Source organism: uncultured Chitinibacter sp. (assembly GCF_945957625.1).
GTDB lineage: Bacteria > Pseudomonadota > Gammaproteobacteria > Burkholderiales > Chitinibacteraceae > Chitinibacter > Chitinibacter tainanensis.
In genome coordinates this window covers 1-112774 of sequence record NZ_CAMFLP010000006.1, presented here as the reverse complement: position 1 = coordinate 112774, position 112774 = coordinate 1, and the positions used below count along the sequence as shown (strand labels likewise).

Here is a 112774-nt window from a genome sequence, read left to right as displayed (position 1 = left end):
CTTAAAAACCATCCCTCTGCTGCAAGGCTTCCCGGATGAGCAACTGGAATACATCCTGGCTACTGGCCTGAAACGCACCATGCCCAAGGGCTCATTTGTGTTTCGCGAGGGTGATCCGGCCGAATCGATGTATGTGCTGATTGATGGCCGTGCACGCTGTTTTGCCAGTGATAATCAGGGCAAAGAATTTGTCTTTATGGTGGTTGAGCCGGGTGATGCGATTGGTGAAATTTCGCTGATCGACAACGAGCCGCGCGGCTGGTCATGCCAGTGTGAAGAAGACTCGGTCTTCCTGATGTTTAGCAAGCAAGAATTCCGCGAAGCGCTGGATCGTGAGCCGCATGTGAAAGAGCTGGTGATTCAAAACTTGGCGGCGATGGTGCGCCATTTGTCGACCACGATGAAAAACCTGGCCCTGCTCGATGTCTATGGCCGCGTGCGCGCGCTGTTTGAATCGATGCTGGTGACCGAAGACGGCGTTGAAATGGTGAGCCAGCCGCTCACCCAGCAAGCGATTGCCGATCGCGTGGGCTCGTCGCGCGAAATGATCGCCAGAATCCTGAAAGAGCTGGTGTTTGGCGGCTATATTCGTCTGGAAAACAAACGCATCATCATTTTGCAAAAGCTGCCTGAGCGCTTCTAAGCGACGCGCAAGCAAAAAGCGGCCAAGGGCCGCTTTTTTATCACCTGCGCTTTGGCGGTGGTGCCGCTGTAGCGCGTGAGTGGCTTTATTGCGTGCTCACGGCGCTGGCCTTGACGGCGGCGCTGGCGGCTTTCGCTGGTGCTTGAGTCGTTTTGGCTGGCGCGGGCGTGGCTTTGGCGGCCGGCGTGGCGGTGGGCAGATACAAGGGGCCTTTGTAACCACAGGCGGCGAGGAAGCTGGCAACAGTCAGCAGGGCAAGCAGTTTGCGCATGGCGGGGCAATCAATGGCAAAATGCCAGTTTATCATGTTGGAACCAAGCGATGACCGAATCTGAATTTCTAAGCGCCAGCGATGCGATTTTTAGCCAGATTGAAACGGCGCTGGACGCGGTTGATTTTGATGTCGATCCGCTGCGCGCTGGCAATGTGCTGGAGCTGGAATTTGAAGATGGCAGCAAAGTGATTGTGAATCGCCATACGCCGAATCAAGAGCTGTGGATTGCCGCACGCTCGGGCGGGTATCACTATCGCTGGCAGGATGGGCAGTGGCGCAATACCCGTGGCGAGGGCGAGTTTTTCGCCGATCTGGCTGCCGCCATCAGTACCCATGCTGGCGCAGCCTTTGCATTTGCTTAAGCTGGTCCGTGCCGCATGTTAATGGCCGAATGGGGCTGGCTGGGCGCTTTGGCCTTGTCGGCGTTTACCTCGGCCACCTTGTTGCCGGGTAATTCTGAGCTGGCCTTTGCCGCGGCTTTGCATTATCAGCCGCAGTTATGGGTTTGGGCCTGGCTGGTGGCCGCGGTGGCCAATAGTGCCGGGGGTGCGCTCACCGTCTGGCTGGGGCGCCGTTTGCCGGCGCAGCCCAAGCAACGTTGGCTGCAGCGCAGTCTGGCCTTGGCTCAGCGCTTCGGGCCTGCCAGCCTGCTGCTGTCGTGGGTGCCGCTTTTGGGTGATGCTCTGTGCGGGTTAGCCGGTTGGTTGCGTTGGCCGTGGGGGCGCGTGTTGTGTTATTTAAGCCTTGGTAAAATTGCCCGCTATGGGGTAATTGTCTACTGGCTAGTTTAAATCTATTGTTGAGCCTCATACCCAGCCCGGGTATTTAGGAGGAGCTGCATGTCCCATCCCAAGCCCACCTGGGCGCGCCGCAGTCTGGCGCTGGTACTGAGTTTGAGTTTGTGCTGGCCCAGCGTCAGCCTGGCCACTAATTTGCCCGATCTGGGCGATGTGTCGCAGCAAGGCCTAAGCCCGCAGCAGGAGCGGGAAATCGGCGAGATGGCCATGCGCGAAATTCGCCGCAGCGGCGTGCTGCTAGATGATCCCGAGGTGGCGGCCTTTCTAAATACCATGGGTTATCGCCTAGTCGAGGCGGCCGAAGTGCGCGATACCCAGTTTACGTTTTTTCCGATTCTGGATTCGTCAGTGAATGCCTTTGCGATTCCGGGTGGTTTTATTGGCGTGCATACCGGCCTGATTATTCAGGCCCAGCATGAGTCGGAAGTCGCCAGCGTGTTGGCGCACGAAATTGCCCACGTCTCGCAAAACCATCTGGCGCGGATGATTGAGGGTATGAAGGGCAGTCCTTGGCTGACCTTGGCCGGCATTGCGGCCGCGATTATCGCTGGCAGTATGGGGCGTGGCGATGCGGCGGCAGCGGCGATTGCCGCCACCACCGGCGCCAGCGTGCAGCGGCAGCTGGATTTTACCTATTCGTTTGAGCAGGAGGCCGACCGCCTCGGTATGCAGACACTGCAACGCTCAGGCTATGATCCGCGCGCAATGGCGGTGTTTTTTGAGCGGCTGCAAAACCATAACCGCATTGTGGAAAGCAATGCGCCTGAATTTCTGCGCACACACCCGGTCACGATGAAACGGATTTCCGAGGCGCAAAATCGCGTGGGCGAGCTGAAATATCGGCAAGTGCCCGATTCGCCCGAGTTCTTGTTTGTGCGCGAAAAAGTGCGCGCCATGCAGCTGGGTGGGCGCGAGGCGATTAGCTATTTCCAGAAAACCATCGCCGAGAAGCGCTACGCCAGCGAAACCGCGCAGCGCTATGGCTTGGCCTATGCCTACTTTCTGGCGCGGCAATACGAGCCCGCGTGGGCCGCGTTGCAGCAGGCGCGCGATAGCTTTGCGCCCAAACGCAGTCACCCGATGTTTGAATATCTGGCCGGGCAAATTCGCCTAGCCCAAGGGCAATCGGCCGAGGCGCTGAATGTACTTGGCGCCGCCAGCGCGCGTTATCCGGCCAGCAAGGCGCTGCAATATGCCTTGCTGGATGCCCTGATCGACGCCGGCCAATTCGGCCGCGCCGAGAGCGAGCTGAAAGACCAGCTCAGCATGTATCCCAGCGATGCGCTGTTTTATCAGCGCGGGGCGCGGCTGTATGCCAAGCAAGGCAAGCTGATGCAGCAATATCAGATGCAGGGTGAGTATTACGCCCGGCTGAAGGAATACAACGCAGCGCTGGAGCAATTTAATCTCGCGCTGCGCCAGCCCGAGCAGGATTTTTACCTGCAATCGGGGATTGAAGCGCGGGTGCGCGAGCTGGAAAGCTTGCTGCAGAGCGATAGCAAAAAATAAACCGGGAAAACATGCGGCCTACACTCCGACACAAAATCCTCGCCGTTTGCGAGCAGAAAATCGCGCAGAAAGGCGAAGGGGTAGGGGTGTCGTTTTATGCATTTTTTGCCAATAAAAACGACGATCCGGAGCTGCTAATGGAAGCAGCGACGTGGTGGATACAAACGCACAGGCTGGATCATTTTGAGAAAGCGCAGAAAATCCGGCGCATGGTGCTGACCGAACAAAGCCAAGGTGTCGCCATTTAGACCTGACTAATCAAAGCTAGGCGCATAGACCCAAAGCACCGATAGTCGCGATGGGTATATGCCGGAAGGCTAATTGGGATAAAGCTTGTGGGCCAATACCCGCGCTTAGCGAATCAGCTTAATCCGCTGACGCAAGCCATCCAGATAAATCGCCGGATCGGGCGCGCTTTGATTGCGCTGCGCCTGCCAGATCATTTCGCCTAAGCATTCGAGCATATCGTGCAGGGCTTTGTGCGCGTCATTGTGCTGGGCGTGGAGCTGCTGATACAGCGCGCGCACTCCGGCGGGCTGATCGATCGAAAGCTGCTCGGCAATGGCCAGATGCAGCGATAAATGCAGAAAGGGATTGGTGTCGCCGTGCTCGGGTGGCCAATCGCGATCGATATAATCTTCGCTCAGAAACGCGTGGTATTCCGGATGGGCGAGCAGCACGTCGACGACCACGGCTTCCAGGTCTTCCAGATGCAGGCCTTGCTGGTGTTTTTGCCAGCTATGGATAAAAAAGCGCCGAGCTTGGTCGCGACTGGGGTTGAACAGCATAGCGTTTAATCAAAGAGAGCCAGAAGAACGCTATTGTCGACGACCCGGTTGAATTTGGCGAGCGGGATAATCTGCCCATTGCCATAGAAGCCGGCAAACGGCACCGCCGGCAGTGTACGTCGCAGTGTGTGCCAATCCGGCTCGGTGAGCCCATCGCCCGCCATGGCGCGGCGATGGCTGGAAAATGCCAATGCCCAGCGCGGCTGCGGGCGGCCAGCGAGTTGGCTGATAATCTGGCTGGCAAAACGCTGGCTGGCGGCGCTGCTATCAAAATGCCCCCAGCGTAGTTCATCGCCCGCCTGCAGGGGCTGCGCCAGCATCACGCTATCTGTACTCAAATCACCGCCCAAAACGGGCGCCCAATGGGCCGTTTCGCCGCGCCCGGCCGGGCGAATCGCGGCTTGCAGGCTTTCGAGCGGGTATTGCCCCAGCCAGGGAGCGAGGGTTTGCAATGCGGGTTGGTCGTCGAGCCGCTGCAGTTGCAGGCCGTCGGCCGCGGTGATGGTTTGCCACGGGCCAAGCTCGCTCAACCCATCCGAGACGATGATCGAGCGCGCCTCAAGCGGTAGCTGAATAAAGCTAAAACGCTGCTGGCCCGCTTGCCACAGTGCATATTGCCCTTTGCCAGTGGCATCACCCGCAATCGCGCCAAACTTGGTGGCGCCATCATTGAGCCAGAATTGGTTCACCGCATTGGGCGCCGCGAGGGCCAGATGCGAATTGCGCTGGTGCAAAGGGTAATCCACCGGCAGCACGAGGGCTGCTGCGGCGGGGGAATCTAGACTCCAGTCCTGCTCGGTAAAAACCCCGGCCGCACTAGCGCCGGCAATATCAATGCTGCCGCAGACGCTGGCCACCGCGCGCAGGCAAGCATCGATCTGGCCGTGAAAATGAGTGGAGAGAAACAGAAACACTTTCCCCGCCTGCGTCATGCCGCCGCGGGCCATGGCCGCACTAACGGCAGCGATGGCCACTTGAGTGCTGGCGCGTGGGCCGTGGGCGTAACCGCTGGCAGGGTGGCTTATGGTATGGTGGGCGCTATCGGCAGACAATTTTGAGATTTCTTGCAATGAGTAAAGCAGTAGGGCCGGATTTTCCACTCACGCTCGCGGATGGCCAGCAAGTGCGCTGGTCCGATTATGCCGGGCAGGTGGTGCTGGTGGTGAATGTGGCCAGCCGCTGTGGTTTTACCCCGCAGTATGCCGGATTGCAAACTTTATATCAGCGCTACCGCGCACAAGGGCTGGTGGTGTTGGGTTTTCCGTGCCGGCAATTTGCCCAGGAACTGGCGGCCGATGCTGCGATTGGTGAGTTTTGCCAGCGCAACTATGGGGTGGAGTTTCCGATTTTTGCCCCGATCAAAGTCAATGGCCCTAACGCGCATCCGCTGTACCGCTGGCTGAAGAATCAGCGCCCCGGGGTGCTGGGCACGCGGCTGATCAAGTGGAACTTCACCAAGTTTTTGCTGAACCGGCAGGGGCAGGTGGTGGCGCGGTTTGCGCCCATTACCCCGCCCAGCGCCATCGAACAGGCGATAGAAAGATTGCTGTAATAGCGCTAGCGTAGGCTGGCGGATAGGGCGTTAGCGTTGATGAAGAAGGGGTTTTAGGGTAGAATCCGGCTAATTTTGTATGCGTGAAACGGGGTGGGTCTTCCTATCCCGTTTTTCTACGTGTACCCCACGGATTTATGACTTTTTTGGGCGCAACGCCCTGGAGCCGCCACGTGTCTGCACCTGCCCCCACTCCAGTACAGACGCCAGCCTTGCTGGCGCTCGCCGACGGTACTCTGTTTTACGGCGTATCGATTGGCGCCGACGGTGAAACCCTCGGTGAAGTCGTGTTCAACACGTCGCTGACCGGTTATCAGGAAATTCTGACTGACCCTTCATATACCAAGCAAATCGTTACCCTGACTTACCCGCATATTGGTAACTATGGCGTGAACAGCGAAGATGCTGAAAGCCGCGCTGTGTTTGCCGAAGGCCTGATCATTCGTGATCTGCCTTTGCTGCATTCTAACTTCCGCGCCACCATGAGCCTGGGGGAGTATCTCAAGCAAAACGGCGTGGTTGCTATTGCGGATATCGATACCCGTAAACTCACGCGCATTCTGCGCGAGAAGGGTGCCCAAGCCGGTTGCATCGTGAGCGGCCAGAATATCGACGCCGCGGCCGCGGTTGAGAAAGCCAAATCGTTTGGCTCGATGGCCGGCCAAGATCTGGCCAAAGTGGTGACGTGCGAGAAGCCATTTGAGTGGACGACGGCCGAGTGGAAACTGGGCGTGGGTTATACCGTGCAGAGTAACCCGAAATTCCACGTGGTGGCCTACGACTTCGGCGTAAAACACAATATCTTGCGCATGCTGGCTGAGCGTGGTTGCAAGCTGACCGTGGTGCCAGCGCAAACGCCGGCTAGCGAAGTGTTGGCGCTCAATCCCGATGGCGTGTTCCTGTCGAACGGCCCTGGCGATCCTGAGCCATGTGATTATGCGATTAAAGCGATTCAAGAATTGCTGGCCACCAGCCTGCCGATTTTCGGTATCTGTTTGGGTCACCAGTTGCTTGGCTTGGCTGCCGGCGGCAAAACCAGCAAGATGAAGTTTGGTCACCACGGTGCCAATCATCCGGTGCAAGACCTGGATAGCAAACATGTGATGATCACGAGCCAGAACCATGGCTTCCAAGTGGATGAAACCAGCTTGCCAGCCAATGTGCGCGTCACTCACCGTTCGCTCTTTGATGGCACGGTGCAGGGCATTGCGTTGACCGACAAGCCGGCCTTCTCGTTCCAGGGCCACCCAGAGGCGAGCCCAGGCCCGCACGATGTGGCGTACTTGTTTGACAAATTTATCGATGCGATGAGCGCCCGCAAGGCTTAACAGTATGGATGGCCTAGCCCAGCACTTTGGTGCCTTCTTTACCTCGCACCCCGCCGGCTGGCTGGGGGCGCTGGTGCTGATAGTGGGCTACTGGCTGTTCTCTCGCATCCTCAAAATGATTATTTCTTGCGTGTTGCTGATCGCGATTGCGGCTGGCTGGTACTGGTGGACTCACCAGCAACCAACAGGCTCCGCGAATGCCGTGACAACCGTGATCGAAAACAGCGATAAACACTAAGGACGAACAATATGCCCAAGCGCAACGACCTAAAAAGCATTCTGATTATTGGTGCTGGCCCGATCGTGATCGGCCAGGCCTGCGAATTTGACTACTCTGGCGCGCAAGCGTGTAAAGCCCTGCGCGAAGAGGGCTACAAAGTCATCCTGGTGAACAGCAACCCTGCCACCATCATGACCGACCCGAATATGGCTGATGTGACCTACATCGAGCCGATTACCTGGCAAGTGGTTGAGAAAATCATCGCCAAAGAGCGTCCTGACGCAATCTTGCCAACGATGGGCGGCCAAACCGCACTGAACTGCGCGCTGGATCTGTGGCGCAATGGCGTGCTGGATAAATACAGCGTTGAATTAATCGGCGCAACGCCAGAAGCGATTGATAAAGCCGAAGATCGGCAAAAATTCAAAGTGGCGATGGATAAAATCGGTCTGGGTTCGGCCCGTTCCGGTATCGCCCATACGCTGGAAGAAGCACTGGCCGTACAGGCACAGGTGGGCTTCCCGGCGATTATCCGTCCTTCGTTCACCATGGGTGGCTCAGGCGGTGGTATCGCTTATAACATCCAGGAATTCATCGAAATCTGTACCCGTGGTCTGGATCTATCGCCGACCAATGAGCTGTTGATTGAAGAGTCGCTGCTGGGCTGGAAAGAGTACGAGATGGAAGTCGTGCGCGATCGCAACGACAACTGCATTATCGTGTGCTCGATCGAAAACTTGGACCCAATGGGCGTGCACACCGGTGATTCGATCACCGTGGCCCCAGCGCAAACGCTGACCGACAAGGAATACCAGATCATGCGTAACGCATCGATCGCGGTATTGCGTGAGATCGGTGTAGATACCGGCGGCTCTAACGTGCAATTCTCGGTGAACCCGAAAGACGGCCGTTTGATCGTGATCGAGATGAACCCACGCGTATCACGTTCATCGGCGCTGGCTTCCAAAGCCACCGGTTTCCCGATTGCGAAAGTCGCCGCCAAACTGGCGGTGGGCTACACGCTGGATGAGCTGAAAAACGAAATTACTGGCGGCAAAACCCCAGCGTCGTTCGAGCCATCCATCGATTACGTGGTGACCAAAATCCCACGTTTTGCCTTCGAGAAATTCCCGCAAGCCAACAACCGCCTGACTACACAAATGAAGTCGGTGGGTGAAGTGATGGCAATGGGCCGCACGCAGCAAGAATCGCTGCAAAAAGCCCTGCGTGGCCTCGAAACTGGCATGTCGGGTTTTGATGAAATCACCACTGATCGCACCCTGATCGAATCAGAAATCGCGGCGCCTGGCCCTGAGCGCCTGTGGTACGTAGCGGATGCTTTCCGCGTCGGCATGAGTCTGGATGAAATCCACGCGATTTCGAAGATCGATCCATGGTTCCTCGCGCTGATCGAAGACATCCTGAAAGATGAAGCCGCACTGCGTGGTCGTAGCGTGGATAGCCTGAGCAAAGAAGAGCTGCGTCGCCTGAAACGTAAAGGCTTCTCTGATCGTCGTTTGGCCACTTTGCTCGGTTGCGATCAGAATGCCGTGCGTAAAGCGCGCCACGCGCTGAATGTTCGCCCGGTGTATAAGCGTGTAGACACCTGCGCAGCTGAGTTTGCGAGCAATACCGCCTATATGTATTCAACCTATGAGGAAGAATGCGAGGCGCAGCCAACCGACAAGAAAAAAGTCATGATTCTGGGCGGTGGCCCGAACCGGATTGGCCAAGGTATCGAGTTTGACTACTGCTGCGTGCACGCGGCACTGGCGTTGCGTGAAGATGGTTACGAGACCATCATGGTCAACTGCAACCCGGAAACTGTTTCTACCGATTACGATACTTCCGACCGGCTGTATTTCGAGCCACTGACGCTGGAAGATGTGCTGGAAATCGTGGCAGTTGAAAAACCATTCGGTGTGATCGTGCAATACGGTGGCCAAACCCCACTGAAATTGGCACGCGCGCTGGAAGCCAATGGTGTGCCTATCGTTGGTACTACCCCAGACATGATCGATGCCGCCGAAGACCGTGAGCGCTTCCAGAAGCTCTTGCATGATCTGGGCCTGCGTCAGCCGCCAAATGCCACAGCACGTACCGAGCCAGATGCGCTGCACTTGGCCCGCGAGCTGGGCTACCCGCTGGTGGTGCGTCCATCGTATGTACTGGGCGGCCGCGCAATGCAGATCGTGCATTCGGAAGATGATCTGGCCCGCTATATGCGCGAAGCGGTGAAAGTATCGAATGACTCACCTGTGTTGCTGGATCGCTTCCTGAACGACGCGATTGAGGTGGATGTGGATGCGCTGTCGGATGGCGAACAAGTCATCATCGGCGGCATCATGGAACACATCGAGCAAGCCGGCGTGCACTCAGGCGATTCAGCCTGCTCGCTGCCACCGTATTCGCTCTCGCAAACGCTGCAAGACGAGCTGCGTCGCCAGACCGTGGCAATGGCCAAGGCGCTGAACGTGGTTGGCCTGATGAATGTGCAGTTTGCGATTCAAGGCAAAGGCGACGCTGCCGTGGTGTATGTGCTGGAAGTGAATCCACGTGCTTCACGGACTGTGCCGTATGTATCGAAAGCCACCAGCTTGTCGCTGGCCAAAGTGGCTGCGCGTTGTATGGTGGGCCAGACTTTGGCCGCGCAAGGCGTTACCCGCGAAATCATTCCATCGTACTACTCGGTGAAAGAAGCGGTCTTCCCGTTCAATAAATTCCCTGGCGTGGATACCATCCTCGGCCCAGAGATGAAATCGACCGGTGAAGTCATGGGCGTGGGTACCACCTTTGCCGAAGCCTTTGTGAAGTCACAAATGGCCGCAGGCACCGTGTTGCCAAGCTCAGGCAGCGTGTTTATTTCGGTGCGTGAAGGCGATAAAGCGCAGGCGGTTGAGTGCGCGGGCATTCTGGCGAAGCTGGGCTTTAAAGTGCTGGCCACCAAGGGCACTGCCGCCGCGATCGAAGCGGCCGGGGTCGCCGTTACCGCGGTCAACAAAGTGACTGAAGGTCGTCCGCACGTGGTGGATATGATCGTCAACGGTGAAATCGGTATGATCTTCAATACCGTGGATGAGCGCCGCCAAGCGATTCAGGATAGCTATTCGATCCGTCACGAGGCACTGAAAGCCAAGCTGCCAGTGTTTACGACCATCGCAGGTGCTAAAGCGGCGTGTATCGGTTTGCGTGATATGAAAGAACTGAACGTGTATGACGTACAGGGCTTGCATCGCCTGCTGAATAACTGATATTTTTACGCCTGAACACAATCAAGCCGCCATGCTCATTCGAGCTGGCGGCTGTTATTTTTACAACCGGCCGCAGTGGGGCGACCGGGTGGAGAGCAGACATGAATAAAGTGCCATTGACCGTCGTGGGGGCGGAAAAACTGAAGGCAGAACTGGCGCATCTGAAAAGCGTCGAGCGTCCAGCCGTGATTGCGGCGATTGCCGAGGCCCGTAGCCACGGCGATTTGTCGGAAAATGCCGAATATGACGCCGCCAAAGAAAAGCAGGGCTTTGTGGAAGGCCGCATTGCCGAGCTGGAAGGCAAGCTCGCCAACAGCCAGATTATCGATCCGAAGAGCATGGCCGATTCGGCTGAGGGCCGGATTGTGTTTGCGGCCACCGTGGTGCTGCAAGACTTGGATAACGAAAGCGAAGTTACCTACCAGATCGTTGGTGATGACGAAGCCGACATCAAAGAAGGCAAAATTTCGGTGTCGAGCCCCATTGCCCGCGCCCTGATCGGCAAATACGAAGGCGATGTGGCCGAGGTACAGGCACCGGGCGGCATTCGTGAATATGAAGTGCTGGCTGTTCAATACATCTAATTATTAAGAGGCTGGGTATAGCCTGCTAAGCCTTATCAAGCATTGGCTGTACGCTGATACATCGTATGGGTAATGGGTTGAAGAACCTGCTGACCACTGTGTGGATTGGCGGCATGTGGATCATCGGCATCGTGGTGGCGCCGGCTTTATTCAGTAGCCTGGATAAAGCTGTGGCTGGCATGGTAGCCGGCAAATTGTTTCATGCCATCGGCTGGATCGGCATTGTGGCCGGGCTGTTTTTGCTGATCTGGTGGATCTGGATGGATGGCGCCCGGGCCTTTAAAGGGCAAAAGCTCTGGCTGATTATCGGTATGCTGCTGTGCACGCTGATCAATCAGTTTGCGATTTTTCCGCTGATTGCCGAAATCAAACCTGCGGTGAGTAACGCCGCCGAAGGCATGTTTGGGGGCGGCTTAGCCCAATGGCACACGATTTCCAGCCTGATTTATCTGCTGCAAAGCGTGTTGGGCCTGATCTATATCTGGAAAGAATAAAGCGCAAAACAAAAGGGCGCCTTGGGCGCCCTCTTTGTATTCAGCCAAACGCAATTAAGCGGCTTTCTTTTTGGCTTTAGGCAGCAGGATTTTTGGTTTGTCGGTATTGCTTGGGCGGTAGATCAACAGCAGTTTACCCAAGAGTTGTACCGGTGCCGCGCCCAGATCGGCGCAAATTTGTTCCATATACTGCTTGCGTGCTTCGCGATCGTCGCCCAGTACGCGAACTTTGATCAACTCGTGTGCGTCCAGATTAACGGCTATTTCCCGCATCACCGCATCAGTGAGACCATTGTTCCCAATCATCACCACCGGATTAAGGTGATGCGCCAAGCTGCGCAAATGACGGCATTGATCCGGGGTAAGTTCTAACATATTGATTAAATCCTTGAATTCTTGACTAACAGGACAGTTTAACCGATGGCAGGTATCAATTCCAGTAGTGCTTGGCTGCACGAGCATGTGAACGACCAGTATGTCCAGATGGCAAAAAAAGAAGGCTATCGGGCTCGCGCAGCCTACAAACTGCTGGAAATCGACGAAAAAGACAAACTCCTCAAGCCCGGCTTGTGGGTGGCTGACTTGGGCGCTGCACCTGGCAGCTGGTGTCAGGTGGCCAAGAAAAAGGTCGGCGGCAATGGCCGGGTTTTTGCCTTGGATATCTTAGAAATGGATCCCATCCGCGATGTGGAGTTTGTGCAGGGCGATTTTCGCGAGCAGGAAGTCCTTGATCGTTTTAATGCCTTATTGGATGGTCGGCAGGTAGACCTTGTAATCTGCGATATGGCCCCCAATATGAGTGGTAATGCCGTAACCGATCAGGCGCGCAGTATGTATCTGTGCGAGCTGGCCCTCGAATTTGCCCGTGAACAACTTAAACCTGGCGGACATTTTCTGGTCAAAGTCTTCCAGGGCAGTGGTTTTCAAGAATATATGGCGGAAATGCGGGAAACTTTTTCTGCCGTTGTGACACGAAAACCAAAAGCCTCGCGTGATCGTAGCCCCGAAGTCTATCTGCTGGGTAAGCAAAAAAAGGCTTAACGCTGCGGTTGAAGCGAGTAAAATAGTTTTGTCATTCCCAATGTTGGGAAACACAGGAGTAAGGCCGTGAACAATCTCGGCAAGAATGTCGCAATTTGGCTGGTCGTCGGCATCATTTTGATGACGGTGTTCAACCAGTTCTCCAAACATCAAGATACCTCGACCCAGGTGCCGTATTCGCAATTTATGGCGGATGTGGAGCAGGGGCGCATCGCCACGGCTGAGATTGAAGGCAGCCCGCTGCGTGGGCAATGGATTCGCGGGAAGAAAACCGATGGCAGCAATTATGCCACTCTGGCGCCATTCGATTTCCGCATGGTCGATACCCTCATCAAACACAATGTGAAATTCGCGGCTAAGCCAGAAGAAGAGCCAAGCTTGCTGATGAGCATCTTCGTCAACTGGTTCCCGATGCTGCTGCTGATCGGGGTGTGGATTTTCTTCATGCGCCAGATGCAAGGTGGTGGTAAAGGCGGCGCCTTTAGTTTTGGTAAATCCAAAGCCAAGATGCTAGATGAAAGCAATAACGCGGTGACTTTCGCGGATGTTGCCGGTTGCGATGAAGCCAAAGAAGAAGTCGCCGAGATCGTTGACTATCTGCGTGACCCAAGCAAATATCAGAGCCTCGGTGGCCGCATGCCACGCGGTATCCTGATGGTGGGCTCACCAGGTACGGGTAAAACCCTGCTTGCTAAAGCCATTGCTGGTGAAGCGAAAGTGCCATTCTTCTCGATTTCCGGTTCGGACTTCGTCGAGATGTTTGTCGGCGTTGGTGCTGCCCGGGTACGGGATATGTTCGAAAACGCCAAGAAAAACGCACCGTGCATTATCTTTATCGACGAGATCGATGCCGTGGGGCGCCAGCGTGGAGCTGGGCTTGGCGGTGGTAACGATGAGCGCGAACAAACCTTGAACCAAATGCTGGTCGAAATGGACGGTTTTGAAGGCAATTCCGGCATTATCGTAATTGCAGCCACCAACCGCCCTGATGTGCTGGACCCTGCTTTGATGCGTCCGGGCCGCTTCGATCGCCAGGTGGTGGTTTCACTGCCCGATATTCGTGGTCGTGAGCAGATTCTGGGCGTGCACATGCGCAAAGTGCCAATTGCCAATGACGTTGATGCTTCCGTTTTAGCGCGTGGGACTCCGGGTATGTCCGGTGCTGACTTGGCCAATCTGGTGAACGAAGCAGCACTGTTTGCCGCGCGCCGTAACAAGCGCTTGGTCGATATGGCCGACTTTGAATCTGCCAAAGACAAAATCTACATGGGCCCTGAGCGCCGTAGCATGGTCATGACCGAAGAAGAGCGTCGTGCTACCGCTTACCATGAGTCTGGACACGCTGTAGTGGCAGAAATGCTGGAAGGCACTGATCCGGTTCACAAAGTTACCATCATGCCGCGTGGTCGTGCGCTGGGTTTGACCTGGCAGCTGCCTGAACGTGACAAATTCTCGATGTACAAAGATCAGATGCTGAACGAGCTTGCCATTCTGTTTGGTGGCCGTGTAGCGGAAGATCTCTTCGTGCACCGCATCTCGACCGGCGCATCGAATGACTTCGAGCGGGCCACACGCATGGCGCGTGACATGGTGACCCGCTACGGGATGACCGAGAAGCTGGGGCCGATGGTCTACGGCGAGAACGATGGTGAGGTGTTCCTTGGTCGTTCGGTAACCACGCACAAAAATGTGTCTGAAGCCACCATGCAGCAAGTGGATGCCGAAATTCGCCGCATTATCGATGAGCAGTATGCGCTAGCGGTAAAAATCCTTGACGAGAACCGTGACAAGGTGGAAGCGATGACCACGGCGCTAATGGATTGGGAAACCATTGATCGCGAACAGATTCTGGATATTATGGCTGGCCGCCCACCGCGCCCACCGAAAGATCTGCCGCCACCGCGCAAAACGTTGAGTAGCGAAGAAACGCCAAGTGGCGGGGCCGAAGTGCCTCACGCACCAGCGGCTGAAGCGTAAGCAATTACACTCAAACATCAAGGCGGCGTGAGCCGCCTTTTTCTTTGGACGATAACAGCATGCAAATTTGGCAGTGCGGCCGGTTTAGCTTGTCGCTAGAGCGCCCTTTGGTCATGGGGATATTGAATGTGACCCCGGATTCATTTTCCGATGGTGGTCGCTATGTGGGCCTTGATGCGGCTAAAGCGCGCATCGAGGCAATGTTAGCTGCGGGCGCCGATATCATCGACATTGGCGGCGAATCCACGCGCCCGGGGGCGACACCTGTTTCCTTGCAGCAGGAGCTTGAGCGGGTCTTGCCGATCTTGGCGCTTGCTCAGCAATATCAGGTGCCCATTTCGATCGACACCTGCAAAACCGAAGTGATGCAAGCCGCCTTGGCCGCTGGCGCCGACATTATTAACGACATTGCGGGGCTTGAAGCGCCCGGCGCCATTGCTGCGTTACAGCGTAGTCAGGCCGGAGTGTGTTTGATGCATAAACAGGGCCAACCACAAACCATGCAGAGCGAGCCGCACTATCACGATGTCGTCACTGAAGTGGTCGATTATCTACTGGCGCGTGCCGCAGTCGTGGTGCAAAGCGGCGTATCCGCCGCGCGGATTGTGCTCGACCCTGGCTTTGGCTTTGGCAAAACGCTGGCCCATAATCAGTCACTCTTTCGTGCGATACGCAACTGGCAGCAATGGCCTTATCCGCTGCTAATTGGCGTGTCTCGCAAGCGAATGCTAGGCGAGCTAACGGGGCGGGAGGTTGCCGAGCGCATGGTGCCCAGCGTGGTGGCCGCGGTGCTCGCTGCACAGCAAGGCGCCAAAATAATTCGTGTGCACGATGTAAGTGAAACAGTGGATGCGTTAAAGATTTGGCAAGGGTTAAAATAAGCCCGATTAAAAATTAAATCACGAAGGATAGAGTAATGGCACGTAAGTATTTTGGTACCGATGGTGTGCGTGGTTTGGTGGGCGAAGCGCCAATCACCCCCGATTTTGCGATGCGTCTAGGTTATGCCGCCGGGCGGGTCTTGGTGGCTGAAAGCGCGAAACAGGGGCGCAATGATCACCCTGGCGTGCTGATCGGTAAAGACACCCGCATCTCGGGCTATATGCTGGAAGCCGCACTGCAGGCCGGCTTTAATGCTGCCGGAGTCGATTGCCATCTAACGGGGCCGCTGCCGACTCCGGGGATTGCTTATCTGACCCGCGCATTGCGCCTGTCGGCTGGGGTGGTGATTTCTGCTTCGCACAATCCCTACCACGATAACGGGATCAAGTTTTTTGGGGCTAGCGGTAAAAAATTGCCGGATGCGGTTGAGCTGGCGATTGAAGCGGCTATCGATGAGCCGCAGACCTGCGTAGCCTCGAAGCAAATTGGCCGCTCATGGCGGATTAACGATGCGGCTGGCCGCTACATCGAATTTTGTAAATCGACGTTTTCGAATGAACTGGATTTACGTGGTATGAAGCTGGTGGTGGATTGTGCGAATGGTGCTACCTATCACATCGCTCCGCACGTTTTTCACGAGCTGGGCGCTGAAGTCGTGAGCATGGGTGCGCAGCCGAATGGCTTTAACATCAACGAAGAAGTTGGCGCCACGCATCCGGAGGCGCTACGCCTTAAGGTGCTATCAGAGGGCGCGCACTTTGGTGTGGCCTTGGATGGTGACGGCGACCGCCTGATCATGGTTGATCGCGACGGCACGATTGTGGATGGTGACCAGCTCTTGTATGTGCTGGCCCTGCATCGCCAACAAAAAGGCACGCTGGGTAGTGGGGTAGTGGGTACGCTGATGACCAACCTTGGCGTGGAAAATGCCCTGAAACAACGTGGCATTGGTTTTGTGCGCGCCAAAGTAGGTGATCGCTATGTGCTGGAGCAGCTGGATGCACAAGGCTGGTTGGTAGGCGGCGAAGGCTCAGGCCACCTCTTGTGTCTGGATAAGCATACTACCGGTGATGGCATCGTATCCGCACTGCAAGTGCTGGAGGCACTTAAAGAATCTGGCCAAACGCTGGCGGGTTTCTGCAAAGACTTGCGACTCTCAAAGCAAGTGCTCAAAAACGTACGCATTGCCAAAGGCTTTGATTGCCATGGTTCGGAGGCGATTGCGGCCAAGGTGCAGGAAGCGGAAGCAGCTATGGGCACCGAAGGGCGTGTATTGCTGCGTCCGTCTGGTACCGAGCCCATGGTGCGGGTGATGGTCGAGCACACCGACGCGGTGCAAGCGCGGGAATGGGCGGATAAGATTGCCGCTGTGGTTACTGCCGAGGCTGAACAATCGGATGCTTGATGGGGTATATGGCTGAAGTGATTATTTATTAATCAATTTGGCCATATGCATGGGGTGAGTATCAATTGGCTTCAGCGCTTGAATTGAACTCACAAATAAAAAGGACTGCCGCGGCAGTCCTTTTTGTTGGGGCGATATCGCCAGCAGCTGCTTAGCCGAATTTACCGGTGATGTAGTCTTCGGTGGCTTTTTTGCTTGGTGCGGTAAAGATGGTATCGGTTGGACCCATTTCCACCATTTCACCCAAATACATATAAGCGGTGTAGTCAGACACCCGTGCCGCCTGTTGCATATTGTGGGTCACGATGGCGATGGTGTAGTCCTTTTTCAGCTCGTGCACCAGCTCTTCTACGCTTGCAGTTGAGATCGGGTCAAGGGCAGACGTCGGCTCGTCCAGCAGCAATACTTCAGGTTTCACGGCCACGGCGCGAGCGATACACAAACGTTGTTGCTGACCGCCAGACAAACCCAGACCTGATTGTTTAAGTTTGTCTTTTACTTCATTCCACAGTGCCGCTTTCGACAGGGCCCACTCTACACGGTCATCCATCTCGGCTTTTGACAGCGATTCATACAGCTTCACACCGAAGGCCACGTTGTCATAGATCGACATCGGGAATGGTGTTGGCTTTTGGAATACCATGCCGACTTTGGCGCGCAGCATGTTCAAGTCAATGCCTGAGCGCAGGATATTATCGCCGTTCAGGATGATCTCGCCCTCGGCCCGCAGTTTTGGATACAGATCGTACATGCGGTTAAAGGTGCGCAGCAGCGTTGATTTACCGCAGCCTGATGGGCCGATGAAGGCGGTGACTTTGCCTTCCAGAATATCGAGGTTGATGTTCTTCAGGGCGTGGAAATTGCCGTAGTAAAAGTTCAGGTTTTTAACGGCGAGTTTTGCGTTATTTGGCTTGCTCATGATTTCAATCCAATCTCAATATTAATGTTGTTTCGGCTCACGCAGCATCACGCGCGCAATCACATTCAGACCCAGTACAAACAAGCCAATCAGCAGCGCACCAGCCCAAGCCAGGGTATGCCAATCTTCATATGGGCTCATCGCAAACTGGAAGATCACCACTGGCAAGTTGGCCATTGGCTGATTCATGTTTGAGAAGAACTGGTTATTCAGGGCGGTGAACAGCAGTGGGGCCGTTTCACCGAGAATCCGCGCAACCGCCAGCAAGATACCAGTGGCAACACCCGCCTTGGCGGCACGCAAGGTCACAAACAGCACCATCTTCCATTGCGGGGCGCCCAAGGCATAAGCCGCTTCGCGCATGGCTGAAGGCACCAGGCGCAGCATGTTTTCGGTGGTACGCAACACCACTGGGATCACCAGCAGCGACAGCGCAATACCGCCAGCCCAGCCGGAGAAGTGCTCAACTTGTGCCACATAAATCTGGAACACAAACAGACCAATTACGATGGAAGGTGCGGCCAGCAAAATATCGTTAATAAACCGCGTTGCCGGGGCCAACCAACCACGATCACCGAATTCAGCCAGATAGGTACCAGCCATGATGCCAATCGGCGTACCGATCAGCACACCAACCAGTGACATTTGCAAGCTACCCAAAATGGCATTGGCCAAACCACCGGCGCTACCAGGGGCTGGGGTCGTTTGGGTGAATAGCGCCATATTGATGCCGGGCAAGCCATTGCTAAACAGCGTATGCAGAATCCAGAACAGCCAGAACAAGCCAAAGCACATCGCAAATAAGGAAATGCCCAGACTGATGTAATTAATCAAACGACGGCGAGTATATAAATTCATGATGATTCCTTAGGAATGTGCGCCTTCACTACGTTGCAGACGCAGCAGCAGCAATTTCGAGAGCACCAGTACGATGAAGGTGATCACAAACAGCAGCAGACCCAATTCGATCAGTGAGGCGGTATAAAGCTCACCATGGGCTTCGGTAAATTCATTCGCCAATGTGGCTGAAATGGTGGTGGCCGGGTCAAACAAGGAAGGCATCACTTGCTGCGCGTTACCAATTACGAAAGTCACAGCCATGGTTTCACCCAAGGCGCGGCCCAGGCCCAGCATCACACCACCGACGATCCCGTTTTTGGTGTAGGGAACAACGACATTCCAAACGACTTCCCAAGTGGTAGAGCCCAAACCATAGGCCGACTCTTTCAGCATGGGGGGCACCACCTCAAATACATCGCGCATTACCGATGAAATGAACGGAATAATCATGATGGCCAGAATCAGTGCGGCGGTAAACATGCCGATACCCATCGGAGGGCCGGCAAACAGCTCACCAATCAGTGGCCAGTTGGCGGTGGTTTCGGTCAGCCAAGGTTGCACGTGGTCGGCAAACAGCGGGGCAAAAATAAACAGACCCCACATCCCGTAAATGATCGATGGCACACCGGCCAGCAATTCGATTGCAATCCCGAGTGGGCGGCGCAGCCACACAGGCGCCAGCTCGGTCAGGAAGAGGGCAATCCCAAATGACAGTGGTACGGCGATCAAAAGCGCAATAAACGAAGACAGCAAGGTGCCGCGGATCGAAGGCCAGGCGCCGAATTGCTCGGTAACTGGGTTCCATTCGGTCGAAGTGATAAAGCTCAGGCCGAAAGCCTTAATGCTGGGCATGGCACCGTAAATCAGCGAAATAATGATGCCGCTGAGGGTGGCCAAAACTAGAAATGCAAAAAAACGGGTGCTGCCAACAAAAAGCGCATCTTGCAGACGCTGCATTTTCATTCGCTTGGCTTGGTCAGACATCAAATTTCTCCACTGCAGACCACAGATAAACACCCAATAGGTGGTGGGCCTATTGGGTGTGTTGGAATTGCGCGATTGTAACGTCTAGATCACGTTTGGCAATCGGCGCAGAGGCTTATTTCCAAACTTTGGCGCCGCCGGCAGAGATTTGTGCGGTCCAGTTGGCTTTGATCATGTTCACAACATTGTCTGGCATTGGGATGTAATCCAGATCCAGCGCGGTTTGGTCGCCGTTAGCGTAGGCCCAGTCAAAGAATTTCAGCACTTCAGCAGCTTGTTTGCCATCAGCCTGATTTTTGTGCATCAGGATGAAGGTCGCGCCAGCGATTGGCCATGAAGTTTTGCCTGGAGCGTTAGTCAGAACCAAGAACATGCCTGGAGCTGCTTTCCAATCCGCGCCAGCTGCCGCTGCTTTGAAGTTGTCTTCAGATGGCTCTACATAAGTGCCAGTGCTGTTTTGCAGTTGGGTGTGAATCAGTTTGTTTTGTTTAGCATAAGCAAACTCAACGTAGCCGATTGAGCCTTTGATACGTTGTACGTAGTTGGCAACACCCTCGTTACCTTTGCCGCCCACACCAGTCGCCCACTGAACGGCAGTGTTAGCACCCACTTTTTCTTTCCACTCTGGCGATACTTTGCTCAGATAGTCGGTAAACAGGAAGGTAGTACCTGAACCATCAGAACGGCGTACAACAGTGATGTTTTGGTCTGGCAGCGCCACGCCTGGGTTCAGCGCAGTCAGAGCTGGGTCATTCCATTTTTTGATTTTACCCAAGTAGATGTCGGCCAGAACTTGGCTGCTCAGCTTAACTTGGCCTGGTTTGATGCCTGGTACGTTGATGACCGGTACAACACCGCCCACCACGGTTGGGAACTGCAGCAGACCGGCTTTTTCCAGCTCTTCTGGTTTCAGTGGCATGTCAGATGCACCAAAATCGACGGTTTTGGCTTGAATTTGTTTGATACCACCGCCAGAGCCGATGGATTGGTAGTTCAGGCCAACACCAGTTTTAGCTTTGTATTGCTCAGCCCATTTGGCATACAGCGGATATGGGAAGGTCGCGCCGGCACCGGTGATGTCGCCAGCGATTGCGTGGGTGAACAAACCAGCGAGCAGGCCAGCACTAACGATCAGTTTACGAGCTAAAGTCATGCTAATTAATCTCCAGAGCGGAAAGAGGTATCAGTTGATTCGATGGGTCGCATCTTAGTCGGTCAATGTTTCCAAAATATTACAAATATTTCAGTGGGCGTCGAAGCTAGGGGAATTCTCGGTTTGACGGGGTAGGGGGGGGTTGTTACCATGCCCCATCATCAGGTTTCGGGAGTAAACCATGGCCCAGCAAATGGTCATTGGGAATTGGAAACTGCATGGCAGTATTGGTCAGATCAAGACTGTGCTCGGTGACGTGGCGCAGGCGGGGTTAGGGCCAAATGTTGGGGTGTGTGTGCCTGCCCCTTACATCATGCTGGCCAAGCAGATCTTGCAACATACCCGGGTGCAGTGTGGCGCTCAAGACGTTAGCCAGTACCACATTGGGCCATATACCGGTGAGGTGTCGTCTGGCATGCTGGCCGACGTGGGTTGCGAAATGGTGATTGTGGGTCATTCTGAACGCCGCCGCTTGTTTGGCGAAACAACCGAGCAGGCTGGCGTGAAGCTGCGCTCTGCGCTTGATGCTGGTTTGTTTGGTGTGTATTGCGTGGGCGAGTCGGCGGAAGAGCGCCGGCAAGGTATGGCTGAGAAAGTGGTGGCAGCGCAGCTTGAAGTGGTGCGTGGCTTGCCGATTGGCTTGTTTGCGGTGGCGTACGAGCCATCGTGGGCAGTGGGGAGTGGGGTGGTGGCCTCGGGCGAGCAGATCTCACCGATGCACCAGCTGATTAAATCCCAGCTCGATAGCCGAGTGAAGGTCTTGTATGGCGGTAGCGTGAAGTCAAATAATGCTGCTGAAATATTAGGGTTTAACCATGTTGACGGAGTGTTGGTGGGTGGTGCAGCACTTTCGGCGTTTGAGTTCCTGGCAATTTGCCAAGCTGCACGCTGATTGGTACAATTCACGCCGCCAAGGGAATGGAAAAAATGAATTTTATTACGAGTTTGGTTTTGATCGTTAACGTGATTTCAGCGTTGGCGGTAATCGTTTTGGTGCTGTTGCAGCACGGCAAGGGCGCCGATATGGGCGCTGCGTTCGGTTCTGGTTCTGCGGGTAGCGTGTTTGGCGCGGCAGGTTCGGCGAACTTTTTGAGCCGTTCTACTGCGGTGGCCGCCGCATGCTTTTTTGTGACCTGCATGGGTCTGGTGCTGCTGACTGCGCCTAAGTCAGCCAAAAATGATCTGGGCGTAATGTCAGGTGCGGCGCCAGCTGCTGCCGCCTCTGCGCCAGCTTCTGCACCCGCTTCGCAAAAGATTCCTGACTAATCGGTATTGGCCGGTTGGAACGCAGCGCGCTGAAGCTGCGGCAGTGAATATAGCTAAGCCACCGCCAAGGTGGTTTAGTTATTTATAAAAAAAGCAGTATTAATAACTGCTATTCTGTCTTTTTGTATTACTTCTGAACTGGGGATTTTCATGCTGCAAGACTACTTCCCCATCCTGCTGTTCTTGGTAGTCGGTTTGCTGGTCGGGGTTGCCCCGCTGCTGCTGGGTGCTGGGGTCGGTAAGGTCTTGGGAACGGTTCGGCCAGACTCGGCAAAATTATCACCTTACGAATGTGGTTTCGAAGCATTCGAAGATGCGCGTATGCAGTTCGATGTGCGCTACTACTTGGTGGCAATTCTTTTCATTCTGTTCGATTTGGAAGTTGCGTTTTTAGTTCCTTGGGCCGTGGTGCTGAAAGAGCTGGGAATGTTCGGCTTTGTTTCCATGATGATCTTCCTGGCCATTCTGGTGGTCGGCTTCGTCTACGAATGGATGAAGGGTGCGCTGGAGTGGGAGTAAAATAATGGAAGCTCAAAGTCTCGAAAAAGGATTTGTGACGACGACCGTTGATGCTGTCATCAACTGGACGCGCACAGGTTCATTGTGGCCAATGACATTCGGTCTGGCCTGTTGTGCGGTTGAAATGATGCATGCGGGTGCTGCCCGTTATGATCTGGACCGCTTTGGGATGGTGTTTCGTCCCTCTCCACGCCAATCAGATTTGATGATTGTGGCGGGTACCCTCTGTAACAAGATGGCGCCTGCATTGCGCAAGGTTTACGATCAGATGCCTGAGCCGCGTTGGGCGATCTCGATGGGCTCCTGTGCGAATGGCGGTGGTTACTACCATTACTCATATTCGGTGGTGCGCGGCTGTGACCGCATTGTACCGATCGATATCTATGTGCCGGGCTGTCCTCCGACGGCTGAAGCGCTGTTGTACGGTTTGATCCAGTTGCAAAACAAGATCAAGCGTACCAACTCCATTGCGCGTTCGTGAGGTGGTCATGGCCAATAAACTTGAAGTTTTACAAACCGCACTGACGACCATTCTGGGTGAAGACAAAATTCAAAGCCTGAAGCAGGCATTGAACGAAGTTACTCTGGAAGTCCCTGCTGCGCATTGGGCAGAAGTTGCGCTCACCTTACGTGATCATCCTGAGCTGCGCTTTGAGCAGTTGGTAGATGCCTGTGGTATGGATTACAGCGATTACCAAAAAGGTGCTTGGACAGGCTTGCGCTTTGCCGTGGTCTATCATCTGCTGTCTTTCACGCACAATGTGCGTCTGCGTGTGCGCGTATTCTGTGCGGATGATTCATTCCCGCTGATTAACTCGGTGGTTGATGTTTGGCCGGCAATCAACTGGTTTGAGCGTGAAGCTTTTGACCTGTTTGGTATTGTCTTCCAAGGGCATCCAGATCTACGCCGTATCCTGACCGACTATGGCTTTGTGGGTCATCCATTCCGCAAAGATTTCCCGGTGTCTGGTTATGTAGAAATGCGTTATGACCCTGAGCAGGCGCGAGTTGTTTATCAGCCAGTGACGATTGAGCCGCGCGAAATTACCCCGCGTATCATCCGTGAGGAGAACTACGGTGGCTGCTGAAATCCGTAATTACACGCTGAACTTTGGTCCTCAGCACCCAGCGGCACACGGCGTGTTGCGTCTGGTGTTGGAGCTGGATGGTGAGGTTGTTGAGCGTGCTGACCCGCATATTGGCCTGTTGCATCGTGCAACTGAAAAACTGGCCGAAAGCAAAACCTTTATCCAGTCGCTGCCTTATATGGATCGTCTCGACTATGTGTCGATGATGTCCAATGAGCATGCTTACTGCATGGCCATTGAAAAGCTGCTGGGTCTCGAAGTTCCGCTACGTGCACAGTACATCCGAGTGATGTTCGATGAAATTACCCGGATTTTGAATCACCTGATGTGGGTGGGCGCGCACGGTCTGGACTGTGGTGCGATGACGATCTTCCTGTACGCTTTCCGTGAGCGCGAAGATCTGATGGACTGCTATGAAGCAGTTTCTGGTGCTCGGATGCACGCTGCCTATTATCGTCCTGGTGGCGTTTACCGCGATCTGCCAGATGAAATGCCGCAATATCAGGCTTCGAAAGTGCGTAATGCCAAAGCGATTGAAGAGCTGAACAAGAACCGTCAGGGTAGTATGCTCGACTTCTTGGAAGACTTCACCAATCGTTTCCCGACGTATGTTGATGAATACGAAACCCTGCTAACCGATAACCGGATCTGGAAACAGCGTACCGTAGGTATCGGTGTGGTTGATGCTGATCGTGCGAAAGCTTTGGGCTTTAGTGGTGCGATGTTGCGTGGTTCTGGTGTCGAGTGGGATCTGCGTAAAACCCAGCCGTATGAAGTATACGATCAGCTGGACTTTGATATTCCTGTCGGTAAAACCGGCGACTGTTATGACCGGTATCTGGTGCGTATTGAAGAAATGCGCCAATCAAACCGGATTATCAAGCAGTGTATCGCATGGCTTCGGGCCAACCCAGGCCCAGTCATTACTGATAACCATAAAGTAGCGCCACCATCGCGTGAAGCGATGAAAGCCAATATGGAAGAGCTGATTCACCACTTTAAGCTGTTCACCGAAGGGATGCATGTTCCAGAAGGTGAGGCCTATGCCGCAGTAGAGCATCCGAAGGGTGAATTTGGTATTTATCTGGTGTCGGATGGTGCCAATAAGCCATATCGCCTGAAGATTCGTGCTCCCGGCTATGTGCACTTGTCTGCGCTGGATGAAATGGCTCGTGGTCATATGATTTCCGACGTGGTGGCCATTATCGGTACACAAGATATCGTATTTGGGGAGATTGACCGCTAATGTCACTAACCAATCTTCTGTCTGCTGAGTCGATTCAGCAAATTGATCGCGAAGTGGCCAAATATCCGGCCGAACAATCTCGTTCGGCAGTGATGGGTGCTTTGCGTATCGCGCAAACAGAAAAACGCTTTCTGACCAACGAGTTGATTGAAGCGGTTGCACTGTATTTGAATATCGCGCCGATGGCAGCGTATGAAGTAGCAACCTTCTACAACATGTATGACATGAAACCAGTTGGTAAATACAAACTGACCGTTTGTACCAATTTGCCCTGTGCTCTGTCGGGCGGTTACACCGCTGCCGACTATCTGAAGCAGAAACTGGGTATCGGTTTCAATGAAACAACTGCAGATGGCAAATTCACGCTGAAAGAAGGCGAATGCATGGGCGCCTGTGGTTATGCACCAGTAATGCTGGTGAACAATCACAGCATGTGTAACCACATGACGCCAGAAGCAATTGATAAAAAACTGGCGGAGCTTGAATAATGACCGTCTATGTAAAAGGTGTCGTATTTGGCGATGTGGATTTTGATAATCCCGATTGCTGGCGACTCGAAGAGTATGTAAAACGCGGCGGTTATGCGGCGCTGAAAAAAATCATCAACGAGAAAATCTCGCAAGATGACATCATTGCCGAAATGAAGACCTCAAGCTTGCGCGGCCGCGGTGGTGCAGGCTTCCCGACAGGCCTGAAATGGTCTTTCATGCCGCGTAGTTTTCCAGGTCAGAAATATCTGGTCTGTAATACCGACGAAGGCGAACCAGGTACTTTTAAAGACCTAGATATCATCGTGTACAACCCGCACGCCTTGATCGAAGGCATGATCATCGGCGGTTATGCGATGGGTATTACCGTAGGATATAACTACATCCACGGTGAAGTCTTTGAGGCTTATCAACGATTCGAAGAAGCGCTTGAAGAAGCCCGTGCTGCCGGCTTCTTGGGTGACAATATCCTCGGTTCGGATTTTAGCTTCCAACTGCATGCCCACCATGGCTATGGCGCCTACATCTGCGGCGAAGAAACTGCGCTGTTGGAATCACTGGAAGGTAAAAAAGGCCAACCACGCTTTAAGCCACCATTCCCAGCATCATTTGGTTTGTATGGCAAACCTACCACGATTAATAACACCGAGACATTTGCTTCGGTGCCATATATCGTACGTGAAGGCGGTCAGAAATTCCTAGAGTTGGGCAAGCCAAATAATGGCGGGACCAAGCTGTTTTCTGTTTCAGGCCATGTAAACCGCCCTGGCAACTATGAAATTCCGCTGGGTACACCATTTGCCGATTTGTTGGAAATGTGTGGTGGGATGCGTGATGGCAAAAAACTGAAAGCGGTGATCCCCGGTGGTTCGTCTGCGCCAGTATTGCCAGCCGATATCATGATGCAATGTACGATGGATTACGATTCGATCGCCAAAGCCGGCTCAATGCTCGGTTCAGGTGCCGTGATCGTGATGGATGAAACCGTGAGCATGGTTAGTGCGCTGGAGCGTCTGTCGTACTTCTATCACGAAGAGTCATGCGGCCAATGTACACCATGCCGTGAAGGCACTGGTTGGCTGTATCGCGTTGTGCACCGGATTGCGAAGGGTGAAGGTCGCCCTGAAGATCTGGATTTGCTGTCACGCGTAGGGGACAACATCGCCGGGCGCACCATTTGTGCGCTGGGTGATGCAGCGGTATTCCCCGTCCGTGGCATGTTGAAGCACTTCCGCCATGAATTCGAAGATCTGATCAAAGACGCACAAACAGCTAAGCCGCTGTAAGTGATCAAGATCCGGATTTTCTTTTGAATTATTGCCTTTGAATCGAGTCGAGCATGCTGGAAATCGAAATCGACGGTAAAAAGCTGACAGTCCCTGGTGGAAGCACCGTGATGGACGCTGCCAATTCTATTGGTGTGCATATCCCTCACTTTTGCTATCACAAAAAACTGTCCATTGCCGCAAACTGCCGTATGTGTCTGGTTCAGGTTGAAAAAGCACCTAAGCCGCTCCCGGCCTGTGCCACACCTGTTACTGACGGCATGAAAGTCTTTACCCATTCTGATCAGGCGGTTACCGCTCAGAAAGGCGTGATGGAGTTTCTGCTGATCAACCACCCATTGGATTGCCCAATTTGCGACCAAGGTGGTGAGTGCCAATTGCAAGATCTGGCCGTAGGCTATGGCCAATCAAGCTCTGATTACGCAGAAGAAAAACGCGTAGTCGCTAATAAAGATCTGGGCCCGCTGATCTCAACCGACATGACGCGCTGTATTCATTGCAGCCGCTGTGTTCGCTTTACTGAAGAGATTGCTGGCTTCCAAGAGCTGGGCATGGCAAACCGTGGTGAATTTACTGAAGTTATGCCGTTTATTGGCAAAACTGTAAATTCAGAAATCTCGGGTAACGTGATTGATCTGTGTCCGGTTGGTGCTTTGACGAGCAAGCCTTTCCGTTACAGCGCACGTACGTGGGAGCTGTCTCGTCGTAAATCGGTTGGTGCGCACGATGGCCTTGGTTCTAACTTGATCGTTCAAGTTAAAAATCACAAAGTAATGCGCGTGTTGCCACTGGAAAATGAAGCGATCAACGAGTGCTGGTTGTCTGATCGTGATCGTTTCTCATACGAAGCGCTGAATAGCGCCGAACGTTTAACTGCGCCAATGCTGAAGCAGGGCGGGGTATGGCAGCAAGCCGATTGGCAAACTGCATTGGAGTACGTTGCCAACGGTCTCAAGCAAATCGTTGCTGAACACGGCAAAGACAGCGTTGCAGTAGTTGCTTCACCAAACTCAACGGTTGAAGAATTGTTTGCGCTGCGCAAATTGATGGCTGGCCTGGGTGTAGAACAAGTGCAAGCATTTGCACGTCAGGCAGACTTTGCGGCTCGTACGCAAGGTGCTAAATGGTTAGGCCAAAGCATTGAAGAGTTGGCTCAAAATGAAGCGATTCTCTTGGTTGGCTCAACTCTGCGTAAAGAGCAGCCACTGCTGGCACAGCGCCTGCGTCAAAGCGTGAAAAAAGGACTGCTGCTGTCGGCTGTTAATCCGCATCGCGATGATCTGCTGACAAAAGTGGCTGCGGAGCTGCTAGTTCGTCCAGATCAGCTTGTGGAAGGCCTGCTGCAAGTCGTAAAAGCAGTCGCTGAGCAACAAAATGCTACCGTGCCTACGCATGTTGATCTGAGTGGCGTGGTTGTCTCTGCTGAAGCCGCTGCAATTGCGCAAACGCTGATTGGTAAAGCCAAAGCCACAGTGCTGCTTGGTAATCTGGCGCAAAATTCAGCTCGTTTTGCTGAAGTTTATGCTGCGGCTGAAGTTCTGGCGACGCTCACTGGCGCCAAACTGGCTGTGCCAGCGATTGCTGCCAACTCGGTTGGTGCTGAGTTGATTGGTGCTGATGTGGGTGGCAATGTGTTTGCTACGCCGAAAAAAGCCTATGTCTTCCTCGGTGTTGAGCCAGAGTTTGACGCACACAATGGCGCGCAAGCACTGGCTGCCGCTCAACAAGCCGAAATGGTTGTGGTGCTGAGCCCATTCCAGAGCTGTGCGCTGGAGTACGCTGATGTCATGCTGCCAGTGTCACCGTTTACTGAGACCTCAGGTACTTTCGTAAACATGGAAGGTAAGGCACAGAGCTTTAATGGCGTAGTTCGCCCACTCGGTGAAACCCGTCCGGCTTGGAAAGTATTCCGCGTGCTGGGTAATGTGCTGGGCTTTAGTGGCTTTGACTACAACTCCTCAGAAGAAATTCGCGATGAAGCGCTGGCCGGTGATATTACCAGTCGCCTGAGCAATACACTGGTAACCCCAGTGGCGGTCAAAGCACAAGCTGCTACTGGCTTGGTCCGCTTGGGTGAAGTGCCGGTATATGGTACCGACAGCATTGTGCGTCGTGCGCCAAGCTTGCAAGCATCTGCGGATGCAAGCCTTGCCCAAACCTTGCGTGTTAATGCGGCTACGGCCAGCAAACTGGGCTTGGTGACTGGTGGTATGGCGAAAGTGAGCCAGGCTGCTGGCGAAGCTGAATTGTCTGTGGCGATCGATGCTGGCTTGCTGGATGACGTGGTGCGCGTAGCTGCGGCTACACCGTTGACCCGCAATCTGGGCGATCTGGTTGGCGCGATCAGCGTGGCTAAGGCTTAAGGGAGCGTGATGATGGAATTTCTACAAAACTCGCTTCACCTTGATCCAAACATCGCTTTCCTGATTTGGACGTTACTCAAGATTGTCTTGATTGTGGCGCCAATCATGGGGGCGGTAGCCTACCTGACCTTGGCTGAGCGCAAAGTGATCGGCTACATGCAGATCCGTATCGGCCCGAATCGGGTCGGTCCGTTTGGTTTGCTGCAGCCGATTGCTGACGGCGTGAAGCTGCTGCTAAAAGAGATCATCGCGCCAAGTGCGGCCGATAAGAAACTCTTTTTCATGGCTCCGGTGATGGTATTGATCCCCGCGCTAGCAGCGTGGGCGGTTGTACCCTTTTACCCCGGGTATGTATTGGCTGATGTGAACGTCGGTTTGCTCTACGTGATGGCCATTACCTCAATGGGTGTCTATGGCGTCATTCTTGCCGGTTGGGCTTCAAACTCAAAATATGCCTTCTTGGGGGGGATGCGTGCTGCTGCGCAGGTGATCTCTTATGAGTTGGCCATGGGTTTCGCCTTGGTGGGTGTGATTATGGTTTCAGGTAGTTTGAACCTGACTCAAATCGTCGCTCAGCAGGGGGCCGGTATCGGTGGTGGCTCGATTCTGTCGTGGAATCTGATCCCACTGCTGCCACTGTTCATTGTGTATTTCATCGCTGGTGTAGCTGAAACCAACCGTGCGCCATTTGACGTGACCGAAGGTGAGTCAGAGATCGTCGCCGGTCACATGGTGGAATACTCGGGCATGAGCTTCGCGCTGTTTTTCTTGGCCGAATACGCCAACATGATTCTGATTTCTGCGATGGCATCGATCATGTTCTTGGGTGGTTGGCTGTCACCATTCCCTGCTTCATGGCCAGTGCTGGGTGCAGCGAGCCCATTGTGGTGGGTGTTGAAGGTTGCTTTCTTGCTGTTCTGCTTCCTGTGGTTCCGGGCTACTTTCCCGCGCTACCGGTATGACCAGTTGATGCGTTTGGGTTGGAAAATTTTCATCCCTGTGACCTTGGTATGGATCATTGTGGTTGCTGCTTGGATGCAGACACCATGGTCGATCTGGTAATCGGAACGCAGAGGACAGAGGATCATGGAGAAAATGACTCATTTCTTTAAAACCTTCCTGCTGGTAGAGCTGGTGAAGGGCCTGATGTTGACGGGCCGTCACTTTTTCCAGCGGAAGATTACCGTCCAGTTCCCGGACGAAAAAACCCCGTACAGCCCACGCTTTCGTGGTTTGCATGCTCAGCGCCGCTACGCCAATGGCGAAGAGCGTTGCATTGCCTGCAAATTGTGTGAAGCGGTATGTCCGGCAATGGCCATCACCATCGAATCTGAGGCGCGCCCAGACGACAAAACCCGTCGTACGACTCGCTACGATATCGATCTGACTAAATGTATCTTCTGCGGTTTCTGTGAAGAAGCCTGTCCGGTTGATGCCATTGTAGAAACTCACATTTACGAGTATCACGGCGAGAAGCGCGGCGATCTCTACTACACCAAGCCGATGTTGTTGGCAGTTGGTGATCGGTATGAGGAAGAAATTGCCAAGCGTAAAGCTGCTGATGCGAAGTACCGCTAAGGATTGCGAACCATGGATTTGAGTTTAGCGATTTTCTATGTATTCGCCGTGGTGCTGGTGTTTGCCGCATTCCGTGTGATTACAGCCAAAAACCCGGTGCACGCTGTGTTGTATCTGGTGCTTTCATTCTTTAACAGCGCGGTGCTGTGGATGCTGATGAAGGCTGAGTTCCTTGCTGTGTCGCTCATTGTTATTTATGTCGGCGCGGTGATGGTGTTGTTCCTGTTTGTGGTGATGATGTTGGATATCAACTTCGAGGCGCTGCGTAAGAGTTTCTGGAAATTCTTACCGGTGGCCGGCACCGTGGCTGGGATCATGTTGGTTGAGATGGTGCTGATCCTAACGCACCGTTATGCCAAGATCGATGCAGCTCGGATCGTGGAGCCTTCATTCAACACGGCTTCAGCCGAAGTGCTAGGTAAATTGATTTACACCCAATACTTCCTGCCATTCCAGTTGGCTGCAGTATTGCTGCTGGTGGGTATGGTGGCAGCGATTGCCTTGACGCTGCGTAAGCGCAAAAACACTAAATATCTGAATCCTGGTGATCAGATCAAAGTGAAGCGTGAAGATCGCGTCCGTATTGTCAAAATGCAGTCTGAGCCACGCATCGTTGCTGATGATGCGGCAGCTGACGACAAGCCCGCGGCTTAAGGGGACGAGATTATGTTATCGCTAACTCATTTTCTGGTGCTGGGTGCCATCATGTTCGCTGTGAGCGTGTTTGGTATCTTCATGAACCGCAAAAACCTGATTGTATTGTTGATGGCCATCGAGTTGATGCTGCTGTCGGTCAATATGAATTTCATCGCGTTCTCGCAGTATTTGGGCGACACCGCGGGTCAGATTTTCGTCTTCTTTATCCTGACGGTGGCGGCTGCCGAATCGGCAATTGGCCTCGCGATCTTGGTTGTTCTGTTCCGTAATCTGCGGTCGATCAACGTTGAAGATCTGGATAGTCTGAAGGGTTAAACCGGACAACATTAATCGGACAATAATACCAATGGACATGAAATCGATTTATCTGCTAATCCCGCTGGCACCGCTGGCTGGTGCGCTGATCTCCGGCCTGTTAGGCTGGGTGATTGGCCGCCGGGCAGCACACTGTGTCACCATCGCGGGCGTTGCAACTGCCTTTGGCCTATCCGCCTACGTGTTGAACTATCTGTTGAATGGCGGTGCGCCATTTAACGGTACGGTTTATACCTGGCTGACCGTAAACGGGGTTAACCTGAACGTAGGTTTCCTCGTTGATAACCTCACTGCCATGATGATGTGCGTGGTGACCTTCGTATCGCTGATGGTCCATATCTATACCATTGGCTATATGCATGAAGATCCTGGTTATCAGCGCTTCTTTAGTTATATTTCGCTGTTTACCTTCTCAATGCTGATGCTGGTCATGAGTAACAACTTCGTGCAGTTGTTCTTTGGCTGGGAAGCTGTGGGTCTGGTGTCTTATCTGCTGATTGGTTTCTGGTTCAAGCGTCCTACGGCGACTTTTGCCAACCTGAAAGCCTTCTTGGTCAATCGGGTGGGTGACTTCGGTTTCCTGTTGGGTATCGGCTTGGTACTGGCGCACTTTGGTACTCTGGATTACGCCGAAGTATTTGCAAAATTGCCAGAGCTGCAAAATGCCACCATCAGCATCATTCCTGGTACTTCATGGTCTTTGATGACTGTGACTTGTATCTTGCTGTTCATCGGTGCCATGGGAAAATCAGCACAGTTCCCGCTGCATGTATGGCTGCCAGATTCGATGGAAGGCCCAACGCCAATTTCAGCCCTGATTCACGCGGCAACGATGGTAACGGCGGGTATCTTCATGGTATCGCGCATGTCGCCAATGTTTGAGCTGTCGGAAACAGCGCTGAACTTCGTCTTGGTGATTGGTGCAATTACTGCACTGTTTATGGGTTTCTTGGGGATTATCCAGAACGACATCAAACGCGTGGTGGCGTACTCAACCCTTTCACAGCTGGGCTACATGACGGTTGCACTGGGTGCCTCGGCCTACTCAGTTGCGGTGTTCCACCTGATGACCCATGCATTCTTTAAAGCATTGCTGTTCCTTGCGGCGGGGTCGGTCATCATGGGTATGCACCACGATCAGGACATCCGCAATATGGGTGGCTTGCGTAAGTACATGCCAATTACTTGGATTACTTCGCTGATCGGTTCGTTGGCCTTGATCGGTACGCCTTTCCTGTCGGGTTTCTACTCGAAAGACTCGATTATTCTGGCGGTAGAAGCTTCTAAGCTGCCAGGCGCTGGTTTTGCGTACTTCGCCGTGATTGCCGGTGTGTTTGTGACCGCATTCTACTCGTTCCGCATGTATTTCTTGGTCTTCCACGGCAAAGAGCAGTGGATGCAAAAGAAAGACGACCACCATGCGCATGGCCATGATGATCATGACCACCACCACGGGCTGGGTCCGAACGACAAACCGCATGAATCACCATGGGTAGTTACACTGCCACTGGCTCTGCTGGCGATTCCATCGCTGCTGATCGGTGCCTATGCCATCGGACCGATGCTGGCAGGTGATTTCTTCAAAAATGTGATCTTCGTGAATCATGAAGCGCATGGCGCAATGGAAGTGGTTGCTGAACACGCCCATGACTGGGTGCATATGGGTCTGCATTCATTCATGACGCTGCCGTTCTGGCTGGCGCTGGGTGGTGTAGTTGCAGCTTACGTCTTCTACATGGTTAATCCGGCGATTCCTGCAGCATTTGATCGCTTCTTCACTTCAATCGGTATTAAGAAACTGATGGAAGAGAAGTACTACATGGATCACCTGTACATCAACGTCTTTGCGGCGGGTGGCCGTGCGTTGGGTACCTTGTTGTGGAAAGTGGGTGATACCCTGCTGATTGATGGTCTGGTCGTGAATGGTACTGCCAAGTTGGTAGGCCTGTTTGCCAGCCTGACACGTCGCCTGCAAAGCGGCTACATCTATCACTACGCATTTGCCATGATTCTCGGCGCCTTGTTGCTGCTGACGATCTGGTTGGGTGGTGTACTGCAAGTGCAGTGATCAGTGGTTCACTGATTGCCGGATTTAATTCATTACAAGTAGGTTAACTATGACGGGTAATCTCCTCAGCCTCGCGATCTGGCTGCCAGTGGTGGCAGGCTTGGTCGTGCTCGCAACGGGTGGCGACAAAAATGCGCCTGTTGCGCGCTGGCTGGCGCTGATCGGCGCTTTGGCCTCTTTCCTTGTGACCATTCCGTTGTACACAGGGTTTGATTCATACCATGGCGGCATGCAGTTCGAAGAACTGAAGCCTTGGATCGAAGCTTTAAACATCAATTACCATCTGGGTGTCGATGGTCTGTCGATGTTCTTTGTCATCCTGAACAGCTTTACCACCCTGATGGTGGTATTGGCTGGCTGGCAAGTCATTGAAAAGCGTGTGGCGCAATACATGGCTGCATTCCTGATTATGTCGGGTCTGATTAACGGTGCGTTTGCTGCGCTGGATGCCATCCTTTTCTACGTCTTCTTCGAAGCGATGCTGATCCCGATGTATCTGATCATCGGTGTTTGGGGTGGTCCGCGCCGCGTGTATGCATCGGTGAAGTTCTTCCTGTATACACTGCTTGGTTCCTTGCTGACGCTGGTTGCGTTCATCTATCTGTACTACCAGAGCGGAGGTAGTTTCGATATTGCCAGCTACCACCGTCTGCCACTGACTATGGCGGCCCAAACCTTGTTGCTGGTGGCTTTCTTCTTCGCTTTTGCGGTGAAAGTACCGATGTGGCCAGTGCATACCTGGTTGCCTGATGCCCACGTTGAAGCACCGACTGGTGGTTCGATGGTGCTGGCGGCAATTACGCTGAAACTCGGTGCCTATGGTTTCCTGCGGTTTGCTTTGCCGATCGCACCCGATGCTTCGCGTGAATACGCATGGGTGTTTGTCGCGCTGTCGCTCGTGGCTGTGGTGTATATCGGCATGGTGGCCTTGGTGCAAACCGATATGAAAAAGCTGGTGGCTTATTCGTCGATCTCACATATGGGCTTTGTCACACTGGGCTTCTTTATGTTCGGTGGCGTGGCAGGTAAAGAGCTGAATGCTTGGGCGGTTGAAGGTGCCTTGGTGCAGATGATCTCTCACGGCTTTGTTTCTGCCGCGATGTTCTTCTGTATTGGGGTGATGTACGACCGTGTACATAGCCGCAAGATCGCAGATTACGGCGGTGTGGCGAACAAAATGCCAATCTTTGCCGCCTTCATGATGTTGTTCGCCATGGCGAACTCAGGTTTGCCAGCCACTTCTGGTTTTGCGGGCGAATTCATGGTGGTGCTGGGCGCAGTGCAGGTGAATTTCTGGTACGCCGTTGCTGCTGCCACTACGCTGATCTTCGGTGCGGCTTACACCTTGTGGATGTACAAGCGCGTGATTTTTGGTGACGTAGCGAATGAAAACGTGGCTGAGCTTAAAGATGTGAATGCCCGTGAATTCCTTGTCCTGGCCATTCTGGCGGTTGCGGTGTTGGGGATGGGTCTTTATCCAAAACCATTTACCGATGTGATGCACCAATCAGTGAATGATCTGATTTGGCATGTATCGCAATCGAAATTGCCACAACTTCCATAAATTTGAATACTACAAGTAGGCTAGAACCATGAATTGGACCAGTCTTAATCCTTGGGTGGCCACGCCGGAGATCTTTCTCCTGTGTGCAGTCTGCGCCATCCTTTTACTTGATCTTTTTATTAGCGATGCCAAGCGTGGTGTGACTTACGTGCTCACCTTACTCACTTTACTGGTGACCGGTGTACTGGTTGCCTCAGGCGTTTCGGCGCCGGCTGAGTATGGTTATAGCGAAAGCTTCTTGGTGGATCCGCTATCCAGCTATGCCAAGCTGACTATGATTGTGGGCGTGGCGCTGGTATTGGTCTACGGCCGTTCATATGCAAAGGCTCGCGGGCTATACCGGGGGGAGCTATTCACGCTGTCGATGTTCTCCCTGCTCGGGATGATGGTGATGGCCTCCGCGGTGAACTTCCTGACTCTGTATGTGGGTCTGGAGCTGATGTCACTGTCGATCTACGCCATGGTAGCCCTGAACCGTGATTCAGTCGCTTCAACTGAAGCGGCGATGAAATACTTCGTGCTGGGTGCACTGGCTTCAGGGATGCTGTTGTACGGCATGTCGATGCTGTATGGCGCGACTGGTTCACTGGATGTATTTAAAGTTGCTGCGGCCATTCAGTCTGGCGCTGCCAATCAATTGCTGGTGGTGTTTGGTCTGGTATTTGTGGTGACCGGCTTGGGCTTTAAGTTTGGTGCGGTGCCATTCCATATGTGGGTGCCTGATGTTTACCAAGGCGCGCCAACCCCAATGACACAGCTCATTTCAACTGCGCCAAAAGTGGCGGTGTTAGTGCTGGCACTGCGTGTGCTGGCCCAAGGTCTGGAAGGCTTTGCCCCAGATTGGCGCGGTATGTTGATGATTCTGGCGGTACTGTCGATTGCCCTGGGTAACCTGACTGCAATTGCGCAAAGCAATATCAAACGTATGCTGGGTTATTCAACCATTTCGCATATGGGTTTTGTATTGCTGGGTTTGCTGGTCGCGAATGTCAATGGCTATGCTGCTTCATTCTTCTACGTAGTGAGCTACGTGCTGATGGGCGCAGCCGGCTTTGGTATTCTGATGCTGCTGTCCCGCGCGGGTTTTGAAGCGGAACAAATCAACGATCTGAAAGGTCTGAACCAACGCAGCCCTTGGTTTGCACTGATGATGTTGTTTGTGATGTTCTCAATGGCAGGTATTCCGGTGTTCCTCGGTTTCTTTGCCAAGCTGTCAGTGCTGAAAGAGCTGGTTAATATGCATCTGGTTTGGCTGGCAGTGTTCGCGGTGATCTTCTCGCTGATTGGTGCGTTCTACTACCTGCGGATCGTGAAAGTGATGTACTTTGATGACGCAGAAAGCCATGAGCCTTTGCAGGCTTCACTGGATGCCAAAGTCGTGCTGTCAGTTAATTGCGCACTGTTGCTGGTATTGGGCTTGATGCCAAACCAGCTGATGAGTGTGTTGATTGATGCGGTACAGCGCTCGATTGTGGTAGCAGCTTACTAACCGGATCAAGATGCAAAATCTGTTGTTGATCGGTACATTGGCGGCTTTGGCCGCCAATTTGCCTTTTCTAAGTGAAAAAATATTCTGGGTGCGTCAACCGCAAGATGAGCAGAAAGCGTTTGCTTGGCGCCTGCTGGAGATGGCGGTTGGCTTTGTACTCGTAGGGCTAGTGGCTCGGCTGGTTGAAGGTCAACAGGCCATCGTACACACACAAAACTGGCAATTTTATGCGGTGGTGCTGGCCCTGTTTGTCGTGTTGGCTTGGCCGGGCTTTGTGTGGCGGTATTTCTGGCGTCGGCCTGGATTGTAAGCTGCCCGACTTGCCAAAAAACTATGCGCCGTTTATGATTGCGCTTCTTTAGGCACGTAGCTCAGCTGGTTAGAGCACCACCTTGACATGGTGGGGGTCGTTGGTTCGAGTCCAATCGTGCCTACCAAAATTTTGAGGACAAGACATGCAACGAACGACAACAACAACCGTTTCTACTCAGAATGGTTAGCCGTTTGCAGTCTTGTTAAATGAAAGTGCGGCTAGTCCGCACTTTTTTTTTGCTTAATTCTGGCCGTTGTGGCCGCTCACCGTGTAAAGGCGGAAATCATGCCCGTAGTGACTCTTCCAGATGGCTCGCAGCGCCAATTTGAATCTGCGGTAACTATTGCTGAAGTGGCGGCCAGTATTGGTGCCGGGCTGGCACGTGCCGCGCTGGCTGGTAAGGTTGATGGTCGCTTGGTGGATACCAGCTATCTGATCGAACAAGATGTACAGCTGGCCATCGTCACGGATAAAGATGCCGACGGCGTGGAAGTGATTCGCCACTCCACGGCCCACTTGTTGGCGTATGCGGTGAAACAGCTGTTTCCAACCGCCCAAGTTACGATTGGCCCCGTGATCGAGAATGGCTTTTACTACGATTTTTCGTATGAGCGCCCATTTACTCCCGAAGACCTGCAAGCGATTGAAAAGAAAATGCAGGAGCTGGCCAAGAAAGACATCCCCGTTGAGCGCTATGAGTTATCGCGTGATGAGGCGGTAGCTTACTTCAAAGGTATTGGTGAGCATTACAAGGCAGAGATCATTGAATCGATTCCGGCTGATCAGGTGCTGAGCCTGTACCGCGAGGGTGAATTTACTGATCTATGTCGCGGTCCGCACGTTCCTTCGACAGGCAAGTTGAAAGTCTTCAAGCTGATGAAAGTAGCAGGCGCCTACTGGCGCGGGGATAGCAAGAATGAAATGCTGACCCGTGTGTACGGCACGGCTTGGGCAAAAAAAGAAGATATGGAGCAATACCTCCATATGCTGGAAGAAGCCGAAAAACGCGATCACCGTAAAATTGGCAAACAGCTAGATTTGTTCCATATGCAAGACGAAGCCCCCGGGATGGTGTTCTGGCACCCGAAAGGCTGGACTTTGTGGCAAACCATTGAGCAATACATGCGCCGCAAGCTGGGGCAGCATGGCTATGAAGAAATCCGCACCCCCATGGTGATGGATCGTACTTTGTGGGAAAAATCTGGCCACTGGGAAAACTACCGCGAAGGCATGTTTACCACCGAGTCGGAAAAACGCGACTATGCCGTGAAACCGATGAATTGCCCGGGCCATATTCAAGTGTTTAACCAAGGCTTGCGCTCGTATCGCGATTTGCCGTTGCGTTACGCAGAGTTTGGCTCTTGCCACCGTAATGAGCCATCGGGCTCACTGCATGGCATTATGCGGGTGCGTGGTTTTGTGCAAGATGATGCGCATATCTTCTGTACTGAAGAGCAGGTGCAGGCTGAAGCCGCCAAATTCATCGATCTCTTGAAAGAAGTTTATGCTGACTTTGGTTTCGATGAGATTCTAGTCAAGCTATCGACTCGCCCAGAAAAACGAGTAGGTACCGAAGAAGCTTGGGATAAAGCCGAGGCAGCACTGGCAGCCGCGCTGCAATCCAAAGGCCTGGAGTTCGAATATCTGCCGGGTGAGGGCGCATTCTACGGCCCGAAAATTGAGTTCACTCTTAAAGACTGTCTGGGCCGCCTGTGGCAGTGCGGCACCTTGCAGATCGATCCGAACTTGCCAGAGCGCTTGGGTGCGGAATACGTCGGTGAAGATAATGCCAAGCATCGGCCAATTATGCTGCATCGCGCGGTACTGGGCTCGCTCGAGCGTTTTATTGGTATTTTGATTGAAAATCATGCCGGTGCATTCCCAACTTGGTTGGCGCCTGTGCAGCTGGTGGTGATGAATATCTCTGAATCTCAGCGTGAATATGCCCAACAAGTGACCGCCCGTCTTACACAAAGCGGCCTGCGGGCAATTGCTGACTTGAGAAATGAGAAAATAACCTATAAAATTCGCGAACATAGCTTGCAACGCCTTCCTTACCAACTAATCATTGGTGACAAAGAGCGCGATGCAGGGTTGGTGGCCGTGCGTAAACGCAATGGCGAAGACTTAGGGCAAATGACCGTGGAAGCGTTAATCGCGCTGATTCAGGCCGAGTTGCCACAAGCCTAAGCCATGCCGAGGCACGGTTTTGTTTTTGAATGACTTGGAGTAAAGACAATAGCTGCTCAGGACAAAGGCCCGCGGATCAATGGTGAGATCACCGCGCGCGAAATTCGTTTACAAGGTGTGGATGGCGAACAACTCGGTATTGTTACGCTGAATCAAGCGCTTCAAATGGCTGAAGAAGCGGACGTAGATCTGGTTGAGATCGCGCCAACTGCGCAGCCACCGGTGTGCCGATTGATGGATTACGGCAAATACCGTTACGAAGAGGCCAAGAAGAAGCACGCTGCCAAGCTCAAGCAAAAACAGGTTCAGGTCAAAGAGATCAAACTGCGTCCAGGTACTGACGAAAACGACTACCAAGTTAAATTGCGTAGCGCGATTCGTTTCCTGAACGATGGTGATAAGTGCAAATTCACGCTGCGTTTCCGCGGTCGTGAAATGGCTCACCAAGAACTCGGTATGGCCCAGCTGAAACGTGTTGAAGCCGACTTGCTGGAACTGGCGACCGTTGAGCAACATCCCAAGCTGGAAGGCCGGCAAATGGTGATGATGCTGGCACCGAAGAAAAAATAACGGACTGACGACTGTGTCTGTTAAGGAAAGGGCGTAAGCCCCGACCAACAGTCGTAACATAAGCGTGGTGGCAGGTATTAAGCACTGGGTAACCAGACGCCTGTCGCCTGATCTAACAGCTCATCGGAGCAATGCAATGCCTAAGATGAAAACCAAGAGCAGCGCAAAAAAGCGCTTCAAAGTGCTTGGCAGCGGTGGTGTTAAGCGCGGTCACGCGTTCAAACGCCACATCTTGACCAAGAAAACCACTAAAACCAAGCGTCAATTGCGCGGTACCTCTATGGTCGACGCGACCAATATGGGTCACGTTCGTGCAATGTTGCCTTACGCTTAACCAAGGAGAAGAACCATGCCTCGCGTTAAACGTGGTGTAACCGCACGTGCTCGTCACAAAAAAGTATTTGCCCTCGCTAAGGGTTTCCGTGGTCGTCGTAAGAACGTCTATCGCGTCGCCAAACAGGCGGTGATGAAAGCCGGTCAATACGCATACCGTGACCGTCGTCAGAAAAAACGTCAATTCCGTCAACTGTGGATCGCGCGTATCAACGCCGCTTCACGTGAGTGCGGTCTGGCGTACAGCCGCTTCATGAACGGCCTGAAAAAGGCTGGCATCGTGGTTGACCGTAAAGTGTTGGCTGACTTGGCTGTATTCGACAAACCAGCTTTTGCTGCTTTTGTTGAAAAAGCTAAAGCTAGTCTCGCTGCCTAATCGGTTCTGCTGATGAGAAGGGAGGCTTAGCCTCCCTTTTTTAATTCCCAGTGCCAGAGCCTGCGCTTACAATAGCGCTTTTCCTGCAGATTGCTGTGGCAACGCGGCTGCCTTTGTAGCCGTATTGCTTCAACAATTTCCATTCACCACCAAGATCGGGCGCAAAACCATGGTTGCGAACGTGCAAACGTTACTCGATGCCGGTCTGGCCGCTCTCGCAGCGACCAATGACCCGGTAGAGCTAGAAAATGTCAAAGCCCAATACATCGGTAAACAGGGCGAAATTTCCCAATTAATGAAGCAGCTGGCGAGCTTGTCCCCCGAAGAGAAGAAAACCTTCGGTGCGACAGTAAACCAAGCCAAGCAAGCTTTTGAAGCGGCTCTAACAGCCAAGCGTGATGCCATTGCCGCGCAAAAGCTGGCGGCGCAGCTCGCTGCCGAGGCGCTGGATATCACTCAACCCGGGCGGGGGCACGCCACAGGTGGCCTGCATCCGGTCACGCTGGTGCAGCAGCGGATTGAAACGCTGTTTGCCAGCATGGGCTTTGCCGTGGCGGATGGCCCGGAAATCGAAAACGATTTTCATAATTTTGAAGCGCTGAATATCCCGAAAAATCACCCTGCGCGGGCGATGCAGGATACGTTCTACGTCGAAAACGCTGGCGAGCCGCTCGTGTTGCGCACCCATACTTCGCCGATCCAGGTGCGCTACATGCTGGATAACCAGCCACCAATCAAAATCGTGGCGCCAGGTCGCGTATTCCGCGTTGATTCAGATGCCACTCACTCGCCGATGTTCCACCAAATGGAAGGCCTGTGGGTTGATGAAAATGTGTCGTTTGCAGATCTGAAATCGGTGATTGTCGACTTCCTGCGCCGCTTCTTTGAGCGTGATGATCTCGAAGTGCGTTTCCGTCCGTCTTTCTTCCCGTTTACCGAGCCATCGGCCGAAATCGACGTGAAATGGTCGAAAGGCTGGATGGAAGTGGGCGGCTGCGGCATGGTGCACCCCAACGTGCTGAAAAACGTAAATATCGATCCGGAAAAATACACCGGTTTCGCGTTTGGGATTGGCCTGGACCGCTTTGCGATGCTGTATTACGGCGTGAATGATCTGCGCTTGTTCTTCGAGAACGACCTGTCATTCCTGTCCCAATTCAAATGAGCCGTGCAAAATGAAATTCTCTGAACTGTGGTTACGCAGCTGGGTGAACCCAGCTATCAACTCGGATGAATTGTCGCACTTGCTGACAATGGCCGGGCTGGAAGTAGAAGAAAACGAGCCTGCCGCACCGGAATTTACCTCGGTGGTCATCGCCGAAGTGCTGTCGGTAACTAAGCATCCTGATGCCGATCGACTGAATGTGTGTTCGGTTAATGTTGGCGAAGCCGAGCCCTTGCAGATTGTCTGCGGTGCGCCCAATGTGGCTGCTGGTCTCAAAGTGCCGTGCGCCCGGGTGGGGGCAGTGCTGCCTGGTGACTTTAAAATCAAGCAAGCCAAAGTCCGTGGCATCGAATCATCGGGCATGTTGTGCTCAGGCGATGAGCTGGGTATGCCATCCGATGTGGATGGCTTGCTGATTTTACCGGCCGATGCGCCAGTGGGTACTCCTTTGCGCGATTATCTGACGCTGGATGATCGCCTGATGACCCTCAAGCTCACGCCTAATCGTTGCGATTGCTTGTCAATCCGCGGCCTGGCCCGCGAAGTGGCGGCGCTAACCAAAGCGCCTCTGCACGCGGTCGATACGCCGGCGGTGGCGGTAACGAGCACGCTACAGCGCCAAGTGAAACTCGACGCGGGTGATGCCTGCCCCCGGTATGCTGGCCGAGTCATTGCTGGCGTTAATCAAGCGGCGCATACCCCTGATTGGATGAAGCAGCGCCTCGAGCGTTGCGGTGTGCGTCCGATTTCTGCGATTGTCGACGTCACCAACTATGTGCTGCTCGAGCTTGGGCAGCCGATGCATGCCTTTGATCTGGCCAAGCTGGAAGGCGACATTCAGGTGCGCTTCGCCAAAGCGGGCGAGCAGATCAAGCTGCTGAACGACAAAGAATTGGCTCTCACCGACGATCTCTTGGTGATCGCCGATGAGGTAAAACCCGTGGCCTTGGCCGGGATTATGGGTGGTGCGGACTCGAGCGTCGAAGCCGGTTGTACCGATATCTTCCTTGAGTCGGCCTTCTTTGCGCCCAATGTGATCGCCGGTAAAGGCCGTCGCTTTGGTTTCTCGTCGGATTCGAGCCATCGCTTTGAGCGTGGCGTGGATTTTGGCTATGTGCGGGAAGCGCTGGAGCGCGCCACGGCCTTGATTATTGATATTTGCGGTGGCGCTGCCGGCCCGATTACCGAGGCCTTGGCAGAATTGCCAGCGCGCCCAGCTGTGGCCTTGCGCGTATCCCGCGTGGCCAAAGTTCTGGGCGTCCAGCTACCAGCGGCGGAAATCTTAGATTTGTTGCTGGGGCTGGGCCTGCGTAGCAGCTTGGCGGGCGATGTGATCACCGTAACGCCACCATCGTATCGCTTTGATATCGAAATCGAAGAAGACCTGATCGAAGAAGTAGCACGGGTTTACGGTTACGATCGCATTCCGGTGGCAGCCTCCAACGCCAAAATGGCGATGTTGCCGCAAGCAGGGCATCTGCGCAGCAAGCACAGCCTGAAGCACATTCTGGCGGGCCGTAGCTACCAAGAAGCGATCAATTACGCCTTTGTTGAAGCGCAGTGGGAAGCCGATTTTGCCGCCAATGCCGCGCCGATCAAGTTGATTAACCCCATCGCCAGCCAGATGAGCGTGATGCGCTCAACGCTGCTGGGGGGGCTGATTGCCGGCCTGCAACACAATATCAATCGCAAGCAAGACCGCGTACGCCTGTTTGAGCTGGCCCGCGTGTTTAATGGCCTGACCGCCGACACTCAACCGGAAAAAATCGCCGCCCTGGCATGGGGCGGGCGCTTTGCCGAGCAGTGGGGCGCGGGCAAAGAGCGGGTTGATTTCTTTGACGTAAAAGCCGACGTGGAAGCGCTGCTGGCGCCGCGGGTGGCCGAATTCCGCCGCGCCAATCATCCCGCCCTGCACCCAGGCCGCAGTGCCGAAGTGGTGCTGAATGGGCAGGTGATCGGGGTGTTGGGCGAATTGCATCCACAGTGGGTGCAGCAATACAGCCTGGTGCATGCGCCGGTGGTGTTTGAGCTGGATGTGGCCGCGCTCACACAAGTCGATAAATTAAAAGCCAGCGCAGTGTCTAAATTCCAGCCCGTGCGCCGTGATTTGGCCCTGCTGATGGATGAAGCCGTAACGGTGGCGGAGCTGAAAGCGGCTTTTGCCAGCGCCAAGCAAGCCATCGTGGCGGAAGTGGAAGTCTTTGACGTCTATCGCGGCAAAGGCTTGCCAGAAGGGAAAAAGAGCCTTGCATTCAAAGTCTTATTGCAAGATACTCACAAAACTTTAACTGATGAAGAAGTCGATGCTGCCATGACAGCATTGCTGAAGAAGGCAGAGAAATGCGGCGCGATCTTGAGAACATAATGCAATACGAAGCCCCTACCCTCACGCTGACCAAGGCCGATCTGGCCGATATGCTGTTTGACAAAGTAGGTTTGAACAAACGGGAAGCCAAAGACATGGTCGAGGCTTTTTTCGATGAAATCCGCAATGCCCTCGCGGAAGGTGATTCGGTGAAATTGTCGGGTTTTGGCAATTTCCAGCTGCGTGAAAAACCGCAGCGCCCGGGTCGCAATCCAAAAACCGGGGAAGAGATTCCGATTTCAGCCCGTCGCGTGGTGACCTTCCACGCCAGCCAGAAACTCAAAGGAATGGTTGAAGTTCACTATGCAAAACTCCAGCAGCGTTATTCCAACCAGTGATTTGCCGCCGATTCCTGCCAAACGCTACTTCACCATCGGTGAAGTCAGCGATTTGTGCGGGGTGAAGCCGCATGTACTGCGCTACTGGGAGCAGGAGTTTACCCAGCTTAAGCCGGTGAAACGGCGCGGCAACCGCCGCTATTACCAGCATCATGAAGTCTTGCTGGTGCGGCGGATTCGTTCGCTGCTGTATGAGCAGGGCTTTACCATCAGCGGGGCACGGAATCAGCTGGGCACTTTACTCAGCGAGGCCGACCACGCGGGCAATGGCGAGATTTCACTCACTGAAATCCGCCACGAAATCGAAGACCTGCTGGCCTGGCTGGAAGATTAAACGGCCAGCTTAGCTCAGAGGCCAATGCCGCGGCATTGGCCTTTTTCTTGGCCGAACCACCCGCGTAAGCAGGTAAAATAACGGCAACCTACACGCAGAGAACAGCATGCGGCAGATTTTTCTCGATACTGAAACCACCGGTTTGCGGGTGGAAGATGGCAACCGGATTCTAGAAATCGCAGCGGTTGAAATGATCGATCGCAAGCTCTCGCCCGCCGAGCGGCATTTGCATCGCTATATCAACCCGGAACGCGATTCAGAAGAGGGCGCGCTGAATGTTCACGGCTTAAGCACCGAATTTTTGCGCGATAAGCCCAAATTCGAGCAAATCGTCGATGAATTTCTGGCGTTTGTTACCGATGCCGAGCTGATTATTCATAACGCCCCGTTTGACGTGGGCTACCTGAATATGGAGCTGGGCCGCTTGGGGCGCGGCAAGATTCAAGATTACGTCGCCAAGATTACCGACACGCTGGCCATGGCCAAAGACTTGTGGCCTGGTAAGCGTAATAGCCTTGATGCCCTTTGTGATCGCTACGAAGTCGATCGCTCGGGGCGGACTTTGCACGGCGCGCTGATCGACTGCGAGCTCTTGGCCGAAGTGTATATGGCGATGACCCGCGGGCAAGATAGCCTGCTGATCGACTTTGCCCCCAGTGTGGAAGAAGCCGCCAGCAACGCTGCCCGCCGCAGCGCCCGCGCGCCACTCAAATTGGCCAGCGTTAGCGCCGAAGATCTGGCCGCCCATCAGGCCTATTTGGCTGAACTCGATAAAATCGTCAAAGGTGATTGCCTGTGGCGTACCTATGATCCGCTGCCGCCTGCGAGCGACGCAGGTGAGGCGGCCTAAATGAGCGTTTGCATGAATACCACCGAACTCAAAGCCGCCGCGCAGCAAGCGTGGGAAGACGACGATCTGGCCCAAGCCGAGCAGCATTTTCTGGCGGCGCTGGCCATCGACGAGCAGGACGCTGGCTCGCACTATGAACTGGCCCTGCTGTATAAAAACATGGAGCCCAGTAATTGGGCCAAAGCCCAGCAGCACAACGCCCGTGCGCTGGCGCTGAACCCCAGCGACGAAGCCGCCGCCTGGAATCTCGGCCTCGCCGCCACCGCCAACCGCGATTGGGCCACTGCCGCCGCCGCCTGGACCGCCTTTGGCGAGCCCGCCACGGCCGAACAACTGGCGCAAGCGCAGCCCGGTGCGGAAATCGCCATTCGTATCCGGCTGGATAAACAGCAAGAAGTCATCTTCGGCCATCGCCTCGACCCTGCCCGTGCGCTGGTTACCGGTATTCCGCTGCCCGATCTGGGCATCGGTCATGGCGATATCCTGTTGCTCGATGCCGTACCGCGCGGTGCGCGAGAGAAAAACGGCATTAGCTATCCGGTGTATGAAGTGCTTGAACGTTGGCAAGCAGGTACCCCTGCCACGTATGTGCTGGAAGCCGAAGTGCCTGATGAAGCTGCACAAGATACCCTCTTTAAGCTCGCGGCTGAGCATCAGTTGCCCGTGGCCGATTTTGATTTCAATGTCGCCAGCGAAGCCCCGAAATGGCTGGTGGTGCGCCAATACGGCGTCGCCGCCGATGAAGATCAGCCTGTGGCCGATCTGATCGCAGCATGGCTCACCGCGCGAAGCGATGTGATTATTCGCGATGTGTATGTGGCGTATCCGGAAGAGTAAAACCGAGGCTACGCAGGCCGGATTTGGTGTTTGCCAAATTTGGCCTATTCAAGCTCCGCCACAGCCGCATGCCTAGATTGACTGCGGGTCTTCGGTGTTAGGGAGCTTTGCTTTAGCCTACTCGCTCGCCTAGGCGGGCTCAATTGACAAATGTGTTGCCATCCACGATGAAAAAGATTGCCCTGGTGCCCGCCGCCGGTAGCGGCAGCCGCATGGCCAGTGCCACGCCGAAACAATACCTCGACCTACTCGGCCAGCCGTTGATCGCACACACGTTGCGTGCCTTGCTTTGTGCGGCGCAGATTGATCAGGTGGTGGTGGTGATTTCCGCTGAGGATGAGTGGTGGGATAGCTATGATTGGGCGGCTTTGCTCGGCAGCTTTGAGCGCCTGCAGGTGTTGCGCGTTGGTGGCGCGAGCCGCGCTGAATCGGTGATGAATGGCTTAGCAGCAATCGATGCTGCTGATGAGAGCTGGGTGCTGGTGCACGATGCTGCGCGGCCTTGTCTAACCAGCGCGCAGGTGGATGGCATGATTACCCAGCTAGAGTATGATCCGGTAGGCGGCATCCTGGCTGTACCAGTGGCCGATACCCTGAAGATCGCCGCAGCCGAGCAGCGCATTGCACGTACCACACCACGCGATGGCCTGTGGCAAGCGCAAACCCCACAGATGTTCCGGCACGGTGAATTACTGGCCGCGCTGCAAGACGCTTTGCCCAATCACGTGGCGGAGATCACCGACGAAGCCAGCGCCCTCGAGCGCCTTGGTAAATCACCCAAGCTGATTATGGGCAGCCCGTGGAATTTGAAAGTGACTTATCCGCAGGATTTACATTTGGCTGAATTGTTGTTGCTGCGGGAAAAATGATGGGCTGGCAAGCCGTGTGTGCCAGCGATTCACTATCACCCGATTTCACTTTTACTGTGATCTATATCGGTACATTCGGCATGATGTTGGCGCTTTTGCTTGCTTATTTATGCGGCAAAGATCACGACGGCACTCAGACTGTAGTGCGATTTCGATTGGCTGCATGGCTAAAAATGGGTGTGTTTGCGCTGCTATTGGGTTTGGGCTCTGCTTGGTTGATGCACCGGCATACGTTTTGCGAATGGCAAATCGATACGCAGCAATTAAAGTTGAGGCTGCCATATGTGACGGATCGCAGCCTCCGCCGCGATGAAGTAAGTGAGATTCGCTTGGCTTTTCCACATAAGCACAGCTGTGGGATTGCGATCTACACTGCCGAAGCACGTTTCGCTAGCGGCGATATTCGCTGCACGGAGGCAAAAATACTAACGGAGCAATTACAGCGATGGCAACAAACTGGAAAGTGGGTGCTACCCCCTTGAATGGCTATTTTCTTGGGATGAATCTGGCATTGCTAAGCAAGTCTTTCATCCCTCACGAGCCTTTGTTTCCGTTTTATCCGCTTGGCCTGATTTGGCTGCTGTATTTAGGTGTGATCGTGTTTGTGGCTTGGCAGGTCATCGGAAAGCCCAGTATCAAGACGTTGTTTTCGGTGTTGACTGCTTTACTGGGATTGCAGATTTGCTTCTTGCTGATTGAAGCGGGGGTGCAATATACACGTGGAACCCAGTATTACTGGCGCTCATTCTCTGATTTGGTGATGTTTATTTTGCTGTGGTTATGGTTAAACCGGCACCGTCAGCAGTCTATTGCTTGTGCAGACTCATCCGGGCAAATTCAAAATAAGGATATTTAAAATGACTTTACCCTTCCGTATCGGCCAAGGCTGGGATGTGCACCGTATGGTGCTGGAGCGCCCGTTAATACTGGGTGGTGTGCATATACCCTATGAAAAAGGCCTGCTTGGCCATTCGGATGCCGATGCGTTATTGCACGCGATTACCGATGCGGTGCTGGGGGGCGCGGGCTTGGGCGATATTGGCCGGCATTTTCCTGATACCGCGCTGGAGTTCAAAGGCGCAGATAGCCGCGTCTTGCTGCGCGAGGCAGTGCGCCGGGTGCACGAGGCCGGCTGGCAAGTGGGAAATGTGGATGCCTCTATCCTGATTCAGCAGCCGAAAATGGCGCCGCATATCCCGGCCATGGTGGCGAATATTGCCGCTGATTTGGGGGTCGAGGCCGCTTGCGTAAATGTAAAAGCCAAAACCTACGAAAAGCTGGGCCCAGTCGGGCAGGGCGAGGCGGTTGAGGCTCAGGCGGTGGCCTTACTATTGCCCATAGTGCCCTAAGCCACAGACTTTGGGGCAAATAAAAAGCCCGGTTATGCCGGGCTTTGCGTGCGGGGATTTAACCGCGTTGCTTGCGTCGTGCCATCGCTAAGCTAAGTAGGCCAAGCCCCATCAGTGCATAAGTTTCAGGTTCTGGCACCGGAGCTACGCCTTGTAATTGCACTGCGTCAATTTCTTCCCAGGCATTCAGATTGTGGTTGGTATTGACATGAATTTTCAGTGCATGGGTCAGAAAGCTGGTTGCTTGCCAGCTGGTACGAAAATCGACTACCTGACCGGGTTGACTAGTGTCGATACCCTGCCAAACGGTATGCAATTTGCCCTGGGCATCTAGGGCGTCAATTTGCGTTACGAAACCGTTACCATAGGTCTCCCTGATCAGGGCGCCGACAGAGTGCACGGGATTTGCAAAGGCAAGGGTAATAAACTCCATGCCGTTGTTTTTGTTAAGGGTTGCCCAAGCCGTGCCGATATCGCCATAGCTATTGGTATTGGGCGCACCTAGTGCCTGGGCAGCCGACCAGTTATTGGTGCCGTACTGCGAGCTGAAGCCAACTACTTGTGTGGCCCATTGTTCTACAACGGTGGCTTGAGCTGGGCTACTGATTAGCAAGGTGGCTGCGATAGCGCTCAACAGTGGTTTGATCATATGCAAATCTCGAATTCGATGACAGAAATGCGCAGAGCATATGACAAATATTACATTTTGAGCAAGACTTTTTTGGGGTGGGTGTAACTGTGGTCATAGTTCGACCATGACACCCAAAACAAACGCCCGAGGCAAGCTCGGGCGCAAGTGGGTGTTGATCTTGTTGTTATGGGGAATGCGCGCTTCCTTCTGGCTTAAAAGCGGTGGTTCAGACGAAGGCCCACTTCGGTACGGTCGCCATCCTGATTGTCGGCATTGTGGCGATACACAGCGTTAAAGCGCACGCGGGTGTATTTATCCATTTTGCGGCTGTAGCCGAGTTCCAGATCCGTTTCGGTGGCGGGCGATTGCAGATCGACCGCATAGCGTTGATGGCTGATCGCGCCGGTTTCCATGTCCACAATCGGTAGTTGCAGATTCATTTGCCCTGACAGCACGCGTAGCGGCTGGCTAACGGCAAAGCCCAGCGCATCGTGCTCGTGCAGCAGCGCTTGCTGATACCAGCCCAGGCTCCAGCCGGCCGTGGTGGTTTGGCTATCGCCGACTAGCCCTTGGCCGGCGCTACGGGTGTTACCCAGATTAAATTGCGCCATCAGCTGGCTTTTCACGCTCAGCGGCAATAGGCCGGTGACGGTGGTGTAGAGCGTGCTGCTGCGATCAAAATCCAGCGCGCCTGTTTGTGTGCCGCTGGCACCAAGCAGGCTGCCTTGCTCGATCAATTGCCCCACGCCGAGTTTAATTTCACCGGCGCCGAGTTTCTGGCTAAATTCGGCGGCCCAGCCGTTTTGTTGCAGCTGATTGCGCAGTGGCTGATTCGGGTCGGCGGCCAGATCGGTGCTATTGAGCAAAGCAAAGCGGATTTGCTGATTAGCATTGAATTGGTAACCCAAGCCCATATAGCTCAGCGCTTGTTCATTCAGATTAAAGTAGGGGTTGCTAAAGCGGGTGGTGAGCGGCAGCTCGCCCAGCTCGGCGCCGATGCCCATGAAATGCTCGATCATGCCTTGGTTACCGGTAGCGATGGTGGTGCGGTCATCCAGCTTGTGAATCAGGTTGTAGCTACCCACCACGGTATTTCCTTCGCGCTCGGTCAGGCTGTATTGCAGCCGGGTATTGGGCGTGCGCTGTTCCAGCATGCCGAGCTGGCGATCCATCTGACTAAACATCTCGTTTAAGCCGCCGCTGTTGCGCTGGCTGGTGAGGCTGCCCATATCGTAGCTGTAGGCGCGACCAAAATCGTCGGTGGCGGTGAGCGCTACGCCACCAAAGGCTTTGCTTTGCACCAGTTTATTGGTACTCAGGGCCAGCGGAGCCAATGCATAATAGCCGGCGTTGTACACGGCGACTTTCGGTGCGCCAACAGGTTGCAAAGCGCGCTCTGCGTTCACCAAGCCCCATCCATATACCACATCGGGAGTGCCGGCGGCTGAGGTGCCGAGTTTATCGGCGGTTTTGAAGATAATGCTTGCGACTTGGTTGGCGCTCAGATACATCCAGCGGCTATAGATATCGGCCGCCAAGCCAGTCACCACCGGGGCAGCCATCGACGTGCCCGACATATAGGCATAGCGGTTGGCTGTGTAGGTGGAGGCGATATTCACCCCCGGCGCCACGACATAAAAGTAACGGGTGTCGCCCGCGCGATTGGAAAAACTGGCGATTTTATTATTGCTATCGACCGCGCCAACCACAATCATTTGCCCTTTGGCCCAGGCTTCTTTGGCGTAGCGGGCCGGCCACTCGGGGTTGGCGAGGCCGCTGTTGCCAGCCGCGACGACCACGAGTTTACCGGCGTTCACAACTTGTTGGATTCCGCTAGCGCCAAAAGGCCCTGGTGCACCTAGGCTAAGGTTCAGTACTTTGGCCGATGATTTGGCCGCAAAATTCATCCCAGCATTAAAGCTGGCTTCGCTGCCCGAGCCGGCGGCATTGAGCACTTTAATCGGGATCAGTTTTACATCGGGCGCGCCACCTACCACCATGCTGCCGTCGGCAGCCGCTCCAATAATGCCGGCCACATGGGTGCCATGGCCATGATCATCCATGGCGGTGCGGGTAGGGGCGAAGGCGTTATAGCCGGCCAGTAGCCGCCCACGAAATTCCACATGATTGAGATCGATGCCGGTATCCACGACCGCCACATTCACGCCAGCCCCGCGCGCGCCCATCAGATAGGCGGCGTTGAGCTTAATTTTGGATTGCCACCAGTTGTAACTGTTGCGCAGTTCGCTGGGCAGGGTTTTGTTGCTTGAGATATCCTGAATCTGCACATCCAGTTCGGGCAGATTTTCTTCGGCGTGGGCAAAGCCGGTGCAGAGGATGAGGAGCAATAGAGGGCGGCGCAGAACGGGCATGGGATCGACTCCTGTGCAGTGCGTTTTCAATATTAGCGATTGCTAATCTATGCCTGCATTATGCCAATGGCAAATGCTTCCTGACAGCCGGTCTTTCTTTCTTACAGGTTCAGCAGCAGGTAGTTTTAGCCTGTGCTAATGCGAGACAGGTTTGTATTAAATTGGGGTATATCGATGAATGTATTATTAAAAATAGCCTTAGCGGCAATACTTGTGCTGGGTATGTTGTTGGCGCAGGCGCAAAGCCTGCTGACCTACCCGCCACGTCATCAGTTGGCCACCGATCTGGCGCCGCAGTTGCAAGCCGTGCTGCCACAGGCCACCGTGCGGGCGTTTAATGGCCAGCTGATTATCAGCGCGCCGGATGAAGCCACGCTAACGCAGGCGCGGCAATTGCTGCAGGCACTTGATCAGCGCAGCAAAATGCTGCGCATCAGCGTGCGCCAGAGCGAGCTGAGCGCCACCCGGCAATGGCAGGTGGGGGTGGATGGCGTCTTGCGCTGGCCGGGCGAGAGCGAGCTGAGCGTGAATGCCAATGCCGAACAAAACCGCCAGCAGCGCAATCTGGCGCAAACCCTCAGTGTGCTCGAGGGCGGTGAGGCGATGATTAGCCTGGGGCTGCAGCGCTTTATCCCGCAGCTGACTTTTCGCTATCGCCCCGGCTATCAGGTGCAAAGCTATGGCGGGCAATGGCAAAGCGTAGATAACGGCTTTTATGCGCAAGCGCAAACGCTGGGCGAGCGGGTGCGGGTGCGTTTGCACCCATATAGCGCGACCATCGGCCGCGATGGCGTGGTACAACAGCAGCAAGCCTATAGCGAGGTGGAAGGGCGTTTGGGCGAATGGCTGCCGGTGGGGGAAACCCGGCAGGAGGCCAGCTCCGACCGGCGGCGGATTAATGGCGTCGATCAGCAGGAAACCCAGGCTAGCTACGTAATCTGGCTGAAGGTCGAAGTCGCCAGCGCGAATTAATGGCGGGCCAGAAAATCGAGCACGGCGGCTTCCTGCACGGCGTAAAACGGGTTATGCCGCAGCCGCAAGAGCTGATTGCCATGCACTTTGAGTACGCCGCGCTCACCCTGTAACAGCTGTACCAGATATTGCCCACTTTGCAGCTGCGCCGCATCGGGTATCCCGACCACCGGATCATTCGGCGCAAAAGGCAGCGCCACATGCGAGAGGGCATACAGCTGCGCGGGCCAGCTGACATTTAGCGGTGTGCGGCTCACCGGCCCCGCACCCTGCCGGCTTTCCCGCCACAGCTGCTGCGCGGTGGGGGCGCTGCGATTGCTGATTAACACGCGCAGGTAGGGCTTGGCGCTGGGGTGGTCAAACCAATTGAGCGCCCATTGCGCGCGGGGCAGATTCAGCAAGGGCTGAAACGGCTGATAACGGTTGAGATCATAAACCCACAGCTGATGCGGCCCGGCGGGCAGCCGTTCAAACAAAATACTGGCCACGGGCGCCGCCAGCACGGTGTCATCCACGCTCGTCAGATACGCCTGTGTGGGGGGCCAGCCTTGTAAATCTTGCCCCGCCAGCCCACTTTGCACCCGGCGGGTGAGCTCATCAATCTGCACGGCGGCGTTAAATGGAAACGAGTTGTACTTGTAGGGGTCGTATTCGGGCGCCAGCTCGCTCCAGGCAGCGGCGCCAATGCCACTTAGTGGGGCCAGCAGGCGGGTATATTTGGCGTAGCCCGCGCTTTGCGTGACCGCAAGTGCGGGAGAGATTAAGGTCAGGCTGGCGATGGGGGGCAGCGCTTCGCCAGCCAGTCGCGCCAGCTGATACTCGCAGCCCAGCGTGGCGCCAGTGGAATAGCCGATGTAATCAATCCGGCTATGCCGCCTTGCCAGATCGCGCATGGCCAAGCGCACTGCTGCGGCGGCATCTTGCCAGCGCAAGCGAGTCAGCGCCCCGGGTACGGTGCCATGCCCGGGCAGGCGCAGCCCCACCACGGTATACCCGCGCGCCTGCAGGCTCAGCCCCAGCGCGCGCAAGCTAAACGGTGAATCGGATAAACCATGCACCAGCAAGGCCGCCGGCCCGCCGGGGCGGCCGGGTAAGATAAAGGTGCGATTCCAGTTGTGCTGATAATCCAGCGGATTACTGATGCTGCCGCGCACATAGCGGCTAATGGCGCCCGGCTGCGGTGCTAGCTCGGCATACTGGCGGATTTCGGCTAGTAGCTGGTGTTCTTGTTGCTGATACTCGGCCAGGGTATCAATGGCAGAGTCTTGTTTATATTCGTGTTCTGGCACATACGTATGCCAAGGCTGCAAATCCGGCAGCTGATACAGCCACCAGCCCAGCCCGCCTAGCAAAGGCAGGCAAATACCGAGGGCGAGATAAGTCAAACGCAGAAACAGGGCGCGACGCAGCATGACAGGGCCGAGGCAAAGAAAAAACGCATCATACGATAGCCTTGCGCTAGCCGACAGCTGCGCCGTAGTCGCGGCGCGCAACTGCCACAGCGCCAGCGTTGGCTTGGCTTATTGAGTGCGCGCTGAGTGCGCAGGGATTAATCCGCTAGCGGCCATGGCGTGCCAGTGAGGCTATGCAGGCTGGCGCGACCCGCTTCCCAGCGTAAATAGCCGCCTGCGCCGGCATGCCAGTCGGGCAATACCCAGCGAGTGCCTGCGGGGTATGTGTGTCGGGCCGGCTTATGGGTGTGGCCGTGGATCATTACCCGGGTGGTGTATGCCTGTAGGGCGGCCGTAATCGCGGCCGGGTTGACATCCATGATGTCGGCGCTTTTCACCCGATTCATCTGCTGTGAGCGGGCACGTAGTTTGGCCGCCTGCTGATCACGCCAGCGCCGCGGCGTATGCAGCCACAGCCATTGCACCAGCCGGTTGCGTGCCAAGCGGCGATAGCGTTGGTAGGCGACATCGTCAGTACAATAGGCGTCGCCGTGCGCAAGCAAAATACGCTCGCCATCCAGCTCAATCAGGGTCGGATCGGGCAATATCTGGGCGCCACTGGCTGCGGCAAAGCGCGGCCCAGGCAGAAAATCGCGATTGCCGGGCATGAAATACACCGCCACGCCGTGTGCAACCAAAGCCCGCAAATCGGCGGCAATTGCCGCATCAAATGGATCGCTGAGCTGATCGTCCCCCAGCCAGTATTCAAACAGATCGCCCAAGATATACAGCGCTGCAGCCTGCGTCGCGGTGGTGCGCAAAAAGGTTTGCCAAGCCCCAACGGTGGCTGGGTCGGCGGGGCTGAGGTGTAGATCGGAGATAAACAGCGTGGGGCGGGTCATGGCGGTGGGCAATGAAAAAGCGCGGCGAACCGCGCATCGCTTCAGATTGATGACAAGCCCCACTCGTAACCAACCTCACTCGCGAAGCGAGGCTCCCCTCAAGGAGGGGACGGGAGGGGTGGGAAAAGAACATCAAGGCTGCAGATTAAGGGCCTTATTTCCTCGGCTCGGCTTTGCCGAGACGTGAAGGCGATTGTTCTTTCACTTTGTCCGCAGCCTGAAGCGCGGCGAACCGCGCTTGGATCAGGCTAGGTGAGCTTAAGCCAGCACTTCGGCTTTCAGGATCACCACATCTTCTTTAGGTACATCTTGGTGGAAGCCATTGCTGCCGGTTTTCACTTTTTCGATCGCATCCACGATGTCTTGGCCTTCGGTCACCACGCCAAACACGGCATAGCCCCAGCCTTGGGCGGTTTTGCTGCGGAAATTCAGAAAATCGTTGTCAGCGGCATTGATAAAGAATTGCGCAGTGGCTGAATGCGGATCTGGAGTGCGCGCCATGGCGATGGTGTAGATCTCGTTTTTCAGGCCGTTGTCGGCTTCGTTTTGAATGCTGGCGCGTTTGTCTTTTTTCTCTTTCATGCCTGGCTCAAAACCGCCGCCTTGAATCATGAAACCTTCGATCACGCGATGAAAAATGGTGCCATCGTAGTGGCCGTCAGTCACGTAATGCAGGAAGTTTTCGACGGTGATTGGCGCTTTTTCTGCGTTCAGCTCCAGTACGATGTCACCTTTGCTGGTCGTCAGTTTTACTTTGCTCATCAGATTACTCCTTGGTCGATGTCGAACCGCGATGCGGCTGGATGTTGCTTTGGTTTTATTTGGCTTTGCTCGCCTTGCTGGTGGCTTTTTCGGCTTTGGCTGGTAATTCGCGGGCGCTGCTCACTACGATGTTTTCCACCGGCTGATCTCCCGGTTTGGTCGGCGCTTTGGCAATCTGATCTACGACATCCATGCCGCTCACCACTTTGCCAAATACGGTGTAGCCCCATTTGTCAAAAGAAGGATAGTTCAGATTATCGTTGTCGTTCAGATTGATATAAAACTGGCTGGTAGCCGAATGCGGGTTGGCGGTGCGGGCCATGGCCAAGGTGCCACGATCATTTTTCAGGCCTTTTTCCAGCGCCTGTTTGGCTTCGTTTTCGACTGGCTGCTTGGTAGGTTTTTGCTCCATCTCGGCGGTATAGCCGCCGCCTTGCACCACAAAACCATTAATCACGCGGTGAAAAATCGTGCCGTCGTAGTGTTTGCTTTTTACATATTGCAGAAAATTCGCCACCGATTTCGGTGCGGCTTCCGGGTACAGTTCCAGCACAATTTTGCCCTTGCTGGTATTGAGTTCAACTTGAGGGTTGGCGGCAGCAGCGGTCAGGCTGCAGAGGGCCAGCGTAGCGGCAAGCACAAAACGTTTCATCAGAAATCCTGCAAAACTGGGTGAATGGGCGGGAAATAATCAAACAATCATACCACGAGGGCGGTGTAGAATTGTCGGGAACAAGGAGCATGTGTGATGTTGAAATTGCCTACCGTTGACCAATTGATTGGTGAATTCGATACCGTTTTGCGCACTTTAGCGGCCCCTGCCAGCAGTGTGCGCCCGCATCCCGATCAGGGCTTGCCCGAGGCCGAGCTGAGCGCCGAGGAAAAGCGCCATGCCGCCGGCCTGATGCGGGTGAATCATTGTGGCGAAGTTTGCGCGCAGGCCTTGTATCAGGGCCAGGCGCTCACCGCCCGTAGTGATACGGCACGTGAAGCCCTGCGGGAAGCCGCGCATGAAGAAGTCGAGCATCTAGCCTGGACTCGCCAGCGGCTGGATGAGCTGGGTAGCCACCGTAGCCTGCTCAATCCCTTGTGGTATGCCGGCTCGTTTGCCATGGGCGTCACCGCCGGGGTGATTGGCGATAAGTGGAATTTAGGCTTTCTGGCCGAAACCGAGCGGCAAGTCACTGCGCATTTGCGCAGCCACTTAGCGCAGCTGCCCGAGCAAGACGCTAAAAGCCGCGCGATTGTGACGCAGATGGCGATTGATGAGACCAGCCATGCTGAGCAGGCCGTCGCGCTGGGCGCTGCCGAGCTGCCACTGCCGGTGGCCACCTTGATGACCGCCACCTCGAAAGTAATGACCACCCTGTCGTACCGCATTTAAAGGCGGCCGCCGGTGCCGGCGGCGGATTTGCGCTAGATCAGAAAGCGGCCAAAAAGCGGCATGCCAGGTGAATTTTTGGCAGCCGCGGGCCAGTAGAACGCGATATAAACGAGCTATGGTTTTTTCTGGTAGGTGAACGCGATGTCGAATATGCTGGCCCCAAGCGGGATTGTGGATTACGTCGAGCACAGTGCGCTCGATAAAGTGGCGCTGCCGCAAGCGCGTCTGTGGGTAATGGCGATTATCGGCGGGATGTTTATCTCGCTGGGTGGCCTTTTGGCGCTGGTGGTGGCGGGGGGCTCGCCCGGGCTGGCGGCCAGCAACCCAGGCTTGCAAAAATTTGTGTTCGGGGCCGTGTTTCCGATGGGCTTCATCGCCGTCGTGCTCACCGGCGTAGATCTATTTACTTCCAATTGCGCCACCCAGATGGTGCCCCTGCAGCGCGCGCGCATTGATCTGGCCACCGTGGCTCGCGTGTGGAGTGTGTCGTATCTAGGTAATTTTGTCGGCGCCTTGCTCACCGCTTGGGCCTTTGCCTATATGACCGGTATTTTCAAGCCGGGCGAGCCGGCCACCAATTTCTTGCTGAATGTCGCGCATCACAAGCTGGAAAACCCATTTATCACCACTTTTTTTAAAGGCATGCTGGCCAATATTCTGGTCTGTGTGGCGGCTTGGCAGGCTTATTCGGCCAAAGATACGCTGGGGCGGATGATGGCCATCTGGCTGCCGGTGATGGCTTTTGTTGCACTGGGCATGGAGCACAGTATTGCCAATATGTTCTTTATACCGGCGGCGATGCTGATGGGGCTGGATGCCAGCTTTGGCGATTTTCTGCTGCACAATCTCTTGCCGGCCACGCTGGGTAATATTGTGGGTGGCGCGCTGGTGATCGGGCTGCCTTATGCATGGATTTACCAGCCTAGCGGCGATCAGCATTAATTGCTAGGGGTATGGCGCTGTAGGCGTTGATGGGTAAGTCTGCTGGCGCCATACATGTATGGGTATTCTTGGTGTGGACGCTTGGGGGGTGAGTTGCTCGGGTGCGAGCAGGCCCGGATAGCCATGCGCACAGTCATCGCCGGGACTAATGCAAAAAGAGCTCGAATAGAAATAACAAAGGCCGCGTTTGCGGCCTTTGTGCTTTTAGTGCGCCGAAGTGCTCGCTGGTGCTGGCGCTTTAGTCGGCTTCCCGCACTTCAAAATCATGGGTGATCGGCACCACTTGGCCTAGCATAATCGAGGCCGAGCAGTATTTTTCGGCCGAGAGCTTGATTGCGCGCTCTACTTGCTCGGGTTTGAGCCCTTTGCCGGTTACGATAAAGTGCAGATGAATCTTGGTAAATACTTTGGGATCGGTGCTGGCGCGATCGGCATCCACTTCCACCACGCAGTCGCGCACATCGGCCCGGCCTTTTTTCAGGATGTGGATCACATCGTAGGTTGAGCAGCCGGTCATCCCCATTAGCAGCATTTCCATCGGGCGTGGGCCCAGATTGCGGCCGCCGCCTTCGGGCGGGCCATCCATCAGAACCGCATGGCCGGATTCCGATTGTGCAAGAAAGCTGACTTCTTCAACCCATTTCACGCGTACTTTCACGGTGCATTCCTTTCATGTCGAATTGGCGGCAGAGGGAGATTATTCTACCGGCAAATGCCCGCTTTGGCTTGTGGGCTGCGGCTTGCCAACTTTTGGTGCAGCCGTCTATCGCGTTGCACCAAATTTGCTTGCCTTACGTGGAAATGTCAGACATAATCGACCGTGACATCAGGCCTGCTTGGTGTCGTCTCCTCCATCCTCCATTTTTGGTGGACTTCGCGCAATCTGGGGTAACCGGGTTGCGTTTTTTTTTGTATGACCTCCGTATTAATTATGCGCCGGCCTGCAAAATAGTTTTGACAGCGGGTGGCGACGTTCGCTACAATCGCCGACTTTCATTGAAATCAAAAACGTGGACTAGCAGTCATGAAAACCTTTTCTGCCAAGCCGCACGAGGTTAAGCGCGAGTGGTTCGTTGTGGACGCCACAGACTTAGTGCTGGGCCGTCTCGCCGCCGAGATCGCCAAACGCCTGCGTGGCAAACATAAAGCTGAATACACTCCGCACGTCGATACAGGCGATTACATCGTTGTGGTTAACGCAGACAAGATCCGCGTTACTGGCGATAAACTTACCTCTAAGAAATACTACCGCCACACTGGTCACCCAGGCGGTATCTATGAGCGTACCTTCACCGAAATGCAAAACAAATTCCCAGGCCGTGCGCTGGAGTTTGCTGTTAAAGGTATGCTGCCGAAAGGCCCGCTGGGCTATGCAATGATCAAGAAGATGAAGGTTTATGCTGGCAGCGAGCATCCGCACGCAGCCCAAGAGCCTAAGACCCTTGCTCTGTAAGCTACTGCGAACTTAAAGGAATTGCATCATGGTAGGTAAATACAATTACGGTACCGGCCGTCGCAAGAGCTCAGTAGCTCGCGTATTTCTGGTTAAAGGTACTGGCAATATCGTAGTAAACGGTAAAGGTCTGGATCAATACTTCGCCCGTGAAACTGGCCGTATGATCGTTCGTCAGCCACTGGAACTCACTAACAACCTCGAATCGTTCGACATCATGGTCAACGTAGTCGGCGGTGGTGAGTCTGGTCAAGCTGGTGCCGTTCGTCACGGTATCACTCGCGCTCTGATCGACTTTGACGCTGCTCTGAAGCCAACGCTGAAATCAGCTGGCCTCGTGACTCGTGACGCTCGTGAAGTTGAGCGTAAAAAAGTGGGTCTGCGCGGTGCACGTCGTCGCAAACAGTTCTCAAAACGTTAATTCGTTTTTCGAGCTGCCAAGAAAGCCATCCTCAGGGGTGGCTTTTTTTACGTCCAAACCGGGCTGGCTGATGGGCACAATCTGCGCCGCTATGGCCAAAACACTGTGCTGGAATGGCGGTTTTGCTTTAATATCGCGCTGATATTCTCAGGGGGAAGTGAACATGATCAAAGTAGGGATTGTTGGCGGCACTGGCTATACCGGCGTTGAATTACTGCGTCTGCTGTCTCGCCATCCACAGGTCGAATTAGTGGCCGTAACCTCGCGCAAAGAAGCCGGCATGAAAGTGGCGGAGATGTATCCAAGCCTGCGCGGGCGCGTGGATATTGCTTTCTCTACCCCTGAAGATGCACAGCTTACCCAATGTGACGTGGTGTTTTTCGCTACCCCGCATGGCGTGGCGATGGCGCAGGCGCGGGAACTCCTCGAAGCTGGCGTGAAAGTCATCGACTTGGCGGCCGATTTCCGCCTCAAAGATCCGGTTGAGTTTGCCAAATGGTATGCGATGGAGCATAGCTGCACCGATTTGCTCGCCGAAGCCGTGTATGGTTTGCCCGAAGTTAATCGCGAGGCGATCAAAGCGGCGCGGCTGATCGGGATGGCCGGTTGCTACCCAACGTCAGTGCAGCTTGGTTTGTTGCCCTTGCTTGAAAATGGCGCCCAATTGATCGAAACCAGCGGCATTATTGCTGATTGCAAATCGGGTGTGTCCGGTGCCGGCCGCAAAGCCGAAGTCGGTACACTCTTTGCCGAAGCCGGCGATAATTTCAAAGCCTATGGCGTGAAAGGCCATCGCCATTCACCAGAAATCATGCAAGGTTTGTCGGCCATTCACGGCGCGCCGGTGGAGCTGACTTTTGTGCCGCACCTCACGCCAATGATTCGCGGCATTCACTCTACGATTTATGCGCGCTTGACCGAAGCTGGCAAAGCCGCCGATATCCAGACATTATTTGAAACGCGTTTTGCTGGCGAGCCCTTTGTCGATGTGATGCCGGCTGGTTCTTGCCCCGAAACCCGTTCGGTACGCGGCAGCAATACCGCCCGTATCGCCGTGCATCGCCCAGGCAATGGCGACTTATTGGTGATCTTGGTGGTGGAAGACAATCTGGTTAAAGGTGCTTCGGGTCAGGCGGTGCAGGTGATGAATCTGATGTTTGGCCAGCCGGAAGCTGCCGGCCTAGATATCGTGCCATTGCTGCCTTAATCCATCCGCATGCCACTAAAGCGTTTATATCGCTTGCAACGGGCGCGGCTAACCGCTGCGCCACTGTCTTTGCGCCCGCAAGCCAGTTGGCGTATGCGCTGTCTGCGTGGGGTATTGCTCGCTAGCCTAGGTGCCGCCTTGTGTGTGGGCGGATACCTCTATGGGCAACGGCAATTGCAGCAGCAAATGGCCGCGCAAAGCAGTAGCCAGCAGGCACGTGGTCAGCAAGCCCAACAGCAGATTGCCTCTTTGCTGAACGAAAAAGTCTTGCAAGCCCAGCAACTCACTATTGTGCTGGCTGAGCGCGATGCCTTGCTGGCTGCGCAAAAACAGCAACAACAAGAACTCTCCGCCACCCGAGAAACGCTGTCGTTTTTCGAATCGTTATTGCAAAGCAATGATCGCTCGCGGTTAGCGAGTTTTGTTGCCTGCGAATTGCAGCCGCTGGAAGCAGGCAAATATCGCTACCGGCTGTTGCTGGTGCAGGGCATGAATCGCACCGATGAATTGCTCGGGCGTTTGCAGGTGAATCTGCAATACCAGCACGAAGGCAAAAAAGGCCGCATCAGCCAAGGGCAAAGCAGCCCGATCAAGGTGCAAGCCAAGCATTACGCCAAACTGGAAGGTGAGCTAGAGCCGCCAGAAGGCGCCAGCAATCTACTGCTGGACGTCCAATTTTTTGGCGAACAGGGCAATCAGGTGCAAGCCAGTTGCCAGAAGAAAATCTGAGGAGAAGCCGTGTTTAGCAAGAAAAAAGGCAGTACCAAGATTGATAGCCTGATTGGTCAGGGCACCAGCCTGACTGGCGATGTGCAATTTGCCGGTGGCTTGCGGGTGGATGGCGTGATTGTGGGCAATGTCAGCATGGCCGATGCCAAGCAAGGCACGCTGGTGGTGAGTGAAAAAGCACGCATTGAAGGCAAGGTGCAATGCAGCCATCTGATTCTGAATGGCGAGATTCGCGGCCCGATTGAAGTGAGCCAGTATGTTGAGCTGCAATCGAAATCGCGCATTGTCGGTGATCTGGCGTATAAAACGCTGGAAATGCATCCCGGCGCAGTCATCGAGGGCCATCTGGTGCATGTGCATAACGGCAAGCGCGAAGAAGTGTCGCCAGAGGATGTGCCACGGGTTGAGCCCAGCAAATCCTGACCAGCGGCCCCGGCAGCATTGACCGCAGCGCACGAGCAGCGGATAATAAACCCTATTGTTTTAGTCAACTATTTTCGGAGCTGTAATGACCACCGAAACCGATATGCCCATGCCGTTTGTCTTCACCGACAATGCCGCTGCCAAAGTCAGCGAACTGATCGCCGAAGAAGGCAACCCAGATCTGAAACTGCGCGTGTTTGTGACCGGCGGTGGCTGCTCGGGTTTCCAGTACGGCTTTACCTTTGATGAAATCGTGAATGATGACGACACGCCGGTAACCAAAAATGGCGTGACGCTGCTGGTTGATCCGATGAGCTACCAGTATCTGGTCGGCGCTGAGATCGATTACGTGGAAAGCCTGGAAGGCTCGCAGTTCACCATCAAGAACCCGAACGCCCAATCAACTTGTGGCTGTGGTTCGTCTTTCTCGGTTTAAGCCTAACGGCTTACCTGGGGACAAAGCGGCCGAGTGGCCGCTTTTTTCTTGGCCGCCCACTATTGATGATGCCAACGCTTAGCCAATTTAGCCTTACCGATCTGGCCCAGCCGCTATCGGCGCAGCAGCAAGCCGCCGTGCTGGCTCAGCTTGATGCTCAGCAAGCCGAACGGCTGCAGAGCATCTGCGAGCCCGCTCGTTTGCAGCAGGCCCTGCAGGCGCGGCAGCAGGCACAGCATTTACTGGCCGCGGCCGGGGTCTCAACACAACTGGCGCAAACAGCGGCCGGCCGCCCTTACGCGCCAGCCTGGCCGGCGCTGGAGGGCTTGTCGTGGACCCATTGCCCGCACGCCGCAGCTGCAGCCTTGGGGCAGGGGCGGGTGGGGATTGATCTGGAATATCCGCGCCGCAGTACACGGATGATGGCGCTAGCGCAGCGCTATTTCAGTCCGCGCGAAGCGGCGCAACTTGCTGCCACGCCCGCCGCGGAGCTGTCCGCCCATTTTTACCTGCGCTGGGTGGCCAAAGAGGCGCTGCTTAAAGCTTTGGGTACCGGCATCGTTGGCGGCTTAGCTCGTTTTGAATTGCTGCAGACGGCGCAAGGCTGGCAACTATTGACTACCGAGCCTGGCGACTGGCAGGTGGAAATCTGGCAGGTGGCAGAGCGGTGCTGGCTGGCGCTGGCGAGTGATCAGGCGCAAAACTGGCAGGCACTACGCACCCACATCAGCCTGACGCGAATATGCTCAATTCATAAAGCTTTGGATGGCGATCACCGCTAAGCATTCCTATAGTGGTGTTATCACGACCACAAGGCTTGGCGCATTATGCTGGAATCCCCTCACAACGGCACCGCAGTGCATAACCCTGATCTGAACTGGAGCCAAGTGCAGGAAACGATCCTGATGCTCGGTATTGTGGTGGCGCAGGTGCGGCATGCGATGCAGGATAGTGGTGCTTCGCTCAATACCTTGTCCGAGTCCTTTCAGACCACCGCCACCCACATTGAAAGCTTGCGCGACGCTTTGCTCGAAGTCGGCCAGCAGCTACCGGCGGAATTAGCAATCGAGAGCAAAGTTGAAGAAATCCAGCAACAAAATGTGCGCTCGGTGGTGGCATTTCAGTTTTTTGATCGGCTCTCGCAGCGCATGGATCATGTGTGCGGCACCATCAGTGCGCTGGCTGAGCTGGTGTCCGACCGGCAAGCCATGTTTTTGCCGCATGAGTGGCATCGCTTGCAGCAGCGTATTCGCTCGCAATACACGATGGAACAAGAAAAACAGCTGTTCGATGCCATTTTGCAGGGCATGCCGATTGCCGAAGCGATTACGCTGGCCGGGAATGTGCAGCTGGCGGAAAGTAAACCACTGGCGGGTGATATCGAGCTCTTTTAGTGAATTCATATGCGCACGATCCATTCAACCCGGCCCTCGCCGGGTTTTTGTTTAGATGGGGTATCATGCTGGCCATCACGATCTGATTACTGTTGCGATGCATACCCTCGAACAACTGCGCAGCGGCGCGCTGCATGGTCTGCGCCGGCTGGATCTCGCCGCTGATCTTACCGAGTTTCCCCATGAGATTTTTACGTTGGCCGATAGCCTCGAAATCTTGAATCTCAGCGGCAATCAGCTCAGTAGCCTGCCTGCCGATTTACCGCGCTTGCGGCAGCTTAAAGTGATTTTTTGCTCGAATAATCGCTTTACCGAGCTACCGGCGGTATTAGGGCAATGCCCGGCGCTGGAGATGGTAGGCTTTAAAAGTAACCAGATTCGCGCAGTGCCGGCTACGGCTTTGCCTGCGCGTTTGCGCTGGCTGATCCTCACCGATAATCAGATTAGCGAGCTGCCCGCCGAGCTGGGGCAGTGCACGCGGCTGCAAAAGTTGATGCTGGCGGGCAATCGCTTGCAGCACCTGCCGGCAAGCCTGGCCCAGTGTCCGCAACTTGAATTACTGCGCATTGCCGCAAATGATTTTCACGCCTTGCCCGCCTGCCTGTGGGACTTGCCCGCGCTGGCCTGGCTGGCGTTTGCGGGTAACCCCTTCAGTGCCGAGCTTGAAGCTGCGGCCTTGCAGCGCTCTGTGCCGGAAGTGGCGTGGCCCGCGCTGCAGCTTGGCGAGCGGCTGGGCGAGGGGACTTCGGGGCAGATTTTTGCGGCCAGCTGGCAGGGGCAAGCCGCGGCTGTGAAATGCTTTAAAGCCGGGCTGGGTAGCGACGGCTGGACCGAATCTGAGCTGGCCGCCAATCTGGCCGCGCCGCCTCACCCGCACTTGATTCGCCTATTGGCGCGGGTGTAGGATGCGCCCGCAGGGCAAGCGGCGTTACTGTTTGAACGGATTGGGGCTGAATTTAGCGTAATGGCTGGCCCGCCGAGTTTAGAGAGCTGTACCCGCGATGTGTATCCTGCAGGTCTGCGCTTCACACGAGCGCAAGCAGAGGCCATTTATGGGGGTATTGCCAGCGCGGTCAATGCCATGAACGCTGCTGGGCTAATACATGGTGATGTATATGCGCATAATCTGCTCTGGTATGGCGAGCACAGCTATCTGGGAGATTTGGGCGCGGCCAGTTTGTTTGATCCGGCCGATCAGCAATTAGCGCGTCGGCTGCAGGTGATTGAGGCGCGGGCCTTGGCGCATTTGCGGGCCGAATTGTTTAGCCGGGTGTCTGCTGACTGATATTGCGTAGCACGCGGCGCAGCTCGGTAATATCCACCGGCTTGGCGAGGAAATCATCCATCCCGGCGGCGAGGTATTGCTCGCGCGAGTCGCTCAGCACATCGGCGGTGAGCGCCACAATCGGCAAGCTGAGCCACTCGCCGCCCAGGGCGCGAATTTGCCGTGTGGCCTCGGCGCCGCCCATGATCGGCATTTGCCCATCCATCAGTACCAAGTCGTAGCGCAGCTGCTGCACCATCTCTAGGGCTTCCTGGCCATTGGTGGCGTAGGCTACTTGCTGGCCCATTTTTTCCAAAATGCTGCCGATGACCTTCAAATTAACCGGGTTGTCGTCCACGGCCAGCACATGCAACGGGCGAATGCCGCTATTGTCCTGCAGGATCGGCCGTAGTTGCGGCGGTGGGCAATCTTGGCGAGGTAGCTGAATATGGAAGGTGGAGCCGCGCTGCGGCTCGCTCTGCACGCTGATATTGCCCCCCATCAGCAGCACCAAATTGCGCGAGATTTCCAGCCCTAGCCCGGTGCCACCATATTTGCGGGTGGTGGTGGCATCAGCCTGGCTAAAACGCTGGAATAACTGGCTGAGCGTTTGCTCTGACATGCCAATGCCGCTGTCGCTAATACTGATATGCAGTCGTTGCGGGTCGCTCCAGACATGCAGATGCACGCTGCCTTGCTCGGTAAATTTCACCGCATTGCCCAGCAGATTAAACAGCACTTGCCGCAGGCGGATTTCATCACCGAGCTGCCAGGCCGGCAAATCATCGGCCAGATCCAAGCTTAAACTTAGCTGTTTGGCCTGGGCCTGCACAGTAAACAGCTGATGCACTTCGCGGATTAGCTGCGGCAGCGAGTAAGTTTGCTGGCTGAGCGAGAGCTTGCCCGATTCCAGCTTGGCCACATCCAAAATATCATTGAGCAAGGCCAGCAAATGCCGTGCCGAATGGCCGGCGGTGTCGATAATCTCACGCTGCTCTTGATTGAGCGGCGTGTCGCCCAAAAGCTCCAGCATACCCAATACGCCATTCATCGGCGTGCGGATTTCATGGCTCATATTGGCCACAAACTGGCTCTTGGCGCGGCTGGTTTGCTGAGCCAGCTGGCTGGCTTCTTCCAACGTGCGATTCAGGATTTCCAATTCCAGCCGGCGGCGGGTGGCGCTGGCGTGCTGGCGGTAAATCAGCAGCATCACCACCACCAGCAAAACAAACTGAAATACGGCAATCGCAGTAGAGACTTTGAGCTGTTTTTGCACCGTAATCGAGCGCATTTCCGCTTCCAGTGCCGCATTATGATTGGCTTGCTGCACAAAGCGAGCCACGCCTTCATCCAACTGGATCAGCTCGCGGCGTAGCTGGGTGAGCCACAGTGGGTCGTATTTAAAATGCAGCTCGGCATTCAGGCGCTGATCGGCAAAGGTAATCAGCCGTTGCAGGCCTTGCATGGTGGGCTGATTGTCGGGGGATTGGCTCAGTGGCAGGCTGGATTTGCCATTTAGCAAAATCTCGACCCGGCTGACAAAAATATCGTAGCGGGTTTGCAGCTCTTCCAGCTCTTCGGGGCGGCCCTGGTTGAGCAAGGTGCGGTCAATTTGCCCGATCAGCCGGTGGTATTCGAGGCTGAGCTGGGTGTAGGGCCAGACCGGGTTGTCAAAGCCCATCGGCGCAAACTGGCGCAGCGTGCCCATTTGGCGCTGCTGCAGCACCAAGAGCGCCACAAAGCTGCAAAACAAAAAAATGGCAGCGCCGATCAATAGGCGCATTTCCATTTTTTGCCAGCGGCCGTAGTTGAGTTGCATCGATTATTTCACAGCGATTTTGTTAATCTGCCAGGCCGAGCGCGAGTAATACAGCTCGCTTTGCAGCTTTTTATTGCTGTCATAGGGGTAAACCAGAAACAAGGGGCCTTTATCGCGCGCCTGTAGCGGTTTGCCATTGTGCATGCGGGCCAGAATCGGCTGCCATTCGGCAGCGTCGGCCAGCGGCACGGTGGTGATGTAGTCGTTCAGCGCTTTGATTTACAGCGTTTGCCCCTGCGCGCCTACCAACTGCAGTACATCTTGCAGGCGTGGGCCACGGAATACGCTCACGCCCGGATACCATGGCGTACTGGTGCGGATTTCGACCCAAGGCAGTTTATCCAAGAGCTGCGCATCCAGAGCGGCAAGCTCACCTTGGTTTTTATGGCTGATTTTCCCGCTGAAGGTCACAAGCACTTTGCCACTGGGCGCATCCAAGGCCCAGCTGGGCAGGGCAAGCCCCAAGGTCAGGGCACACAGTAACAGGCAACGGCGCAACATGTTGAACTCCTTGATTGTGAGGCTGTGCACTCAGGTTAGACTATTCACACCATTCTGGCTTACATACTCGCGGCTTTGCCGCGTATTGGTGCGGGCCTTGGTGCATAAAAGAAAACCGGCCCCGCAGGGCCGGTTGGTGGGGTATATGCTAGCAGAATTTATCTAGCTTGCCTTGTAGGGCTATACCCGAGGTGGTATTAGTCTTGCAGCGCCAGCATCAGGCCATTCAGACGTTTTACGAATGCAGCTGGGTCGAGCAGCTGGCCACCTTCGGCCAGCAGCGCCTGATCAAACAGCAATTGCGTCCAGTCGCCAAATTGGCCACTGCTGCTTTGGGCTTTCAGCTTGTTCACCAGCGGGTGGCTTGGGTTCACTTCCAGAATCGGTTTGCTGCCTTGAACATCTTGGCCGGCCGATTTCAACAGGCGCTCCAAATTCGCGCTCATATCGGTGTTTTCTACCACCAAGCACGCCGGGCTGTCGGTCAGGCGGTGGGTTACGCGAATGTCTTTCACCGATTCGCCGAGCACGCCTTTCATTTGCTCCAGCACGTCTTTGAGCTCAGTTGCGGCCGCTTCTTGCTGTTTTTTCTCTTCTTCGTCGGTGAATTTCTCGAGGTCCAGCTCACCTTTAGCCACCGATTGCAGTTTTTTTCCTTCAAATTCGGTCAGGCCACTAAACGCCCACTCGTCCACGCGGTCGCTCAGCAACAAGACTTCGATGCCTTTTTTGCGGAAGACTTCGAGGTGCGGGCTGTTTTTCGCAGCGGCAAATGAATCGGCGGTGATGAAATAGATCAGCTCCTGACCATCTTTCATCCGCGCGATGTAGTCTTTCAGCGAGACGGTTTGTTCGGCCGAATCGGTATGCGTTGAGGCAAAACGGCACAGGCCAGCAATGCGCTCTTTATTCGCAAAGTCTTCACCGACGCCTTCTTTCAGTACGCGGCCAAATTCGCTCCAGAATTTCGCGTATTTCTCTTGCTCTGCCGCTTCTTCCGAATTGGCCAGACCTTCGAGCATACCCAGCACTTTTTTCACGCAACCGGATTTGATCTGCTCGATGTCTTTGCTGTGCTGCAAGATCTCGCGCGATACGTTCAGCGGCAGGTCAGATGAGTCGATCACGCCGCGGATAAAGCGCAGGTATTGCGGCAGCAATTTTTCGCTGTCTTCCATGATAAACACGCGGCGCACATACAGCTTCACGCCATGACGACGCTCGCGGTCGTACAAATCGAACGGCGCGCGTTGCGGCACATACAAAAGCTCGGTGTATTCCTGCCGACCTTCGACTTTAGCGTGGCTCCAGGCCAGTGGCGCTTCAAAGTCGTGGGCAACGTGTTTGTAGAATTCGGTGTATTGCTCGTCGGTAATCTCAGACTTGCTGCGCGTCCACAAAGCATTAGCCTGGTTAACGGTTTCGTCACCTTCCGCGGGTTTGATCGAGCCGTCTTCGTTGTAGCCGGCTTGAGCGGCCATCACGATCGGCAAGGTAATGTGATCTGAGTATTTACGGATAATGCTGCGCAGGCGCCAATCGCTGAGAAATTCCTCTTCGCCGTCTTTCAGGTGCAGCACAATCTCGGTACCGCGGCTCTCTTTCGCGACGTCTTCGAGCGTGAATTCGCCATCACCAGCCGATTCCCAGCGCGTAGCGGCGGTTTCGCCGGCGCGGCGGGTAGTCAGGCTGACTTTATCGGCCACGATAAAGGCCGAATAAAAGCCCACGCCAAATTGGCCGATCAGGTGGGCGTCTTTTTGTGCGTCGCCCGAAAGCTGGCTGAAAAATTCTTTGGTGCCTGAGCGCGCGATGGTACCGATGTTCTTGATGACCTCTTCGCGGCTCATCCCGATACCGTTGTCGCTGATGGTGACGGTTTTGGCGTCTTTATCAAAGCTCACGCGGATTTTCAGCTCAGGGTCGCTGCCGTACAGGCTATCGTTATTGATGGCTTCAAAGCGCAGCTTGTCGCACGCGTCAGAGGCGTTGGATACCAGCTCGCGCAGGAAAATCTCTTTGTTGGAATACAAAGAGTGAATCATCAATTGCAGCAGTTGTTTAACTTCGGCCTGAAAGCCTAGGGTTTCTTTACTCATGGTTCTTCTATCCCTGTGGGGTTACAGACAAGTAATAGAGCCGCGTTGGCGGCGATCTTTGTCTAAATGGGGCTAAGTTAATCGGCTTCAAGACCCTGCATACACTACGGGTATGGCGTTGCCTTGATGACACGAGACTGACGCGTACATCGGCGGCGCAGCAGGGCAGTGGTATAGTGGGCGCAGCATGATGGATGCGGCGAAACGGGGTGGCAGACGATGTTGCGACGGGTGGTGTTCAATCAGAAGGGCGGGGTGGGCAAATCCACCATTACGGTCAATCTGGCGGCGGTGGCTGCGGCGGCCGGCAAGCGGGTATTGGTCGTTGATCTTGATCCACAGGGCAATTCCACCCATTACCTGATGGGGGTATCGGGCGAGCAGCTCGAGCCCAATCTCGCCGGCTTTTTCGAGCAAGTGCTGAATTTTTCGCTCTACGCCAAAGGCCCGGCCGAGTTTATCCACGCCACCGGGCTCGACAATCTATTTTTAATGCCCTCGCATCCGGCGATTGCCGAGCAGCAAAGCAAGCTCGAATCCCGCTACAAAATCTACAAATTGCGCGAAACGCTGGCCGAACTCACCGGCCAGTTTGATGAGGTGTATATCGATACGCCGCCGGCGCTTAATTTCTTTACCCTCTCGGCGCTGATCGCCGCCACCGGCTGCTTGATCCCGTTTGATTGCGATACTTTCTCGCGCGATGCCTTACTGGGGCTGTTGGCGCGGGTGGAGGAAATTCGCCAGGATCACAATGCCGATCTGCAAATCGAAGGGATTGTGGTCAATCAATTTCAGCCGCGCGCCAGCCTGCCACAGCGGCTGGTGCAAGAGCTGGAAGCCCAGCATTTGCCGGTATTGCAAACCCGGCTGTCCAGCTCGGTGAAGGTGCGCGAATCGCACGAACGCAGCCTGCCGCTGGTGGCGCTGGATCCACGCCACAAATTAGCGCAAGAATTTGTCGCCCTGTACGCTGAATTAGCCAGTGCTGATCAAGCAGCGTATATTGCCGAGTAAGCCATGTATGACGAGGACGTTGCAATGAATCCCACCGCCAAACCCGGGCGTGTTCTGATCGTCGATGACGAACCATTCAATCTGGAAATTCTCTCCGAGCATCTGCACGATGCCGGCTACGAGACTGCCACCGCGATGGATGGAGAAGAGGCGTGGGAAGTGCTGCAAAGCGATCGCATCGGCTTTGATACCATCTTGCTCGACCGCATGATGCCGCGCATGGATGGCATGCAGGTGCTGGCCAAACTCAAGCAACACCCCGAATTCCAGCATGTGCCCGTGATTATGCAAACCGCGGTGGGTGCAGCAGAAAACGTGCAAGAAGGCCTCGCCGCTGGCGCGTATTACTATCTGATCAAACCATTTCAACGCGAAATGCTGCTGGCGATCGTGGCCGCCGCAGTGGGCTTTCACACCGAGCGCAGCCAACTCGAGCGCGAAATCGCCGAGCACGCCGATTCGTACAAATTGCTGGTGAACGGCCAGTTTCACTTTCGCTCGCTCGACGAAGCCCGCCAGCTGACCTTGCTGCTCTCCCGCGCCTGCCCCGATCCGCAACGGGTGGCGCTGGGCTTATCCGAGCTCTTGGTGAATGCCGTCGAGCACGGCAATTTAGCGATCAGCTACGGCGAAAAAACCCGCCTCCTGCAAACCGGGCGCTGGCAAGATGAAGTCGAAGCCCGCCTGCAAGACCCGACGTACAAAGATCGCGTGGTGGTGGTGCAATTTGCCAGCGCGGCCGAAGAAGTGCAGATCCGCATCAAAGACGAAGGCCGCGGCTTTGATTGGCAGCCTTTCCTCGAATTTTCGCCCGAACGCGCCTTCGACCCACACGGCCGCGGGATTTCAATGGCACGGATGCTCTCGTTCGACAGCGTGGAATATCAGGGCTGTGGGAACGAAGTGCTGGTGCGAATTAAGAAAAACTGATGCTCCAACAAAAAACCGCAGTGAGGCGGTTTTTTGTTGGAGCAGCTAACGATCCAAATCAGATTAAACATTAAGATTCATCTTCGTTCCACCATCGGAGTTGAGTCACTTTTTGGCTGTTTAGCAAGATGCTTTCTATGGCTGTTGCTAGTTTCTCAACAGCAGGCTCAATATCAATTTTAGAAAATAAATTAGCGAAGAAAGGTGTAGATGCTTCTATAAAGCAAAGAAAGCCATTATCGAACTCTTCATAGTTGCCACAACCAATCCAAAGGGTGAATTTAGGATTGTCTAGTGAGACCATCCAGCCCCAGTCCTCAGCAATGACATTTTTAATTGTAAATCCATCGGCGGTTAATTCTTTGGCTAAGAAGTCGGCCAATCTTTTGCCGTACCTATTCGGGTTAACAGTTTCAAATTCATCATCATAAGGTGGGAAATGTGGCGATACAAATTCAAGATGGGTCCGCATTTGGTTCTTTTGAAATGACGATAAGATTTAAGATAAATGTCTGTTTTTGGCCAACAGCAGTCCGCCCCCATTTCGCCTAGTCTAATCTTTTTTCCTAGTCGCAGCAGCTTGCGTGTACCGCGTGGTGTTTCGGCGCGACGGCGATGTGCTAGGCAAATTTCAGCGCAGTGTGTCTTCCGCTGTTTGCGTTGCGCTACTTGATATGCTGGCATCTATACATGCCTAGGTATTGTTGTGAAATCTATGAAAATCAAGGCTTCTGTCGCTATACCCGTTTTCGAGTTGGCGAAGTGGGTTCTTTAGTGCCATTCCTCGCGCTTAGACTGAATCTTGCGCTCAGCAAAAACCCCGCTAGTGCGGGGTTTTTGCTTGGTTCAGGGTGAAGTCCAGTAGGTTTACAGCTTGATGCGTTCGGCCAGATAAGCTTTCACTTGCTCGGCATCGGCGGCGATGGCGTCAAAGCGCTGTGGCAGATCTTCCAGACCGGCCAAGCCGGCTGGGCGGGCTGGCGGTTGATTCAGGGCTTCGAGCATGGTGGTTTCAAACTTGGCCGGCAGGGCGGTTTCCATAATCACCATCGGCACGGCCGGGTTGCGGTGCGCTTTGGCGGCTTTGTAGCCATCGGCGGTGTGCGGGTCGATCTGCACGCCAAATTGGGCGAATACTTCGCGGATATGCGCCACGCGGTCGGCATGGGTGCTGGCTTCGGATTTAAAGCCATACACATCGCGCATGCGGGCAAAGTCTTCGGCTGGCAGATCAAAGCCGCCACCGCTTTCTACTGCTTGCCACATGGCGGCCAGCTTGCTGGCATCGCGTCCCACCAGATCAAACACAAAGCGCTCCAGATTCGAGGCTTTGGTGATGTCCATCGATGGGCTGGTGGTTTCGTAGGTGCGATCGAGCCCACGTGGGTGGTAGCCGCCGGTTTTGAAGAATTCGTCCAGCACGTCGTTTTCGTTGGTGGCCACGATCAGCTGACCAATCGGCAAGCCCATCTGGCGGGCGATATGGCCGGCGCAGATATTGCCGAAATTGCCCGATGGCACACAGAAATCGACGCTATCGCCCACAGCGCGGCCGGTGGCGGCGATGGTGGCGAAATAGCCTTTGAAGTAATACACCACCTGGGCCACGATGCGGCCCCAGTTGATCGAATTGACCGCGCCGATCTTGTATTTGGCTTTGTAGGCCGCGTCTTTATTCACATCTTTGACGATGTCTTGGCAGGCATCGAAAAAGCCGTGGACGGACAGGTTGTAGATGTTTTCATCTTGCAGGCTGAACATCTGCGCGCGCTGGAATGGGCTCATTTTGCCAAACGGCGACAGCATAAAGACATTCACGCCTTTTTTGCCGCGCATGGCGTATTCCGCTGCCGAGCCGGTATCGCCCGAGGTAGCGCCCAGAATATTCACTTGCTCGCCTTTGGCGGCCAGCACGTATTCGAACAGATTACCCAAGAGCTGCATGGCCATGTCTTTGAAGGCCAGCGTCGGGCCGTTCGACAGCTCTTGCACGTACAGCGTGTCATCGAGCTTAATCACCGGCGTGATCTGGTCGGCATCGCTGGCATTGCGGCCATTGCAGTACACGGCAGCGGTGTAGGTTTTGTCGATCAGCGCTTTCAAGTCGGCCGCTGGAATGTCATCCACAAAGCGGCTGATCACGGCAAACGCCAAGTCGCGGTAGTTCAGCGTGGCCAGCTGCGCGAGCTCGGCGGTGGCAAACTGTGGGTAGCTTTCCGGAATCGACAAACCACCATCGGCCATCAGGCCACCAAGCAGGATATCGCTAAATTGCTGGGCGGCAACGCCACCGCGGGTAGAGATGTATTTCATGGGTATAGGCCCGTGATGTTTATTTTGATTGATCTGTGTGTAGATACCTTGGCTGGGTATCATTGAGTGGTGGTCTTTTTCTCACCGCTTTGCAGTTGCTCTTTTAGAATCGCGGAAGCGCAAGCAAAAGCGAGCTGCATGGTCTTACCGCCAATCTGTTTTTTGCTGGTTTCCGCACTTAACTGCGTATTTGCATCCGCACTGAGTAAAACCGCTTTAAGTTGTGGGTCGCGGATGAGGTTGCCCCCAACGCAATTGCAGAGCGATTTTTGATCCAGCGTGAGATCAAATTGAGCTAAGTTTTTGCCCAGTGAGGCAAGGCCACTGGCATCGCGCATGCATGAACTGACCAGTGCATAGCGGAAAATATCCAGTTTCAGCTCATCGGTATTGGCTTTTTCATCCGCAAAAGCAAAACCAGTCAGTGTGCAGCTCAGCAGTAATGTGATCAGTCGATGGCGTAAAAGCACACGCATAAAGCACCTTGTGTAGGAAAGAGCGGCAGTAAAGTGCCGCTCATAGCCAAATTAACCGTTTAAGTGTTCCAGACGCAATTTCACAATCTTGCCATTGCACGACGCCAGCGCTTCGATCTTGGCGATGGCGGCGTTGACGTTTTTCTCGACCGCGGTATGGGTCACGATCACGATCTCGGCACTGTCACCCGCTGGTTTTTGCAGCATGGCATCCACAGAAATCTGGCCTTCGGCGAGGATGGTGGTGACATCGGCCAGCACACCCGGCAGGTCTTTCACGCTCAGGCGCAGGTAGTAGCAAGTTTCCACTTCGTCGATCGGTAGGATCGGCAGATTGGCCATCGCGCTAGGCTGGAAGGCCAGATGCGGTACGCGGTGCTCTGGGTCGGCGGTGTGCAGGCGGGTGATATCAACCAGGTCGGCAATCACCGAAGACGCGGTCGGCTCGGCGCCGGCGCCCGGGCCGTAATACATGGTGGCGCCCACGGCATCGCCTTTCACCAGTACGGCATTCATGACGCCATCCACATTGGCAATCAGGCGGCCAGCCGGAATCAGGGTGGGGGATACGCGCAACTCAATGCCATTTTCGCGGCGGCGAGTCATGCCCAGCAGCTTGATACGATAGCCGAGTTCGGCGGCGTATTTGATGTCGGCGGCTTCTAGTTTGCTGATGCCTTCCAGGTAGGCTTTGTCGAACTGCACTGGAATACCAAATGCAATCGCGCTCATGATGGTCAGCTTGTGCGCAGCGTCGTGGCCTTCGATGTCAAACGTTGGATCCGCTTCGGCGTAGCCCAAGCGTTGAGCTTCAGCCAGTACATCGGCAAAGGCGGAGCCTTTATCACGCATTTCGGTCAGGATGAAGTTGCTGGTGCCGTTGATAATGCCGGCTACCCATTCGATCTGGTTGGCGGTCAGGCCTTCGCGCAGCGCCTTGATCACCGGAATACCGCCCGCAACGGCGGCTTCAAACGCGACCATCACGCCTTTGGCTTGTGCTTTGGCGAAGATTTCGTTGCCGTATTCGGCAATCAGTTTTTTATTGGCGGTAACAACGTGTTTGCCGTTTTCGATTGCGGCCAGCACCACGTCTTTGGCAATGGTGGTGCCACCGATCAATTCCACCACGATGTCGATCTCGGGGTGGTTGACCACGTCCATCGCGTTGTCGGTGATGATGACGTCATCGCCACACAATTCTTTGGCGCGCGCCAGATCACGGTTGGCGGCCATTTTGACCACGATAGGGCGGCCAGCACGGCGGGCGATTTCATTGGCATTGCGTTGCAATACGGTGGCAGTGCCGCCACCAACAGTACCGACACCACATAGGCCTACGTTAATTGCTTTCATGTTCATTTCCTTGCAAGCCGAGGTCGAGCCTCGCAGTTTTTTACGAATAGGGTGCTTATTTGCTGGCAAATTCGCCCGTGCCATGCCGTTTGCGCCAATTTTGCAAGAAGCGGGCCACACGGCTCAGCGCCTCGGTCAGATCGTCGACATTGGGCAGGAAGACCACGCGGAAGTGATCAGGCTGATGCCAGTTAAAGCCAGTACCTTGTACCAGCAGTACTTTTTCTTCGGTGAGTAACTCCAGCATCAGCTGCTGATCGTCGCTCACCGGGTAAATGGCCGGATCCAGTTTCGGGAACATATACAAAGCGGCTTTCGGCTTGACGACACTCACGCCGGGAATGGCATTGAGCATCTCGTATGCGAGGTCGCGCTGCTTCGCCAGCCGGCCGCCTTCTTTAACCAGATCATCAATGCTTTGATAACCGCCCAAGGCGGTTTGAATGGCGTATTGCGCCGGTACATTGGCACACAAACGCATCGTGGCCAGCATATTCAGGCCTTCGATATAGTCTTTGGCCGGCTTTTTATTGCCCGACACAATCATCCAGCCAGCGCGGTAGCCGCAAGCGCGGTAGTTTTTCGACAGGCCATTAAAGGTGACAAACAGCACATCATCCGCCAGCGAGGCGATGGAGGTGTGTTTCACGCCGTCGTACAGCACTTTGTCGTAGATTTCGTCGGCGTAAATAATCAGGCCATGCTCGCGCGCCAGCTCGATAATCTGCAGCAGCAATTCATCCGGATACAGTGCGCCGGTGGGGTTGTTCGGGTTGATCACCACAATCGCGCGGGTTTTGTCGGTGATTTTGGCGCGCATATCGTCAATCGATGGGTACCACTGATTGCTCTCTTCGCACACATAGTGGCGTGGCTTGCCGCCCGCCAGGCTGACTGCGGCCGTCCACAGCGGATAATCGGGGGCTGGCACCAAGACTTCATCGCCATTATTCAGCAGGGCCTGCATGCTCATCACGATCAGCTCGGATGCGCCATTGCCGATGTAAACATCATCGACGGTGACATCTTTGATGTTTTTCTGCTGGGTGTAATGCATGACCGCTTTGCGGGCCTGAAACAAACCTTTGCTATCCACGTAGCCGGCGGCGTTGGATAGATTGCGGATCACGTCTTGCACCACTTCTTCGGGCGCATCAAAACCAAAGTTGGCCAGATTGCCAATATTGAGCTTGATAATGCGGTGGCCGTCCTCTTCCATCTGCCGCGCTCGCTCCGGGATCGGGCCGCGGATTTCGTAACAGACATTCAGCAATTTATTGGATTTGAGGATGGCTTCCATCGGGGTGGCGTCCGTGCGCTGGTTTTTCAGGGAAACCCCGTATTGTAGCGAAAGATTCGGTTGGCGGAACAAACAATTAAGTATCAATTCGCACAGCACACAGCCAGCAGGGCTTGCTTTAAAATGCCAGCCAGTTTGTTAGCGAGGTTTGCCATGAAATTGCACCAGTCCAAAGTCGAGCATTTAAACCAGATTACCGCCTACGATGCCGAATCGGTGCAGGTCAATGAAGTGCGACATGCCGGTAGCCTGCTGATCTTGCCCGACGATCTGCAGCCATGGCGCCCAGCCAGCTTTGCCGAGCTAACGGCCGATGACTTTACCCAGTTGCTCGATTATCAACCTGAGCTGGTGCTGCTAGGAACCGGGGCGGCGATCCAGTTTCCGCACCCGCAGCTTTATGCGGCCTTGTCTGCCAAGCGCATCGGCGTAGATGTGATGGGCACGGGCGCACTCTGCCGCACCTTTAATGTGCTGGTGGCGGAAGATCGCCGCGTGCTGGCGTTGGTGTTGCATCGCTAAGCCAGCGCACGGGCAACTGATCAACGGTGAAATCGGCCACAGCGGGGCAAGTGGTATTACACCTGACAGATTTAAACGGCTGTTTTAAAGGCATTTGCCGGGCTGTTGTCTTATGTCTACAGCCGTTTATTGCTTTATCTGAAAGAAAAAGACTCTGGTAAGATAAGAAACCAGTGCCGCGTTAGACGGCGCAGACAGACATGAGATGAAGGCAGTGGTGTTGCCGGGCTAACTGCTCTAACGCCAATTGCCGACTTTCACTTGCTCGTACCAGAGAGATTGGCAATGCCCATAGCCCTGTTAAAGTCGCTGACCTTGCGGCTGCGAATTGCCTTTATCGTCGTGGCCGCCACGACCCTGATCGCGGGTCTGGCGGCGTTTTGGGTTTTCCGCTCCGTCGATCAAACCTACAGCAATATTTCCCGCGAAAGCTATCCAGCAACCCGCGCCGTGGCCGGGCTGGAAACCAATAGTCTAGAGTTGGCGCTGGCCCTGCATCAGCTGTCCTCGGCCACCAATGATGCCGAGCGCCGTGAGGCTTTTCGGACTTTGCAGCAATTGCAGGGTGGCGCGCCACTGTATCTTGATGCCATCCGCGCCCTGAAGCTCACCGAATCGGGCCCCGCCGACATCAGCCGCTTGCAAAAACATTATCAGCTGCTGGCCAAACAAGCGGTCGAAACCAACCAAATCGTCACCGACCTGATCGAAATCGAAAAGCAAAACGCGGCAGTGCTGGCCCAGGTGGATGAGCAGCGCCAACAGTTTGAGCAAAAAATCGAGCCTTTGCTGCATAAGGCGCAGGAAGAAATGCTCTTGGCCACCGGCCGCGCCTCGGTGGCCGCCGGCCAGCAATGGGCCAAACTCACCGAGCAGGATCAAAACGAGCGCTTGGCCACCAATCTGATTCGGGCCGATATCTTTCGCCTGGCCAGCCTGATCGCCGTGGAGGGCGAAGAGGGCTATCGCCGCAAGGGGCCGGAAATTTTGGAGCGGCTGGAAAAGCAATTTCAGCTCACTGATCCGGAGTTTCGCGATGAAGGGCTGAAAATGCTGAAAATCTTGCGCGGGCCGATGCGTTCGGTGTCGCGCGAGGCGCTCGGCGCGATGATGGATTTTTATCGCAACGCCAGCAAATTCAATCAGCGGGAAATGGCCGAGCACAACCGGCAGGGCGATCTGATTACCCAAAGCGCCACCGCCTCAGTTGTGAATTTAGTCAATACCCAGGTACAAACCTTAACCGCCAGCGAGCAACTCAAAAGTGATTATCTAGAGTTAAGTAATACCTTGCGCCGCACGATCGCGGCCAAGAGCCAGCAAGAGCTGGCGCAAGGGCGCAAAGATTTCGCGCAGCTGTATCAGCATGCGCAGGCTGCGGGGCAAAAAATCGTGCTGCCACAGATTCGCAGTGGCCTAGGCCCAAGCCTGAATGCGGTGGTGATGCTGAACGAGCAATCGCGCAAGGTGTTTGAGCTGGCCCAGCGCCGGCTGACGCTAGAGTCGCTGCTAGAGAAAATCGCCCGTGAAAACACTCAGATTACGCAAGATTTCCTGCAAACTACGCAGCAATTGGGGCAGGCCATTTCGGGCGCGCTGAGTGGCAAAGTGGTGTCGCTGGATCGGGATATCCGCAGCAGTAGCTGGTGGCTACTGGGCGCGGCTGGTTTGGCGGTGGTGGTGGCGCTGGTGATGGGCTGGTTTTATATCTCGAACAATATCAATCGTCGGCTGGAGCGCTTGGCGCAGTCGATGCGGCAATTGTCGGAAGGCGAATTGGCCGAGCCGATTATTGTGCAGGGAGATGACGAGATTTCCGATATCGAGCGTGGGGTGATGCAATTTCGCGCCCTGCTGCAGCAGCAAAATAGCCAGCAGCAAGCGCTGATCGAAGCGCGTGATGAGGCGCAGGCCGCGGCCAAGATCAAGAGTGAATTCCTCGCCAATATGAGCCACGAAATCCGCACCCCGCTGTCGGCCATTCTGGGCTACACGCAGCTGGTGAGCGAAACGCCGTTATCGAGCTTGCAGCAGCAATACCTGACCCGGGCGCAAAGCTCGGCGCAGATGCTGTTGGGCGTGGTGAATGATGTGCTCGATTTCTCGAAAATCGAGGCGCATAAGCTCGAAGTCGAGCGCGAGCCTTTTGATCTGATGCAGCTCTTAAGCCAGCTGGCCGGCACGGTTGCAATTCAGGCGCAGGATAAAGATTTGCGGCTGAATTTCGAAATTGACCCGCGGGTGCCGCATCAGCTGGTGGGTGATTCGCTACGGCTGGGGCAGGTGCTGCTGAATCTACTCAATAACGCCGTGAAGTTTACCGAGCGCGGCGATGTGACTTTAAGCCTGATGCAAACGGCGGCGGAGGCGCATGAAGTAGAGCTGGCCTTTGCGGTGCGCGACTCAGGAATCGGGATTAACCCGCAAGCGCGTGAGCGGCTGTTTCAGCTCTTTAGTCAGGCCGATTCATCTACCACCCGCCGCTTTGGGGGCTCGGGGCTGGGGCTGGCGATTAGCCAGCAGCTGATTCAGTTGATGGGCGGCTGTATTGAGGTGGATAGCGAGCCGGGGCTAGGCTCCTGTTTCCGCTTTACGCTGCGAATGCCGCGCGGCCCGCAGACGGTGAGCTTGCCGCAATTTGGCGAGCGCCATGCCGTAATCGCCGATCAAAATGAAGACCACGCCGCGCATTTGGCGCTGCATCTGGCGGCGCTGGGGATCAGCTCGACGGCGCTGAATAATCCGGCCCAACTGGCGGCGTATTTCGAGGGTGGGCATCCGCTGGATCTTTTGTTGATTCAGCCGCAATTCTGCCTGACTGATCAAGGCCCTTGTCCGCAGATTGTGGCGCAAGTGCAGGGTGGCTTGCCGCTCATACTGCTGTGCTACGGCGCGGATGATATGGCCAGCAGCCAGTTGCCAGCGTTCGGCGGCGCCCCGCTGATTAGTAAACCGTATATCCCGAGCCAGATTGTGCAGGCCGTGGCGCAACAGCTGGCGCGTGATGAGCGGGCGCTGGCCTTGGCGGTAGGGGCAGACGCCGGCATGGCGCTGTCCGGTTTGCGGGTGCTGCTGGTGGAAGACACCGATGTCTTGTTAGACCTGGGCGCCACAGTGCTGCGAAATCTGGGCGCGCAGGTAACGCCGGTGGGCAGTGGCAATGCCGCGATTGCGGCGCTGATGAGTATGCCGATTGATGTGGTGCTGATGGATGTGCAGATGCCGGAAATGGATGGGCGCGATACCACGCGCGCCATTCGGGCCCTGCCAGGTTTTGCCGAACTACCGATTATTGCCCTGACCGCGCATGCGATGGAAGGCGAGCGTGAGCTGTGTTTGGCGGCCGGGATGAACGAGCATCTGTGTAAGCCAATTGATGCTCAAAAATTGCAGCAAGCCTTGCGGCCGTACTGCCGTGGCGATAGGCAAGGCGAAGCGGTAGCGCCAGCAGAAACTGCGCTCATGGCGACCATGGCCCCGCTGACGGATGCAGATGCATTGCTGGATTTTCCCGCCGCTTTGCAGCAAATGGGCTCGCTGAAATTGCTACATAAAATGTTGCCGCGCTTTGTTGAGCGCTTTGCCGATTGTGAAGCTGTGCTGCGCGGGCACTTGGCGGCCGGGCAGTTTGCTGATGCGCAGCGCTATGCGCATACCCTGAAGGGCGTGGCCGCCCAAGTTGCGGCGGGGCCAATTTATGCGCTGGCGGGCGAATTGGAGCTGCAATTGCAGGCCGGAGTGTTGCCCGATGAGGCGGCGCTGGTGCGGCTGGGGCAATTACAGGCGCAGGCTGGCGATTTGATTGCCCAGTGGTTGGCCAAGCAGGAAGAAGCCACGCCGGTATAAGTCGGTGGACGATCCTAGCTTCAGTAATAAAAAGGCCGGGTATATTTTCCGGCCTTTTTATTACTGGTGCTTTCAGTCTGATACGCTAGGTGGGTATTAGTCTTCTTCGCCCAAGAAGCCGCCACTTTGATGCGCCCACAGCCGCGCATAAATGCCATTGTGCGCCAGCAGCTGCGCGTGCGTGCCTTCCTCGACAATCCGCCCCTGATCCAGCACGATCAACCGATCCATCGCCATAATCGTCGACAGCCGATGGGCGATGGCGACCACGGTTTTGCCTTCCATGAGCTGATACAGGCTGTGCTGAATGGCGGCTTCTACTTCCGAATCCAGCGCGCTGGTGGCTTCATCCAGCAACAAAATCGGGGCGTTTTTCAGCATTACCCGCGCAATCGCAATCCGCTGGCGTTGACCGCCCGAGAGCTTCACCCCACGCTCGCCTACATGCGCATCGTAGCCTTGCCGCCCCTGTGGGTCGGTGAGCTGAGCGATAAAATCATGCACTTCCGCGCGCCGGGCGGCATCGATCATATCTGCATCACTGGCATCAGGCTTGCCGTACAGAATGTTATCGCGTACCGAGCGGTGCAAGAGCGAGGTGTCTTGCGTGACCATGCCGATCTGCCGGCGCAGGCTATCTTGCGTCACCGCGGCGATATTTTGCCCATCGATGCAGATTTCGCCCGCCTGCAGATCGTAAAAGCGCAGCAGTAAATTCACGATGGTGGATTTACCCGCGCCCGAGCGACCGACCAGCCCGATTTTCTCACCAGGCTGAATGCGTAAGTTCAGCGCATCCACCACTGGCTTGCTATCGGGGCCATAGGCAAAGCGCACTTGCTTAAATTCGATCAGCCCTGCGCGCACTTGCAGCGCCGGCGCCGCGGGCGCATCAAGCACCGTCGCTGGTTTGGCCAAGGTGTTCAGGCCATCTTGCAGGGTGCCGATGTTTTCAAACAGCCCGGCCATTTCCCACATGATCCAGTGCGACATCCCACTCAGGCGCAGCGCCATAGCGGTAGCGGCTGCTACCGCGCCCACCCCCAGCTCGCCTTGTAACCACAACCACAGGGCAATACCGGCAGTGGCGGCGATCAGCAGCATGCTTAAGAGATGATTCACGATCTCGAACAGACTCACCAGTCGCATCTGGCGGTGCACGGTGAGCATGAATTCCTGCATTGCGGTTTTCACAAAGCCCGCCTCGCGGTTGGCGTGCGAAAACAGTTTTACCGTCGTGATATTGGTGTAGGCATCGGTGACTCGCCCGGTCATTAGCGAGCGGGCATCGGCTTGCGCCTGCGAAACCCGGCTTAAGCGCGGCACAAAAAACACCATCACTGCGATATACAGCGCCAACCAGGCAAAAAATGGCCCCATCAGGCGCAGATCAAAGCCGCCGGCAACCACGGTCATGGTGACAAAATAAATCACCACAAACACCAGAATATCCATGCAGGTGAGCACGGTATCGCGTACCGCCAGCGCGGTTTGCATCACCTTGGCCGAAATCCGGCCGGCAAATTCATCTTGATAAAAGCTCATGCTCTGATTGAGCATCTGGCGGTGAAATTGCCAGCGCAAACGCATCGGGAAATTACCTGCCAGCGTTTGATGTTTGATCATGGTTTGCAGCGCAATCAGGATCGGGCTGGCGAGCAAAATACCTAGTAGCAACAGTAGATTGTTTTTTTCGTTTTGCCACAATAGTGCCGGCTCGGTGCGGCTCAGCCATTCGACGACATTACCCAGCATGCTATAGAGCAGCGCTTCAAATGCCCCAGTTAATGCGGTAAATAGCGCCAACAAGGCAATATACAAACGCATGCCGCGCGTGCAGCTCCAGACAAAACCGATAAACGTCGCCGGATGCTTGGGCAATTGATCCGGATAGGGGTGGATGAGTTTTTCAAAAAAGGCAAACATACGGCGGCCATCGCAAGACAGGAATGGGATTGATTCTAAGCGATAAGCGCGATTGAAAGTGATGAGTAAATTTTACTTTTTCCAGCGCACAAGAAAATGGCAATACCCAACTGGGTATTGCCATGTAGATCATTCCTAAAAAAACCTGTAGCAATATACCCTCAACTATGGTTTAAAGCGCGCTTCCAGTTGCGCCAGCTTGACGCGGATATTGGCGCCCATGCTGATTTGTGGATTGGAGTAGCCATCGTCTTTGCCAGCCGCGACTTCGCGCTGGCGAATCAGCTCGCGGGCGCTGTGATGCGCAGCTTCAAACGAGCGCGTTTTGCTGCGCAATTGTTCGTCAAACATGGCGCGGCCAAAAAAAGTCAGCTCGGATTTGCGGCCACAACCGTAGGAGGTGTTATCCGCGTCGGCGGCGGTCAGCACCAGCGTATCGGCGCTGGCCAGCGGCGCAATCCAGCTGCCCGAGTAACACGCCGAAACGGCAATCACCCGGTGGCGCACGCCCGCCTCGTCCAGCCAGCGCTTGAGTTGCTGCGGCGTCACGCTATCGACCTGCATTGGCCAGAATCCGGCCGCCAGCTGCCCATCCTGCCCGCCGTGCGAAGTGAGATACACAAACAGAATATCTTCGTTCTGATCCATTTTGCCAGCGATGGCGGTAATGCTGCGCCGCAGATTCAACGGCGTTGCCCACGGCCACTGCCCCAGTGTTTCAACGTGATTGATCAGCTCGATCCCGCGCCCGGCAGCGTCAAAACGTTGTGCCATCACGCTGGACACCATGCCCGCTTCCCGGCGAAAAACGTCTTCGTCGGCTTCGGGGGCAAAAGTGATCGTATATAGATCGACGACGCCAGCGCGCTGCGGCGCAATCGCGGTAAGTTTATCAGCCAAGAGCTGCGGCTGCGCTTCCATGACTTCTTGCGTTAGCACCAAGCTGGGACGATCATTTTCAGTTTGCTCTTCGTTAACTGGATACCAAAACTCCAGCGTCTCATCAGAAAGAGCTAGCAGTGAAAGTCCAGCAAAAATTGAAGCCGCAAAGAAAAAGTGCAGCTTATTTCGACTACTGGCATGCCATAACAAAATCAACTCAGCCAGCCTCATCCATGTAAATTGCACGCCCCAAACGATCCATTGTGCAGTGAGGCTTTGTTGAACTTCAAAACGAAGCAAAACTTGAGAAACACCATATACCAAACCAGACAGCATGCTAGCCAGCATGTACAACAGTAAAATCAGACACAAAATCTGTCCTTGTCGCGATCGCTTTGACTCCTGCGCAGACGATTGTGAGTAATAAACCAGCCAGCAAATAGCTAAGAAGTAGGCTCCATTTTGCAAAAATGTAAACCAGAAAAATTTCTGCGGACCGCTACTCATTAGCCATTCGACCAAAATCATAAGACCTTGCTCTAAGACGTACAGCAATAAAATCAGCCATGGCAACGCTGGGATGTCGCCCCAGCGCGGCTCGCGAAACCACAGGCAGTGAACGCTATCGCGCAACAAGGCGCCGATTTGTTTGAGCCAAGATGGCTTTGTAGCGGGCGCGGCTTCTTGGCGAGGCTCTGGAAAGTCGCTGATTTCGGAGTCAAAGGATTCGAGGTGATCGGACATAGAGGGGATTCGCTGAAAAGGACGGCCTAGTTTATAACAAAGCCTGTCAGCATCTAAGCAAGTCAGCCGATTGTGCGCCAAGTATGGTGGATTTTGAATTACTTAGGGGTATTCCAATGAAAAGCAATCTGAAATTAGCTTTCATAGCAATACCCAAGCTCAATTCACATCGACAAATTAAGCAATTGCACCCCGCCCCACAAATAATGGCTTTGAGTCGCGCATTAAAAAACGGCAGCCAAGGCTGCCGTTTTGCTTAGAATGAACGCAAATTACTTGGTGTTATCTACCACAACCTGACCATTAAACTTCACCTGGCCGCGGAAGAAGTAATCCACGCAGGCTTTGTAGTCACCGGTATTGGCCAGGCTAAATGGCGTTTGGTAGCTCACCAACTGACACGCCCACGATACGCCACCTGGGTTGTTGCCGTTGTAGCCCCAGTTTTTGTCCAGATAGGTTTTGGTGGCCGCGGCTGAACCATCGGTAAAGCCTTTCGATGTGCCGCAAGTCAGTTGCTCGTTGCTGATATCAATGCCCAGCTCTTTGGTGAACTCTTTATACGCCGCGATCCGGTTCAGCGATTGTTGCGCTTCCGAGCCTTTGCCACACTCGATACCACCGTTAATGATGTAGGTGGTGGCGCCAAAGCCTGGTTTCATATTGTTGGCAATATCCACCTGATTCGGCTGCCAAGTGCCATCAACAACCCAAGTCATTGGTGGTTTTGGCGATTGTGGGTAGACGGCAAACCAGATGGCAGAGGCGAAGTTCATCCAGGTGTCTGCCACCAGACCTGGGTTGTCGAGCAAGACATTCACGTCACCGTACAGCGATTTGCTGAATGGGCCGTAATTGTAGTTCCACGACAATTGCTTCGAGCCGCGACCGAAGTAGCTAAAGTACTGGCCTTGGGCGTTTTTGCCGCATGGATAGAAGATCGAGAAGATCGAGCCACCTGCGCCATTAAAGCAATCTTGGTAACCACCCACGCCCGAACCTTCTTGCATGCCTTGTTCACGCAGGAACCACAGGCCTTGGCGGAAAGTTGGAATCGCGGTGTTTTGCTCCATGGTGGCCAACACAGCGTTGTTCTGATCGGCGTAGCCGCGGGCCGTGGCCGGCGTCAGCGCAGGCCAGTTGGCGCCAGTTTCTTGCGCAAAGTGCGCAAATGAAGTAGCCAGCAGTTTTTTACAGATCAGGTCTGAATCACGACCATCGGTGTAGGTTTTGCAATAAGCCGGGAACTTCGCCACGCCTTTGAGCAGATTTTCGTAGGTGTATTTCACATTGCGAACCGGGAAGAAGTAATCAAACTTCGCCCGTGGCAATACGCGCTCAACGCGTTGTACGTTATCCGGGTTGCTGACTAGCCCTGGTGCAACTGCATCGACCACGCTATCGGTGCGTACCTGCAGCGCTTCGCGAATGCGGTCGATGGTTTGGGCATCGCCACCGGCTTGGCTATACAGTGCACGTTCAGCCGCGGTGAATTGGGCTTCAGTTGGGTAGCCCGCTGGCGCGGTAATGTAGGTAATTTGTGGTTTGTAGGCGGCTGGTGCGCTAGTTGGCGCAGTCGTTGGGCCTGCGGTGACCACTGGGGTTGGCGCTACCGTTACCACAGGGGTGGCGGTCGGCGTGGCCGTTGGTTTTACTGTTACTACTGGTGTAGCAGTTGGCGTCGCAGTCACGACTGGCGTAGCGCTTGGCTTGGCCGTTGGGGTAGCGGTTACCACTGGCGTTGCTGTTGGTGCTACGGTTGCCACTGGCGTCGCAGTTGGGGCTGGCGTGCTACCACCAGTGCTGCAGTTGCCGCCGGCTTTCCAGAGTGTTGGGGTCGCAGCTGGATTCCAGTTCGCGCCCACATAGGCGGTGTGAGTCGACAGGGCGGTATAGCTGGCGCCACCAAAATTCACTACGTCGCCGGCTTTGTAGCTATTGCCTTCCACCCAAGTCGCGCAGCTGCCAGCCGCTGGTGGGGTGGTAGGAGTAGCGCTTGGTTTAGCCGTTGGCGTGCTGGTTGGCGCGCTTGTTGGGGCTGTAGTCGGCGCCGTCGTTGGGGCTGCAGTCACCACCGCGGTGGGGGCTGGTGTGCTGCCGGTGCTGTTGCCAATGAGTTCCCATGGACCCCATTGTTCGGTACCGGGGATGTTATTCAGTGTCCACCATTTGGCTTTGTAATCTTTGCCTTGGTAGCTGACAACTTGACCGCCGGTGTAGACCGTTTTGCTGTCCCAAGCGGTGGCGGCCAGGACCTGGGCCGAGCAGATGGCAGCCGGAATCGCAGCCAGCATCCATTTATTGAACTGGATCATCTTGATGTCTCCATCCTTCTTATGCCGGTCCTGACGGGCCGTGCTTTGTGTGAAAACGGCTTTTGCCGTGGCTGCCATAGTAAGCGAAGCTGACAAGCTTTGCCTAGTGTGTCAGCACACGTTTGTCGTTTTAATTCATCCACTTATTTAAATTACGGCGGTGTAATTTTCGAGATATTTATGCGTCATTTTTGACTTTGATTCGGGTCAAATCCGAACCAAAAGCGACTTGAATTCATACGCAATTTTTGCGCAAAAATGACGTTGGTATGTGACTGGGGTGGCTTTAAGCGGCGGGCCAGGGCAGGGCGTCTAGTGAGCCTAAGCTCGCCAGCTGGGCGCTGCAAGCTGTGGTTAGAAAAGCCGTACCAGTGCTTGGCGGGCATTGGTAGTGGTAGGTATGTCCGTGCAGGCTAAATGCTAGCTCGTATGCATGCAGATACCCCCGATCACTTTCGCTGCCACCATAACGGTTATCGCCGAGAATCGGGCTGCCCAGGCTTTTGAGCGTGACACGCAGCTGATGGGTGCGGCCGGTGAGTGGTTTGAGCGCAAACAGTCGTAAGCCTTCGCCGAGGCCGTAACTAAAAAACTGCGTGATCGCCAGTTGCCCGCCTTCGCGCACCAAGCGGTAGCTGCCGCCACGCCCTTTTTCGATGCCGCCGCGCACTTTGCCCTGTTTCTTACTGGGTTTGTGCGCGCTGATGGCCAGATAATATTTGCGAATCTGGTGCTGGCTAAATAGCTCCCCCAGCGCGCTGGCAGCGGCGCTGCTGCGCGCAAGGAGCAAGAGCCCGGAGGTGAGTTTGTCCAGCCGGTGCACCGCATACAGCTCGGCCAAACCCGTTTGCGCGCGTACCAGCTGCACCAGCCCTGCGGAGCCATCCTGGCTGTGAAAGTCGAGCCCGGCGGGTTTATCCACCACGATAAAGTCGGGCTCCTGCGCCAGAATAGGGATAGTGATGCTCATAAGGGCTGCTGGGCTACCGATCAGGCGCTGCGCGCGCTGGCGAACTGATCGCCAAAATTAACCAGCAGCACGCCCACGACGATCAGGGCGGCGCCCGCCAGCCGTGGCCAAGAGAGCTCGCGCAGCGGCAAGCCCAGCCAGCCAAAACGGTCAAACAGCAAAGAGGCGATGACTTGTCCGCTGATAATCAGCGCCATCATCGAGGCTGCGCCGAGTTTGGGCGCGATCAGGGTGGTGCCAAACACGAACATCGCGCCCAATAAGCCGCCCGCCAGCATCCACGGCTCGGCTTTGGCGATGCCGGCCAATGCGCCCAGCTTTTGTCCGCTGGCCAGAGAAATGAGCAGCAAGGTAATGCAACCCACTACGAACGACACCAGCGCCGCTAGCAAGGTGCTGCCCCCAATCATGGCTTTAAGCTGATTATTAATTGCGGCCTGCAGTGGCACCACCAGCCCAATCACCAGGGCAAACAGAGCGTAAAAGCTATTCATGGGGTGGCTATCCGAAAAGAAATCAGGCCCTGATTGTACTGGCTTGGCTGATTTTTGCCGCAAAATTTGCTATCAAGGTAAGCGGGAGTCCGTACAATAGCGGAGCTTTTTTGACCCGAGACGGACCTGATCATGCAGCACTTAACCCCTGTTGAACTGAGCCAGTGGCTAGCCGATGCCGAGCGAGCTGCGCCTAATTTGCTGGATGTGCGTGAACCATGGGAATTTGCCCTGTGCCAAATCCCCGGCAGCATCAATATTCCGATGGGTCATATCCCGAGCGAGCAAGCGCGGCTAGATCCGGATGCCTGCTATGTGGTGATCTGCCATCACGGCGTGCGTAGCTATCAGGTGGCCGGCTTTCTGGAGCGGCAGGGGTTTGCTGAGATGATCAATCTGGATGGTGGCGTGGCGGCGTGGGCCGATGAAGTTGACCCGACGATGGCGCGTTATTAAGTAATTAATTCCCCTGGGTATGTGCCTGGGGGCTAATAAAATAAAGGCGGCTAGGCCAATACCCATGGAATTACGCCGAATCGAAGAGTTTCTCGCCCTGCTCGAACATGAGCTGGCGCATAACCCCGATCTGTATGCCGACATGCGCGCGGTGATGCAGTTCGAGCCCTATGATTTCCTACCCTGGCTGCCTTTGCTGGATATTGCGATCGAAAAGCTGGGCGATCTGCCCACCGTGGTGAAATGGCTAACCTGTCCGCATCACGATCTGCACGGCGCCGCGCCTGCGACCTTGGTGGGCACGGAAAACGGCGTTGAGCTGGCGCGCCAGCTCCTGCTGCAATACGATCCGCTGCCGCCATGGCGGCAAGCCGGCGCCGAATAAGCGCACTCATTCAACTGATTTAAAACTTAAACCTCTTTTGCGCTTCAGCACATGCTGGCGGCGAGCCTGCGCTAGCGATTGCGCGCGCAGGCTCAAACTTCAGCCGGGTGCGGTGACGGCTTAGTGGCCGTAGCCGTCCGGTTTGCTTTTATAAAAGGTAATGGTTTGGGCATTGGCCGTCGTCGGCGGTGGCGATTTCAGAATATGCGATTTCATCTTGCCGACCACATGCATTTCGCACGGTTTACAGTCAAATTCTAGCCGGTAACTTTCGCTGCCTGAGCTCAGCGTCATCGGTTCGGCGCGAATCTGCCCCTTCACCCCGATCACCCCTTTGGCCTGTTTCGGACACAGATTGAACGAAAAGCGTAGGCAATGTTTGGTGACCATCAGCGGTACTTCGCCGGCTTCTTCGTGCGCCTCATACGCTGCAGCGATTAATTTAACCCCATGCTTGGCGTAAAACTCGCGTGCTTTGGCGTTGTAAACATTGCCCAGAAACGACAGCGTGTCTTCGGGATACACCGGCGGCGGGTTGAGCTCGGCTTTGCGCTCGGGCCGCACCCACGCGGCGCTACGGGCTGCCTCTAATCGCTCCACCGCCTCGCGGCGCAGTGCATTAATCACCGACGCGGGCGCAAACCACGGCTGGCTTAAATTCAATGCCACGTCTTCGGCATAAAACATCGTGTTGCCCAATTTGGCCAGATTATCGCGCAGCGTGCTCCAGGCTTTATCAGCGTTTTGCGCCACTTCAAGCGCCAGCTCAACTTGCGCTGTTGCCGTACAGCCATCGGCATCAGTCATCGTCAGTGCCAGCCCGGAGCTGGTTTCATTCAAGGTGAGCCAAGCGCCGATTTTGCGCTCGGCCGATTTTTTGGTTAGTGCCTGCTCCCACACGTGATCGCGGTTGCGGTGGATGGGCGTACCGGCTTTCAGACCCACCAATTCGCTCATCATTTCATTCGGGAACACGCGCCAAATGCCGGCGGCTTTATTCGCGGCTTCGACCGTATTGGCTTGCACACCAATCACTTCACGTTTTTTCATGAAGTTCAGCCCGTCGCCATTGCTCATCGCGTCGTTCTGATCGGCGACTTCCAGCTCGAAATATTTATCGGTGACCTTGGTCACGGTACCTAGCGGTACACCCACATATTTGGGCGAATCAAAGGCGCCGATGTCTTCTTTACGGCCGGTGGCAAAATAATCGGTGTGGCCGCGGTGGAAGGATTTATCCACGTTCGGGCGGAAAAACAGCTCGGTACGCCCGCTGGAAGCTGGGGCAAATTCACTGCGCTCGGCCATGATTTCGTCGAGCAGCAGGCGATAATGCGCGGTGATGTTTTTCACATACTGCATGTCTTTGTAGCGGCCTTCGATCTTGAATGAGCGCACGCCTGCGTCGATCAGCGCTGCCAGATTATTGGTTTGATCGTTGTCTTTCATCGACAGCAGGTGTTTGTCGAATGCCACCACCCGGCCATTTTGATCGGTCAGCGTGTACGGCAAACGACAGGCTTGCGAGCAGTCGCCCCGATTGGCGCTGCGGCCGGTATGTGCGTGGCTGATATTGCATTGGCCCGAAAATGCCACGCACAGCGCGCCGTGAATAAAGTACTCAATCGTGGCGCGATCACCCATGTAATCACTGATCTGTTTGACCTTGCCCAAGCCCAGTTCGCGTGCCAACACCACTTGCGAAAAGCCTGCGTCGGCCAAAAAGGCGGCTTTTTCTGGGGTGCGAATATCGCATTGCGTGCTGGCGTGCAGCTGAATCGGTGGAATATCTAGGGCGAGCACGCCCATGTCTTGCACGATCAGCGCATCCACGCCCGCGTTGTAGAGTTCAATAATCTGCTGGCGCGCCGGCTCAAGCTCGCTGTCATGCAAAATCGTATTGAGCGTCACGAAAATCCGCGCGTGATAGCGATGGGCAAATTCAACCAGCCCGGCAATATCCGCTACCGAATTGGCGGCATTATGCCGCGCGCCAAAGCCCGGCCCGCCGATATACACAGCATCGGCGCCATGCAGGATGGCTTCGCGGCCGATTTCGGCGGTTTTGGCCGGGGCAAGCAATTCGAGTTGGTGCGGCAACAGCATGGGTCAATCCGGTATGTGAAGCATTAAGGCGCGGAAGTATAGCGGAATCAAAGGCTTGTGCGGCAGATTTGCCAAGGAAATTCTTCACATTAGCCGGCTAGCGGCTGCGGGATTTGCTGCTGGTTTTTTCGCGATACATGGCCTGATCGGCCTGCGCGATTAAGGCATCGGCGGTGAGTGGCGCAGGGCCGCCAAATGCGGCGCAGCCCACGCTGAAGGTCACGCCGTATTCCTGTGCTAGCGGCTTGGCCCGCTGACAGAGGGCTAGTATCCATTGCTGCGGGTTTTGCGCGCCCAACAGCGCCACAAATTCATCGCCGCCCAAGCGGTACGCCACCACATCGGGGGCCTGAATATAGTGCGCGCAGCGCTTGAGCACTTCGTCGCCCACTTCATGGCCAAAGCGATCATTCACGGGCTTAAAATTATTCACATCGATATAGAGTAGGGTACCGCTTTCGCCGGCAGCGATTTTTGCCTGCAAGGTTTCAAACAGGGCGCGGCGATTGCCCAGCTGTGTGAGTTCATCGCTATAGGCTTGCTGATACAAAGTTTGCTGCAGCGCCTGGCTGCGCTGATTTTCGCGATGGAGCTGTGCGATCAGGTGATTGCGATCGTGCATCACCCGGACAAAAGCAATGCCGATCAGGCAAAAGCCCACCGCAAACAAGATGTCATCCAGAATATCGGCGTTGTGCCCCCAAAAGCCCTGGCCCTGATGCAAACCATCGATGTAATCAAACACATGGCCTAGCCAATAAATCAGCACGCCGAGCAAAAAAGGTCGCAATAAGCGCTCTTGATAACTAAAGCGCCGCCAGATCACCACCAGCACCAGGCTGGTGATCAGCAAGCCGTAGAAATCGTGCACATCCGGCAGCGGAATAAACTCCAGCAGCGCCCGCACCCCCAGCAGCAATACTAGCCATTGCCAGGTTGTGATTTTATCCATTCCTACTCACCGCGTTGGAAATGACCTCAGGATGAGGTCGGCTCTGGCAGTATAGTTGCTGGGGTGGCTAAATATGTCGATGTTTGATTGCTTTGGGTCAGGCTTTTAAAAGATTTTGTTGGGAACTTTTGTATGAGTATATGCTGGAATGCTAATTTATATCTGCGCTATATCCGTATACCACCAAGGGGTATTGAGACTTTTCTGTTGTATTGATGCAGAAAAAAAACCAGTGGCTGGGGTTTTGTCAAAAGGCTGCCTAAAAAATGCGCTACATTCGGGCTGTCGCGAATCTGAATTCCCCTCTAGCTGATGTCTACCCGCCCGCTTTTTCTGCTTCCTTTGCTGCTGGCAAGCAGTTTTCATACTGTCAGCTTTGCGGATGACCCGCGTACTTACGAGTTGAACGCCAGCGATGTGGCACGAACATCTTTGCGTTATCGGGTGGTCGAGAGCGAAGCGCCGCGTGGCCCGCGCGAGATTGAAGAACAAACGGTGCAAACCTATTCGCTGCGGCATGTGCAGTATTTTGCGCTGGCCGATCAGCTGGCCTACGCCGGGATTCAAGTCCCATATCGCCAGATCGAACAGGATTTTCGCAATAGCCGCCGGCGGGGCGACGATCAGTCGGGGCTGGGCGACCCGATGCTGTCGTTTGGCATGGGCGTTTACCGCATGCCGGCGCTGAGCTGGGAAGAGCTAAAACGCTATAACCGCGATGGTTTCAGCAGCGGTTGCCAGCTGCTGGTGTCGCTACCGCTGGGCTCGTATGACAGCCGGCGCGGCAGCAACCCGGGCAGCAATCGCTGGATGGTGATTCCGGAATGCCAGCTGGGCTACACCCAAGGGCGCTGGCTGGTGGAAGGCTTTGCCAGTATGAATTGGTTTTCGGATAACGACGATTACCGCGGCGGCACCTTTAGCCAAGACCCGCTGTACAACTTCAAACTCAGCACCAGTTATGGTTCGATGCGCGATTACTGGCTGGCCGTCTCGGCCGAATATCACCACGGCGGCGCCACCACCCGGCTAGGGCGGGCGGATAACAACGGCGAAAATGATTGGGATGGTGAAGTGGCGCTGTATTACAACTTTGGCGGTGGCAATAGCATGAAGCTGTTTGCCGAATGGCCACTGAGCAATTCAGCCGGCACTAGCAAATCACGTAATTTCTCAGTGGTGATGTCGCATACTTGGCGCTGATATACCAGTTGGGGTATATCGCAAAATGCATTGCTGCGTAATGGCTTGGTGGCGATACCCTGCTAGTTGGGCGCACCATAGCGCAGCACAATCGGCGGTGCCTGGGTGGCGAGTTGGCGGATTGCCTGTTTGAGCTGCTCGGCCGGGACTTGAGGATTGCTGCTGAGCAGGCAATAGGTGTCGCGAATATCCAGCGTTTGCACAATAGGTACGCGTAGCTGCGGCGCTTGCTGGTGGTTAAATTCATCCACGATCAGCCGGTTGACTACACTCAGATGCAATTGCCCGCTTTGGGTAAAACGCAGCAAGGCTTGCTGGCTGGGCGCATCAATCCGGCGATACTGACCGCGCTGAAAGTAGGGCTCAAGCAGCGGGTAGCGAAACCCCAAGACCGTGCCAATGCTGCGATGCTCGCCCTGATCGAGCTTGAACGGCGCATGGCCATGTTGCGGGGCGTGGATAATGACATTTTCCTGCCGTAAAAAAAGGCTGCTCCAGCGTTCGGGTGGATAGCTCCGTTCTTGCCAGCTGGGGTTGGTGTGGCACCAGAGATCGATCAGCCCTTGTTCTAGTGCTTGTGGCAGGCGTTTGCGGGGCAGCTGTAGCCATTCCGGCGTGGCATTCACATTGCGGGCAATTTGTAGCAACAGCTCGTAATACAGGCCCCCCACCGGCTCGCCATTATCGAGCACCACCTGCGGCGGCGCCCAGGCTGAATCCAGCGCAATGCGCAGCTTGAGGGGCTCGGCATGCGCGGCAAGGCTTAGCCAACACACTGACAACAGGCCGGCAAGCGGGCGAGAGAGCAGGTGGGAAAACACGAATGCGGATCTTTTTCAGTCAAACAATATGCCATTGTAGTGGCCTTTGATGACATTTCCTACTGTAGATTACACGCGCAGCAAGGCTTCGCGCCCCGGTAGCCAGCGATCAAGGTGCGGCTGGGCCAGCTCGGGTTGATGCGCGAGGATGTCTTCGGCGGTGGCGCGGGCTTCTTCCAACAGATCGGCGTCGGCTTCCAGATCGGCAAAGCGCAGCATGGGTACGCCCGATTGCCGTACCCCGGCCAGCTCGCCCGGCCCACGAATCTGTAAATCCTGTCGGGCAATTTCAAAGCCATCGGTGTGCTCGTAAATCACTTTCAGCCGCGCTTTGGCGGTGTCGCCCAGCGGGCCGGTATACAGCAAGATACACAGGCTGGCATGGGCGCCGCGGCCCACGCGCCCGCGCAGCTGATGCAATTGCGAGAGCCCCATGCGCTCGGCGTGTTCGATGACCATCAGGCTGGCATTGGGGACATCTACGCCCACCTCAATCACCGTGGTGGCCACCAGCACCTGCAGCTCGTTGCGGGCAAATGCTGCCATGGTGTTGGCTTTTTCATCGGGTTTCATCCGGCCGTGCAGCAAGCCCACGGCGATGCCGGGTAGCTCTTCCACCAGCTGGGCATGGGTGTCGACGGCAGTTTGGAGCTGCAAGGTTTCCGATTCTTCGATCAGCGGGCACACCCAGTACACTTGGCGGCCCTCGGCCACTTTGGCCGCGATGCGGGTGATGATTTCATCGCGGCGGGCGTCTGACACCAGTTTGGTGACAATCGGCGTGCGCCCCGGTGGCAGCTCATCGATGATGCTGACATCCAAATCGGCATAAAAACTCATCGCCAAGGTGCGCGGAATCGGGGTGGCACTCATCATCAGCTGATGCGGGCTGCCACCTTTTTCGCGCAGCGCCAAGCGTTGGGCCACGCCAAAACGGTGCTGTTCATCCACAATCGCCAGCCCCAGCCGGTGCAGCGTTACGCTGGCCTGAAAAATCGCATGCGTGCCCACCAGTAGCTGGCCGCTGCCGTCTTCCGCGGCGGCGAGCGCTGCGCGTTTTTCTTTGGCTTTCAGGCTGCCGGTCAGCCAGATCACGCGCACGCCCAGCGGGCTGAGCCACTGGCTGAGTTTTTGATAATGCTGCTCGGCTAGAATCTCGGTCGGCGCCAGCATCGCCACCTGATAGCCGGCCTCAATGGCCTGGCACGCCGCCACGGCGGCGACAATGGTTTTGCCCGCGCCCACATCGCCTTGCAGCAGGCGCTGCATGGGGTGGGATTGCTGCAAATCTTGGGTGATTTCTAGCAAGACTTTTTTCTGCGCGCCCGTCAGCCCAAAGGGCAGATTGCCCACCAGCTGGGCGGCCAGCGCGCCGCTTGGTGCGATGACTGGCGCCGTCCGTTCGCGGCGGATCGCGCGTGCCAAGCGCAGCGAGAGCTGCTGGGCCAGCAGCTCATCAAATTTCAGCCGCCGCCAGGCCGGATGAGTGCGGGCGGTGAGTAAAATCTGCGGGATATCCGGCGTGGGGTGGTGCAGCAATTTCACGCTGCTGGCAAAGTCGGGTAAGCCCAGTTCGTGCAGTAGCGGTGCGGGTAAAGTATCGGGCAGCGGGGTGCTAGCCAGCGCCTTGGCAATCAGCCCCGCCAGCTGGTGCTGTGCCAGCCCTGCGGTGGTGGGGTACACCGGTGAGAGCGCGTCTTGCAGGCTCACTTCACCGCCGACGCGGATTTTCGGGTGCACCATTTCGGGGCCAAAATAGCCGCGGCGGATTTCCCCATACAGCCGCACCCGTTTGCCAACGGCCAGCTGCTGAGCCTGACTCGGGTAAAAATTCAGTAGCCGCACCATCACACTGCCGGTGTCGTCTTTCACGCGCGCGACCAGTTGTTTGCGTGGCTTAAAGGTGACTTCGCAGGAGGTGACTTCGCCCTCGACCAGCGCAGGGCTGCCCAGCGGCGCTTCGGCCAGCGGGTAAAGCTGGGTTTGATCTTCGTAGCGCAGGGGCAAATGCAGCACCAGATCCAGCGGGCGCTGGATGCCCAGCTTGGCCAGGCGGGCTTGCTGTGCGGCGGTGAGCTTGGCGAAATCCATTATGGAACAATCGTTCTGTAATGCGCCTACTGTAGCGGCAAATGCGCCGCAAGGCAATCTGCGCGCGGCTTAGCGCCGGATTTTGGCGAGAAAGCGATCCAGGCTGCGGCCAAAAGCTTGCCGATCGCTGGCGCTAAAGGGCGCGGGGCCGCCCAGCTGTTGGCCGCTGCTGCGCAGGGTTTCCATAAAATCGCGCATATTCAGCCGCTCGCGGATATTTTCGGCGCTGTAAAATTCGCCGCGCGGATTGAGCGCCGCCACGCCATTGCCCACCACTTCGGCGGCCAGCGGAATATCGGCGGTAATCACCAAATCGCCGGGCAGGGCTTGGCTGGCGATCCAGTGGTCGGCCTCATCAAAGCCTTGTGCTACTTGCACCGCCCGAATCACTTTGGAAGGCGGCACCCGCAGTAGCTGATTGGCCACCAGCACCGTGGGCAATTGCAAGCGCTCGGCGGCGCGAAAGATGATTTCCTTAATCACCACCGGGCAGGCATCGGCATCGACCCACAGATGCGGTAGACGGGTATCTGGCGCTAGGGTTTGATCAGTATGGTCTGCTGGCATATACCCTGCTTATTTTCCGGCTTGGCGCTCGGCGATTTTTTTGCGAATCAGCGGCAGAGCGGCCAGCGCCGCTTTTTCGCCTTCGAGAATGGCGACATTTTTCTGATCAAAATCGCTAGGGCCAATTTTGCCTACTTTCGGGGTAATCACCACATCGGCGCGGGCCAGCTCTTGCTCACCCAGTTTTTGTCCCATGATCACAATGGCCTGATTCATCATGCCCAGCGTGCTGGTGGATGATTTGCCAGTGGCTTTGGCCGAGATATCTACCGCAATCACCAGATTGGCACCCAGCTCGCGGGCGGCATCCACCGGCACCGGGCTCACCACGCCGCCATCGACAAATTTGCGGCTGCCGATCACGGTGGGGACAAATATGCCGGGAATACTGCTGGACGCGCGCACCGCCTGGCCCACATTGCCCCGGCTAAAGACCACCCGCGCGCCGGTATCCAGATCGGTGGCCACGGCGGCGAAGGGCTTGGGCAATTTTTCAAATGGGCGGTTGCCGATTTGCTGATTCACATAATCTTGCAGCTTTTGGCCTTTCACGAGGCCGCCGCCAAGTAAATTCACATCGCGAATCTGGCTTTCATCCAGCGCCACGGCTTTTTCTTGCAGGGCAAAGGCATCCAGCCCGCTGGCATACAGGCTGCCCACCACGCTACCCGCGCTAGTGCCGGTCACAATATCGACCTTAATGCCATTAGCTTGCAGCATTTTAATCACGCCGATATGGGCAAAGCCCTTGGCTGCACCACCGCCGAGCGCGAGACCGATTTTCACGGGCGCCGGCGTAGGGGCCGGGCTAGGTGCGGGGGCTTTGTCATTGCTCGGGTTGGTGACGCAGGCGGCCAGCAGGCCGACGCTGGCGCACACGACGCTACGGCGCAGATAAATCAGGATGCTCACAAGGGGTTCTCCAGCAAATCTTGCAGATATTCAACCATGGCTAGCTGCCCATCGCAGCGCCATTTCACATCATATTGATACAGCCTCACCCCATACAGCCGCGTCGGGTCGTCGGCATAGGCCGGGCGCGGGTCTTGCGCCAGTACTTCGGTGATCAGCGCACGCAAATGCGGGAGGGTGCTGGCCGCCAGTTGGGCCTCGGCCTGCGGGCTAAAATACACTTGCAGTTGCGGCGGCGGGCCGGCCACAAAGCCGCCACGGGCGGCGGGCTGGCTTTCTACAAACGGAATATACGGCTTAATGTCGACAATTGGGGTGCCATTGACCAGGTCGACCCCGGCAAAGCGCAGGGTGGCGCCGGCGCTGCAGTCGATATCCACGAGCTGCACCAGCGATAAACCCAGCGAGTTGGGGCGAAACGGGCTGCGGCTGGCAAATACGCCAACCTTGGCGTTGCCACCCAGCCGCGGTGGGCGCACGGTGGGCGACCATTGGCCGGCCACTTCGTGAAAAATAAAGCTCAGCCACACATGGGAAAAATCAGCCAGGCCGCGCACGCATTCGGCGCGGTTATACGGCGGCAACAGCGTGAGGCTGCCGATGGCATGAGGCGCCAAGCTGGGCTGACGCGGGATGCCGAATTTATCGGCAAACGGCGTCGCCAGATAGCCCAGCGGCGAAAGGGTAAAGGTAGTCACGCGCGCATTGTGCCAAACTGCCGGCATTTCAGACAGCGCAGTTTTACCGCTGTGGTGTTACAGACTGTGCCACCAGATGGCGCCGATCACCAGTGGCGAAACCCAGGCACACACCAGTTTGAAGACCGGCAAGATACGCGCCGAGCCTTCGGCTTGCAGATCGCTCTGAATGCGTGACCAGATCGCCCAGCCGACAAACAGCGCCGACAGCAGCCCGCCGGCTGGCAGCATCAGATTGCTGGTGAGGTAATCCATCAGATCAAACACGGTTTTGCCAAACAGCAGCACATCTTTCATGGCGCCAAACGACAGCGCGGCCGGAATACTGAATACCCACACGCTCACGGCGCTAATCCAGGTGGCTTTGGGGCGGGCGAAGCCGAATTCATCCATCAGAAAGGCTACGATCGGCTCCAAAATCGATACAGATGATGTTAGCGCAGCAAAAATCAGCAACAGGAAAAACGCAATCGCAAAGCCTTGGCCAAACGGCATTTGCGCAAAAATCGCTGGCATGGTGATAAAGGTGAGCCCTGGCCCCGCACCCGGATTCACATTAAAGGCAAAGACTGCCGGCAACACCAACAGCCCGGCCAGCAGGCAGGCCAGCGTGGCCAGCGTGGTGATCCACAGTGAGGTTTTCGCCAGATTGGTGCCTGGCGCCACATATGAGCCGTAGGCAATCAGCAGCCCCAAGCCGACTGAGAGCGAAAACAGCGCCAGCCCCATTGCATCGAGCACAATCGCGGCGGTGAGCTGCGAGAAATCGGGTTGCACAAAATAGCGCACGCCTTCCATCGCTCCCGGCAAGGTCAGCGAGCGGCCAATCAAGACCAGCAAGAGGAAAAACAGCATCGGCATCAGCACTTTACTCCAGCGCTCGATGCCTTTTTCCACCCCCAGCAAGACCACCCAGGTGGTAACGCCCAGAAACAGCGTAGTGTAAATAATGGCCTGCAGCGGGTCGGCAATAAAGCGGGTAAACAGCTGCTCTAGCACCGCCACATCGCGGGTGATGGCTTCGCCGGTGGCCGATTGGTACAAGTAGGCAAAGGTCCAACCGCCCACCACCGAATAAAACGACAAAATCAGAAACGAGCACAGCACCGACAAGCGGCCTGCCCACGGCCATAGGCCGCCTTTGAGATTACGAAAAGCGGTAGTCGCGGATTTTTGTGCCGCCCGGCCAATCAGCATTTCGGCCAGCAGCATGCCGATGCCCACGGTAAATACGCAGGCCAGATACACCAGCAAAAAGGCGCCGCCGCCATTTTTGCCCGCCATATATGGAAACTTCCAGATCGCTCCCAGGCCCACGGCCGAGCCGGCGGTGGCCAGAATAAAGCCGAGTTTTGAACCCCAATTCGCACGAGACATACAGCACACATCCACAACAAAACAGCCACTTATCCGGCTGGCGGCACGCTTTTGCGCGCCCGATTGATCGGCAATAACCCAAGCCCGAGTGTGCCGGATTTACCGGCTGGCCTCTATTGCGAATAGTTCGTACAGCGAGCAGTGACGGTGCACGGGGCTGCACACTGTGTTTTCACGGGCTTTCTTAATTCTGTTAGCAGCTTCGGTTACAATGGCGGCTTTTCTTGCTTACCTTGCTGGAGTGCCCATGCCTGTGAATATCGCCCCCCTGGACCCCGCCGCACTGCATCCGGTTGCCGGTGTTGAAATCGGTATCGCTTCGGCAGGCATTAAAAAACCGGGCCGCAAGGATGTCACCGTGTTTCGCCTGGCACCAGGCAGCAAAGTGGCCGGCGTGTTTACGCTGAACCGTTTCTGCGCTGCACCCGTACGGCTTTGCCAGCAATACCTGCAGCAGTATACGGCTGGGGGCAAGGAAATTCGGGCACTGGTGGTCAATACCGGCAATGCCAATGCCGGCACCGGGGTGGATGGCTTGAATCGCGCCACCGCCATTTGCGCTGAGTTGGCCGCCAGCTGGGGCCTGGCCACCGAGCAGGTGTTGCCGTTTTCAACCGGCGTGATCCTGGAGCCTCTGCCGAGCGAGAAAATCATCGCCGCACTGCCTGAGGCTACCGCCGATTTGTCGCCCAGCAACTGGGCTGCAGCAGCCAGCGCGATTATGACCACCGACATCGTGCCCAAAGCCAGTAGCAAACAAATCCAGATCGGCGGCAAAACCGTCACGATTACCGGCATCGCCAAAGGCTCGGGCATGATTCACCCGAATATGGCCACCATGCTGGGCTATGTGGCAACCGATGCGGCGATTAGCCAGGATTTGCTGCCGGGCTTACTCAAGCACGCGGCCGATGTATCGTTTAACAGCATTACCGTCGATGGCGATACCAGCACCAATGACTCGTTCATCCTGATCGCCACCGGCCAGGCTGGCCATGCCGAAATCACTGCGGCCGACAGCGCCGAATTTGCCGCGCTGCAGGCGGCAGTGGTGGAAGTGTCGCAGTTTCTGGCACAGGCCATCGTGCGCGATGGTGAGGGCGCCACCAAATTCATCAGCATTAATGTTAGTGGCGGCGCGAGCTACGACGAATGCAAGGCGGTGGGCTATGCGATTGGCCGCTCGCCACTGGTGAAAACCGCGTTTTTTGCCTCTGACCCTAATCTGGGGCGGATTCTGGCGGCGATTGGCTACGCCGGCATTCAAGATCTGGATGTCGATCAGATCGAGGTGCGGCTCGATGACGTACTGGTCGCCAAAGATGGCGGCCGCCACCCCGATTACCGCGAAGAGCAAGGGCAAGCGGTGATGAATAAAGCCGAGATCGCAATCAATATCAATCTACAGCGCGGCGCGCACAGCGCCACGGTGTGGACCTGCGATTTCTCGTACGACTACGTGAAAATCAACGCCGAATATCGCAGCTAAGCTGGCCACGCTGAGTTGCCCCTCCGCCTTGCGTGGGTTGATCTGCATGCGCTTGGCGGCTAGGTGCTAAGACGTGCGCAGCGGTGTGCTAACGCCGTGTGGATGGGCTAAGTAAAAAGGATACCCTGGTGGGTATCCTTTTTTATTGCTTATAGAATAATGCTTTTCAGGCTATACCCCTGCAGGGCTGATTGGGCTGGCCGCTGGGGCGGGGCGGTTCTATAGTGAAGCATCTTCTGCGAGACGCGGCGCATGACCCAGCCCACGATTTCATCCTTGCTGCAGCCCATGGTGGCGCAAATCCACCGGCGGGTATTTACCGATCGCTTTGAAGCGTTTAACGATTGCGAGGCCGGTTTTCGCCTCGCGCGGGCGATGCACGATCATGCCGCATTTATCGCCATCGCGATTGATTATGGCTTGGTGATTGATCAGCACGGCTATCCGGATGCCAGTATCAGTATTTTGTATGAAGCGCTGCAGCTGGCGCAGAGCTATCACTTGTTTCAAGATGAAGCGCGCCTGCTGAATGTGATTGGCCGCGCGGTCTACACCCGGGCGGAATACCGGCGAGCGATGCAGGCCTGGGCACATTGCCTGGAAGTGGCGGCGCTGGCCGATGATCAGGTGAGCTGGACATGGGCCAAGCTGGGCATCGCGCAAATCTACGATGCGCTTAATGACAATCACACCGCCGTGATTTTGCTGCGCCAGGCTGAGGCCCGCGGGCGGCCGCTGGGCGACGATATGCTGTTGCTGAACATCTTGCTCAATCTTGGGGTGAATCTGTATCACATCGCCGATCTGCCTGCGGCATTGAGTGTGTATCAGGAATCTTTGCAGCTGGCGGAGCGCCTGCAACATCTGGATGATCTCGGCGAAATTTTATTCCGGATCGCCGAAGTCGAACTGGCGCAGCACAACATCGCTGCGGCTTTACAGCATCTGGATGAAGCGCAACGCATATGCGAGCAATCGCATCATATGTGGGCGCTGGCGAATATTCATGGCGTGCGCGCGCAGGCGCTGGCCGAGCAGGCTAAGTTGCAGGAAGCACTGCTGGAAGTCGCAGTCGGGATTGATTACGCCACGCGCTCCGGCTCGGCGCATATTCAAATGCGCTTGCTGGAATTGCAATCCACCCTGGCCGAGCGTAATCAAGATGCCAGCCTCACCTTGGCGGCGTACAAAGCCGCGATGGCGCTGCGCGAGCAAATCAGCCCGCATGATTACCGGCAGCAACTCACCGAGCTGGAAGACCTGGCCGGGCTACGCCCCAGCCCAGGGCGCATCTTGCTGGAGCTAGCCAATCACCCGCAGCTGGAGCATTGTGAGCTAGCGGCATTGGCGCAGCTCTTGTGCGAAACCGCTTGCCAAATCATGCCCAAGGTCTTGGCCCGCTATGCTGCATTTGAGCCGGATTTGCAGCAATTTTCAGTGATTTTTGGTCAAGTCGAGCTAGAACGGCTGGCCTTACCGCCGCGACTGCTCAATAGCCTGCGGCAGGGGGAAATGACGGTGGCGCATAATGCGCAACACCATCAGCTGACCTGGGAATGCTATGAGCGTTTGTTTCAGGCACGGCAGGTATTGTCGGTATTAATCGTGCCCTTGCGGCTGAACGAAAGCCTGTATGGTGCGCTGCTGATTGAGCATCCGGGTAGTATTAAAAACTGGTCGGTGGATGAAGTGCAGCAGGCCAATCAGCTAGCGATTATCGGCACCCGGGCGCTGGCCAATATTGAGCGGCAGATTTTTCAGGCCGATATTGCCCGCCTGAATGCCAAGCTGCAGCAGAGCAATACCGAGCTTGAGCAACGGGTGGTGGAGCGCACGCTGGAGTTGCAAAAAGCCATGGCTCACTTGGTGGAATCTGAAAAATTGGCCTCGCTGGGTAATCTGGTGGCCGGCTTTGCGCATGAACTGAACACCCCGCTGGGCACGACGCTCACCGCCGCGAGTACCTTGCTGGAGAAAAACCGCGAAATTCTGGGGGCGGTGAATGAGGGCGCGATGAAGCGTTCGCTACTGATGCAATATCTGGATGAAAGCAGCATGATCGCTGAGCTGGTCGAGCGCAACGCCCGCCGTGCCAGTAATCTGATCGCAAATCTGAAACAGGTGGCGGTGGATACCGCTTCTAGCAAGCGGCGCGATTTCGATTTGCGCCAAGTGATCGAGGAAACGATCGCCGCGCAGGCCGTCAATTTGCGGCATAAAAATGTGCGGATTGAAAACCGGATTCCGGCCGGGCTACAGTTGCTGAGCTACCCTGGGGCGCTAGAGCAAATTATTAGCAACTTTATTCATAACTCCTTGGTGCATGCCTTTACCCCAGAACAGGAAGGGCAGATTGTGCTGGATGGCCGGATGCTGAACGCTCAGCAAATTGAGCTAAGTTATCGCGATAATGGTTGCGGCATCCCCGACGCCATCAAAAAACGGGTGTTTGACCCCTTTTTTACTACCCGTTTTGGACACGGCGGTAGTGGTCTGGGCTTGTATCTGGTCTATTCGCTGGTCAATGGCACTTTGGGTGGCGTGCTAGAGCTGCAAGATGCACCCGCTGGTGGGGTATGGTTTAGCTTGCGCCTGCCGGTGGAAGCGCCGGCCGAGCAGGGGGCGCATGGCAGCCTGTATAGCGGTAGCTGATGCAGTGCTAGCGCTGCAAATGAAAACGGAGCCTCGCGGCTCCGTTGTTACTTCAATCATTCAGGGCTTGTTTTGGCCATACCTACCGATAAGGTTCCGCGATCTCCAATGCGAGATTTCTCTCGTCGTCGTGGTCTAATTTGGCAGGGTTTTTAAAGGCCCGGAACAAGTTCATCAACGCATCGTTGACCGTACTCGCTAAGCCTTCCATGAAGTTGATTCGCATAACGAACTCCTTGAAGGTTTCACTATCTACGTCGCTGATTTTGCTGACAGGTGCCGCCCCGTGTTTCCAACGGGCAGCTCGTTGCAGGAGTGTCGTCTCCTGCCTCGCCAGCACTGCGGTGCCGGCCTGTTGGCACAACCGTACGTGCTGCCGTAACCCCATTGTCACGGCAACGAAACCAATTTAGCACTTCGCCGCAGAGTTATACAAGTAGGGTTTACAGAAAAAACGGCCTTACATCATGCGTTTAGCGGCATGAACCTGACTGGCGTGCCCTGTAATGGGCAGCCCAGCGCTTGCAGGCGGGTGCGATTTTCATCGCTGAGTAAACTGGGGGGGAGGCGGACCAAGTAATCGGCAAAATTCTGAGCGCTATGCTCGCTCAGGTGAGGAATCAGGTGGTCAATAAAAAAGATGCGTGGCGCATCGCACAGCCGTGGTGAGAGCTGATTAAGGAGGGTAATCGGGGCGTCGCGCAGAAGATACCAATCCTGTTCATGTACAATCAGCGCATGCAGCAGCGCGCCCCAGCCAAGTTGGCCCACCACCGTTTGTGGTGATACCGCAATAATGCCGCAAACTAGCTCGGGTGCATGCAGCAAGGTATTAAGCTGCGTGAGGGTGCGCTGGCAATTGCTGTGCTGAATTTCAATCAGGTGCCGAAGCATGGCAGGCATAAAGCTGACGAATTGATACGATCAAAGCATTGCTTGTGGTTGGTGTTTTGCAAGTTAAATCAGAGATTTTTGATGATGAGCGTTAAGAAAGTCACTCGCGTCGCTGCCGGGATATTAGTACGCCCAGATGGACAGTTTCTACTCTCTAGCCGACCCGCCGGCAAAGTGTACGCAGGCTACTGGGAATTCCCCGGTGGCAAGCTAGAAGAAAACGAAAGCGCTTTGGCTGCGCTACAACGCGAATTGCATGAAGAGCTAGGTATTCGTGTAACTGCTGCGCGCCCCTGGATTTGCCAGCGATTTGAATATCCGCATGCCACGGTGGAATTGCGTTTTTTTATCGTCACGGCTTGGGAAGGCGAGTTGCATAGCCGCGAGGCGCAACAGTTTGCTTGGCTGCGGGTAGGGCAGCTGACGCAGTCGCCGATTTTGCCGGCCAATGGCCCAATCCTGCGCGGGCTGGCACTGCCCCAGCGTTTGCTGATTTCGCCGGGGGCCACCCTGCCAGCGGCGCAGTGGCTGACAAAGATGGCGCAATATTGGCAAGCCGAGCCGGCCTGGCTGGTGCTGCGCGAGCCGCAATGCTCGAAGGAAGAGTATCGAGCTTTGGTTACACAACTGCAGCAGATGCCACGGCCGCATGGCGGAAAACTACTGGTGCACGGCCCGCATAGTGCGAGTTATGCAGGTGAGGCCGATGGTTGGCATTTAACGTCGCTGCAATTAAGTGCGCTGGATCAGCGCCCGCGTGGTTTTAATTGGGTTGGCGCCTCTTGCCACAATGAGTCACAGCTGGTGGCAGCGAACCAATTAGGGCTTGATTACACTCTGCTTGGGCATGTGGCGAGTACCGCTAGCCATCCGCAGCAGCCTCCACTCGGATGGGAAGAGTTCACTCGCTTACTGGCCTTAGGCTGGGCAGCGCCGTGTTATGCGATTGGTGGGCAAAGTGTGAGCACGCTACCGCAAGCTCATGCTGCCGGCGCGCATGGGGTCGCGGTGCTGCGTGACGCGTGGATTAGCGAATGACAGCGCATAAGCAATGGTTGGCGTTGCTAGTGGCTGCGCTGGGCATGATTGGGCTTTATACCTGGCTTGGGCCGCGTAACGTGGCGGCTACGCCAGCGATACGCGTAGATTGCCCCAGTCTGGCTCAGGCGTGTGAGGTGCAACGACCTAACTTGCCAGCGATCCGCTTGCAAGTTATTGGCGGCGTGCCTGCGCAGGGGCAGTTTACCTTGCAACTCACCGGCGCCCAGCAGGCCGCGAGTGCCAGCTGGCAGATGAGCGGCATGGAAATGGGACCTAATCGCTATCAGCTACAAGCTCAAAGTGACGGCAGCTATCGCGCGAGTATGGCCTTACCCATGTGTACGCAGCAGCGCCACGATTGGGTACTGCAGCTAAATATTGATGGGCAGCTCATTGAAGTGCTGACCAGTGTGCCGGGCACTGGGCAAGGCGCAGTAAAATGAGCCACAATCAGGCCTAGATGTGGATTGGAGTGGGCAAGATGAAACGTGCACTTTTACTGTGTTTGCTGGCGGCTCCCGCGCTGGCGGGCAAAGTTTATCAATGGCGAGATGCCGATGGCCGGGTGTTTTATTCCGATCAGCCGCCGCCCAGTGTGCAATACACCGAGCGCAAAATCCGCCCCAATACTGTCGGGCAGGCAAGCCGGGCAAGTAGTGTTGATCAGGCTAACAATGAAACACAGGTGGTGTTGTGGGTGAGTGCGAGCTGTGAACCCGCCTGTTCACAAGCGCTAGAACTGCTGGATCGGCGTGGTGTGCAATATGATGTCCGCAATGTGGATCCGGCCAATGAAAAAAGTATGCTGGCTTTTTTCAACGTGGTCGGCACGATGCAGGCCCGCCCGCCCGTGCTGCAATTGGGCAAGGAAGTTTTGAAAGAATTTAATAGCCCGCTCTGGCAAGCCGCCTTGTCCAAGGCGGGCTATGGCATCAAAAATACACCAGCCAAAAAATAAGCCGGGCGCTGAGTGTCAATCCCGGCTAATGGTTTACTGCTGATTTAGCTCTTTGCTCACCGAGTATTTAGACCCTGCGACCGTCGCTTCGGCCATCAAGCCATTTTCGGTAATCTGATAGATATAAATTCCATCCGCGATGCGTTTTGCTCCCGCAATCCCTGCGCCTTTATCGTGCGCTTTGGCGGCTGCCGTAGCGGTTGCATCTGCTGCCCAGCCTTGTGTTATGAATTGCTCATAGGCTTTGGCATCGGTAAAGACCAGCACTTCACGGGTTTCTTTGCCACCCAATCCCAGACCGACTTTACCTTGCAACATGGTCATATAAGTCGCTTTGCCTTGCCGATAAGCCGCGCCTTCACCGCCGCCGGCCCCCAAGAAAAAGACCGTGACGCCACCGGTTTTAAAAACTGCATAACCCGCGGCTTTTGCAATTTGAGCTTTGGCTTGCGGGTACTTTTGATAAATCAACTTGAGCGTACTTTGCGTATTGCGATCAATATTGGCCCGCCGCTCAGCGGGCGTCGCCTGTTTGGCGCTGGTGCTGCTTGGGTTGGTAGGCTGTTCGGCGGCATACAGCGGGGTGATCAGGCTGACTGCAAGTAGGGGAAGGCACATGCGCTTTAACATGGAGGATCTCCTGTTAGTCGGTGAATAGTGAGTATCGTTAGCAAGCTTGGCTAAACCAACTGGAATATTCACATCATCGCTGCGCAATAAAACAAATCCATGACAAACTGACAAGACTGACACTGGTTTTACGATGAAACTGAGGCTGTAGTGTGAAGCGAATCATGCTTGCTGTCAGCCCAACTCCCCTTGGGAGGCATATTTCATGCACAATAAGGGGATTTTGTAATTAAACCCGCGTGTCATGAACTGAAGGCGCGGGTAAAGCTGGGTAATCACGGAATGAAAATTGCATGCTGGAATGTGAACTCACTCAAAGTTCGCTTACCGCAGGTCTTGGATTGGTTACAAGCCAATCCGGAGGTGACTGCGCTCTGCCTGCAGGAAACCAAAATGGATGATCCGGTCTTTCCGGCCGATGAAATTCGTGCGGCGGGATTTGAGGTCGCTTTTGCGGGGCAAAAAACCTATAACGGCGTGGCGATTATTGCCCGCGCACCGATTGAAGATGTGGTGATCAATATCCCCGGCTTTGATGATCCGCAAAAACGCGTGATCACGGCCACGGTTAATGGGGTGCGGCTGGTTGGGGCGTATATTCCTAATGGCCAGGATCTGGAATCGGATAAATACCCCTACAAACTGGCTTGGCTGAACGCGCTTACCGATTGGCTAGCCCAAGAATTACAGCAATATCCCCAGCTCGCTTTGCTGGGCGATTACAACATCGCCCCGGAAGATCGGGATGTGCATGATATAAAGAAATGGGCGGGTGGCGTGTTGGTGTCGCCTGCCGAGCGCGAAGCCTTTCAACGCCTGCTCGATCTTGGGCTGGTAGATAGTTTCCGTCTGTTTGAACAAGCTGAGAAAGCCTTTAGCTGGTGGGATTACCGGGGCTTTTCCTTTAAGAAAAATGCGGGCTTGCGGATTGATCACATTTTATTATCAACCGCCCTGGCCCCGCGCTGTACCGCCTGTGTGATCGATGTTGAGCCACGCAAGCATGAGCGTCCATCCGATCACACGCCGGTCGTGGCGACTTTAAACTGAGTACCCCATGGATAAAGCAAGATTACTTTCCGGCAGCAGCCTGTTCTGCCAACTGAGCTATCAAGAACTGGCCGAGCTGGCTGAGCACGCTCAGTCCCGCCATGTTCGCACCCGGCAGATCGTGCTGGCACAAGGTGAGCGCAGCGATGAAATGTATGCCGTACTGCACGGCCGGCTGAAAGTCACGCGCAGTAACACCGAAGGCCGCGAGCTGACGCTGGCCATTTTGGAAGCGGGTGAAGTGTTTGGTGAGCTGGCCATGCTGGATGGCGGCGTACGCACCGCTACCGTCGAGGCGCTCGAAGATTGCGAATTGCTGGTGCTGCAACGCGCAGTGGTGGATCAGTATCTGAACGCCCACCCGCTGGTGATGCGCTCGCTGATTCAGACATTGTGCGAACGTTTGCGGGCAGCGGATGAGCTGGTGCAAGACACTTTATTCCTGCCTTTGCCGCAGCGTCTGGCCAAAGTGCTGCGCCATCTGGCGCACAATCACGGTGATACCACTGAAGATGGCATTCGCATTGATTTGAAACTCACCCAGCAAGAGTTAGCTAATTTTGTTGGCGCCACCCGCGAGAGTGTCAACAAACAGCTGAGCGCCTGGGAGACCCAGGGTTGGCTCTCAATGCGCGGGGGGTATATCTTGCTAAGCAAGATGGATCAATTGCCTTAAGCGCATACCATGTAGGGTATCTTGCTGACCGAGGCGCTGTGACACCCCTCACATCCAGCCAGTGGCCCTTGCCGTAGTCTAGCGTCCGCTGCCAACTTTCTGCGTTGGCCCGGGCGCTTTTTTACGCCCCTTGCTGGCTGATCAGCGGTCTCAAATTGGTCTGTATTGGGTATTAACCCTAATATGTCTTGGCTTTGTGTTGTAGTAATGCAGTAGTTTTGATTTGTAATCTACGTAAGTTGACTACGAAAAACCGTCTCTGTCTAAATCTGCGCTGTAAGCAATATTGCTGAATTATTAAAAAATAAATAAGGGGATAAGCATGGTAGGTCGATCTGTATCACGTGCTTTGCTGACAGCAGTCTTGGTACTGGGTGTTGCTCACCCGGCGGCACAAGTTTTTAACCCAAGCTCAGGTGCGCCAGTGAATATTGATGACAGCGGGGTAGCGCTGCGTGGCTATGATCCAATGTCGTATTTCAGTGGCAAGCCGCAGGCCGGAGATAGCAGCCTGAAATTCAGCTATGAAGGTGCGACGTATTACTTTGCTAATCGCGACAATCTGAATAGATTCAAAGCCGACCCAGCGTAATACGCGCCGCGCTTTGGTGGTTTCTGCGCGCAAGCGGTCGCCAAAGAAAAGAAAGTCGATAGCGATCCACTGTCGTACAAAATTGTGGATGGCTATCTCTTTCTGACCGCAAAAAACGTGTACAAAGATTGGGTAGTGAACGTGGACGGCTACGTGAAGAAAGCCTGTGTGCTCTGGCCTAGTATCAAAAGCTTACCGCCCAATGTGCAGCGTGTCCTAAATTTTGTGTAAACGGTCATTTGGTAGGAAACTGCCGTATTGCCCGGAGACACCATGACGCCCCCAAAACACCCCATTCCTGATGAATTAATCACAGACCTGCTGGCCAACTACCAAAAACCCGAAGACCTCATCGGTGAGCAGGGTCTGCTCAAGCACCTGACCAAACTGATCGTCGAAAAAGCCCTCGATGTCGAAATGGCTGAGCATCTAGGTCATGGCAAAAACCAGCCAGTCAGCAACACCAGCGGCAATACCCGCAACGGGCGCAGCCGTAAAACGCTCAAAGGTGAATTCGGTGAACTGCCGATTGAAGTGCCACGTGATCGGCATGGCACTTTCGAGCCACAGCTCGTCGCCAAGCACCAGACCCGCTGGACTGGCTTTGATGACAAAATCCTCTCGCTCTACGCACGTGGCATGACGGTGCGCGAGATTCAGGCTCATCTGGAAGAAATGTATGGCACCGAGGTGTCGCCCAGCCTGATTTCATCGGTTACCGATGTGGTCATCGACGAAGTCAAAGCCTGGCAATCTCGGCCGCTAGACGCGGTTTATCCGATTACATATCTGGACTGCATTCATGTCAAAGTCCGCGAAGGTAGTGTGCGTGTCAAAGCGGTCTATTTGGCACTGGGCGTCAATATGGCGGGTGAGAAGGAGGTGCTAGGAATGTGGGTTGCTCAGACTGAAGGCGCCAAATTCTGGCTGCTGGTCGTCACCGAGCTGCGCAATCGCGGCGTGCAGGATATCTTCATTGCCTGCGTCGATGGACTCAAAGGCTTCCCCGAAGCGATTGAAGCGGTCTTCCCCAAAACAGCGGTGCAGCTGTGCATCGTGCATATGGTGCGTCACAGCCTGAATTATGTGTCGTGGAAACGGCGCAAAGCGGTGGCGGAAGACCTGAAGCGGATTTACCAGTCGGCGACGGTCGAGGAGGCCGAACAGCGGCTGGCTGAATTTGAAGCGCGCTGGGATGAAGAATATTTGCCGATCAGCCAATCCTGGCGGCGCAATTGGGCGCGGCTGATTCCCTTCTTTGACTTCCCGCCGGAAATTCGCAAGGTGATTTACACGACCAACGCGATTGAGTCGATGAACATGAGCCTGCGCAAGCTGATGAAAAACAGAGGCTCATTCCCGAGCGACGAAGCGTTGCTGAAATTGTTCTACCTAGCACTGCGTAATATCAGCCAAAAATGGACGATGCCACTGCGGGATTGGAAAGCGGCGCTAACCCGGTTTACTATCCAGTTTGAGGAACGACTTCCTCAGTAATCAACGAGGCCGATTTACACAAAATTCTGCACACCCTCGCTTTCGATAAGTGTGAAACCTCTCACATCCTCATCATTCATCTTCCCGTAGTCTAGCGCCCGATGCCAACCAACTGAGTTGGAGTGGGCACTTAAATTCACCATCTAGACGGTAGCTCAGCACTGCGAAAGTGGTGCTAATTAGGCGCAAACCCTAATATGATTTTGCTTTTTGTTGTAGTAATACAGCAGTTTTGATTTGTAATTAAAGCGAGTTGACTACGTAATTCTGTCTCTGGCTAAATCTGCTTCCGTAAGCAATATTGCTTAATTATTAAAAGATAAATAAGGGGGTAAACATGGTAGGTCGATCCGTATTGCAAGCTTTGCTGACGACTACGTTGGTTTTTGGTGTTGCGCAAACTTCTGCCTATGCCTTTAACCCGAGTTCAGGCGCTCCGGTGAATATCGATGAAAATGGGGTTGCCCTGCGTGGCTTCGATCCAATGTCGTATTTCAATGGCAAACCACAGCCTGGTGATAGCAGCCTGAAGTTTAGCTATGAAGGCGCCACGTATTACTTCGCCAACCGCGACAATTTGAATAAATTCAAAGCCAACCCAGCGCAATATGCACCACGCTTTGGTGGTTTTTGCGCACAAGCAGTGGCCAAAGAAAAGAAAGTTGACAGTGATCCATTGTCGTACAAAATCGTAGATGGCTATCTGTTTCTTACAGCGAAAAATGCCTACAAAGATTGGGTAGTGAATGTAGACGGTTACGTGAAACAAGCCTATGTACGTTGGCCTGATATCAAGAACGTTCCGCCAAAAGGACTCTGATATTTTCGCCTGAAGGTGGCATTAGAGGCTCGCTGCGTGGTGATATACCGCAGACCGAGCCTCAGTTTCTTCAAGCAAACTTTAAGTCGCAACTCGATCGAGTTCAGTAACCTCCTCCCTACAAACCGAGCGGTCTGACTTAGAGATCCCGGGCTTCAAGGTGCGCGAGCCGGAACTCGCTGGGAGTCCGGTCGCCCAGTGCGCTATGCGGCCTAAACTCATTGTAATCCTGTCGCCAACGTTCGATCTTGTCACGG

General features: G+C 55.2%; 116 protein-coding genes and 1 tRNA gene (1 of these 117 cut by a window edge). 77 read left to right on the top strand and 40 right to left on the bottom strand.

Annotation, left to right across the window (positions count from 1 at the left end; all coding sequences use genetic code 11):
• On the top strand, nt 1-643 hold the 3' portion of the coding sequence (locus QV747_RS09195) for a Crp/Fnr family transcriptional regulator (protein ID WP_051258746.1). It extends 11 nt beyond the left edge of the window; the window shows 643 of its 654 coding nt (coding positions 12-654); its start codon lies beyond the left edge, outside the window; the stop codon is at nt 641-643.
• A gap of 85 nt (nt 644-728) precedes the next feature.
• Here the strand turns inward: QV747_RS09195 and QV747_RS09190 are convergent, their stop codons facing one another.
• Nucleotides 729-914 (bottom strand): lipoprotein, encoded by a 186-nt coding sequence (locus QV747_RS09190; RefSeq protein WP_156128999.1) that lies wholly within the window; start codon nt 912-914, stop codon nt 729-731.
• 50 nt (nt 915-964) lie between these two features.
• Between QV747_RS09190 and cyaY the strand changes: the two genes are divergently transcribed.
• The 4 genes from cyaY to QV747_RS09170 are packed head-to-tail and all read left to right on the top strand — an operon-like array spanning nt 965 to nt 3471.
• The gene (cyaY, locus tag QV747_RS09185; protein WP_047393171.1) at nt 965-1279 is read left to right on the top strand and encodes an iron donor protein CyaY; all 315 of its coding nucleotides are present in this window, start codon (nt 965-967) and stop codon (nt 1277-1279) included.
• Nucleotides 1280-1294: 15 nt separating this feature from the next.
• On the top strand, nt 1295-1708 hold the full coding sequence (locus QV747_RS09180) for a YqaA family protein (RefSeq protein WP_197053822.1): 414 nt from the start codon (nt 1295-1297) through the stop codon (nt 1706-1708).
• A 48-nt stretch (nt 1709-1756) separates the two neighbouring features.
• Entirely contained in the window at nt 1757-3223 is a 1467-nt protein-coding gene (locus QV747_RS09175; protein ID WP_273431017.1) for a M48 family metalloprotease, read from the top strand.
• Between the two features lie 11 nt (nt 3224-3234).
• A complete protein-coding gene (locus QV747_RS09170) occupies nt 3235-3471 on the top strand; it encodes a DUF6500 family protein (RefSeq protein ID WP_273431015.1) in 237 nt (78 codons plus the stop codon).
• Between the two features lie 105 nt (nt 3472-3576).
• Here QV747_RS09170 and QV747_RS09165 read toward each other — a convergent pair whose 3' ends face one another.
• The gene (locus tag QV747_RS09165) at nt 3577-4011 is read right to left on the bottom strand and encodes a DUF1841 family protein (RefSeq protein ID WP_273431013.1); all 435 of its coding nucleotides are present in this window, start codon (nt 4009-4011) and stop codon (nt 3577-3579) included.
• 5 nt (nt 4012-4016) lie between these two features.
• Nucleotides 4017-5063, bottom strand: coding sequence for an FIST C-terminal domain-containing protein (locus tag QV747_RS09160; protein ID WP_156129001.1), 1047 nt, complete (start codon nt 5061-5063; stop codon nt 4017-4019).
• 17 nt (nt 5064-5080) lie between these two features.
• On the opposite strand from QV747_RS09160, the gene QV747_RS09155 reads away from it, so the two are divergent.
• The 6 genes from QV747_RS09155 (at nt 5081) to QV747_RS09130 (ending at nt 11440) form a co-directional block, all read left to right on the top strand.
• On the top strand, nt 5081-5563 hold the full coding sequence (locus QV747_RS09155) for a glutathione peroxidase (RefSeq protein ID WP_273431010.1): 483 nt from the start codon (nt 5081-5083) through the stop codon (nt 5561-5563).
• Between the two features lie 173 nt (nt 5564-5736).
• Nucleotides 5737-6891 (top strand): glutamine-hydrolyzing carbamoyl-phosphate synthase small subunit, encoded by a 1155-nt coding sequence (gene carA / locus QV747_RS09150; RefSeq protein WP_047393468.1) that lies wholly within the window; start codon nt 5737-5739, stop codon nt 6889-6891.
• A 4-nt stretch (nt 6892-6895) separates the two neighbouring features.
• Nucleotides 6896-7129, top strand: a complete 234-nt coding sequence (locus QV747_RS09145; protein WP_047393184.1) for a hypothetical protein — start codon at nt 6896-6898, stop codon at nt 7127-7129.
• Between the two features lie 11 nt (nt 7130-7140).
• Nucleotides 7141-10362, top strand: coding sequence for a carbamoyl-phosphate synthase large subunit (gene carB, locus QV747_RS09140; RefSeq protein ID WP_273431007.1), 3222 nt, complete (start codon nt 7141-7143; stop codon nt 10360-10362).
• 101 nt (nt 10363-10463) lie between these two features.
• Entirely contained in the window at nt 10464-10946 is a 483-nt protein-coding gene (gene greA, locus QV747_RS09135) for a transcription elongation factor GreA (RefSeq protein ID WP_028449138.1), read from the top strand.
• 65 nt (nt 10947-11011) lie between these two features.
• Nucleotides 11012-11440, top strand: a complete 429-nt coding sequence (locus tag QV747_RS09130; protein WP_028449139.1) for a DUF4149 domain-containing protein — start codon at nt 11012-11014, stop codon at nt 11438-11440.
• Nucleotides 11441-11494: 54 nt separating this feature from the next.
• Here QV747_RS09130 and yhbY read toward each other — a convergent pair whose 3' ends face one another.
• Nucleotides 11495-11815, bottom strand: a complete 321-nt coding sequence (gene yhbY / locus QV747_RS09125) for a ribosome assembly RNA-binding protein YhbY (protein WP_028449140.1) — start codon at nt 11813-11815, stop codon at nt 11495-11497.
• Between the two features lie 45 nt (nt 11816-11860).
• On the opposite strand from yhbY, the gene rlmE reads away from it, so the two are divergent.
• The 4 genes from rlmE (at nt 11861) to glmM (ending at nt 16745) form a co-directional block, all read left to right on the top strand.
• On the top strand, nt 11861-12481 hold the full coding sequence (gene rlmE, locus QV747_RS09120; RefSeq protein ID WP_028449141.1) for a 23S rRNA (uridine(2552)-2'-O)-methyltransferase RlmE: 621 nt from the start codon (nt 11861-11863) through the stop codon (nt 12479-12481).
• 66 nt (nt 12482-12547) lie between these two features.
• A complete protein-coding gene (ftsH, locus tag QV747_RS09115) occupies nt 12548-14458 on the top strand; it encodes an ATP-dependent zinc metalloprotease FtsH (protein ID WP_273431002.1) in 1911 nt (636 codons plus the stop codon).
• Nucleotides 14459-14517: 59 nt separating this feature from the next.
• The gene (folP, locus tag QV747_RS09110; protein ID WP_273431000.1) at nt 14518-15339 is read left to right on the top strand and encodes a dihydropteroate synthase; all 822 of its coding nucleotides are present in this window, start codon (nt 14518-14520) and stop codon (nt 15337-15339) included.
• Nucleotides 15340-15374: 35 nt separating this feature from the next.
• Nucleotides 15375-16745 (top strand): phosphoglucosamine mutase, encoded by a 1371-nt coding sequence (gene glmM / locus QV747_RS09105; RefSeq protein ID WP_273430998.1) that lies wholly within the window; start codon nt 15375-15377, stop codon nt 16743-16745.
• 151 nt (nt 16746-16896) lie between these two features.
• Here the strand turns inward: glmM and pstB are convergent, their stop codons facing one another.
• The 4 genes from pstB to pstS all read right to left on the bottom strand — a co-directional run bounded on the left by pstB (nt 16897) and on the right by pstS (nt 20641).
• Nucleotides 16897-17664: a phosphate ABC transporter ATP-binding protein PstB gene (gene pstB, locus QV747_RS09100; RefSeq protein ID WP_028449145.1), complete on the bottom strand. Its 768-nt coding sequence runs from the start codon at nt 17662-17664 to the stop codon at nt 16897-16899.
• 21 nt (nt 17665-17685) lie between these two features.
• Complete coding sequence (gene pstA / locus QV747_RS09095) at nt 17686-18522, bottom strand: phosphate ABC transporter permease PstA (RefSeq protein ID WP_081986553.1); 837 nt, start codon at nt 18520-18522, stop codon at nt 17686-17688.
• Between the two features lie 9 nt (nt 18523-18531).
• Entirely contained in the window at nt 18532-19488 is a 957-nt protein-coding gene (gene pstC, locus QV747_RS09090; protein WP_028449146.1) for a phosphate ABC transporter permease subunit PstC, read from the bottom strand.
• 115 nt (nt 19489-19603) lie between these two features.
• Nucleotides 19604-20641, bottom strand: a complete 1038-nt coding sequence (pstS, locus tag QV747_RS09085) for a phosphate ABC transporter substrate-binding protein PstS (RefSeq protein ID WP_028449147.1) — start codon at nt 20639-20641, stop codon at nt 19604-19606.
• 181 nt (nt 20642-20822) lie between these two features.
• On the opposite strand from pstS, the gene tpiA reads away from it, so the two are divergent.
• The 32 genes from tpiA to ispF all read left to right on the top strand — a co-directional run bounded on the left by tpiA (nt 20823) and on the right by ispF (nt 48457).
• Entirely contained in the window at nt 20823-21533 is a 711-nt protein-coding gene (gene tpiA / locus QV747_RS09080; RefSeq protein WP_028449148.1) for a triose-phosphate isomerase, read from the top strand.
• Nucleotides 21534-21568: 35 nt separating this feature from the next.
• Nucleotides 21569-21907, top strand: a complete 339-nt coding sequence (gene secG, locus QV747_RS09075; protein ID WP_028449149.1) for a preprotein translocase subunit SecG — start codon at nt 21569-21571, stop codon at nt 21905-21907.
• 150 nt (nt 21908-22057) lie between these two features.
• Nucleotides 22058-22426 carry an NADH-quinone oxidoreductase subunit A gene (gene ndhC, locus QV747_RS09070; protein ID WP_028449150.1) on the top strand — a complete coding sequence of 123 codons (369 nt, stop codon included), beginning with the start codon at nt 22058-22060 and terminating at the stop codon, nt 22424-22426.
• 4 nt (nt 22427-22430) lie between these two features.
• On the top strand, nt 22431-22907 hold the full coding sequence (locus QV747_RS09065; RefSeq protein WP_028449151.1) for an NADH-quinone oxidoreductase subunit B family protein: 477 nt from the start codon (nt 22431-22433) through the stop codon (nt 22905-22907).
• A gap of 7 nt (nt 22908-22914) precedes the next feature.
• The gene (locus QV747_RS09060) at nt 22915-23514 is read left to right on the top strand and encodes an NADH-quinone oxidoreductase subunit C (RefSeq protein WP_273430992.1); all 600 of its coding nucleotides are present in this window, start codon (nt 22915-22917) and stop codon (nt 23512-23514) included.
• Entirely contained in the window at nt 23504-24760 is a 1257-nt protein-coding gene (locus QV747_RS09055) for an NADH-quinone oxidoreductase subunit D (protein WP_028449153.1), read from the top strand. Before QV747_RS09060 ends, QV747_RS09055 begins: the two co-directional genes overlap by 11 nt.
• Nucleotides 24760-25248, top strand: coding sequence for an NADH-quinone oxidoreductase subunit NuoE (nuoE, locus tag QV747_RS09050; RefSeq protein WP_273430990.1), 489 nt, complete (start codon nt 24760-24762; stop codon nt 25246-25248). Before QV747_RS09055 ends, nuoE begins: the two co-directional genes overlap by 1 nt.
• Nucleotides 25248-26534: an NADH-quinone oxidoreductase subunit NuoF gene (gene nuoF, locus QV747_RS09045; RefSeq protein ID WP_028449155.1), complete on the top strand. Its 1287-nt coding sequence runs from the start codon at nt 25248-25250 to the stop codon at nt 26532-26534. The genes nuoE and nuoF overlap by 1 nt, the downstream gene beginning before the upstream one ends.
• A gap of 53 nt (nt 26535-26587) precedes the next feature.
• Nucleotides 26588-28897 carry an NADH-quinone oxidoreductase subunit NuoG gene (nuoG, locus tag QV747_RS09040; protein ID WP_273430987.1) on the top strand — a complete coding sequence of 770 codons (2310 nt, stop codon included), beginning with the start codon at nt 26588-26590 and terminating at the stop codon, nt 28895-28897.
• 12 nt (nt 28898-28909) lie between these two features.
• The gene (gene nuoH / locus QV747_RS09035; RefSeq protein ID WP_028449157.1) at nt 28910-29959 is read left to right on the top strand and encodes an NADH-quinone oxidoreductase subunit NuoH; all 1050 of its coding nucleotides are present in this window, start codon (nt 28910-28912) and stop codon (nt 29957-29959) included.
• A 24-nt stretch (nt 29960-29983) separates the two neighbouring features.
• The gene (gene nuoI, locus QV747_RS09030; protein WP_273430984.1) at nt 29984-30475 is read left to right on the top strand and encodes an NADH-quinone oxidoreductase subunit NuoI; all 492 of its coding nucleotides are present in this window, start codon (nt 29984-29986) and stop codon (nt 30473-30475) included.
• Nucleotides 30476-30487: 12 nt separating this feature from the next.
• Nucleotides 30488-31129, top strand: coding sequence for an NADH-quinone oxidoreductase subunit J (locus QV747_RS09025; protein ID WP_028449159.1), 642 nt, complete (start codon nt 30488-30490; stop codon nt 31127-31129).
• Between the two features lie 12 nt (nt 31130-31141).
• Nucleotides 31142-31447 carry an NADH-quinone oxidoreductase subunit NuoK gene (nuoK, locus tag QV747_RS09020; RefSeq protein ID WP_028449160.1) on the top strand — a complete coding sequence of 102 codons (306 nt, stop codon included), beginning with the start codon at nt 31142-31144 and terminating at the stop codon, nt 31445-31447.
• A 31-nt stretch (nt 31448-31478) separates the two neighbouring features.
• The gene (gene nuoL / locus QV747_RS09015) at nt 31479-33515 is read left to right on the top strand and encodes an NADH-quinone oxidoreductase subunit L (RefSeq protein ID WP_273430981.1); all 2037 of its coding nucleotides are present in this window, start codon (nt 31479-31481) and stop codon (nt 33513-33515) included.
• 49 nt (nt 33516-33564) lie between these two features.
• The gene (locus tag QV747_RS09010; RefSeq protein ID WP_028449162.1) at nt 33565-35079 is read left to right on the top strand and encodes an NADH-quinone oxidoreductase subunit M; all 1515 of its coding nucleotides are present in this window, start codon (nt 33565-33567) and stop codon (nt 35077-35079) included.
• Between the two features lie 28 nt (nt 35080-35107).
• Nucleotides 35108-36568, top strand: coding sequence for an NADH-quinone oxidoreductase subunit NuoN (gene nuoN / locus QV747_RS09005; protein ID WP_273430979.1), 1461 nt, complete (start codon nt 35108-35110; stop codon nt 36566-36568).
• 10 nt (nt 36569-36578) lie between these two features.
• The gene (locus QV747_RS09000; protein ID WP_028449164.1) at nt 36579-36878 is read left to right on the top strand and encodes a DUF2818 family protein; all 300 of its coding nucleotides are present in this window, start codon (nt 36579-36581) and stop codon (nt 36876-36878) included.
• A 50-nt stretch (nt 36879-36928) separates the two neighbouring features.
• Nucleotides 36929-37005 (top strand) — tRNA-Val (locus tag QV747_RS08995).
• A gap of 161 nt (nt 37006-37166) precedes the next feature.
• Entirely contained in the window at nt 37167-39071 is a 1905-nt protein-coding gene (thrS, locus tag QV747_RS08990) for a threonine--tRNA ligase (protein ID WP_273430976.1), read from the top strand.
• A gap of 48 nt (nt 39072-39119) precedes the next feature.
• The gene (gene infC / locus QV747_RS08985; RefSeq protein WP_081986554.1) at nt 39120-39641 is read left to right on the top strand and encodes a translation initiation factor IF-3; all 522 of its coding nucleotides are present in this window, start codon (nt 39120-39122) and stop codon (nt 39639-39641) included.
• Nucleotides 39642-39777: 136 nt separating this feature from the next.
• Nucleotides 39778-39975, top strand: a complete 198-nt coding sequence (gene rpmI, locus QV747_RS08980) for a 50S ribosomal protein L35 (RefSeq protein ID WP_028449167.1) — start codon at nt 39778-39780, stop codon at nt 39973-39975.
• A 15-nt stretch (nt 39976-39990) separates the two neighbouring features.
• The gene (gene rplT / locus QV747_RS08975) at nt 39991-40350 is read left to right on the top strand and encodes a 50S ribosomal protein L20 (protein ID WP_028449168.1); all 360 of its coding nucleotides are present in this window, start codon (nt 39991-39993) and stop codon (nt 40348-40350) included.
• Between the two features lie 169 nt (nt 40351-40519).
• A complete protein-coding gene (gene pheS, locus QV747_RS08970) occupies nt 40520-41515 on the top strand; it encodes a phenylalanine--tRNA ligase subunit alpha (protein ID WP_028449169.1) in 996 nt (331 codons plus the stop codon).
• Between the two features lie 10 nt (nt 41516-41525).
• A complete protein-coding gene (gene pheT / locus QV747_RS08965) occupies nt 41526-43880 on the top strand; it encodes a phenylalanine--tRNA ligase subunit beta (protein WP_273430974.1) in 2355 nt (784 codons plus the stop codon).
• Nucleotides 43880-44218 carry an integration host factor subunit alpha gene (locus QV747_RS08960; protein ID WP_034618993.1) on the top strand — a complete coding sequence of 113 codons (339 nt, stop codon included), beginning with the start codon at nt 43880-43882 and terminating at the stop codon, nt 44216-44218. The genes pheT and QV747_RS08960 overlap by 1 nt, the downstream gene beginning before the upstream one ends.
• The gene (locus tag QV747_RS08955; protein WP_051258748.1) at nt 44184-44552 is read left to right on the top strand and encodes a MerR family transcriptional regulator; all 369 of its coding nucleotides are present in this window, start codon (nt 44184-44186) and stop codon (nt 44550-44552) included. The genes QV747_RS08960 and QV747_RS08955 overlap by 35 nt, the downstream gene beginning before the upstream one ends.
• 106 nt (nt 44553-44658) lie before the next feature.
• Nucleotides 44659-45402: a DNA polymerase III subunit epsilon gene (gene dnaQ / locus QV747_RS08950; protein ID WP_273430971.1), complete on the top strand. Its 744-nt coding sequence runs from the start codon at nt 44659-44661 to the stop codon at nt 45400-45402.
• 12 nt (nt 45403-45414) lie between these two features.
• Nucleotides 45415-46239 (top strand): type IV pilus biogenesis/stability protein PilW, encoded by an 825-nt coding sequence (locus QV747_RS08945; RefSeq protein WP_273430969.1) that lies wholly within the window; start codon nt 45415-45417, stop codon nt 46237-46239.
• Between the two features lie 167 nt (nt 46240-46406).
• Nucleotides 46407-47108, top strand: coding sequence for a 2-C-methyl-D-erythritol 4-phosphate cytidylyltransferase (gene ispD / locus QV747_RS08940; protein ID WP_273430967.1), 702 nt, complete (start codon nt 46407-46409; stop codon nt 47106-47108).
• On the top strand, nt 47108-47590 hold the full coding sequence (locus QV747_RS08935; RefSeq protein WP_273430965.1) for a hypothetical protein: 483 nt from the start codon (nt 47108-47110) through the stop codon (nt 47588-47590). Before ispD ends, QV747_RS08935 begins: the two co-directional genes overlap by 1 nt.
• A complete protein-coding gene (locus QV747_RS08930) occupies nt 47554-47964 on the top strand; it encodes a hypothetical protein (RefSeq protein ID WP_273430963.1) in 411 nt (136 codons plus the stop codon). Before QV747_RS08935 ends, QV747_RS08930 begins: the two co-directional genes overlap by 37 nt.
• Nucleotide 47965: 1 nt before the next feature.
• The gene (gene ispF / locus QV747_RS08925) at nt 47966-48457 is read left to right on the top strand and encodes a 2-C-methyl-D-erythritol 2,4-cyclodiphosphate synthase (protein ID WP_273430961.1); all 492 of its coding nucleotides are present in this window, start codon (nt 47966-47968) and stop codon (nt 48455-48457) included.
• Between the two features lie 58 nt (nt 48458-48515).
• Here ispF and QV747_RS08920 read toward each other — a convergent pair whose 3' ends face one another.
• Together QV747_RS08920 and QV747_RS08915 are read right to left on the bottom strand one after the other, a co-directional pair.
• Entirely contained in the window at nt 48516-49106 is a 591-nt protein-coding gene (locus tag QV747_RS08920; RefSeq protein WP_273430959.1) for a PEP-CTERM sorting domain-containing protein, read from the bottom strand.
• Between the two features lie 194 nt (nt 49107-49300).
• The gene (locus tag QV747_RS08915) at nt 49301-51460 is read right to left on the bottom strand and encodes a S8 family serine peptidase (protein WP_273430957.1); all 2160 of its coding nucleotides are present in this window, start codon (nt 51458-51460) and stop codon (nt 49301-49303) included.
• Nucleotides 51461-51634: 174 nt separating this feature from the next.
• Between QV747_RS08915 and QV747_RS08910 the strand changes: the two genes are divergently transcribed.
• Nucleotides 51635-52432 carry a hypothetical protein gene (locus tag QV747_RS08910; protein ID WP_273430954.1) on the top strand — a complete coding sequence of 266 codons (798 nt, stop codon included), beginning with the start codon at nt 51635-51637 and terminating at the stop codon, nt 52430-52432.
• Here the strand turns inward: QV747_RS08910 and QV747_RS08905 are convergent.
• From QV747_RS08905 to QV747_RS08890, 4 genes are all read right to left on the bottom strand, one after another.
• Entirely contained in the window at nt 52429-53844 is a 1416-nt protein-coding gene (locus QV747_RS08905) for a carboxylesterase (protein WP_273430952.1), read from the bottom strand. The genes QV747_RS08910 and QV747_RS08905 overlap by 4 nt on opposite strands.
• Before the next feature lie 137 nt (nt 53845-53981).
• On the bottom strand, nt 53982-54725 hold the full coding sequence (locus QV747_RS08900; RefSeq protein WP_273430949.1) for a UDP-2,3-diacylglucosamine diphosphatase: 744 nt from the start codon (nt 54723-54725) through the stop codon (nt 53982-53984).
• 258 nt (nt 54726-54983) lie between these two features.
• A complete protein-coding gene (locus tag QV747_RS08895) occupies nt 54984-55487 on the bottom strand; it encodes a peptidylprolyl isomerase (RefSeq protein WP_028449182.1) in 504 nt (167 codons plus the stop codon).
• 55 nt (nt 55488-55542) lie between these two features.
• A complete protein-coding gene (locus QV747_RS08890) occupies nt 55543-56139 on the bottom strand; it encodes a peptidylprolyl isomerase (RefSeq protein ID WP_273430946.1) in 597 nt (198 codons plus the stop codon).
• Between the two features lie 96 nt (nt 56140-56235).
• Between QV747_RS08890 and coq7 the strand changes: the two genes are divergently transcribed.
• A complete protein-coding gene (gene coq7 / locus QV747_RS08885) occupies nt 56236-56871 on the top strand; it encodes a 2-polyprenyl-3-methyl-6-methoxy-1,4-benzoquinone monooxygenase (protein WP_028449184.1) in 636 nt (211 codons plus the stop codon).
• Nucleotides 56872-57012: 141 nt separating this feature from the next.
• Nucleotides 57013-57813: a formate/nitrite transporter family protein gene (locus QV747_RS08880; RefSeq protein WP_028449185.1), complete on the top strand. Its 801-nt coding sequence runs from the start codon at nt 57013-57015 to the stop codon at nt 57811-57813.
• 238 nt (nt 57814-58051) lie between these two features.
• On the opposite strand, the gene QV747_RS08875 is transcribed toward QV747_RS08880, so the two are convergent.
• Entirely contained in the window at nt 58052-58471 is a 420-nt protein-coding gene (locus tag QV747_RS08875) for an OsmC family protein (protein ID WP_028449186.1), read from the bottom strand.
• Nucleotides 58472-58837: 366 nt separating this feature from the next.
• Here QV747_RS08875 and rplM point away from each other — a divergent pair, with 366 nt between their 5' ends.
• The 10 genes from rplM (at nt 58838) to QV747_RS08825 (ending at nt 65161) form a co-directional block, all read left to right on the top strand.
• Entirely contained in the window at nt 58838-59266 is a 429-nt protein-coding gene (gene rplM, locus QV747_RS08870) for a 50S ribosomal protein L13 (protein ID WP_028449187.1), read from the top strand.
• Nucleotides 59267-59294: 28 nt separating this feature from the next.
• Nucleotides 59295-59687 carry a 30S ribosomal protein S9 gene (gene rpsI / locus QV747_RS08865; protein WP_028449188.1) on the top strand — a complete coding sequence of 131 codons (393 nt, stop codon included), beginning with the start codon at nt 59295-59297 and terminating at the stop codon, nt 59685-59687.
• A 163-nt stretch (nt 59688-59850) separates the two neighbouring features.
• Nucleotides 59851-60894 carry an N-acetyl-gamma-glutamyl-phosphate reductase gene (argC, locus tag QV747_RS08860; protein WP_273430942.1) on the top strand — a complete coding sequence of 348 codons (1044 nt, stop codon included), beginning with the start codon at nt 59851-59853 and terminating at the stop codon, nt 60892-60894.
• A 9-nt stretch (nt 60895-60903) separates the two neighbouring features.
• Nucleotides 60904-61623, top strand: a complete 720-nt coding sequence (locus QV747_RS08855; RefSeq protein WP_273430940.1) for a DUF6776 family protein — start codon at nt 60904-60906, stop codon at nt 61621-61623.
• A gap of 9 nt (nt 61624-61632) precedes the next feature.
• Nucleotides 61633-62046, top strand: a complete 414-nt coding sequence (locus QV747_RS08850) for a polymer-forming cytoskeletal protein (RefSeq protein WP_034618997.1) — start codon at nt 61633-61635, stop codon at nt 62044-62046.
• 85 nt (nt 62047-62131) lie between these two features.
• Entirely contained in the window at nt 62132-62482 is a 351-nt protein-coding gene (gene erpA, locus QV747_RS08845; RefSeq protein ID WP_028449191.1) for an iron-sulfur cluster insertion protein ErpA, read from the top strand.
• 65 nt (nt 62483-62547) lie between these two features.
• Nucleotides 62548-63264 carry a 4'-phosphopantetheinyl transferase superfamily protein gene (locus QV747_RS08840; RefSeq protein WP_273430937.1) on the top strand — a complete coding sequence of 239 codons (717 nt, stop codon included), beginning with the start codon at nt 62548-62550 and terminating at the stop codon, nt 63262-63264.
• 45 nt (nt 63265-63309) lie between these two features.
• Nucleotides 63310-63876 carry a hypothetical protein gene (locus QV747_RS08835; RefSeq protein ID WP_273430935.1) on the top strand — a complete coding sequence of 189 codons (567 nt, stop codon included), beginning with the start codon at nt 63310-63312 and terminating at the stop codon, nt 63874-63876.
• Nucleotides 63877-63973: 97 nt separating this feature from the next.
• Nucleotides 63974-64780, top strand: a complete 807-nt coding sequence (locus QV747_RS08830) for a leucine-rich repeat-containing protein kinase family protein (protein WP_288791498.1) — start codon at nt 63974-63976, stop codon at nt 64778-64780.
• Nucleotides 64781-64840: 60 nt separating this feature from the next.
• Entirely contained in the window at nt 64841-65161 is a 321-nt protein-coding gene (locus QV747_RS08825; protein ID WP_273430931.1) for a lipopolysaccharide kinase InaA family protein, read from the top strand.
• Here the strand turns inward: QV747_RS08825 and QV747_RS08820 are convergent.
• From QV747_RS08820 to htpG, 4 genes are all read right to left on the bottom strand, one after another.
• Complete coding sequence (locus tag QV747_RS08820; RefSeq protein ID WP_273430929.1) at nt 65139-66959, bottom strand: ATP-binding protein; 1821 nt, start codon at nt 66957-66959, stop codon at nt 65139-65141. The two genes, QV747_RS08825 and QV747_RS08820, sit on opposite strands and share 23 nt — an antisense overlap.
• Before the next feature lie 3 nt (nt 66960-66962).
• Nucleotides 66963-67148 (bottom strand): hypothetical protein, encoded by a 186-nt coding sequence (locus QV747_RS08815; protein WP_273430927.1) that lies wholly within the window; start codon nt 67146-67148, stop codon nt 66963-66965.
• Nucleotides 67149-67178: 30 nt separating this feature from the next.
• Nucleotides 67179-67460, bottom strand: a complete 282-nt coding sequence (locus QV747_RS08810) for a hypothetical protein (protein WP_273430926.1) — start codon at nt 67458-67460, stop codon at nt 67179-67181.
• Nucleotides 67461-67657: 197 nt separating this feature from the next.
• Nucleotides 67658-69559, bottom strand: coding sequence for a molecular chaperone HtpG (gene htpG / locus QV747_RS08805; RefSeq protein ID WP_273430924.1), 1902 nt, complete (start codon nt 69557-69559; stop codon nt 67658-67660).
• A 222-nt stretch (nt 69560-69781) separates the two neighbouring features.
• Here htpG and QV747_RS08800 point away from each other — a divergent pair, with 222 nt between their 5' ends.
• The gene (locus tag QV747_RS08800; RefSeq protein ID WP_047393481.1) at nt 69782-70576 is read left to right on the top strand and encodes a ParA family protein; all 795 of its coding nucleotides are present in this window, start codon (nt 69782-69784) and stop codon (nt 70574-70576) included.
• Between the two features lie 24 nt (nt 70577-70600).
• The gene (locus QV747_RS08795; RefSeq protein WP_028449196.1) at nt 70601-71506 is read left to right on the top strand and encodes a response regulator; all 906 of its coding nucleotides are present in this window, start codon (nt 70601-70603) and stop codon (nt 71504-71506) included.
• 70 nt (nt 71507-71576) lie between these two features.
• On the opposite strand, the gene QV747_RS08790 is transcribed toward QV747_RS08795, so the two are convergent.
• From QV747_RS08790 to QV747_RS08770, 5 genes are all read right to left on the bottom strand, one after another.
• On the bottom strand, nt 71577-71978 hold the full coding sequence (locus QV747_RS08790; RefSeq protein ID WP_273430921.1) for a hypothetical protein: 402 nt from the start codon (nt 71976-71978) through the stop codon (nt 71577-71579).
• A 395-nt stretch (nt 71979-72373) separates the two neighbouring features.
• Nucleotides 72374-73819, bottom strand: coding sequence for a threonine synthase (thrC, locus tag QV747_RS08785; RefSeq protein WP_273430919.1), 1446 nt, complete (start codon nt 73817-73819; stop codon nt 72374-72376).
• A gap of 59 nt (nt 73820-73878) precedes the next feature.
• A complete protein-coding gene (locus QV747_RS08780) occupies nt 73879-74157 on the bottom strand; it encodes a hypothetical protein (RefSeq protein ID WP_273430917.1) in 279 nt (92 codons plus the stop codon).
• 189 nt (nt 74158-74346) lie between these two features.
• The gene (locus QV747_RS08775; RefSeq protein WP_028449200.1) at nt 74347-75651 is read right to left on the bottom strand and encodes a homoserine dehydrogenase; all 1305 of its coding nucleotides are present in this window, start codon (nt 75649-75651) and stop codon (nt 74347-74349) included.
• 55 nt (nt 75652-75706) lie between these two features.
• Nucleotides 75707-76951: a pyridoxal phosphate-dependent aminotransferase gene (locus tag QV747_RS08770; RefSeq protein WP_034619000.1), complete on the bottom strand. Its 1245-nt coding sequence runs from the start codon at nt 76949-76951 to the stop codon at nt 75707-75709.
• Nucleotides 76952-77104: 153 nt separating this feature from the next.
• On the opposite strand from QV747_RS08770, the gene QV747_RS08765 reads away from it, so the two are divergent.
• Both QV747_RS08765 and QV747_RS08760 read left to right on the top strand, forming a co-directional pair.
• A complete protein-coding gene (locus QV747_RS08765) occupies nt 77105-77473 on the top strand; it encodes an Mth938-like domain-containing protein (protein WP_047393277.1) in 369 nt (122 codons plus the stop codon).
• Nucleotides 77474-77758: 285 nt separating this feature from the next.
• On the top strand, nt 77759-81319 hold the full coding sequence (locus tag QV747_RS08760) for an ATP-binding protein (protein ID WP_273430914.1): 3561 nt from the start codon (nt 77759-77761) through the stop codon (nt 81317-81319).
• 96 nt (nt 81320-81415) lie between these two features.
• Here QV747_RS08760 and QV747_RS08755 read toward each other — a convergent pair whose 3' ends face one another.
• From QV747_RS08755 to QV747_RS08735, 5 genes are all read right to left on the bottom strand, one after another.
• Nucleotides 81416-83245, bottom strand: a complete 1830-nt coding sequence (locus tag QV747_RS08755) for an ABC transporter ATP-binding protein (RefSeq protein ID WP_273430912.1) — start codon at nt 83243-83245, stop codon at nt 81416-81418.
• 165 nt (nt 83246-83410) lie between these two features.
• A complete protein-coding gene (locus QV747_RS08750; RefSeq protein WP_273431124.1) occupies nt 83411-84184 on the bottom strand; it encodes a C13 family peptidase in 774 nt (257 codons plus the stop codon).
• A 959-nt stretch (nt 84185-85143) separates the two neighbouring features.
• The gene (locus QV747_RS08745) at nt 85144-87186 is read right to left on the bottom strand and encodes a glycoside hydrolase family 19 protein (protein ID WP_273430911.1); all 2043 of its coding nucleotides are present in this window, start codon (nt 87184-87186) and stop codon (nt 85144-85146) included.
• A 286-nt stretch (nt 87187-87472) separates the two neighbouring features.
• On the bottom strand, nt 87473-88156 hold the full coding sequence (locus QV747_RS08740; protein ID WP_273430910.1) for a TIGR01621 family pseudouridine synthase: 684 nt from the start codon (nt 88154-88156) through the stop codon (nt 87473-87475).
• A gap of 20 nt (nt 88157-88176) precedes the next feature.
• Nucleotides 88177-88650, bottom strand: coding sequence for a DMT family transporter (locus QV747_RS08735; protein ID WP_273430909.1), 474 nt, complete (start codon nt 88648-88650; stop codon nt 88177-88179).
• Nucleotides 88651-88782: 132 nt separating this feature from the next.
• Here QV747_RS08735 and QV747_RS08730 point away from each other — a divergent pair, with 132 nt between their 5' ends.
• On the top strand, nt 88783-89106 hold the full coding sequence (locus QV747_RS08730) for a rhodanese-like domain-containing protein (protein ID WP_028449206.1): 324 nt from the start codon (nt 88783-88785) through the stop codon (nt 89104-89106).
• A gap of 64 nt (nt 89107-89170) precedes the next feature.
• A complete protein-coding gene (locus QV747_RS08725; RefSeq protein WP_273430908.1) occupies nt 89171-89491 on the top strand; it encodes an antitoxin Xre/MbcA/ParS toxin-binding domain-containing protein in 321 nt (106 codons plus the stop codon).
• A gap of 120 nt (nt 89492-89611) precedes the next feature.
• Here the strand turns inward: QV747_RS08725 and QV747_RS08720 are convergent, their stop codons facing one another.
• The gene (locus QV747_RS08720; RefSeq protein WP_273430907.1) at nt 89612-91597 is read right to left on the bottom strand and encodes a U32 family peptidase; all 1986 of its coding nucleotides are present in this window, start codon (nt 91595-91597) and stop codon (nt 89612-89614) included.
• A gap of 97 nt (nt 91598-91694) precedes the next feature.
• The gene (locus QV747_RS08715; RefSeq protein WP_273430906.1) at nt 91695-92549 is read right to left on the bottom strand and encodes a GGDEF domain-containing protein; all 855 of its coding nucleotides are present in this window, start codon (nt 92547-92549) and stop codon (nt 91695-91697) included.
• A gap of 312 nt (nt 92550-92861) precedes the next feature.
• Here QV747_RS08715 and QV747_RS08710 point away from each other — a divergent pair, with 312 nt between their 5' ends.
• On the top strand, nt 92862-93752 hold the full coding sequence (locus QV747_RS08710; RefSeq protein ID WP_028449210.1) for a transporter: 891 nt from the start codon (nt 92862-92864) through the stop codon (nt 93750-93752).
• A gap of 62 nt (nt 93753-93814) precedes the next feature.
• Here QV747_RS08710 and QV747_RS08705 read toward each other — a convergent pair whose 3' ends face one another.
• The 6 genes from QV747_RS08705 to QV747_RS08680 form a co-directional block, all read right to left on the bottom strand.
• On the bottom strand, nt 93815-94573 hold the full coding sequence (locus QV747_RS08705) for a hypothetical protein (RefSeq protein WP_273430905.1): 759 nt from the start codon (nt 94571-94573) through the stop codon (nt 93815-93817).
• A gap of 69 nt (nt 94574-94642) precedes the next feature.
• On the bottom strand, nt 94643-96721 hold the full coding sequence (gene recG, locus QV747_RS08700) for an ATP-dependent DNA helicase RecG (protein WP_273430904.1): 2079 nt from the start codon (nt 96719-96721) through the stop codon (nt 94643-94645).
• A gap of 12 nt (nt 96722-96733) precedes the next feature.
• Nucleotides 96734-97231 carry a YaiI/YqxD family protein gene (locus tag QV747_RS08695; RefSeq protein ID WP_273430903.1) on the bottom strand — a complete coding sequence of 166 codons (498 nt, stop codon included), beginning with the start codon at nt 97229-97231 and terminating at the stop codon, nt 96734-96736.
• A gap of 9 nt (nt 97232-97240) precedes the next feature.
• Nucleotides 97241-98143 carry a patatin-like phospholipase family protein gene (locus QV747_RS08690; protein ID WP_273430902.1) on the bottom strand — a complete coding sequence of 301 codons (903 nt, stop codon included), beginning with the start codon at nt 98141-98143 and terminating at the stop codon, nt 97241-97243.
• Nucleotides 98140-98868, bottom strand: coding sequence for a tRNA (N6-threonylcarbamoyladenosine(37)-N6)-methyltransferase TrmO (tsaA, locus tag QV747_RS08685; RefSeq protein WP_273430901.1), 729 nt, complete (start codon nt 98866-98868; stop codon nt 98140-98142). Before tsaA ends, QV747_RS08690 begins: the two co-directional genes overlap by 4 nt.
• Nucleotides 98869-98898: 30 nt before the next feature.
• A complete protein-coding gene (locus QV747_RS08680) occupies nt 98899-100218 on the bottom strand; it encodes a sodium-dependent transporter (RefSeq protein WP_047393493.1) in 1320 nt (439 codons plus the stop codon).
• Between the two features lie 247 nt (nt 100219-100465).
• Between QV747_RS08680 and argJ the strand changes: the two genes are divergently transcribed.
• Nucleotides 100466-101707 (top strand): bifunctional glutamate N-acetyltransferase/amino-acid acetyltransferase ArgJ, encoded by a 1242-nt coding sequence (argJ, locus tag QV747_RS08675; protein WP_273430900.1) that lies wholly within the window; start codon nt 100466-100468, stop codon nt 101705-101707.
• A gap of 252 nt (nt 101708-101959) precedes the next feature.
• Nucleotides 101960-104359, top strand: a complete 2400-nt coding sequence (locus QV747_RS08670) for an ATP-binding protein (RefSeq protein ID WP_273430899.1) — start codon at nt 101960-101962, stop codon at nt 104357-104359.
• A gap of 465 nt (nt 104360-104824) precedes the next feature.
• On the opposite strand, the gene QV747_RS08665 is transcribed toward QV747_RS08670, so the two are convergent.
• Nucleotides 104825-105262 carry a hypothetical protein gene (locus QV747_RS08665; RefSeq protein WP_273430897.1) on the bottom strand — a complete coding sequence of 146 codons (438 nt, stop codon included), beginning with the start codon at nt 105260-105262 and terminating at the stop codon, nt 104825-104827.
• A gap of 72 nt (nt 105263-105334) precedes the next feature.
• Between QV747_RS08665 and QV747_RS08660 the strand changes: the two genes are divergently transcribed.
• Genes QV747_RS08660 through QV747_RS08650 form a run of 3 tightly spaced genes read left to right on the top strand, consistent with a single transcriptional unit; the run spans nt 105335 to nt 107252 of the window.
• Nucleotides 105335-106291: a Nudix family hydrolase gene (locus QV747_RS08660; RefSeq protein WP_273430896.1), complete on the top strand. Its 957-nt coding sequence runs from the start codon at nt 105335-105337 to the stop codon at nt 106289-106291.
• Nucleotides 106288-106737 carry a hypothetical protein gene (locus QV747_RS08655; protein WP_273430894.1) on the top strand — a complete coding sequence of 150 codons (450 nt, stop codon included), beginning with the start codon at nt 106288-106290 and terminating at the stop codon, nt 106735-106737. Before QV747_RS08660 ends, QV747_RS08655 begins: the two co-directional genes overlap by 4 nt.
• A gap of 38 nt (nt 106738-106775) precedes the next feature.
• Entirely contained in the window at nt 106776-107252 is a 477-nt protein-coding gene (locus tag QV747_RS08650; protein ID WP_028449220.1) for a DUF4124 domain-containing protein, read from the top strand.
• A 33-nt stretch (nt 107253-107285) separates the two neighbouring features.
• On the opposite strand, the gene QV747_RS08645 is transcribed toward QV747_RS08650, so the two are convergent.
• On the bottom strand, nt 107286-107882 hold the full coding sequence (locus tag QV747_RS08645) for a YSC84-related protein (RefSeq protein ID WP_273430892.1): 597 nt from the start codon (nt 107880-107882) through the stop codon (nt 107286-107288).
• A 282-nt stretch (nt 107883-108164) separates the two neighbouring features.
• Here QV747_RS08645 and xth point away from each other — a divergent pair, with 282 nt between their 5' ends.
• The 5 genes from xth (at nt 108165) to QV747_RS08620 (ending at nt 112517) form a co-directional block, all read left to right on the top strand.
• Nucleotides 108165-108932, top strand: coding sequence for an exodeoxyribonuclease III (gene xth / locus QV747_RS08640; protein ID WP_273430890.1), 768 nt, complete (start codon nt 108165-108167; stop codon nt 108930-108932).
• 7 nt (nt 108933-108939) lie between these two features.
• The gene (locus QV747_RS08635; protein ID WP_028449223.1) at nt 108940-109608 is read left to right on the top strand and encodes a Crp/Fnr family transcriptional regulator; all 669 of its coding nucleotides are present in this window, start codon (nt 108940-108942) and stop codon (nt 109606-109608) included.
• A 322-nt stretch (nt 109609-109930) separates the two neighbouring features.
• Complete coding sequence (locus QV747_RS08630) at nt 109931-110200, top strand: hypothetical protein (RefSeq protein WP_273430888.1); 270 nt, start codon at nt 109931-109933, stop codon at nt 110198-110200.
• 273 nt (nt 110201-110473) lie between these two features.
• Entirely contained in the window at nt 110474-111697 is a 1224-nt protein-coding gene (locus QV747_RS08625) for an IS256 family transposase (protein WP_273430886.1), read from the top strand.
• Nucleotides 111698-112052: 355 nt separating this feature from the next.
• Nucleotides 112053-112517 (top strand): YHS domain-containing (seleno)protein, encoded by a 465-nt coding sequence (locus QV747_RS08620; protein WP_273430885.1) that lies wholly within the window; start codon nt 112053-112055, stop codon nt 112515-112517.
• 139 nt (nt 112518-112656) lie between these two features.
• Here the strand turns inward: QV747_RS08620 and QV747_RS08615 are convergent.
• Nucleotides 112657-112774, bottom strand: a 118-nt coding sequence (locus QV747_RS08615; RefSeq protein WP_288791500.1) for an integrase core domain-containing protein, incomplete at its 5' end; no start/stop codon positions are given.

Excerpts from the sequence above, each read along its gene's own strand:
- QV747_RS09190 (WP_156128999.1), bottom strand. The coding sequence starts at position 914 with ATGCGCAAACTGCTTGCCCTGCTGACTGTTGCCAGCTTCCTCGCCGCC.
- cyaY (WP_047393171.1), top strand. The coding sequence starts at position 965 with ATGACCGAATCTGAATTTCTAAGCGCCAGCGATGCGATTTTTAGCCAG.
- QV747_RS09180 (WP_197053822.1), top strand. The coding sequence starts at position 1,295 with ATGTTAATGGCCGAATGGGGCTGGCTGGGCGCTTTGGCCTTGTCGGCG.
- QV747_RS09175 (WP_273431017.1), top strand. The coding sequence starts at position 1,757 with ATGTCCCATCCCAAGCCCACCTGGGCGCGCCGCAGTCTGGCGCTGGTA.
- QV747_RS09170 (WP_273431015.1), top strand. The coding sequence starts at position 3,235 with ATGCGGCCTACACTCCGACACAAAATCCTCGCCGTTTGCGAGCAGAAA.
- QV747_RS09165 (WP_273431013.1), bottom strand. The coding sequence starts at position 4,011 with ATGCTGTTCAACCCCAGTCGCGACCAAGCTCGGCGCTTTTTTATCCAT.
- QV747_RS09155 (WP_273431010.1), top strand. The coding sequence starts at position 5,081 with ATGAGTAAAGCAGTAGGGCCGGATTTTCCACTCACGCTCGCGGATGGC.
- QV747_RS09145 (WP_047393184.1), top strand. The coding sequence starts at position 6,896 with ATGGATGGCCTAGCCCAGCACTTTGGTGCCTTCTTTACCTCGCACCCC.
- carB (WP_273431007.1), top strand. The coding sequence starts at position 7,141 with ATGCCCAAGCGCAACGACCTAAAAAGCATTCTGATTATTGGTGCTGGC.
- greA (WP_028449138.1), top strand. The coding sequence starts at position 10,464 with ATGAATAAAGTGCCATTGACCGTCGTGGGGGCGGAAAAACTGAAGGCA.
- QV747_RS09130 (WP_028449139.1), top strand. The coding sequence starts at position 11,012 with ATGGGTAATGGGTTGAAGAACCTGCTGACCACTGTGTGGATTGGCGGC.
- yhbY (WP_028449140.1), bottom strand. The coding sequence starts at position 11,815 with ATGTTAGAACTTACCCCGGATCAATGCCGTCATTTGCGCAGCTTGGCG.
- rlmE (WP_028449141.1), top strand. The coding sequence starts at position 11,861 with ATGGCAGGTATCAATTCCAGTAGTGCTTGGCTGCACGAGCATGTGAAC.
- folP (WP_273431000.1), top strand. The coding sequence starts at position 14,518 with ATGCAAATTTGGCAGTGCGGCCGGTTTAGCTTGTCGCTAGAGCGCCCT.
- glmM (WP_273430998.1), top strand. The coding sequence starts at position 15,375 with ATGGCACGTAAGTATTTTGGTACCGATGGTGTGCGTGGTTTGGTGGGC.
- pstB (WP_028449145.1), bottom strand. The coding sequence starts at position 17,664 with ATGAGCAAGCCAAATAACGCAAAACTCGCCGTTAAAAACCTGAACTTT.
- pstA (WP_081986553.1), bottom strand. The coding sequence starts at position 18,522 with ATGAATTTATATACTCGCCGTCGTTTGATTAATTACATCAGTCTGGGC.
- pstC (WP_028449146.1), bottom strand. The coding sequence starts at position 19,488 with ATGTCTGACCAAGCCAAGCGAATGAAAATGCAGCGTCTGCAAGATGCG.
- pstS (WP_028449147.1), bottom strand. The coding sequence starts at position 20,641 with ATGACTTTAGCTCGTAAACTGATCGTTAGTGCTGGCCTGCTCGCTGGT.
- tpiA (WP_028449148.1), top strand. The coding sequence starts at position 20,823 with ATGGCCCAGCAAATGGTCATTGGGAATTGGAAACTGCATGGCAGTATT.
- secG (WP_028449149.1), top strand. The coding sequence starts at position 21,569 with ATGAATTTTATTACGAGTTTGGTTTTGATCGTTAACGTGATTTCAGCG.
- ndhC (WP_028449150.1), top strand. The coding sequence starts at position 22,058 with ATGCTGCAAGACTACTTCCCCATCCTGCTGTTCTTGGTAGTCGGTTTG.
- QV747_RS09065 (WP_028449151.1), top strand. The coding sequence starts at position 22,431 with ATGGAAGCTCAAAGTCTCGAAAAAGGATTTGTGACGACGACCGTTGAT.
- QV747_RS09060 (WP_273430992.1), top strand. The coding sequence starts at position 22,915 with ATGGCCAATAAACTTGAAGTTTTACAAACCGCACTGACGACCATTCTG.
- nuoE (WP_273430990.1), top strand. The coding sequence starts at position 24,760 with ATGTCACTAACCAATCTTCTGTCTGCTGAGTCGATTCAGCAAATTGAT.
- nuoF (WP_028449155.1), top strand. The coding sequence starts at position 25,248 with ATGACCGTCTATGTAAAAGGTGTCGTATTTGGCGATGTGGATTTTGAT.
- nuoG (WP_273430987.1), top strand. The coding sequence starts at position 26,588 with ATGCTGGAAATCGAAATCGACGGTAAAAAGCTGACAGTCCCTGGTGGA.
- nuoH (WP_028449157.1), top strand. The coding sequence starts at position 28,910 with ATGGAATTTCTACAAAACTCGCTTCACCTTGATCCAAACATCGCTTTC.
- nuoI (WP_273430984.1), top strand. The coding sequence starts at position 29,984 with ATGGAGAAAATGACTCATTTCTTTAAAACCTTCCTGCTGGTAGAGCTG.
- QV747_RS09025 (WP_028449159.1), top strand. The coding sequence starts at position 30,488 with ATGGATTTGAGTTTAGCGATTTTCTATGTATTCGCCGTGGTGCTGGTG.
- nuoK (WP_028449160.1), top strand. The coding sequence starts at position 31,142 with ATGTTATCGCTAACTCATTTTCTGGTGCTGGGTGCCATCATGTTCGCT.
- nuoL (WP_273430981.1), top strand. The coding sequence starts at position 31,479 with ATGGACATGAAATCGATTTATCTGCTAATCCCGCTGGCACCGCTGGCT.
- QV747_RS09010 (WP_028449162.1), top strand. The coding sequence starts at position 33,565 with ATGACGGGTAATCTCCTCAGCCTCGCGATCTGGCTGCCAGTGGTGGCA.
- nuoN (WP_273430979.1), top strand. The coding sequence starts at position 35,108 with ATGAATTGGACCAGTCTTAATCCTTGGGTGGCCACGCCGGAGATCTTT.
- QV747_RS09000 (WP_028449164.1), top strand. The coding sequence starts at position 36,579 with ATGCAAAATCTGTTGTTGATCGGTACATTGGCGGCTTTGGCCGCCAAT.
- thrS (WP_273430976.1), top strand. The coding sequence starts at position 37,167 with ATGCCCGTAGTGACTCTTCCAGATGGCTCGCAGCGCCAATTTGAATCT.
- rpmI (WP_028449167.1), top strand. The coding sequence starts at position 39,778 with ATGCCTAAGATGAAAACCAAGAGCAGCGCAAAAAAGCGCTTCAAAGTG.
- rplT (WP_028449168.1), top strand. The coding sequence starts at position 39,991 with ATGCCTCGCGTTAAACGTGGTGTAACCGCACGTGCTCGTCACAAAAAA.
- pheS (WP_028449169.1), top strand. The coding sequence starts at position 40,520 with ATGGTTGCGAACGTGCAAACGTTACTCGATGCCGGTCTGGCCGCTCTC.
- pheT (WP_273430974.1), top strand. The coding sequence starts at position 41,526 with ATGAAATTCTCTGAACTGTGGTTACGCAGCTGGGTGAACCCAGCTATC.
- QV747_RS08960 (WP_034618993.1), top strand. The coding sequence starts at position 43,880 with ATGCAATACGAAGCCCCTACCCTCACGCTGACCAAGGCCGATCTGGCC.
- QV747_RS08955 (WP_051258748.1), top strand. The coding sequence starts at position 44,184 with ATGCAAAACTCCAGCAGCGTTATTCCAACCAGTGATTTGCCGCCGATT.
- dnaQ (WP_273430971.1), top strand. The coding sequence starts at position 44,659 with ATGCGGCAGATTTTTCTCGATACTGAAACCACCGGTTTGCGGGTGGAA.
- QV747_RS08945 (WP_273430969.1), top strand. The coding sequence starts at position 45,415 with ATGAATACCACCGAACTCAAAGCCGCCGCGCAGCAAGCGTGGGAAGAC.
- ispD (WP_273430967.1), top strand. The coding sequence starts at position 46,407 with ATGAAAAAGATTGCCCTGGTGCCCGCCGCCGGTAGCGGCAGCCGCATG.
- QV747_RS08935 (WP_273430965.1), top strand. The coding sequence starts at position 47,108 with ATGGGCTGGCAAGCCGTGTGTGCCAGCGATTCACTATCACCCGATTTC.
- QV747_RS08930 (WP_273430963.1), top strand. The coding sequence starts at position 47,554 with ATGGCAACAAACTGGAAAGTGGGTGCTACCCCCTTGAATGGCTATTTT.
- ispF (WP_273430961.1), top strand. The coding sequence starts at position 47,966 with ATGACTTTACCCTTCCGTATCGGCCAAGGCTGGGATGTGCACCGTATG.
- QV747_RS08920 (WP_273430959.1), bottom strand. The coding sequence starts at position 49,106 with ATGATCAAACCACTGTTGAGCGCTATCGCAGCCACCTTGCTAATCAGT.
- QV747_RS08915 (WP_273430957.1), bottom strand. The coding sequence starts at position 51,460 with ATGCCCGTTCTGCGCCGCCCTCTATTGCTCCTCATCCTCTGCACCGGC.
- QV747_RS08910 (WP_273430954.1), top strand. The coding sequence starts at position 51,635 with ATGAATGTATTATTAAAAATAGCCTTAGCGGCAATACTTGTGCTGGGT.
- QV747_RS08905 (WP_273430952.1), bottom strand. The coding sequence starts at position 53,844 with ATGCTGCGTCGCGCCCTGTTTCTGCGTTTGACTTATCTCGCCCTCGGT.
- QV747_RS08900 (WP_273430949.1), bottom strand. The coding sequence starts at position 54,725 with ATGACCCGCCCCACGCTGTTTATCTCCGATCTACACCTCAGCCCCGCC.
- QV747_RS08895 (WP_028449182.1), bottom strand. The coding sequence starts at position 55,487 with ATGAGCAAAGTAAAACTGACGACCAGCAAAGGTGACATCGTACTGGAG.
- QV747_RS08890 (WP_273430946.1), bottom strand. The coding sequence starts at position 56,139 with ATGAAACGTTTTGTGCTTGCCGCTACGCTGGCCCTCTGCAGCCTGACC.
- coq7 (WP_028449184.1), top strand. The coding sequence starts at position 56,236 with ATGTTGAAATTGCCTACCGTTGACCAATTGATTGGTGAATTCGATACC.
- QV747_RS08880 (WP_028449185.1), top strand. The coding sequence starts at position 57,013 with ATGTCGAATATGCTGGCCCCAAGCGGGATTGTGGATTACGTCGAGCAC.
- rplM (WP_028449187.1), top strand. The coding sequence starts at position 58,838 with ATGAAAACCTTTTCTGCCAAGCCGCACGAGGTTAAGCGCGAGTGGTTC.
- rpsI (WP_028449188.1), top strand. The coding sequence starts at position 59,295 with ATGGTAGGTAAATACAATTACGGTACCGGCCGTCGCAAGAGCTCAGTA.
- argC (WP_273430942.1), top strand. The coding sequence starts at position 59,851 with ATGATCAAAGTAGGGATTGTTGGCGGCACTGGCTATACCGGCGTTGAA.
- QV747_RS08855 (WP_273430940.1), top strand. The coding sequence starts at position 60,904 with ATGCCACTAAAGCGTTTATATCGCTTGCAACGGGCGCGGCTAACCGCT.
- erpA (WP_028449191.1), top strand. The coding sequence starts at position 62,132 with ATGACCACCGAAACCGATATGCCCATGCCGTTTGTCTTCACCGACAAT.
- QV747_RS08840 (WP_273430937.1), top strand. The coding sequence starts at position 62,548 with ATGATGCCAACGCTTAGCCAATTTAGCCTTACCGATCTGGCCCAGCCG.
- QV747_RS08835 (WP_273430935.1), top strand. The coding sequence starts at position 63,310 with ATGCTGGAATCCCCTCACAACGGCACCGCAGTGCATAACCCTGATCTG.
- QV747_RS08830 (WP_288791498.1), top strand. The coding sequence starts at position 63,974 with ATGCATACCCTCGAACAACTGCGCAGCGGCGCGCTGCATGGTCTGCGC.
- QV747_RS08825 (WP_273430931.1), top strand. The coding sequence starts at position 64,841 with ATGGCTGGCCCGCCGAGTTTAGAGAGCTGTACCCGCGATGTGTATCCT.
- QV747_RS08820 (WP_273430929.1), bottom strand. The coding sequence starts at position 66,959 with ATGCAACTCAACTACGGCCGCTGGCAAAAAATGGAAATGCGCCTATTG.
- QV747_RS08810 (WP_273430926.1), bottom strand. The coding sequence starts at position 67,460 with ATGTTGCGCCGTTGCCTGTTACTGTGTGCCCTGACCTTGGGGCTTGCC.
- htpG (WP_273430924.1), bottom strand. The coding sequence starts at position 69,559 with ATGAGTAAAGAAACCCTAGGCTTTCAGGCCGAAGTTAAACAACTGCTG.
- QV747_RS08795 (WP_028449196.1), top strand. The coding sequence starts at position 70,601 with ATGAATCCCACCGCCAAACCCGGGCGTGTTCTGATCGTCGATGACGAA.
- QV747_RS08790 (WP_273430921.1), bottom strand. The coding sequence starts at position 71,978 with ATGCGGACCCATCTTGAATTTGTATCGCCACATTTCCCACCTTATGAT.
- thrC (WP_273430919.1), bottom strand. The coding sequence starts at position 73,819 with ATGAAATACATCTCTACCCGCGGTGGCGTTGCCGCCCAGCAATTTAGC.
- QV747_RS08780 (WP_273430917.1), bottom strand. The coding sequence starts at position 74,157 with ATGCGCGATGCCAGTGGCCTTGCCTCACTGGGCAAAAACTTAGCTCAA.
- QV747_RS08775 (WP_028449200.1), bottom strand. The coding sequence starts at position 75,651 with ATGAAAGCAATTAACGTAGGCCTATGTGGTGTCGGTACTGTTGGTGGC.
- QV747_RS08770 (WP_034619000.1), bottom strand. The coding sequence starts at position 76,951 with ATGGAAGCCATCCTCAAATCCAATAAATTGCTGAATGTCTGTTACGAA.
- QV747_RS08765 (WP_047393277.1), top strand. The coding sequence starts at position 77,105 with ATGAAATTGCACCAGTCCAAAGTCGAGCATTTAAACCAGATTACCGCC.
- QV747_RS08760 (WP_273430914.1), top strand. The coding sequence starts at position 77,759 with ATGCCCATAGCCCTGTTAAAGTCGCTGACCTTGCGGCTGCGAATTGCC.
- QV747_RS08755 (WP_273430912.1), bottom strand. The coding sequence starts at position 83,245 with ATGTTTGCCTTTTTTGAAAAACTCATCCACCCCTATCCGGATCAATTG.
- QV747_RS08745 (WP_273430911.1), bottom strand. The coding sequence starts at position 87,186 with ATGATCCAGTTCAATAAATGGATGCTGGCTGCGATTCCGGCTGCCATC.
- QV747_RS08740 (WP_273430910.1), bottom strand. The coding sequence starts at position 88,156 with ATGAGCATCACTATCCCTATTCTGGCGCAGGAGCCCGACTTTATCGTG.
- QV747_RS08735 (WP_273430909.1), bottom strand. The coding sequence starts at position 88,650 with ATGAATAGCTTTTACGCTCTGTTTGCCCTGGTGATTGGGCTGGTGGTG.
- QV747_RS08730 (WP_028449206.1), top strand. The coding sequence starts at position 88,783 with ATGCAGCACTTAACCCCTGTTGAACTGAGCCAGTGGCTAGCCGATGCC.
- QV747_RS08725 (WP_273430908.1), top strand. The coding sequence starts at position 89,171 with ATGGAATTACGCCGAATCGAAGAGTTTCTCGCCCTGCTCGAACATGAG.
- QV747_RS08720 (WP_273430907.1), bottom strand. The coding sequence starts at position 91,597 with ATGCTGTTGCCGCACCAACTCGAATTGCTTGCCCCGGCCAAAACCGCC.
- QV747_RS08715 (WP_273430906.1), bottom strand. The coding sequence starts at position 92,549 with ATGGATAAAATCACAACCTGGCAATGGCTAGTATTGCTGCTGGGGGTG.
- QV747_RS08710 (WP_028449210.1), top strand. The coding sequence starts at position 92,862 with ATGTCTACCCGCCCGCTTTTTCTGCTTCCTTTGCTGCTGGCAAGCAGT.
- QV747_RS08695 (WP_273430903.1), bottom strand. The coding sequence starts at position 97,231 with ATGCCAGCAGACCATACTGATCAAACCCTAGCGCCAGATACCCGTCTA.
- tsaA (WP_273430901.1), bottom strand. The coding sequence starts at position 98,868 with ATGCCGGCAGTTTGGCACAATGCGCGCGTGACTACCTTTACCCTTTCG.
- QV747_RS08680 (WP_047393493.1), bottom strand. The coding sequence starts at position 100,218 with ATGTCTCGTGCGAATTGGGGTTCAAAACTCGGCTTTATTCTGGCCACC.
- argJ (WP_273430900.1), top strand. The coding sequence starts at position 100,466 with ATGCCTGTGAATATCGCCCCCCTGGACCCCGCCGCACTGCATCCGGTT.
- QV747_RS08670 (WP_273430899.1), top strand. The coding sequence starts at position 101,960 with ATGACCCAGCCCACGATTTCATCCTTGCTGCAGCCCATGGTGGCGCAA.
- QV747_RS08665 (WP_273430897.1), bottom strand. The coding sequence starts at position 105,262 with ATGCCTGCCATGCTTCGGCACCTGATTGAAATTCAGCACAGCAATTGC.
- QV747_RS08660 (WP_273430896.1), top strand. The coding sequence starts at position 105,335 with ATGATGAGCGTTAAGAAAGTCACTCGCGTCGCTGCCGGGATATTAGTA.
- QV747_RS08655 (WP_273430894.1), top strand. The coding sequence starts at position 106,288 with ATGACAGCGCATAAGCAATGGTTGGCGTTGCTAGTGGCTGCGCTGGGC.
- QV747_RS08650 (WP_028449220.1), top strand. The coding sequence starts at position 106,776 with ATGAAACGTGCACTTTTACTGTGTTTGCTGGCGGCTCCCGCGCTGGCG.
- QV747_RS08645 (WP_273430892.1), bottom strand. The coding sequence starts at position 107,882 with ATGTTAAAGCGCATGTGCCTTCCCCTACTTGCAGTCAGCCTGATCACC.
- xth (WP_273430890.1), top strand. The coding sequence starts at position 108,165 with ATGAAAATTGCATGCTGGAATGTGAACTCACTCAAAGTTCGCTTACCG.
- QV747_RS08635 (WP_028449223.1), top strand. The coding sequence starts at position 108,940 with ATGGATAAAGCAAGATTACTTTCCGGCAGCAGCCTGTTCTGCCAACTG.
- QV747_RS08630 (WP_273430888.1), top strand. The coding sequence starts at position 109,931 with ATGGTAGGTCGATCTGTATCACGTGCTTTGCTGACAGCAGTCTTGGTA.
- QV747_RS08625 (WP_273430886.1), top strand. The coding sequence starts at position 110,474 with ATGACGCCCCCAAAACACCCCATTCCTGATGAATTAATCACAGACCTG.